Source organism: Mesorhizobium sp. WSM4806 (genome assembly GCF_055811635.1).
Window position 1 is genome coordinate 1 of record NZ_JBVVQZ010000012.1, and the last position, 115343, is coordinate 115343.

At 59.4% G+C, this 115343-nt stretch carries 95 protein-coding genes and 11 pseudogenes (1 of these 106 running past the window's edge); 44 read left to right on the forward strand and 62 right to left on the reverse strand.

Annotated elements, in window-relative coordinates:
• Positions 1 to 407: 407 nt before the first annotated feature.
• The 11 genes and pseudogenes from AC0L2M_RS18740 to AC0L2M_RS18790 all read right to left on the reverse strand — a co-directional run.
• Positions 408 to 728 carry an exopolysaccharide production repressor protein gene (locus tag AC0L2M_RS18740; RefSeq protein ID WP_473535549.1) on the reverse strand — a complete coding sequence of 107 codons (321 nt, stop codon included), beginning with the start codon at positions 726 to 728 and terminating at the stop codon, positions 408 to 410.
• A gap of 36 nt (positions 729 to 764) precedes the next feature.
• On the reverse strand, positions 765 to 1082 hold the full coding sequence (fdxB, locus tag AC0L2M_RS18745) for a ferredoxin III, nif-specific (RefSeq protein WP_473535550.1): 318 nt from the start codon (positions 1080 to 1082) through the stop codon (positions 765 to 767).
• Positions 1079 to 1477 (reverse strand): CCE_0567 family metalloprotein, encoded by a 399-nt coding sequence (locus AC0L2M_RS18750; RefSeq protein ID WP_473535551.1) that lies wholly within the window; start codon positions 1475 to 1477, stop codon positions 1079 to 1081. Before AC0L2M_RS18750 ends, fdxB begins: the two co-directional genes overlap by 4 nt.
• A 601-nt stretch (positions 1478 to 2078) precedes the next feature.
• Positions 2079 to 3092 (reverse strand): TlpA disulfide reductase family protein, encoded by a 1014-nt coding sequence (locus AC0L2M_RS18755; protein ID WP_473535666.1) that lies wholly within the window; start codon positions 3090 to 3092, stop codon positions 2079 to 2081.
• 1039 nt (positions 3093 to 4131) lie between these two features.
• Positions 4132 to 5373, reverse strand: coding sequence for a lysine N(6)-hydroxylase/L-ornithine N(5)-oxygenase family protein (locus AC0L2M_RS18760; protein ID WP_473535552.1), 1242 nt, complete (start codon positions 5371 to 5373; stop codon positions 4132 to 4134).
• A gap of 845 nt (positions 5374 to 6218) precedes the next feature.
• Positions 6219 to 6605: a hypothetical protein gene (locus tag AC0L2M_RS18765; RefSeq protein ID WP_473535553.1), complete on the reverse strand. Its 387-nt coding sequence runs from the start codon at positions 6603 to 6605 to the stop codon at positions 6219 to 6221.
• Positions 6606 to 6641: 36 nt separating this feature from the next.
• Positions 6642 to 7508, reverse strand: coding sequence for a radical SAM/SPASM domain-containing protein (locus AC0L2M_RS18770; protein ID WP_473535554.1), 867 nt, complete (start codon positions 7506 to 7508; stop codon positions 6642 to 6644).
• Positions 7509 to 7749: 241 nt separating this feature from the next.
• On the reverse strand, positions 7750 to 8916 hold the full coding sequence (locus AC0L2M_RS18775; protein ID WP_473535555.1) for an NAD(P)/FAD-dependent oxidoreductase: 1167 nt from the start codon (positions 8914 to 8916) through the stop codon (positions 7750 to 7752).
• A gap of 64 nt (positions 8917 to 8980) precedes the next feature.
• Positions 8981 to 9178, reverse strand: coding sequence for a hypothetical protein (locus tag AC0L2M_RS18780; RefSeq protein WP_473535679.1), 198 nt, complete (start codon positions 9176 to 9178; stop codon positions 8981 to 8983).
• A pseudogene (locus tag AC0L2M_RS18785) lies at positions 9153 to 9741 on the reverse strand (hypothetical protein); the annotation flags it as partial. The gene AC0L2M_RS18780 and the pseudogene AC0L2M_RS18785, both read right to left, overlap by 26 nt.
• A gap of 63 nt (positions 9742 to 9804) precedes the next feature.
• A pseudogene (locus tag AC0L2M_RS18790) lies at positions 9805 to 10163 on the reverse strand (oligopeptide/dipeptide ABC transporter ATP-binding protein); the annotation flags it as partial.
• A 188-nt stretch (positions 10164 to 10351) separates the two neighbouring features.
• Here AC0L2M_RS18790 and AC0L2M_RS18795 point away from each other — a divergent pair.
• Positions 10352 to 11008, forward strand: a complete 657-nt coding sequence (locus AC0L2M_RS18795) for a hypothetical protein (RefSeq protein WP_473535556.1) — start codon at positions 10352 to 10354, stop codon at positions 11006 to 11008.
• Positions 11009 to 11560: 552 nt separating this feature from the next.
• Here AC0L2M_RS18795 and AC0L2M_RS18800 read toward each other — a convergent pair.
• The 9 genes from AC0L2M_RS18800 to nifH all read right to left on the reverse strand — a co-directional run bounded on the left by AC0L2M_RS18800 (position 11561) and on the right by nifH (position 21387).
• The gene (locus AC0L2M_RS18800) at positions 11561 to 12448 is read right to left on the reverse strand and encodes a universal stress protein (protein ID WP_473535557.1); all 888 of its coding nucleotides are present in this window, start codon (positions 12446 to 12448) and stop codon (positions 11561 to 11563) included.
• A 98-nt stretch (positions 12449 to 12546) separates the two neighbouring features.
• Positions 12547 to 13251: a response regulator transcription factor gene (locus tag AC0L2M_RS18805; RefSeq protein ID WP_473535558.1), complete on the reverse strand. Its 705-nt coding sequence runs from the start codon at positions 13249 to 13251 to the stop codon at positions 12547 to 12549.
• Between the two features lie 73 nt (positions 13252 to 13324).
• Positions 13325 to 13804, reverse strand: coding sequence for a NifX-associated nitrogen fixation protein (locus AC0L2M_RS18810; protein WP_473511887.1), 480 nt, complete (start codon positions 13802 to 13804; stop codon positions 13325 to 13327).
• 16 nt (positions 13805 to 13820) lie between these two features.
• Positions 13821 to 14318 (reverse strand): nitrogen fixation protein NifX, encoded by a 498-nt coding sequence (nifX, locus tag AC0L2M_RS18815; RefSeq protein ID WP_163603092.1) that lies wholly within the window; start codon positions 14316 to 14318, stop codon positions 13821 to 13823.
• A complete protein-coding gene (gene nifN, locus AC0L2M_RS18820; protein WP_473535559.1) occupies positions 14284 to 15666 on the reverse strand; it encodes a nitrogenase iron-molybdenum cofactor biosynthesis protein NifN in 1383 nt (460 codons plus the stop codon). The genes nifX and nifN overlap by 35 nt, the downstream gene beginning before the upstream one ends.
• Positions 15663 to 17165: a nitrogenase iron-molybdenum cofactor biosynthesis protein NifE gene (nifE, locus tag AC0L2M_RS18825; RefSeq protein ID WP_473535560.1), complete on the reverse strand. Its 1503-nt coding sequence runs from the start codon at positions 17163 to 17165 to the stop codon at positions 15663 to 15665. Before nifE ends, nifN begins: the two co-directional genes overlap by 4 nt.
• 62 nt (positions 17166 to 17227) lie before the next feature.
• Entirely contained in the window at positions 17228 to 18769 is a 1542-nt protein-coding gene (gene nifK, locus AC0L2M_RS18830) for a nitrogenase molybdenum-iron protein subunit beta (protein ID WP_473535561.1), read from the reverse strand.
• Between the two features lie 129 nt (positions 18770 to 18898).
• Positions 18899 to 20401, reverse strand: a complete 1503-nt coding sequence (gene nifD, locus AC0L2M_RS18835; RefSeq protein ID WP_473535562.1) for a nitrogenase molybdenum-iron protein alpha chain — start codon at positions 20399 to 20401, stop codon at positions 18899 to 18901.
• Positions 20402 to 20493: 92 nt separating this feature from the next.
• Positions 20494 to 21387, reverse strand: a complete 894-nt coding sequence (gene nifH / locus AC0L2M_RS18840; protein ID WP_065010720.1) for a nitrogenase iron protein — start codon at positions 21385 to 21387, stop codon at positions 20494 to 20496.
• Between the two features lie 634 nt (positions 21388 to 22021).
• Here nifH and AC0L2M_RS18845 point away from each other — a divergent pair.
• Entirely contained in the window at positions 22022 to 23248 is a 1227-nt protein-coding gene (locus AC0L2M_RS18845; protein WP_473535563.1) for an MFS transporter, read from the forward strand.
• A 1044-nt stretch (positions 23249 to 24292) separates the two neighbouring features.
• Here the strand turns inward: AC0L2M_RS18845 and AC0L2M_RS18850 are convergent.
• Positions 24293 to 25441, reverse strand: coding sequence for a DUF418 domain-containing protein (locus AC0L2M_RS18850; RefSeq protein WP_473511898.1), 1149 nt, complete (start codon positions 25439 to 25441; stop codon positions 24293 to 24295).
• A 700-nt stretch (positions 25442 to 26141) separates the two neighbouring features.
• Entirely contained in the window at positions 26142 to 27521 is a 1380-nt protein-coding gene (locus tag AC0L2M_RS18855; RefSeq protein ID WP_473535564.1) for an AAA family ATPase, read from the reverse strand.
• A 916-nt stretch (positions 27522 to 28437) separates the two neighbouring features.
• On the opposite strand from AC0L2M_RS18855, the gene AC0L2M_RS18860 reads away from it, so the two are divergent.
• Positions 28438 to 28971: a redoxin family protein gene (locus tag AC0L2M_RS18860; protein WP_473535565.1), complete on the forward strand. Its 534-nt coding sequence runs from the start codon at positions 28438 to 28440 to the stop codon at positions 28969 to 28971.
• Between the two features lie 177 nt (positions 28972 to 29148).
• Positions 29149 to 30558 carry an RNA polymerase factor sigma-54 gene (gene rpoN, locus AC0L2M_RS18865; protein ID WP_473535566.1) on the forward strand — a complete coding sequence of 470 codons (1410 nt, stop codon included), beginning with the start codon at positions 29149 to 29151 and terminating at the stop codon, positions 30556 to 30558.
• Here rpoN and AC0L2M_RS18870 read toward each other — a convergent pair.
• The 4 genes and pseudogenes from AC0L2M_RS18870 to AC0L2M_RS18885 all read right to left on the reverse strand — a co-directional run bounded on the left by AC0L2M_RS18870 (position 30537) and on the right by AC0L2M_RS18885 (position 34017).
• Positions 30537 to 31178 carry a nitrogen fixation protein NifQ gene (locus tag AC0L2M_RS18870; protein ID WP_473535567.1) on the reverse strand — a complete coding sequence of 214 codons (642 nt, stop codon included), beginning with the start codon at positions 31176 to 31178 and terminating at the stop codon, positions 30537 to 30539. The two genes, rpoN and AC0L2M_RS18870, sit on opposite strands and share 22 nt — an antisense overlap.
• 710 nt (positions 31179 to 31888) lie before the next feature.
• Entirely contained in the window at positions 31889 to 32458 is a 570-nt protein-coding gene (locus AC0L2M_RS18875; protein ID WP_473535667.1) for a nuclear transport factor 2 family protein, read from the reverse strand.
• Between the two features lie 126 nt (positions 32459 to 32584).
• Positions 32585 to 32809: pseudogene (locus AC0L2M_RS18880) on the reverse strand (ferredoxin); the annotation flags it as partial.
• On the reverse strand, positions 32800 to 34017 hold the full coding sequence (locus tag AC0L2M_RS18885; protein WP_473535568.1) for a cytochrome P450: 1218 nt from the start codon (positions 34015 to 34017) through the stop codon (positions 32800 to 32802). The pseudogene AC0L2M_RS18880 and the gene AC0L2M_RS18885, both read right to left, overlap by 10 nt.
• Before the next feature lie 439 nt (positions 34018 to 34456).
• Here AC0L2M_RS18885 and AC0L2M_RS18890 point away from each other — a divergent pair, with 439 nt between their 5' ends.
• Positions 34457 to 34738, forward strand: a complete 282-nt coding sequence (locus AC0L2M_RS18890; protein WP_473535569.1) for a hypothetical protein — start codon at positions 34457 to 34459, stop codon at positions 34736 to 34738.
• Positions 34739 to 35363: 625 nt separating this feature from the next.
• Here AC0L2M_RS18890 and AC0L2M_RS18895 read toward each other — a convergent pair.
• Complete coding sequence (locus AC0L2M_RS18895) at positions 35364 to 36425, reverse strand: hemin-degrading factor (RefSeq protein WP_473535570.1); 1062 nt, start codon at positions 36423 to 36425, stop codon at positions 35364 to 35366.
• A 317-nt stretch (positions 36426 to 36742) separates the two neighbouring features.
• Between AC0L2M_RS18895 and AC0L2M_RS18900 the strand changes: the two genes are divergently transcribed.
• The 18 genes from AC0L2M_RS18900 (at position 36743) to AC0L2M_RS18985 (ending at position 54382) form a co-directional block, all read left to right on the forward strand.
• Entirely contained in the window at positions 36743 to 37063 is a 321-nt protein-coding gene (locus AC0L2M_RS18900) for a HesB/IscA family protein (RefSeq protein ID WP_473535571.1), read from the forward strand.
• Between the two features lie 182 nt (positions 37064 to 37245).
• Positions 37246 to 38445, forward strand: a complete 1200-nt coding sequence (gene nifS, locus AC0L2M_RS18905) for a cysteine desulfurase NifS (RefSeq protein ID WP_473535572.1) — start codon at positions 37246 to 37248, stop codon at positions 38443 to 38445.
• A gap of 147 nt (positions 38446 to 38592) precedes the next feature.
• Complete coding sequence (locus AC0L2M_RS18910; RefSeq protein ID WP_473535573.1) at positions 38593 to 39495, forward strand: beta/alpha barrel domain-containing protein; 903 nt, start codon at positions 38593 to 38595, stop codon at positions 39493 to 39495.
• Entirely contained in the window at positions 39479 to 39856 is a 378-nt protein-coding gene (nifW, locus tag AC0L2M_RS18915; protein ID WP_473535574.1) for a nitrogenase stabilizing/protective protein NifW, read from the forward strand. The genes AC0L2M_RS18910 and nifW overlap by 17 nt, the downstream gene beginning before the upstream one ends.
• 184 nt (positions 39857 to 40040) lie before the next feature.
• Positions 40041 to 40889 (forward strand): electron transfer flavoprotein subunit beta/FixA family protein, encoded by an 849-nt coding sequence (locus AC0L2M_RS18920; protein ID WP_473535575.1) that lies wholly within the window; start codon positions 40041 to 40043, stop codon positions 40887 to 40889.
• 18 nt (positions 40890 to 40907) lie between these two features.
• Complete coding sequence (locus AC0L2M_RS18925) at positions 40908 to 42017, forward strand: electron transfer flavoprotein subunit alpha/FixB family protein (protein ID WP_473535576.1); 1110 nt, start codon at positions 40908 to 40910, stop codon at positions 42015 to 42017.
• Positions 42018 to 42028: 11 nt separating this feature from the next.
• Positions 42029 to 43336, forward strand: coding sequence for an FAD-dependent oxidoreductase (locus AC0L2M_RS18930; RefSeq protein WP_473535577.1), 1308 nt, complete (start codon positions 42029 to 42031; stop codon positions 43334 to 43336).
• Between the two features lie 12 nt (positions 43337 to 43348).
• Positions 43349 to 43648 carry a ferredoxin family protein gene (locus AC0L2M_RS18935; RefSeq protein ID WP_473457739.1) on the forward strand — a complete coding sequence of 100 codons (300 nt, stop codon included), beginning with the start codon at positions 43349 to 43351 and terminating at the stop codon, positions 43646 to 43648.
• 169 nt (positions 43649 to 43817) lie between these two features.
• The gene (gene nifA / locus AC0L2M_RS18940; RefSeq protein WP_473535578.1) at positions 43818 to 45575 is read left to right on the forward strand and encodes a nif-specific transcriptional activator NifA; all 1758 of its coding nucleotides are present in this window, start codon (positions 43818 to 43820) and stop codon (positions 45573 to 45575) included.
• A gap of 496 nt (positions 45576 to 46071) precedes the next feature.
• A complete protein-coding gene (gene nifB, locus AC0L2M_RS18945) occupies positions 46072 to 47553 on the forward strand; it encodes a nitrogenase cofactor biosynthesis protein NifB (protein WP_473535579.1) in 1482 nt (493 codons plus the stop codon).
• A 32-nt stretch (positions 47554 to 47585) separates the two neighbouring features.
• Positions 47586 to 47780: a 4Fe-4S dicluster domain-containing protein gene (locus AC0L2M_RS18950; RefSeq protein WP_008878193.1), complete on the forward strand. Its 195-nt coding sequence runs from the start codon at positions 47586 to 47588 to the stop codon at positions 47778 to 47780.
• Positions 47781 to 47869: 89 nt separating this feature from the next.
• A complete protein-coding gene (locus AC0L2M_RS18955) occupies positions 47870 to 48190 on the forward strand; it encodes a nitrogen fixation protein NifZ (protein ID WP_065011137.1) in 321 nt (106 codons plus the stop codon).
• A complete protein-coding gene (gene nifT / locus AC0L2M_RS18960) occupies positions 48187 to 48399 on the forward strand; it encodes a putative nitrogen fixation protein NifT (protein ID WP_040594248.1) in 213 nt (70 codons plus the stop codon). Before AC0L2M_RS18955 ends, nifT begins: the two co-directional genes overlap by 4 nt.
• Positions 48400 to 48437: 38 nt before the next feature.
• The gene (locus AC0L2M_RS18965; protein ID WP_473535580.1) at positions 48438 to 49322 is read left to right on the forward strand and encodes an SIR2 family NAD-dependent protein deacylase; all 885 of its coding nucleotides are present in this window, start codon (positions 48438 to 48440) and stop codon (positions 49320 to 49322) included.
• 93 nt (positions 49323 to 49415) lie between these two features.
• Entirely contained in the window at positions 49416 to 51278 is a 1863-nt protein-coding gene (locus AC0L2M_RS18970) for an ABC transporter ATP-binding protein (RefSeq protein WP_473535581.1), read from the forward strand.
• On the forward strand, positions 51278 to 53182 hold the full coding sequence (locus AC0L2M_RS18975) for an ABC transporter ATP-binding protein (protein WP_473535582.1): 1905 nt from the start codon (positions 51278 to 51280) through the stop codon (positions 53180 to 53182). The genes AC0L2M_RS18970 and AC0L2M_RS18975 overlap by 1 nt, the downstream gene beginning before the upstream one ends.
• A gap of 94 nt (positions 53183 to 53276) precedes the next feature.
• Entirely contained in the window at positions 53277 to 53717 is a 441-nt protein-coding gene (locus AC0L2M_RS18980; protein ID WP_473535668.1) for a hypothetical protein, read from the forward strand.
• Between the two features lie 215 nt (positions 53718 to 53932).
• Entirely contained in the window at positions 53933 to 54382 is a 450-nt protein-coding gene (locus AC0L2M_RS18985) for a hypothetical protein (protein WP_473535583.1), read from the forward strand.
• A 13-nt stretch (positions 54383 to 54395) separates the two neighbouring features.
• On the opposite strand, the gene AC0L2M_RS18990 is transcribed toward AC0L2M_RS18985, so the two are convergent.
• Positions 54396 to 55124, reverse strand: coding sequence for a thermonuclease family protein (locus tag AC0L2M_RS18990; RefSeq protein ID WP_473535584.1), 729 nt, complete (start codon positions 55122 to 55124; stop codon positions 54396 to 54398).
• A gap of 343 nt (positions 55125 to 55467) precedes the next feature.
• Between AC0L2M_RS18990 and AC0L2M_RS18995 the strand changes: the two genes are divergently transcribed.
• From AC0L2M_RS18995 to AC0L2M_RS19025, 7 genes are all read left to right on the forward strand, one after another.
• Positions 55468 to 55644 carry a KTSC domain-containing protein gene (locus AC0L2M_RS18995; protein ID WP_473535669.1) on the forward strand — a complete coding sequence of 59 codons (177 nt, stop codon included), beginning with the start codon at positions 55468 to 55470 and terminating at the stop codon, positions 55642 to 55644.
• A 1117-nt stretch (positions 55645 to 56761) separates the two neighbouring features.
• Complete coding sequence (locus tag AC0L2M_RS19000; RefSeq protein ID WP_473535585.1) at positions 56762 to 57571, forward strand: ATP-dependent DNA ligase; 810 nt, start codon at positions 56762 to 56764, stop codon at positions 57569 to 57571.
• Positions 57572 to 57588: 17 nt separating this feature from the next.
• Positions 57589 to 58089, forward strand: coding sequence for a hypothetical protein (locus AC0L2M_RS19005; RefSeq protein ID WP_473535586.1), 501 nt, complete (start codon positions 57589 to 57591; stop codon positions 58087 to 58089).
• Positions 58086 to 58859 carry a DUF1828 domain-containing protein gene (locus AC0L2M_RS19010; protein WP_473535587.1) on the forward strand — a complete coding sequence of 258 codons (774 nt, stop codon included), beginning with the start codon at positions 58086 to 58088 and terminating at the stop codon, positions 58857 to 58859. The genes AC0L2M_RS19005 and AC0L2M_RS19010 overlap by 4 nt, the downstream gene beginning before the upstream one ends.
• The gene (locus AC0L2M_RS19015; protein WP_473535588.1) at positions 58856 to 59017 is read left to right on the forward strand and encodes a hypothetical protein; all 162 of its coding nucleotides are present in this window, start codon (positions 58856 to 58858) and stop codon (positions 59015 to 59017) included. The genes AC0L2M_RS19010 and AC0L2M_RS19015 overlap by 4 nt, the downstream gene beginning before the upstream one ends.
• A 34-nt stretch (positions 59018 to 59051) precedes the next feature.
• Positions 59052 to 59987: a hypothetical protein gene (locus AC0L2M_RS19020; protein ID WP_473535589.1), complete on the forward strand. Its 936-nt coding sequence runs from the start codon at positions 59052 to 59054 to the stop codon at positions 59985 to 59987.
• Between the two features lie 31 nt (positions 59988 to 60018).
• A complete protein-coding gene (locus AC0L2M_RS19025; RefSeq protein WP_473535590.1) occupies positions 60019 to 60480 on the forward strand; it encodes a hypothetical protein in 462 nt (153 codons plus the stop codon).
• A 36-nt stretch (positions 60481 to 60516) separates the two neighbouring features.
• Here the strand turns inward: AC0L2M_RS19025 and AC0L2M_RS19030 are convergent.
• From AC0L2M_RS19030 to AC0L2M_RS19050, 5 genes and pseudogenes are all read right to left on the reverse strand, one after another.
• Positions 60517 to 61470, reverse strand: a pseudogene (locus tag AC0L2M_RS19030) (IS1595 family transposase).
• A 111-nt stretch (positions 61471 to 61581) separates the two neighbouring features.
• Positions 61582 to 61839 carry a hypothetical protein gene (locus AC0L2M_RS19035; RefSeq protein WP_473535591.1) on the reverse strand — a complete coding sequence of 86 codons (258 nt, stop codon included), beginning with the start codon at positions 61837 to 61839 and terminating at the stop codon, positions 61582 to 61584.
• 245 nt (positions 61840 to 62084) lie between these two features.
• Entirely contained in the window at positions 62085 to 62309 is a 225-nt protein-coding gene (locus tag AC0L2M_RS19040) for a DUF5334 family protein (RefSeq protein WP_473535592.1), read from the reverse strand.
• A gap of 60 nt (positions 62310 to 62369) precedes the next feature.
• Positions 62370 to 62501 (reverse strand): YHYH domain-containing protein, encoded by a 132-nt coding sequence (locus AC0L2M_RS19045; protein WP_367185466.1) that lies wholly within the window; start codon positions 62499 to 62501, stop codon positions 62370 to 62372.
• A gap of 179 nt (positions 62502 to 62680) precedes the next feature.
• Positions 62681 to 63337, reverse strand: a complete 657-nt coding sequence (locus AC0L2M_RS19050) for a hypothetical protein (protein WP_473535593.1) — start codon at positions 63335 to 63337, stop codon at positions 62681 to 62683.
• Positions 63338 to 63429: 92 nt separating this feature from the next.
• On the opposite strand from AC0L2M_RS19050, the pseudogene AC0L2M_RS19055 reads away from it, so the two are divergent.
• Positions 63430 to 63792, forward strand: a pseudogene (locus tag AC0L2M_RS19055) (transposase); the annotation flags it as partial.
• 212 nt (positions 63793 to 64004) lie between these two features.
• On the opposite strand, the gene AC0L2M_RS19060 reads toward AC0L2M_RS19055, so the two are convergent.
• Positions 64005 to 66251 carry a heavy metal translocating P-type ATPase gene (locus tag AC0L2M_RS19060; RefSeq protein ID WP_473535594.1) on the reverse strand — a complete coding sequence of 749 codons (2247 nt, stop codon included), beginning with the start codon at positions 66249 to 66251 and terminating at the stop codon, positions 64005 to 64007.
• A gap of 70 nt (positions 66252 to 66321) precedes the next feature.
• Between AC0L2M_RS19060 and AC0L2M_RS19065 the strand changes: the two genes are divergently transcribed.
• On the forward strand, positions 66322 to 66744 hold the full coding sequence (locus AC0L2M_RS19065; protein WP_473533036.1) for a MerR family transcriptional regulator: 423 nt from the start codon (positions 66322 to 66324) through the stop codon (positions 66742 to 66744).
• A 508-nt stretch (positions 66745 to 67252) separates the two neighbouring features.
• Here the strand turns inward: AC0L2M_RS19065 and AC0L2M_RS19070 are convergent.
• From AC0L2M_RS19070 to nifA (AC0L2M_RS19085), 4 genes are all read right to left on the reverse strand, one after another.
• A complete protein-coding gene (locus AC0L2M_RS19070) occupies positions 67253 to 68368 on the reverse strand; it encodes a Fic family protein (protein ID WP_473535670.1) in 1116 nt (371 codons plus the stop codon).
• Between the two features lie 292 nt (positions 68369 to 68660).
• Positions 68661 to 69689, reverse strand: a complete 1029-nt coding sequence (locus AC0L2M_RS19075) for an LLM class flavin-dependent oxidoreductase (RefSeq protein ID WP_473535595.1) — start codon at positions 69687 to 69689, stop codon at positions 68661 to 68663.
• Positions 69690 to 69775: 86 nt separating this feature from the next.
• A complete protein-coding gene (gene hisC, locus AC0L2M_RS19080) occupies positions 69776 to 70924 on the reverse strand; it encodes a histidinol-phosphate transaminase (protein ID WP_473535596.1) in 1149 nt (382 codons plus the stop codon).
• Between the two features lie 234 nt (positions 70925 to 71158).
• Positions 71159 to 72940: a nif-specific transcriptional activator NifA gene (gene nifA / locus AC0L2M_RS19085; RefSeq protein ID WP_473535671.1), complete on the reverse strand. Its 1782-nt coding sequence runs from the start codon at positions 72938 to 72940 to the stop codon at positions 71159 to 71161.
• A gap of 1097 nt (positions 72941 to 74037) precedes the next feature.
• Between nifA (AC0L2M_RS19085) and AC0L2M_RS19090 the strand changes: the two genes are divergently transcribed.
• The 4 genes from AC0L2M_RS19090 (at position 74038) to AC0L2M_RS19105 (ending at position 78863) form a co-directional block, all read left to right on the forward strand.
• The gene (locus tag AC0L2M_RS19090; protein WP_095780352.1) at positions 74038 to 75396 is read left to right on the forward strand and encodes a dicarboxylate/amino acid:cation symporter; all 1359 of its coding nucleotides are present in this window, start codon (positions 74038 to 74040) and stop codon (positions 75394 to 75396) included.
• Between the two features lie 282 nt (positions 75397 to 75678).
• Positions 75679 to 76743 carry a LacI family DNA-binding transcriptional regulator gene (locus AC0L2M_RS19095; protein WP_065011499.1) on the forward strand — a complete coding sequence of 355 codons (1065 nt, stop codon included), beginning with the start codon at positions 75679 to 75681 and terminating at the stop codon, positions 76741 to 76743.
• Positions 76744 to 77191: 448 nt separating this feature from the next.
• Entirely contained in the window at positions 77192 to 77359 is a 168-nt protein-coding gene (locus tag AC0L2M_RS19100; protein ID WP_156768530.1) for a hypothetical protein, read from the forward strand.
• A gap of 1042 nt (positions 77360 to 78401) precedes the next feature.
• The gene (locus tag AC0L2M_RS19105; RefSeq protein ID WP_473511966.1) at positions 78402 to 78863 is read left to right on the forward strand and encodes a transposase; all 462 of its coding nucleotides are present in this window, start codon (positions 78402 to 78404) and stop codon (positions 78861 to 78863) included.
• A 428-nt stretch (positions 78864 to 79291) separates the two neighbouring features.
• Here AC0L2M_RS19105 and AC0L2M_RS19110 read toward each other — a convergent pair whose 3' ends face one another.
• The 4 genes and pseudogenes from AC0L2M_RS19110 to pdxR (AC0L2M_RS19125) form a co-directional block, all read right to left on the reverse strand.
• Positions 79292 to 80134 (reverse strand): TIM barrel protein, encoded by an 843-nt coding sequence (locus AC0L2M_RS19110; RefSeq protein WP_065011503.1) that lies wholly within the window; start codon positions 80132 to 80134, stop codon positions 79292 to 79294.
• Between the two features lie 299 nt (positions 80135 to 80433).
• A pseudogene (locus tag AC0L2M_RS19115) lies at positions 80434 to 80765 on the reverse strand (FMN-binding negative transcriptional regulator); the annotation flags it as partial.
• A gap of 1340 nt (positions 80766 to 82105) precedes the next feature.
• Positions 82106 to 82828, reverse strand: a complete 723-nt coding sequence (locus tag AC0L2M_RS19120) for a B3/B4 domain-containing protein (protein WP_176478102.1) — start codon at positions 82826 to 82828, stop codon at positions 82106 to 82108.
• A 179-nt stretch (positions 82829 to 83007) separates the two neighbouring features.
• Positions 83008 to 84546 carry a MocR-like pyridoxine biosynthesis transcription factor PdxR gene (gene pdxR / locus AC0L2M_RS19125; protein WP_473535672.1) on the reverse strand — a complete coding sequence of 513 codons (1539 nt, stop codon included), beginning with the start codon at positions 84544 to 84546 and terminating at the stop codon, positions 83008 to 83010.
• A gap of 68 nt (positions 84547 to 84614) precedes the next feature.
• Here pdxR (AC0L2M_RS19125) and AC0L2M_RS19130 point away from each other — a divergent pair, with 68 nt between their 5' ends.
• Both AC0L2M_RS19130 and AC0L2M_RS19135 read left to right on the forward strand, forming a co-directional pair.
• Positions 84615 to 85853: a trans-sulfuration enzyme family protein gene (locus AC0L2M_RS19130; RefSeq protein WP_473496081.1), complete on the forward strand. Its 1239-nt coding sequence runs from the start codon at positions 84615 to 84617 to the stop codon at positions 85851 to 85853.
• 40 nt (positions 85854 to 85893) lie between these two features.
• Positions 85894 to 86796, forward strand: a complete 903-nt coding sequence (locus tag AC0L2M_RS19135) for a dihydrodipicolinate synthase family protein (protein ID WP_473535597.1) — start codon at positions 85894 to 85896, stop codon at positions 86794 to 86796.
• A gap of 267 nt (positions 86797 to 87063) precedes the next feature.
• Here the strand turns inward: AC0L2M_RS19135 and AC0L2M_RS19140 are convergent, their stop codons facing one another.
• A complete protein-coding gene (locus AC0L2M_RS19140) occupies positions 87064 to 87336 on the reverse strand; it encodes a DUF982 domain-containing protein (protein WP_348626648.1) in 273 nt (90 codons plus the stop codon).
• 625 nt (positions 87337 to 87961) lie between these two features.
• Here AC0L2M_RS19140 and nodU point away from each other — a divergent pair.
• On the forward strand, positions 87962 to 89647 hold the full coding sequence (gene nodU / locus AC0L2M_RS19145) for a nodulation protein NodU (protein WP_473535598.1): 1686 nt from the start codon (positions 87962 to 87964) through the stop codon (positions 89645 to 89647).
• 138 nt (positions 89648 to 89785) lie between these two features.
• On the opposite strand, the gene AC0L2M_RS19150 is transcribed toward nodU, so the two are convergent.
• Positions 89786 to 90082 carry a hypothetical protein gene (locus AC0L2M_RS19150; RefSeq protein ID WP_473535599.1) on the reverse strand — a complete coding sequence of 99 codons (297 nt, stop codon included), beginning with the start codon at positions 90080 to 90082 and terminating at the stop codon, positions 89786 to 89788.
• 480 nt (positions 90083 to 90562) lie between these two features.
• On the opposite strand from AC0L2M_RS19150, the gene AC0L2M_RS19155 reads away from it, so the two are divergent.
• Positions 90563 to 90736, forward strand: a complete 174-nt coding sequence (locus tag AC0L2M_RS19155) for a hypothetical protein (RefSeq protein ID WP_473535600.1) — start codon at positions 90563 to 90565, stop codon at positions 90734 to 90736.
• 111 nt (positions 90737 to 90847) lie between these two features.
• Complete coding sequence (locus AC0L2M_RS19160) at positions 90848 to 91228, forward strand: hypothetical protein (RefSeq protein ID WP_473535601.1); 381 nt, start codon at positions 90848 to 90850, stop codon at positions 91226 to 91228.
• On the opposite strand, the pseudogene AC0L2M_RS19165 reads toward AC0L2M_RS19160, so the two are convergent.
• The 4 genes and pseudogenes from AC0L2M_RS19165 to AC0L2M_RS19180 all read right to left on the reverse strand — a co-directional run.
• A pseudogene (locus tag AC0L2M_RS19165) lies at positions 91225 to 91481 on the reverse strand (nitrogen fixation protein NifQ); the annotation flags it as partial. The gene AC0L2M_RS19160 and the pseudogene AC0L2M_RS19165 overlap by 4 nt on opposite strands.
• 86 nt (positions 91482 to 91567) lie before the next feature.
• Positions 91568 to 92473: a LysR family transcriptional regulator gene (locus tag AC0L2M_RS19170; protein ID WP_473535602.1), complete on the reverse strand. Its 906-nt coding sequence runs from the start codon at positions 92471 to 92473 to the stop codon at positions 91568 to 91570.
• A gap of 51 nt (positions 92474 to 92524) precedes the next feature.
• Positions 92525 to 93646: a nodulation factor fucose acetyltransferase NolL gene (gene nolL / locus AC0L2M_RS19175; RefSeq protein WP_473535603.1), complete on the reverse strand. Its 1122-nt coding sequence runs from the start codon at positions 93644 to 93646 to the stop codon at positions 92525 to 92527.
• Positions 93639 to 94246: pseudogene (locus AC0L2M_RS19180) on the reverse strand (NodA family N-acyltransferase). The gene nolL and the pseudogene AC0L2M_RS19180 overlap by 8 nt, the downstream one beginning before the upstream one ends.
• 124 nt (positions 94247 to 94370) lie before the next feature.
• On the opposite strand from AC0L2M_RS19180, the gene AC0L2M_RS19185 reads away from it, so the two are divergent.
• Positions 94371 to 95306, forward strand: coding sequence for a LysR family transcriptional regulator (locus tag AC0L2M_RS19185; RefSeq protein ID WP_095780354.1), 936 nt, complete (start codon positions 94371 to 94373; stop codon positions 95304 to 95306).
• Here the strand turns inward: AC0L2M_RS19185 and AC0L2M_RS19190 are convergent.
• The 14 genes and pseudogenes from AC0L2M_RS19190 to AC0L2M_RS19255 all read right to left on the reverse strand — a co-directional run.
• Positions 95247 to 96032 carry a TIM barrel protein gene (locus tag AC0L2M_RS19190; RefSeq protein WP_473535673.1) on the reverse strand — a complete coding sequence of 262 codons (786 nt, stop codon included), beginning with the start codon at positions 96030 to 96032 and terminating at the stop codon, positions 95247 to 95249. The genes AC0L2M_RS19185 and AC0L2M_RS19190 overlap by 60 nt on opposite strands.
• A 57-nt stretch (positions 96033 to 96089) precedes the next feature.
• Positions 96090 to 96731 carry a LysE family translocator gene (locus tag AC0L2M_RS19195; RefSeq protein ID WP_473512043.1) on the reverse strand — a complete coding sequence of 214 codons (642 nt, stop codon included), beginning with the start codon at positions 96729 to 96731 and terminating at the stop codon, positions 96090 to 96092.
• Positions 96732 to 96758: 27 nt separating this feature from the next.
• Positions 96759 to 97382, reverse strand: coding sequence for an FMN-binding negative transcriptional regulator (locus AC0L2M_RS19200; protein ID WP_065010655.1), 624 nt, complete (start codon positions 97380 to 97382; stop codon positions 96759 to 96761).
• A 466-nt stretch (positions 97383 to 97848) separates the two neighbouring features.
• Positions 97849 to 98508, reverse strand: coding sequence for a chitooligosaccharide deacetylase NodB (gene nodB / locus AC0L2M_RS19205; protein ID WP_473535604.1), 660 nt, complete (start codon positions 98506 to 98508; stop codon positions 97849 to 97851).
• A 216-nt stretch (positions 98509 to 98724) separates the two neighbouring features.
• The gene (locus tag AC0L2M_RS19210; RefSeq protein ID WP_473535605.1) at positions 98725 to 98829 is read right to left on the reverse strand and encodes a hypothetical protein; all 105 of its coding nucleotides are present in this window, start codon (positions 98827 to 98829) and stop codon (positions 98725 to 98727) included.
• 492 nt (positions 98830 to 99321) lie between these two features.
• A pseudogene (gene pdxR, locus AC0L2M_RS19215) lies at positions 99322 to 100510 on the reverse strand (MocR-like pyridoxine biosynthesis transcription factor PdxR); the annotation flags it as partial.
• A 635-nt stretch (positions 100511 to 101145) separates the two neighbouring features.
• On the reverse strand, positions 101146 to 103161 hold the full coding sequence (locus tag AC0L2M_RS19220; RefSeq protein WP_473535674.1) for a carbamoyltransferase family protein: 2016 nt from the start codon (positions 103159 to 103161) through the stop codon (positions 101146 to 101148).
• 292 nt (positions 103162 to 103453) lie between these two features.
• Positions 103454 to 104242, reverse strand: a complete 789-nt coding sequence (locus AC0L2M_RS19225) for an ABC transporter permease (RefSeq protein WP_065010657.1) — start codon at positions 104240 to 104242, stop codon at positions 103454 to 103456.
• 3 nt (positions 104243 to 104245) lie between these two features.
• Positions 104246 to 105268: a nodulation factor ABC transporter ATP-binding protein NodI gene (gene nodI, locus AC0L2M_RS19230; protein ID WP_082982602.1), complete on the reverse strand. Its 1023-nt coding sequence runs from the start codon at positions 105266 to 105268 to the stop codon at positions 104246 to 104248.
• Positions 105269 to 105317: 49 nt separating this feature from the next.
• On the reverse strand, positions 105318 to 106592 hold the full coding sequence (gene nodC, locus AC0L2M_RS19235) for a chitooligosaccharide synthase NodC (RefSeq protein ID WP_065010658.1): 1275 nt from the start codon (positions 106590 to 106592) through the stop codon (positions 105318 to 105320).
• 55 nt (positions 106593 to 106647) lie between these two features.
• A complete protein-coding gene (locus tag AC0L2M_RS19240; protein ID WP_065010659.1) occupies positions 106648 to 107244 on the reverse strand; it encodes a NodA family N-acyltransferase in 597 nt (198 codons plus the stop codon).
• A gap of 1943 nt (positions 107245 to 109187) precedes the next feature.
• Positions 109188 to 109796, reverse strand: a complete 609-nt coding sequence (nodS, locus tag AC0L2M_RS19245; RefSeq protein WP_473535606.1) for a nodulation methyltransferase NodS — start codon at positions 109794 to 109796, stop codon at positions 109188 to 109190.
• Between the two features lie 349 nt (positions 109797 to 110145).
• The gene (ubiM, locus tag AC0L2M_RS19250; protein WP_473535607.1) at positions 110146 to 111327 is read right to left on the reverse strand and encodes a 5-demethoxyubiquinol-8 5-hydroxylase UbiM; all 1182 of its coding nucleotides are present in this window, start codon (positions 111325 to 111327) and stop codon (positions 110146 to 110148) included.
• Between the two features lie 878 nt (positions 111328 to 112205).
• Positions 112206 to 112454: pseudogene (locus AC0L2M_RS19255) on the reverse strand (ArdC-like ssDNA-binding domain-containing protein); the annotation flags it as partial.
• Positions 112455 to 112808: 354 nt separating this feature from the next.
• On the opposite strand from AC0L2M_RS19255, the gene AC0L2M_RS19260 reads away from it, so the two are divergent.
• Together AC0L2M_RS19260 and AC0L2M_RS19265 are read left to right on the forward strand one after the other, a co-directional pair.
• Positions 112809 to 113981 (forward strand): IS110 family RNA-guided transposase, encoded by a 1173-nt coding sequence (locus AC0L2M_RS19260; RefSeq protein ID WP_473535608.1) that lies wholly within the window; start codon positions 112809 to 112811, stop codon positions 113979 to 113981.
• Positions 113982 to 114974: 993 nt separating this feature from the next.
• A pseudogene (locus tag AC0L2M_RS19265) lies at positions 114975 to 115343 on the forward strand (aldehyde dehydrogenase family protein) (its annotated part continues 301 nt past the right edge of the window); the annotation flags it as partial.

Below are 115343 nucleotides of genomic sequence, written 5' to 3' on the forward strand. Positions count from 1 at the left end.
CCACCTTGCCGCCCAGATGCTTGCCGAGCCGGTCGAGCTTCTCGACGGGCGTGGGTCCGAAGGTGAGCGGGTAGCGTGCGAACCGTTTCAGCATATTTTCTCCAGTGGTACGTGATTGCCCGGAAACTAGCGGTGCACGAGCGCTCCTAAGAGACGCGTTTGACTGTGAGCCGGCACGTTCGGATGTTTCCAAAAGAGGCCGCTGTTAATGCTAATCCGGCGCCTCGTTCGCGGTCGAGACGAAGCACCCGGGCGCTGTTGTGCTCCGAACGATGGCTATGGAGCGAAACCTGCTTCGATGCCGGTCATCACCAGAACGCGGTCGCATCCGATTGTCGCACGCGATGATCACCTCATACTGGTTGCCCCGAAGTTATAGGAACCGTGCTTTAACTTGTCACGGCGCCTCAAGGGAGGAGCATTGCCATGCCGAGCATTAGATTGCGCTGGCGCACATCTGAAGATTCATTCCTCACCTCATCACTGTCTGATGACCGGAATTGAACTTTCTGGGAGCCAACGAAAAGCTCAGCCCTTTGCTCGCCGCGAACGCCGCTGGACCGCCAGGTTAGAAATAGAAGGTTTGCAAAATAGGCCACCTGGAGAACCAGCCAAAAGGCCAGCGTCGTGAAGACGGCCAGACGGATGGAATCCGACGCAAAGTAAACCGTCACAGCGTTGCCGCACAGGACCATCCCGAGGAGCCGACAAAAGATGATTAAACGCAATGGCGTTCTCCTGATTTCTCTCGTCAATCATGCAGCTCAGGCCGAGATCTGGTCGGCCGCGACATGAGTCTGGCAGTTCTTTGGGCAGACACGGCCGCAGGCCCCGCAGCCAATACATCGGCCAGCATAGTCCACCACCATGATCATCCGATTGAGCTCACCATCGAAGTCGTCGTCACCGTCGTCGCAGGCGCCGAGGATCTCACCCGCGTCATCTACGCCGTAAAGGTGCATAACCTCCCGCGAGCAGACCTTGAAACAGCGCCCGCAGCCGATGCAGATCTTGCCATCTATAGTCATCAGATATTTCGGCACCCATCTGGAGCCGTCGCGGGTGATGAATTCGCCCTTCATTGTAAATTCTTCATTTTCGCGAGCTCTCTCCTGGCACCATGCAACTCCGCATAAACGGCGTGCGCTTTCTCGGCCACTTCCTCTATCTCAGTCCATTTAACTGGAAGACCCTCGGCAAGGTCGCGCAAGTTCGTCTTAGCAATTGCTGCGCGCAGTTGAAGCTTTCGGACCTTTTTCACAATCTCATCCAAGTTTGACATAATCCTTCCTTGAAAATCGGTCTTTTCACGCTCGCACGACATGGCAATAGGCATAGCTGCAGTCGCGTCATCGACCAGTTTGGTTCCGGAATCCGCAGTTCCGGAAAGTCTCGAAGCACAACCGGCGGACGCCTCGACAGAACGAGCAACTGGCTGCCCGCGAAAAGCACGCGCCCGAAGCCCAGAAACTTTCACCTTGCGGGCACTTCATCAGGCCTGAGCAAACCATGCTGCGGTGAAAACGTAGAGCCTCCATCACGTCCCGATCCGGATCGCACATGATTGGATCTTCCGCCGCAGTTCCTTGGTAACGGTAATGCCGCCAAAAGCTCGGTCCCCGATTTAGCATCGGATAAGCCGTAGGAGGCATTGGTCAAACAGGGGCAAGACGCTCGCCGTCCTTGTTGACGGCAGGCCAGGCGCTCCGTGAGAGATTTCGTTTCCTCAATTCCAGTCCTCGTTCCGCAACCGAGGATTTCTGCTTTCGGGTACGCCGGGTCGGGCACACCTGCGCAACCGGCGGCTGGCGTGGGAGGCCCCATTCCACGCAATTGACGTCTTCGTGGCCGATCTCGAACACGTCCTGGACTGTGATGCCTTCCAAGACATGCCAAATTCGGCTCGAACTTCTCTTCCGCGCCGTATTCGCTTGTTGGTCACTAATGTCTTGACCCTTTACTTGCAGCAAACGATCCCCCCTCTGCTGCCTGGGCATACTTCCTGCGGGCGCGCCGCCGCAGAAAACTGGGGATTGAGGGTTCAATTACAGGTGTTGTTCCTTTGTAATCTTTGCTCATCAGGCGGCTGCGCTTTGACTTTCCGGAGCCTTATTTTGCGGAACCACGCAAAGATCCGCGGAACAGGCGTTCTCACCTGTGTAGTTGGCCAAGGCTTTGAGCAAGGGGGTAAGGTAGTACTGTTTGATGTGGTCCGGCATTGGCTCCGGAAAATCCAGCGATTTCAGCGCGACGCCGATCAGTTCGGTCGCGCGGATCTTGTTGCCACACTCATAGTGGTACTGAGCGACCGGAACGTACCAAACGAATTTAAGGGGGCCGTCGCTTTGTGGGGAACTCAGTGCCAATATCTGTTCAGACAGCTCCTTGCCCATTGCGAATCGCTCAGCATGGGGAAGATGGGAGTTGTTCGTTGAGGGATTGAAGAGTTGTTTCAGGGCCATTACCATCCAGGACACGGCCTCAAACTTCTTGTCGATAGCGTCCTCGACCAATTGGCGCAGATCTGGCAAGCCGGTCTCGATGTCGCGCAGCTTGTGAAGCAGAAGATCCGCCTGAGTATGCCGGAACCCGTAATTGTCTGGCACCAAGGCGAGGTTTTTTTCGACAGCAGAGAGAGCCGCCTTCCAATTCTCCGCCTGCAGCGCCGGCTGGAGCTTGGCGTAAGTCGGTTCGGTCAGCGCCAGCTCGCGCGCAGTGCGTTTGTTCCTATCGATCCGCCCCTTATCGGCGGCTTTCGCTTCATCGCTGCCGCGCCAGCTGCCGTCCATAACTTTGGGTAAAACGTCATCGAGTTCCGCCGGGTGTCCGATGAATGCGATGCGGCCGTCGCGATCCACCAGGAACGAGGCAGGAATCCCGAGAGAAGAACTCGCCTTCATCCAAAGCCTGTTCATTTCGCCTGTGTAATCGAACGCGATCCGATAATTTAGATTGGGGAACCTCTGAATCAACCAAGCGTCCAAGCTCGTCCGCGTCCCCTCCGCGGTCGGGCCCTCTTCGCTAGCTGCGACTCCGACGACCTCAAATCCGCTGGTTTGATATTTTTCCTGTAGCTGCATCAGATGGGGCATCGCCGCCACACAAGGTCCGCATCCAGTCGCCCAAAACTCAACAAGGTACACCTTGCCGGTTGAAAGTTCGTGAGGGGCTTGCCACGCAGCCAGCCGTTGACTTTGATCGGAGGAGCGGGGGATTCAATCCGCAACACCATGTTACTCTCCAAAGCTTTTCCCACACCTTGTGGCGTCTATGAGCAATCTGGCTCTACCACCTCAGGAACGGAACACACCTGAGCCCATTACTCGTGTTGCTTGTTCTCATGCGGGTCAGCTCACCCACCATCGCCGCACCTCAACTAGCAAGGGCCGTGCCAGCACGCCTGGCGCGCAGCAAATGCTTTATTGGCTTCAAAAGTCCAACAGGCCCAACACGGCGGTTGTTTCGAACCCGACATGTTTTCAGCCGGCTGTAAGCTTTTGGACACGCATCACTCATGCGTCAGGCGCTTTAGGACTTTAGGACAGCGAAGACTTCGCCGTATTGCCGACGGTAAGATTGGCCTCGCCTAGTGGAGCAGCAGCACTTCGGCGCCCGGCTCGAAGAGCTGGTAACCCCACGGCTGGCTCGCGCGTGCGACTGCCTGCCGGCCGGCTCATGGCTGACCTCTTGTTTTAGCGCCGGGTCGTGAGGGGCTAGGCCATCGAGTTCGAGCTGCCGCGGGTGCTGCGTAAGTGTTTGCCTAGACGTCGGACACCGCATGCACGTCCCATATTTTTCGTGAGCGAGCTTGGAAGGTTTCTGGTATGTGGTACGCAGTTCAGGTATTCGCCTCTGCTCCCGCAGGTACGGTAAGCGCCCCGAGCCGGGGTCCGGGTTTCCTTGAAGTAGCCCCAATCACTTGCCTCACCCCACGCAGCCACGACACGCATCGCAACGGGCGGGGCGTCAAGGCCACTGCCCAATTCGGAGTGAGCGACGTAACACGATCTTTACGGCCGTAGGGCAAATGCAGCCTCGCAGAATTTATGCAGTGCGCCGGTTCAGTCAGGATGACTTGGGAGAAGCCTTCGGATCCTTAAATGCCGCCGCCGATGATGAGGAATCTGCGGGTCATATCCCGCTGCCCATTTCTTCTGCGACGGCGTCGGAACAGCTCTCGACGGAGGTAGGGCAGATGTCAGGAGGCTCGGGATTGACGCGCGGCGCACTTTCCAGAAGGCTATCAAGGATGCGACGCGCTCGCCAGGCCAGCAGAGTTAGATTCGGATCAGCCAGCCCGCCCTGCCCGACGCTCGCGTTGTGTACGAAGATGCGGCTGTCACGCGGTCCGTCCCAGAACACCGAAAAATCTTCGCGAATTGCCAATTCATTGTCAATCTTTTCCAGCCGGTCCGCCATCGGTTCCAAGAAGCCTGGCACCGCGTTCTCGTAACCGGTGGCCAGGATGACAATGTCGGCCGTGACTTCTTCGACCTCCTCCATGCCATGCCGCAGGGTGAGTCTGTGGCCCGCGCCGGCGTTGATGCAGTGCGAGACAGTGCAGCCCGGCCGCAGTGTGATTTCGCATTGGTTTGGCTCTAGAAATGCGTGGCGGTATAGCGCCTGATAGATCGCGCGCAACGTGCTTTCCGAAATGCCATCCGAAGCAAGCGCGAAGCGCCGCAGGAACCGCTTGCGCTGCGACTCGCTCATTGCCGCGAAACGATCCGAAAAGCAGGGCATGAACAACTCGTTTGTGAACGGGCTGTTGTCGATGGGCAGGTAGTTTTCGCGCTGCGAAACCCAAGTGATCGATCGAGGCCGCCGTTCTCTCGGCAGACCGACAAGGTGCAACAGCACCTCGGCTCCGGACTGTCCCCCGCCGACCACGCAGACATGCTTTTTGTGCACATCAGGATTAATGTGCAGTAATTCAGATGAGTGGAACAGGTTGCGTCCAGTCCAGCCCTGAAACTGAGGCGGAATATGCGCCTGCTTGCCAATGCCGACCACGACGTTTCTGGCGCCGAGAACCGCGTTATCGGTGCGAACACGAAACTCGCCGTCAAAGCGGATTTCGCGCACCGTCTCGCCGCCGCGGACAAGCGGGTTCCTGTAGAAGGCCCAGTTCAGGTATTGCTCGAACTCAGCTCTGAGCATGGTTTCGAACTGTGCATTCAGGAAGTGGTACAGACGCCCGTTCTCATGCAGGTAGTTCACGAAAGTGTAGGCTGATCGCGGGTTCACCAGCGTGACCAAATCCTTGAAGTGGCTGACCTGGAGCTCCGAGGAATCGAATGCGCTGCCTGGGTGCCAGCGGAAGCCGACTTGCCGATCCAAGAACAGTGCCCCTTGCCCAATTTGCTCGTGCATCTGGCACGCAAGGCTCAAATTAGACGGCCCAGCTCCCACTCCAATGCAAGAGAGCTCCACTTGTCTTGCTCCTCTAGGTGCTTCCCAATTAGGCGATGTTAGAGGAATATCGGCTCTGGCCATCGGCTTCAGTCTCCACGCGGGCATTCTCGCCTTCGGTGCCACTGGATTTGCTAGATTTTATCCCCGCTTTCATAGGTCGGGCATGAAGCCACATGGATCCCGGCCAAGTGATGAGATCGACACTCATGTCCACGACTTGGTGGGGCGTGCGGCGAAATATGCCCGCCGCTTCCATGATTGCGTCTCGGTCGGCGAGCTGCTTTCCAACGTTATTCCATGTTTTAATCGGGCGAAGTCGCCCGCCTCCATCATGATTCGCCGACCTTTGACCGACTTGGCTGTCAGCGAGGGCGCGATCTCGAATGCGGCGACAGCATTTTTCCCTGAGCCTGCTCATAGGAGGGCATCCGCTGATGTGTTCGGAAGATCCACTGCATCAAACGTGCCAGAAGGAAACTTTCATGAAACAACGGTTAGCGGGTTTGTGGTCCTGTCGGGTCCGACAATGAGGGGGAAACCTTGCGCCGGTGGCCGATTTGCCGCGTCGCCGTCCTCTTGCCAGGAGCCGGTAGCTAATAGGGCAGCTCCGCATCGGAATTTTCTCTTAGGACGGCCAGCAACCCAGGTTCATGGACTGTGGCGCGGAAGAAGGCTCTTGCCACTTCTCGAGGCGGGAATCTGAAAAGGCGCCTTCGGAAGCCCGGAGTCCCAGGAGGTCTCTCCCTCTTGCGGAAGATGGAGGCGAGATCCGGATTTGAGACGCAGAATCCAGCTAAAGACGGTCACACAGCTATGTCGAGGCCGTGTGCCCCATCCTGCAGCACCACGAGCCTGACGGTGCTCGCGACCAGTGAGACGCATTCGTCCGCAGCTTTGTCGAGGCTGCCTCCAGGCGGGTCGGGACGGAGATATTCTGGGAAGGCGAAGGTGTTGACGAGTTGGGCCGCGAACGCAGGAATAACCAGGCGCTGATCCAAATAGACAAACGTTCTTTCGGTCCAATCGAGGTTGACCTGCTGATCGGTGATGCCTCCAAGGCGGCCATCAAGCTCGATTGGAAGCCGACGACTACTTTCGATGAGCTCGCCTCGTACATGATCGAGGCCGACTCCCGCGCGTACGGGGTCACGCTCGCGTGACGCGAAAAACGCAATGATTTCGCCGGGCATTTGCAGTCCAAAGCAGCATTCGCCGGCCCGCCTCTCTCAGGCGGTCGGCCGGCACCCAGTCAGCACCCGGTCGTTTGGATCGGCAAATTCACACATCCTACAGAGCAGAAAACCATCCGCTCCGTTCATGCGATCGACGATTTCGCAAAAAACTGGGCTTTTAAAGAGATCGCCGAATTCGTCGCATAGAAGGTTGCCCAGTACGTGACGCCGCTCAAAGTCCATGGAGCAGAGAGTAACCTCGCCGTTTGGAAGGAGAACATTCCGATACTGTCGTTCATCCACGCATATCAGCGCTCCGACGACTGGCTGCCGTGGTTCTACAATCTTAGGATCTACGCTTCCACCCCTGCTGCTCACCGGTCGCGCGCGAACTAGGGCTTCGGCAGGGATAATGTCGGCCATATCGGGATGGGCCTCGCCCAAAACCACGAATCGAATTGATGGGATGTCGGCGTCGACGAGTTGACCAACCAAATCGCGATACTTGTCTCCAACAAGGCGGCTATTCATGTGGGCGCCATCATCAAAAACATGAACCACGAATACCCCCAACCGCAGCGCCTGCAAGCGTTGTAGATCCCGCCCCTTCATTCCCACAAGCGTCGTGAAAATCCTGATGCCATGGCCTTTGGCGGACGCGTGCTCGACCATTTCGGTGCAATCCGGATTGAGCCATGGCTCAGAATACCCGGCAAAACTAATGTCGACGGAGGTTGGTACGCGCGCCAGACAGCGCTTGAAATCTCCAAGACTAAGATGCTTCGTATCAGATACTTTTCTTTGCCGGTCAGCGAACTTGTCCTGCGGACAATATGAACATCCCACGATGCATCCTGTGGTCGTCGTTATCTCCAAAACTCTGCCGGCTGGGATAGCGGAGCGCAGTTCCGGTAAAATCATTCGTTATGACTCCCACTCGTCTGGTTATGCATAACGTCCAGCATGGTGTCTTTGGCTTCATGACATCGACGGTCAATGCGATAGCCCTGCCCCCGTGTGGGGGGAGATTGGCCGTCATCGCTGCTTTCGCCAATCTCCAAGGCTGAAGTTTGGAGCCGCCAGTGAAGCTGCCGATCTCCCCCTTGCGGCCCCTTGCGGGGAGATGGCCGGTAGGCCAGAGGGGGGCGCTGTCCCGCCAGCGTTAGATCACGTTCAATTCCCTGAATGCCCGCCCTTCAGCGACACGGCTGTACCCAAACGCCGAGCAGTCCACCGTGCGGTAGCCGCCATGCACGATCAGCTCGGTCAGCGCCTTGCCGACCGCCGGCGCCTGCTGCAGGCCGTGGCCGGAAAAACCATTGGCGAAGAGAAAATTTTCCACTTGCGGATGCGGGCCGATCACCGCGTTCTGATCGAGCGTGTTGTAATCATAATGACCGGCCCAGGCGCGCGTCGGCTTGATGGCTTCGAAGGCGGGAATGCGGGTCGCCAGCACCGGCCAGATCACCTCTTCGAACAGCGGCCAGTCGGGCTCGAAATCGTTGGGGTCGGCGGGGCCGTCGCCCTCTTCCGGTTCGGCCCCGCCGGTGATGTAGACCGAGCCTTCGGGTCGGACATAGATGCCTGAGGGATCGACCAGCATCGGCATGTCGTCATATTTCTCGCGCGCCTCGAAGATGAAGACGTTGCGCTTGCGCGGTTCCACCGGCAGCACCAGCCCGGCCATTGCGGAAATCTTGCCGGCATTCGGCCCGGCGGCGTTGACAACGATGCCGGCCTCGAGCCGCTCGCCATTATGCAGGCTGACGCTGGTGACACGGTCGCCCTGCCGTTCGATGCCGGTCACATCAGCGGTGATGAAATCGATCTTTTTGTCGCGCAGCGCCTTGCGGAACAGCATCAGCATCGCATGCGCGTCGAACCAGCCCTCGCCCGTGCGGCCATAGGCACCGGCGGTGATGCCCTCGGCCGACAGCCACGGAAATCGGCGGACGAGCGCCTCCGCATCCTCAAGCACGATGTCGGCGCCCTCGGCCAACTGCGTCTGGTGGTTGGCCTTGAGGATCGGCAACCCGTTCTCGCCGGCAAGGATGAGGTAGCCACCTTCGCGAAAGCCGATATCGGCGTCGGCCCCGAATTCTTCCGTCAGCCGCCGGAACAGTTTCAGCGTGAACTGCGACAGGCGGATGTTTTCGGGAATCGAAAACTGTTGGCGGATCGAAGCGCAGGACAGCGTCGTCGCCGCATGGGCGAATTGCGGGTCGCGCTCGACCAGCGCGATCGAGCCCGAAAAGCCTTCCTCGCGCAGATAATAGGCGATCGAGGAGCCGACGATGGCTCCACCGATGATGACGACGTCGTAGCGCACTTTTCGCTTCTCCAGTTCTAAAGCATGATCCCGAAGCCGGTTTCGGAAAAGATCGTGCTCCAATCTATACAGCCAGTAGGATGATCCCGAAGCGCGTGCCGCGCTCGGAGTCAATCAGGCGGATCGTGCCATCATGCGCTTTCAGCAGGGCCAGAACGATGCCGAGGCCCATGCCGGATTTGGCCTTTTCAAACGGGCGCGGCTCGTTCTTCGAGGGGCTGCCATGGGATGATGTCTCACAAATGCGTTCGAAAACTCCCATGCATGAAGCGTGCCGGAAAAGAAGTCTGCCCAACCAATGAGTTCTCGAATTCCAGCTCGTCCGGAACCCGACATTGTCGGATAACCGACGATGCGGGCAGATGGATGCTCGCGGCAGTGCCCCTTCCACACCGCAGGCCGGGCAGCATCAGGTCAGCCATCCACGGCTGGCCCTTCGCGGCAGCATGGTAGGCCAGATATTTTCACTGCTCGAAATATGGTCGGCCACGTTTTTGGCATCATGCCAGGCGCCCCAGAAGAAGCTGGACCCTCTTTGCGACTGCCAAGGTAAACCGAGGCATAGAGCCGGGCTGGCTCGAGACGCCACGGTGGTGCCTTGGCCGGCCCTCATCACGCCGTCCTGATACTTGCTTGTCATACCGAGGAGCGTAAGCCCCTGCGCGGCCAGACGACCGAAGTCGATCGTCTCGCCGCCGCGCGCGCCGCTCACCGCGACCGTGACGTGTTCGGTGCCGGGTCCGGGGTCTCGGCGTCCCACTTGCCGAGGACGCCCAGCCATCATTAGAAGTCGCGCCCCCGATAGGCCCGCGGCGGGCGATCGTGACGGGGATCTGGAAAGGTCCGGTATCCCGATGCCGCCTCTGTCACCCCCGCCTCCTCGTCGGGCTAAGGCTTGAGTTTGATGACCGGCTCCATCACTGCGAAGACCGCGTCGTCCGGTAGGTGGCACTTGATATTATGGCTACCGGGCAGCTTTCGGATGGGCGGAACCTCGCGCTCACAAATTTCTCTGGGAACCAGATGCTTGCGCGGACAGCGCATCTGGAAGGGACAGCCGCTCGGCGGATCCATCGCCGAGGAAATGTCGCTTCGAGCACGATGTGTTTCTTGACGACACAGGTGTCGGCAATCGGGATCGCCGACAAAAGTGCATCGGTATAGGGGTGGTAGGGCAGCGACAATATCTGGTCTGTGGTGCCCTGCTCGACGATGCGGCCGAGATACGTGACCACCACACGGTCGGCGGTTTGGCATCTCGAATGTTCAGATGATTGGCGACCCAGTGGGGCTGCCGCAGTGCCATGCGCACTGCGGCAGGCGAAATGCACGTGGGAACATTCATCGTGCAAATGAGAGCATAATGGCAATCGATTAGAGCGATGACTCGACGAGCGATATATGGAGGCGCTTCGTCGCGTGGTGGGCTGCATCTGTGAGAATTGAAATAAAAAAGCTCATCCTACAGCTGAAACGGTTTCTCAGCGGTCAACCAGCTTCCGAAGCCTTCGGCAACGAGCATCACGATGTTAGCTTAGGTTCTAGTGGCATCGACCGGATCGCCGATTGCGGAGGCGAATCTTTGACCCGGGAAAGCGATCACGGATCCTGCGGCGAGAAGGCATGGGACGAACTCTCCGGTGACAATGGCCGCGACGAACCGCGCATTTTCAGGAGGGACAATGACAAGCTCTGCGGATCGGGCGCAGATGTTCTCTACGCTGGAAGCAGCAAGGATTATCTGACCGCGGGCGTTGACTCACGGCTCCAGGATCAGATGAGCGGCTTCGACCCGAGGTTCGGGTGGAAGCCGCACATCATCGCTCTCGTCGATATCGAACGAGATACCTTCATCTTTCATACGGTGGGGTTCTACAGAGACGGTTTTGACCCGAACTCCGTTGACAACGCCAGCGTAGTGTCCGGCTATCCGGCGAGCTGGTTTTACAACGGCAAGCCACGTAGGGCCTTTGCCTCGGGCGCGCCGGACAGCGGCGCACCCCTGCGCACCCCAACCATGCCGGCCGTGGCCGGAGACCAGACGCGTTTGCCCTCCAGCGAGATCATTATCTTTCCCTTTAAACGAGCGTGATCCCGAAGCGTGACAATCGATCTCGACCATTAGACGAGCTCATCAAAAGTCGTCTTTGGCTTCCAACCGTGCTTGGTGGCCGCCTTAGCAGGCCTCGCCAATCGGCAGGTCCACCTCGGCCGGGACCGAAATAGCCGCTTCTATCCGGATCAGCGCCTGGTTACTCCTGTGTTCGCGGCGGCCTACCTCGTCAATGCCTTCCCCTTCCAGACGATCTCCCTCTCGACACGCCTGAAGGCAGCCTCGACAAAGGACGGAAAGCGTCTCGCGTTCGCGAGCACAATCGTCAGGCTCGTTTCCGCAGGATTGCGCCAGGAAAGCAAGCGATTAAATTGCGTGGTGTACCCTGGGCATCAGAATTGGGAGGACTCCGTTCCACCTTCCGCCTTGCGCATGACCGGAGAGATTTCCGGTGGGCGTCGTCTCCTGAGCAAAGCTTTTTCATGTTCGTTACTCTCCGTAAACTCGATTGTTTCGATGGAGCGCATCTACGGTATGAATCCACGCATCACCGTAGAGCTTCGAACAGCATCGGTGCGGCTCCGCAACCAGTCAGCGAGCCAAAAACAGCGGCAATGTCGGCTTCTCAAAGATCCATCTCGTCACGCCGCCAAAGAGCCGCTCACGCAGCCGACGGCTGCCATAAGCGCCCATGACTATCATGTCGGCAGACGTCTCGATTGCGTGCTGCGCAAGCACCGTGGCCGCCGGTTTGCCGGCACTTGGCAACAGATCAACCGACACCCGAGCACCGTGCCGAGTGAGATAGGCAGCGATGTCGGCTCCAGGCTCCGCGCCGTTACCGTTATAGTTCGCCTTCGGATCGACCAGGGCAACACGAACTTCCTCAGCAGCGCATAAGACACCCAGCGCTTCCCGAACCGCACGGGACGCCTCGACTCGCGAATCCCAACCGACCAGGACGCGCCGTGGCCACAAGGTCGCCTCAGTGCCCTTCGGCACAACGAGCACCGGCCTTCCCGTATCGAACAAGCAGCCGTTGACAACAGGAGGTCCGAGATTCTCGTCATTGAGGAGACACGGTCCGATGATCGTGAGGTCGGCGCAGAGCGCCCGCTGTCGTGCCACTTCGCCGAGGCTTGCCGGAACGCAATAGTCGGTATCAACGTGATAGGCGAGCGACATAGCTCTCAGCAGTCTCTGGATATCTTTGGAGCGTCTTTCCATTCTGGCCACGTCCTGTGTAAATCGATCGATTTGTCGAAACCGGTCATTCAATCTGGCAATTGCCTGTCCACGTCCTCCAGGCCACTCGGGGACACCATCTCCGATCGACGGATACGACATAAGGAGCATCGGAGGCGGTATAACCAGTACGGAAAGGTGCGCGCCGACTTCGGCACACAAGCCGGCGGCAGTTCTGACGTCCTGATCGGAATTGTCAGCGCCGGTCGCACAGAGTACGCTTTTAAAAGCCATTTGCCTGCTTCTCCTGAGTATTCATTTAGGGGCGTTTCAGGCCGCAGGACCGGCTCACCGCGCGCGGGAGGGGAGTGGCACCACACCCAGCACTTAATTCAGTCGTCCGGCTTCTCGAGCGAATAGCCAGCCGACCTGACGGTGCGAATGACGCTGCCGGGCGAAGCCGTTTTCAGGGCTTTTCTGATGCGACTGATATGCACATCGACGGTGCGTGCACCGACATGGATGTTGGGCGGCCAGGCCGCGCCGATAAGTTCGTCCCGGCTGAAGACCTTCCCGGGAGCTTCAATCATAAGCCGCAGCACGTTGAACTCGATGGGTCCGAGGTGGATGTCGTGGCCGTTACCGCGAACCCGGTGGGCGTCGAGCTTTATCTCGAGGCCGCCACAGGAGAGCCAACCGCCATTTTCAAGACCATTTGCACCCCGCTTGGTCAGCGCCAGCCTCGCGCGTAGACAGTCGAGCAGCTTGGCCGGGGCGATCGGCCGCACAAAGCTCTCGTCAATGCCAGCCTTCAGGAGATCGAGGTGCTGGTTCGCCGCGCCCGGCGCGATCAGGGCAATGATGGGCAGGTCGGCGGTCCGCGGCTCCCCCTTGAGCCGGGCGCAGATTGCAGACCCGGTTATGCTCGCTGGCCCGCAGTCCAGCACCACAGCCTTGAAGTCCCGCTGGTCGGCCAATGCAAATGCATCCTTCACGCAGCCTGCCGGCTCACTGGCGAAGCCGTCCGCCTCCAGAACGTGGCTATACATCAGATAGAACTCCGCATCGTCCGAACAGATCAGCACCAGCGGCTTCATCGGCACTATCCCAAGAGCCCCATCGGCCCGGACCGGGTCGGCGGCGTAAGGTGGCCATCGACGCCTGCTTCCATCACGCGCGTGCTACCTCGGGGTAGGTTTCGATGGCTGCGATTGCGTCCCCGACCAGTTTCGTGCCGGCCTCGGCGAGCTTGCGGAGGGTCTCGAAGCCGAACCGATGCACGTCGCGCAGGGTCTTGGACAGAACGACCAGACGCCCGGCGGTGAAAAGCACGCGCCCGAAGCCCTCATGGCTCATTTCGATCATCGGCGATGCCATCAGGCCGGAGCGCTCTTCGATCGCAAGGGCGACGGCAGTGTAAAACTTGTCGAGCCTCCACAGCACGTCCGGGTCGGGATCGCCGATTATTGGAATCGTACGGCGCTGTTCCTTGCTGACGATGAAGTCGGCCAGCAACTCGGCGTCCGCTTTGCCGTCCCACGACCCGTGGGAATCTTGAGCACGGATCAACCGCACGAGGCATTTGACGAACGGGCTGGCAAGGGCCGCCTCGTCCTCGTTGACAGCAGGGCTAACCGCGACTTCAAACATTTCGCTCTTCCTCGTTTCAGTCCTCGTCCTCGAAGGACGGTTTCTCTCCGGCGACACCAGCTTCGGCCAGCACCTTGCGCAGCCAGGGCGGAGGACATGTCCTCAGCATCGTCTGCGTGCGCAACAGCACCTCTTGGATGGGTTGTGGCTGCGGCACCTTGATTGGATGGATTTTTGCCGAGACAAGCTTGGCTGCCGAAGGTCCGCCGATCGCCAGACAAAACAGGAGGTGGCAGCCCTTCAGCGCTTCCACCTTCGGTGCGATGCGGTCATCCCCCTCGGTCCGATGTTTCCCCCTTTCGTCGGAGACGTCGTCGAAGGCAAGGGCTTCCAGGAGGTTCCATTCCTCGCGCGTCACATCGTAGATGACAAAGCGCTTGGCGGACCCGAAATGTGCATTGAGCTCCTTCATGTCCTGGGTTGCGATTGCCACGCGCAAAGCGCCTGCTTGTCGTTCACGCATCGGACCTTGAACCTCGTCAGTGACGAGTGAGAGGCGACGAACGGGGCCCACCTGGCGTTTCCCGCTTGCGGAATGGATCAAGTTCCTCAGGCGTCGGCGCATGCCGGTCGGCTTGGAACATGTTGGCGACCTCGAAAACCAGATCACGGGTCCCTTGATAGAGGATTGAGAGCTTGTGCTGGCTGCCGAGCCGGTCGAACACGGGGAAGCCGACGCGCATGAGCGGAATGCCAAGGCGCTGCGACGCCTGGCGTCCATGTGAATGGGTGACCAGAAGATCAGCGCCGCCGGCAAGCGTTTCCAAATCGCCGAGATCGCCGATCTGAATCGACTCCGCTGGTACCTTTTCCAGAATTTCCGACATATCGGTCGTCGTGACCGCCGCCGCGATTTCGGAGCCCATGTCCACGAAGAAGGTTGCGTATTGGTAGAGTTGTTCTGGTTCAGCAGCGATCGCAATTTTCTTGCCTCCGAAATGGAAATGTCCGTCGAGCAACGCGTCCTGCAATTGCGCCCGCCGACGGCACACGCCTGCCGGCACTGGCTCGCCAGAAATCGTGGACAGCAGGGAAACGAACTGATCGGCGCGCTTCAATCCGGTCAGCGACTCGAACAGCACGTAAGGGACGCCGCTCACCTTGTGCAGCACCTCGGCCGGCCGGCGCATATGCTCGCCGATGGCGATGCAGTGCTCGGCCGTGCCGAACTCACGGATGTCCTCGACACTCGTACCGCCATAAGTGGTCGGGACCCAGTGGTCTGGTACAGTACCGTCAAGCGAGCCTGAGAGGTCCGGCAAAATCACCGGCTGCAGCCCAAAGCTTTCAACCATCTCGCGCAAATGCTCGATGTCAGCCACAGTGAGGTTCCAGCCGGGTAGGATTGCGATCTTCTTTGACTGGCGCGCCCGCTCGCCAGGCCGCGTAATGCCTTCAATCATCGCGGTGACAGCCTTGGCCCAGCCCTCTTCGAGGGCGCCGCTGAAATCCGGCGTGTTGGCCAGCACGATCTCAGTACCCGCGAGTTCTTCCGCCCGTTTCAGCCTGATGTCCGCAATATCGCCTGCGGAATCCTCGCCACGGGTTTCCACCAGGGCCGTCGTGCAGACGCCGATCAGCTTTGGCTTCGTGCGAGTCTTGAGATTGAGGATCGCCTCTTCCAGATTGTCCGCCCCCCCGAGGATGGTAGCCACTTCATCCATCGCGGTGGTCTGTAAGGAGATCGTTTCCTTAAAATGCCGCACCAAGAGCACGAGCGCGAAACTGGTGCAGCCCTGGCTGCCGTGGAGCAGCGGCACCGCGCCCTCGACTCCGAGGAAGGCCAAGGCGGAACCCAGCGGCTGTGATGATTTCAGCGGATTGACCGAAGCTGATTTGGTCTGGGAAACGACGCGGCTCATCGGATTTCCTCAACACCAGCCGAAATAGTCGGCGTCGTGCCGGCGAATTCCTGGGCAGAGTGCACCGTCGCGGTCTCGTTCTTCGTCCTCGGCTGTTCGTCCTTCACACCAGGCTGGCAATCCCACGGGGCCCGGTCCCGCACCTGGCACCAGATCGGGTTGTGAATGGCGAGGTCGATCTGGCGTACGAGTTCCACCATGCCGTCGTAACCGGCGTAAGGGTGTTGGCGCTCCTGGTTGATGTCGAGCCAGGGCGTCTTGGCCTTGAGCGCGACTAATTGCGTGCGCCCACCCGACAGCATGATATCGGCCTTGCCTTCTGAGAGCATGGCGTAAAGGTCGCGCGCTGCCATCTGCTCGAACATGTGGTTGTCGTCCTTTAGGATCTGTTTGATGCGCTCCTTGTCTTCGACCGTGGATTTCTTGACCGAGGTGCCCACGATCTCCATGCCGATCTCCATCAGCGCATGGACGACCGACCAGGACTTCACGCCACCCGTGTTGAGCAGCACGCGCTTGCCTTGCAGCCGCCGCCGGTAGGCTTCGAGCTTCTTCGATGCAATCGCCTCCTGCTCAGCGATCAGCGTCTCTGTGCGGTCGAGGATCTCCCGATCTGCACCCTTCCGCACCAGCAGCTCAGCAATTTTGCGAAGTGCTTCCGAAGTGTCTGAAATCCCGTAGAAGGAGCCTTCGAAGAAAGGGATGTCCCAGCGCTCGTCCATCTTGCGGGCTAGGTTGATGAGGGCCGTCGAGCAGACCACCATAGCCGCCCGGGCGCGGTGCGCAGAGGCAATGTCGAGATAGCGAGCGTCGCCCGGAATGCAGGCGCGAACCCGGATCCCGAGCCGATCGAGGAGCGGCTTTATCAGCCAGAATTCGCCGGAAAGGTTGAATTCACCAAGGATGTTGATGTCGTACGGCCCGGCGTCGTCGGGTTCCACCGTGCCGATGACATGGTCGAGCAACGCCTCGGCGGCGAGCTTGTTGCCGAGGTTCTTGGAGCCGGCCAGGCCCGGCGCATTGACCGGGACCACGGCCAAGCCGAATTTTTCGGCGGCGCGTTTGCAGACGGCCTCGATATCATCGCCGATGAGCGCCGTCACGCAGGTCGAATAGACAAAGACTGCCGGCGGCGCATACGCTTCCTTGATTTCGCGGATCGCCTTGAAGAGCTTCCGCTCGCCCTGCCCCATCACCACCTCGAGTTCGGTAAGGTCGGTCGTGAAGCTTGTGCGCCATAAGCTGGGCCCAGACGAAGCTGCACCGCGGTTGTCCCAAGAATTGCCCTCGCAGGCGAGCGGCGCATGGACCAGGTGCGCAACGTCAGTGATCGGCTGCAGGACGATCTTGGCCCCGTCAAAGGCGCAACCGCCCGCTGCCGCTCCTGGCGTCAGCGGCCTTGCGCAGCCCTGCTTGCGCGCCTTGGCATCCTTTCCACGGTTCTTGTCGCACGCGGGCTCGTCGAAAACGTCCTGGATCTTGGCACTGAGCGAGTTCATCGCGTCAGTCCCCAAAGCCAATTCGGCAACAAACCGCCTGGGCGAAAGGCCGGCCGTGTCTTCTAGCGGGTGAGGTCATAGGAATAGTCCGTCACGCCGGTCTGGCTCGTCTCGCGATCGAGCTTGTCGAAGATCTTGTCGAGGATCGTCGTCAGCACGCGTAACCCGCCCTGGTAGCCCATGAGCGCAAAGCGATGGTGGTGGTGCCGGTCGAAGATCGGAAACGTCAGCCTGATCAGCGGCGTGCCGGTGTCGCGCTCCAGATACTTGCCATAGGAATTGCCGATCAGCAGGTCCACTGGCTCGGTGAAGAGCAGCGACCGCATAGCCCAAAGGTCTTTGCCCGCCCAGACCTGAGCGTCCTTGCCGAAAGGCGAGGATGCAAGCAGTTCCTTCAACTCGGCTTCCCATGCCGAGGTGCCGTTGGTGGCGAGGCAATGTGTCGGCTCGCCGCCCGTTTCCATGACGAAGCGGGCCATGGCGTATACGAAGTCCGGGTCGCCGTAGATGGCGTATTTCTTGCCATGCAGCCAGGACTGGCTGTCCGCCATAGCATCAATCAGTCGGCCGCGCTCCAGCCGGATTGCTTCGGGGATTTCTTTCCCGGAAAGCGCCGAGACCTTCATCAGCAATTCGTCAGTCGCCTGGACGCCGAGCGGATAATGGAATGAAGCCGTGGCCTGCCCGACTTGCCCGCAGTAGTCGAGGGTTTTTCGGGTGTTGTAGTACTGCAGTGAAACCGTCGCCTCGGCGTCGAGTGCCCCCTTCACCTCTTCGATCTTCGTGCCGCCGTCATACATGCGGTATTCCCCGTCCGATGGCGTGTCGAACTGGTCAGACGCGTCCTGGATGAAGGTGTAGGACACACCCATCACACCGAGCAGGCGTTTGAGTTCCCGGTTGTTGCCAACGCAGAAGCCGTCGAAGCCCGGAATGACGTTGATGGTTCCCTTGGTTTCCGTGCGCTGCTGGCCCTTCCAGAAGTGCTCCAGAATGCCTTTCAGCATGCCATCATAGCCGTCGACATGGCTACCGACGAAGGCTGGTGTGTGGGCAAAGGGCACGTCAAAGTCGCGTGGGACTGAGTTTTCGTCTTTGGCGTTCTCGATGAAACTGTGCAAGTCGTCGCCAATGACCTCCGCCATACAGGTCGTCGAAACTGCGATCATCTTGGGATCGTAAAGCTGGTAGGTGTTGGCGAGCCCGTCGACCAGGTTCTTCAGGCCGCCGAACACTGCCGCGTCCTCGGTCATCGAGGAGGAAACCGCCGAAGCAGGTTCCTTGAAATGGCGCGACAGGTGCGAGCGGTAATAGGCCACGCAGCCCTGGCTGCCGTGGACGAAGGACATGGTCCGCTCGAAGCCCGCGGCCGCGAACACCGCGCCGAGCGGCTGGCAGGCCTTGGCGGGATTTATCACAAGCGCTTCCCGGGAGAGGTTCTTTTCGCGGTATTCCCAGGTCTTGCTGAATTCGCCTTGATCGGTAACGATCTGATCCGGGTGCGGACATTCGAAATTCAGCTTCTTCTCGGCGAGCATCTGCCTGTATTCCGGCTCGCGGAACAGGGGAGCGTGGTCAAGAATCTTTTCGGCCGACTGCGGCATTGGTATTCCTCTGTTTAATCTGGCCGCGCCATTCGGCAGCTCAGTACGTCAAGACGTTTCCGGTTTCCCGGGGTCACAAGCCCGCGGGGTTCGTGGTCTCTCTGGGGAGACTAGGCCAGGACAGGGCGTCTATTCGGCAGCTATCGCCCGCCCACTGGGCGGGCTTTCTTTCCAAGGGGCCTGGTAGAGATCCCAGACCGGATTGTTGATGGCAAGATCCACGTCACGCGCGAAAATGGCAAAGCCGTCATAGCCGTGATAAGGTCCCGAATAGTCCCAGGAGTGCATCTGACGGAACGGAATACCCATCTTCTGCACCGGGTATTTTTCCTTGATGCCAGAGCCCACGAGGTTGGGGCGAACTCCCTCGATGAACTTCTCCAACTCGTAGCCGGTAACGTCGTCATAGATCAGCGTGCCGTTCTTTACGTAATGACCGGTGCGCTGATAGTCATCGTTGTGGCCGAACTCGTAGCCGGTGCCGACGATCACCATGCCGAGGTCCTCGTAAGCTGTGATGACGTGGCGGGGGCGCAGGCCACCGACGTATAGCATGACGGTATTGCCTTCGAGACGCGGCCGGTACTTGGAGATGACGGCGTCAACAAGCGGTCTGTACTTGGCGATCACCTTCTCGGTTTTCTCCTCGATTTCCGGCCCGAAATGCTTGGCTATGTTGCGCAGAGAGGTCTCGATCTGGGACGGTCCGAAGAAATTGTACTCCATCCAGGCGACGCCATACTTTTCCTCCATATGCCGGCAGATGTAGTTCATCGAGCGGTAGCAGTGGATGAGATTGAGCTTGGCCTTTGGCGCGCGCTCAATCTCGGCCAGTGTTGCGTCGCCCGACCAGTTGCCGACCACGCGCAAGCCTATCTCCTCAAGCAAGATGCGCGAGGCCCAGGCGTCGCCGCCAATATTGTAGTCTCCGATGACGTTAACGTCGTAAGCACCGGCCTCGAACTCGACGTCCTTCTTGTCGAAGACCCAGTCGCGGATCGCGTCATTGGCGATGTGGTGGCCGAGTGATTGCGAGACGCCGCGGAACCCCTCGCAGCGCACCGGCACGATAGTCTTTTCGTACTCCTTGGCTTTCTTGCGAGAAACTGCCTCGGTGTCATCACCAATGAGACCGATCGGGCATTCGGATTGCACGGTGATGCCGTTGTTCAGCGGAAACAGCATCTCGATCTCGTCGATGATCTGTTCCAGTTTCTTGTCACCGCCGAAGACAATGTCTTTCTCCTGGAAATCGGAGGTGAACTGCATTGTCCCGAAAGTGTCGATGCCCGTTGTGCCCACATAGTAATTGCGTCGCTGTGACCAGGAATATTGGCCGCAACCGACGGGGCCGTGCGAGATATGGACCATATCCTTGACTGGGCCCCAGACCACGCCCTTTGAGCCGGCGTAGGCGCAGCCGCGGATTGTCATCACCCCGGGGATGGACTTGATGTTCGATTTGACGTCGCATTCGGAAAGGATCTCACTTTCCCCGCCAGCCTCATCCCCGCTCTTTGCGATGTTGAGGTGTTTTTTGCGGCGCTTCGCCGCCTTGTCGGGATATTGCGATAGCACCTCCTCGATAAGCTTCGCATGGAGAGCACCATCATTCTCGTATTCCAGGCTCATGGGACCCCTTTCAAGGTGTCTGATGACGCCTCACCGATGAAGCGCCGTTCTTTGCAAGGCGCCCCAACTCGAGAGGCGACCAATATCGGTCGTTACTGGGCGGCCGCCTTGGCCGCTTCCTTGGCCTGAAGCTCGGCAAGCATCTGCTCGTCGGTCTTCATGATGCCGAAGTCGAGCAGCATGTCCTCGAGCTCCTCCATGGTGATCGGCGTCGGGATGGTGCCCTGGCCAGAATTGGCATGGATCTTCTCGGCCAGCGCGCGATACTCTCCGGCCTGCTTGGAATCCGGCGCATACTGGATAACTGACATCTTCCTGAGCTCGGCGTGCTGGACGATGTTGTCGCGCGGCACGAAATGGATGAGCTTGGAGTTGAGCCTGGAAGCCAGGGCCTCAGCGAGGTCGAGCTCACGGTCGGTTTGACGTTCGTTGCAGATCAGGCCTCCGAGCCGCACGCCCCCCGAATGGGCATATTTCAGGATGCCCTTGGCGATGTTGTTGGCCGCATAGAGCGCCATCATCTCCCCGGACATAACGATGTAGATTTCCTGCGCCTTGCCCTCGCGAATCGGCATCGCGAAACCGCCGCAAACCACGTCGCCGAGCACATCATAGGAGACATAGTCGACATCGTCATAGGCGCCGTTCTCTTCGAGGAAGTTGATTGATGTGATGACGCCTCGGCCGGCGCAGCCAACACCCGGCTCCGGGCCGCCGGACTCCACGCACTTGATGCCTCTGTAGCCAATCTTGAGCACGTCCTGCAGCTCGAGATCTTCCACCGAACCTTCCTGTGCCGCCAGATGCAGGACAGTATCCTGAGCCTTCGAGTTCAGGATCAGGCGGGTGGAGTCGGCTTTGGGGTCGCAGCCGACGATGAGGATTCTCTGCCCGAGGTCGACCAGGGCGGCGAGCGTGTTTTGGGAGGTGGTGGACTTGCCGATGCCGCCCTTTCCGTAAAAGGCGATCTGACGCAGACCTGACATTATAGATTTCCTTCCTTCGTTCCATCCGTCGCGGCTGGCCGCAATATGAATGCCGATGGGCAGCTTTTGCAGCCTCACACCGAAAGGGTCTCAAGAGTCGTGCCAAGTAGACTTGCTGATAACGAACAGGGATTTTTTCGTTTGTGTCCCGCGAGTTAGCCTGAGCTTCAACAAGTGTTTGCTGCCAGACAAGTGATTGTCGGAACAAGCCCTGTAGCGGACCCGACAATGTCCGACACAAGGCGTCAGCTTCGAGACCGACACCGGAAGAACTCGGGCCCTTGAGCTAGAGCCGACCTTTGGCTGCATACGGGCAGCGCCAAAGCGACCGGCTTGCGCGCCTCCGCCGCGGGACATCAGACGTGCGTGCTCGGTAGCTGGTTGCGCATGGCTGGTTCGAGACTGGCCCCCGCGAAGTCGGCATGGAACATGCCTGATGCGATGACTGCCGACGATCACATCCTCGTCCGGCTCGGAGAACCGGCACTGATATTGCAAGCGGCGCTGTCACAACATGTCGGGCAGCGATGAACATTCCCTTCGTGCGACGCCGCCGGCAACGGCGTCCTGGCATGAATGCGGGTCAATGCAGCCAACCCATGTTGCAGTTGCACCCAAGCTGGCGAGCTTATTCATGACCGAATCCGCGACAGGCTTCATGGAGACTTTTCTGCACGGCCCAGAAAAGCCGGATCAACGGTCTCGTCCCGCATGGGGCGCGGTCATATCGCTTGCCCTGGGCACGTTCGGGCTGGTGGCGGCAGAGCTTTTGCCTGCCAGCGTGCTGACGCCCCTCGCGCATGATCTGCATGTCACAGAGGGTGCGGCTGGACAGACGATGACAGCGACGGCGATTGCTGCGGCGATCTCTGCGCCGACGATCGCCTTCATAACAAAGCGCCTGGACCGCAGGATCGTCCTGTGGGCGATGATGCTGCTTCAGATCCTGTCCAACGTTCTGGCTGAGCTCGCGTGGTCGCTGCCGGTTTTCCTAGCGGCACGCGTCGTGCTCGGCATTGCGCTTGGAGGCTTCTGGTCAATTTCGGCATCGCTGGCGATTCGGCTGGTTCCAAATCACCTCCTGCCGCGCGCCCTATCAATCATCCTCACCGGCGTTTCGGTCGCTATCGTTTGCGCGCCACCAATCGGCGCCTATGTAGGCGACATCTGGGGATGGCGAGCCACCTTTATGATCGCCGCAGCCGTCAATTCCGTTACATTGCTGGTGCAACTCGTAACCCTTCCGACGTTGCCGCCGGTTGAAATGGCTGGACTCCGCGGTCTGCTGAATGTGATCAAGAAGCCACCCATCAGGGTCGCGCTTTTGGTCGTACTGCTGGTCGCTTCTGGGCACTTCGCCAGCTTCACCTATGTCCGGGCCTACCTCGAGGAGATTCCCGCCCTCCGAATCGAGACGATCTCATTGCTGTTGCTCGTTTCCGGGGTATGCGGCTTCTTCGGCAATTTAGCCGGCGCATTCCTGGCGAAACACAGCCTCAAGGCAGTCGCGGCGCTGCCGCCCCTGCTCATGGCGATAGCCGCTGTCTCGTTGCTGATGCCTGGAGCATCGGCCTCCGCCTCGGCCATTGCGGTTGCTGTATGGAGCTTTGGCTTCGGTGCGGTGCCGGTGGGGGTACAGACTTGGATGGTGCTGCGCGCCGTTCCCGAGCAGGCCGAAAGCGCCGGTGTGCTGATGACCTCAACGTTCCAGATTGCCATCGCAGCCGGCGCGATCTTCGGCGGTTTGCTTGTGAACAGTGTCGGCGTCGCCAGTGTGTTTGCCTACAGCGCAGTTGCCACGTTCCTCGCAGCCCTCACGGTGTTCCTATTCGGCCCGAAAGCCGCAACCTACACCTCCTGACGGGAGAGACCTTCAGCTCAGCCCTCAATGCAATCGCACCAGCCGTGCGGCGCGATCCTGCCCACGACTATCTTGTCGGTTCAGGGCTTCGTCTCGCCTATCGGATAGGCCGCGTGGAGTTCGCTGCTACTGCCTCCGCTTGGGGCCCGACCAGTGCCGGGCGCCTCGCCTCGCCGGCTTCACCGTTCGCGGCTACAGGAAGTGCATCAGCGTTCGCCCGGGCGGAGTTGGTTACGCAGCCCGGGCGAGCGCGGGTCGCGCTTGGATGGCTGGCAGGTGCCGTTCTTGAGGCGTCGCCTCGTTCTGGTCTCGATTTAAAACCCCGCCATGAAAAACGCCGGGCCGGCCCGTAGTTCGACCGTTGCGCCCGCCACCCTTATCGCGCGCAACAGTCGCTGAGAGGCGGTTCCCGACAGCACGCCTGCACGATCCGAAACTCAAGTCGAACCCGCGATGAGCTGCGCGAGTGCCGAAGGCCCAGAAATTCGAGCAGGCCGTGACAGAAAAGCGCGCGCAGAATGCGCGTTGCCCCGCCGGATCCAACTTGCGGAGCGTCAACTCGCTCTCAGCTCGTGCGACTATCTCTCTTCGAGAGCGACTAACCAGTTTCATATCGAAAGACTTCCTCGAAAAGAAGGCAAGCGAATGCCATACGGCACATCGGTGGCCCATCCGCAGGCTCTACCAAGCCAACGACACGGCACGGTCAACCGACAGCGACGGCTTTGGCAAGCACTTGCGCGCATGGCGCCGCCTGATCTCAATGCGAGTTCGTCTTCAGCGGCGGAACGGGCGTATTCGCTAGGTTGACAGCCTCCTATCGTGGAGATCGACAGGGCTTCGCTCAATCCGAAGAAAGGACTTTGGCGATGCAATCAAACACACCGCGCACACTGCGCCAGGATACTCGGATTTCGTATCCTCAAAGCGGCGCGCGGGCCAATGGTTCCAAGGCGGCGATAGCCACCACCATGGCACCGAGCAGGCGCGATATTTTAGTTGTCGTATGTCGGCCCATCGGTCAGTCGCGTTCTTTGGCGGGCGTCACTGTCGATCCGAAAGTCGGGCCGACGTGATGCTCAGCGGACGTCGCGTCGCTCGATCTGCGATCCAACCCATCAGCGCTTCGATCGGTCCTCGCTGGAAGAAGCGCAGCCAAAGCACCGCGAAAGCGCTTACAACCACGATCAAGCCAAAGAGCGCGGACAGCGAGTGAGGTTCTCCAAGCATATATATTCCCTGAATATGCAGAAGATAGGCCGTCAAAGGCATCGAGCCGACCGCGATTATCGGCGAGACCAGCTTTCGCACGAACGGGAGCGCATCCATAGCAAGCGAGCAAGCCGCCACGATGATCATTGCGCAACCGGCGCTGCCAAAAATCCAAAACGTCGTCTCGCTATGAGGCGAGGCAATCCATAGCCAACTCGCTGTGAGATCGTCCAAGTCCCGCCACCACCAAAGTTCCTGCAAATCGGCCAACTCGGCGCTTACACCAGGCATTAAATGCAGCGCGAGCGAGGATCCCCCAAAGCCCAACACGGCCAGCGCGACGCCGGCTACACCAAGGCGCAAATGCATTGCGCGCGTGCGAAGGTCAAAGCGCGCAATGGCCATGCCTGCGATCAGCAAAGGAACCCAGGTCAAGGCGGGATAGGTGCCGCTGACCAGGAGGGTGAACAGCTCGGGGTCCGAGCTCCCGGAGCCAAACGTTTTGAGAAGGAGGAAACGCACCTGCGGGAGAACCAATGCTGCCACCGCCGCGATCAACCCGAGCCGCTGTGCGCTTAGCCGATATAGCGGCAGGACCAACAGGAAGCAGACTCCGTAGTATGCCAGAATGACGGAGACCGGCGCCTTGACATAGGTCAGGATTTCGCCAAGCGCGATCAGAATAAGGGCGCGAATTGCAACCTTGGCAATGGCATGTCTACCGGCTAGCGCCGATTTCGGCGGGTTGCGGCCGGTAATCAGGATGAGCGAAAAACCCGTTAATACGGCAAACAGGACGGACGAGCGCCCAAAGGGGAAGGCCATCATGTGACCGACCAGTCCTTCGCCCCTGCCGGGACCCACATGGACGGCATACATGCCGAAGACAGCCAAGCCGCGGGCAAGGTCGATGCCGACCAACCGAGCTGCAGCCCACCCATCTCGTGACCCGCTCTCGAAGATGCGGTGCGGCAGTGCCATGGTGGATTCCTTCGTTGGTTGTATCCATCGCGGGACCCGCGATAGGAGGGCCCGTCGGCTCCTGCCGTGGTCTCGCCCCGAGGGAGCAAAGCTCGTGCCAATCTGGCGGATCGAGCTACAGCCTGCGGCAAACACAGACTTGGGTCGCCGAGCCTGTTGGCGCGGACCTGACAAATCCGACACACAAGGTGTCGCGCAGCCGACGTTTTGGACGGATGGCCGGCCCGGGAGATCACTGAACCGGCTGCGAGAGGCGCAGCGACAGCGGATTATCCGACCAGCATGCCGCGCGGGCCCCAGTGATCGCGGCCAGCTTCAGCCCGGTGGTGAACCGGCATGCGCATAGCCACCGTGCCAGATCACCTTCAAGATCCGCCCAAACAGAATTGAAGGCCCAAACGATCGGGTTTCAGCGCCTCCTGGACCTGCAGAGCGGCGGACGAAGCGCTTGCGCCTCGGTGCGACCGGTGGCAAGCCCACCCGGCCGGAATTGAGGCCGTCGGCTCACGGGCGGGGGTCCACCTGAGTCGGAATGGACTCGCGCCGAGATGGAAGCGACGTGCTCGATAAGGGACGATCGCTAAGGTGGCCTGGCGGGGGCATGACGGCCCGAAAGAGGCCGCACGTATGCGGCGCCTTCGGCGCCGTGCAAGAGCTCAGCATTGGAAATCAGCGCAAGGCGAACTCTGGCCGCAGAACATTAGCCACAGCAGCCACTCTCATCTTCTTCGGCTCCTTGTCTTTTTAAGGTTTTCTCGCCGAGGCCGACAAGGCGCCTATTGAGACGGCTCGACAATGTTCGGGTGTCGCCGAAGACCATCTCCACATCCTCGCGCGAGACGACATCATTGCTATCCCGTGCCAGGCTCCGTTGAGCCAAACGGCGGACCATTTCCTTGATATAGGCCGCGCTGCTGTTCTCCGAGCGCGCGACGGCGTCCGCCACCGCTCCGTTTTCGAAGACGAGCGCACGACCATAAAGCGCGATCAGCCGCTCGCGGCAGCCGGCGTCGGGAAGCGGGATCTCAATTGCTTCGTCGACGCGGCCTGGGCGCGAGGCGAGCGCGTCCTCAATGTCCTCCGGCCGGTTCGTCGTCAGGAGGAAGAGGATATCTGCATTTGGTTCAAGACCATCCATTTCGTTCAACAGACGGTTGAGCAGACGTTCGGCTTTCGGGCTATATACGTTTTCTCGCGACCGACCCACCAAGTCGACGTCCTCGAGCACGACGATGCTCGGCTGAAGGGTGCGGGCCAACGCGATGTAGAACCCAATCGCCGCTGTCTGCTCAGCCGTAACCAGAACGGTAGTGCGTCCGGGCAGGTTGGCAGAAACATAACGGATGACGTGTGTCTTGCCTGTACCAGGGGGACCATAAAGCAGAATACCCTTTTGCGCGTGTTGGCCGAGGCGCTTCAACCCCTCTCGGTGTCGATCAAGGTCGAAGATGTTGGCATCAAGACGCGCCATAGTTGCTTCCGAAAGCACTACGTCGTTCCGGGGTACGGCAGGAAGGCGATGAACCCGCATCGCTCCCGGCATCCCGGAGTTGCGTGCATCGTATTCAAAAGAGAGAACCTTGTTGCGGTAGTATCGCGAGCTTTCGCCTGCCGCCTGGATTTTGCAAAGAAATCCACGCGAGAAGGCACAGGCCTGCTCGCCAGGCAGATAAGCGATTTCCACTTGAACTGTTCGGCCGCCCCAGCGGTCAAAAAACTGCGACATGAGGACCGCGACAGGCTCTTCGCCGATAAGGAATAACCACAGGCCATTGTGCAGTGACGCGTAGGGCACGTCTTCGCCGATATCGGTGTCCTGATATTGCAAGGGTGTCAGCGCAACGACGGTTCCACCCTCGCGAATGACCATGTCCGATAGCTTCATGGCATCGAACTCGTGCCGCTGGTGGACGCCGACGAGTTTGGGAGATAAGGGCGCAATCTGCTCTTCAATGACAGTTTGAACGTCCGGCAGCAAATGGGCAGCAAACTTTCGGCGCGAGCTAGCGAGACCTGTCAAATCATCGGTTTTGAAATGCCGATTGAGTGCCAGCCAGGCAAAGCGATCGATATCGGTCATAGCAGATCCTTTTTGCGAGTCGAGTTGAGCGGAAGAAAAATGCGCTTCTGCATCAAGGGTCGTTAGGGGCAGCCGAGGCTCTCCTCGAATTCGCGGACGTCCCACCGACAAGATCATTAAAGCAATTTGCGTGCCCGTCGGCGCTCCGTTGCGTTCTGCCGCTTCGCGCTAAACAGCGGCGCTTCTTGCCGACCGTTCGGTCGGCCTTGCGACAATTCTAGTTCCGTTTCCGACACAGAGGTTTCGATCGACGCGCCCGGCGAAGCCAGTTGGAACGCCAAGCATACCATTATCGGGGCCGAGCCGAATTCGATCCTCATCGATTGGGGATCATGGCGATCGCCGTAGAGCGGCCGCATGAATTGCTGCCACAGGCGTGCGTTCGCGTCAGTCCTGCCTCTGCGAACACCGCTAGGGCGCACACTGTGCCACCTCGCTGCGGTGGGGCCCATGGCTGCGCCCTGGCATGGCTTGCGCTGTGTGGTCCGTCGTTTGCCGCGGCGAAAGCGTAAATATCCGCGCTACAACACGCGACGGCTATGGCGCGCATCCGGCCTGGCGAAAGACGTCGTCCGAAAGGGAAACGTTGGTGCAGAAGCAGCTTCATTGGAAATGGCATGCCTCTTGCTGCTCGTGCTCAGAGCCCTTTGAACACGATGAAAGCGGATACCGAACCATGGCTGGCACGCGAAGCTCTAAACGATCGACAAAGGCGGCGGTGGTTGTCCTCGCTGAGCACTTGGCATCGCCCGGTTTGGAGATCCGAACATCTGGAGCCGGGCCCTTTCCCATACACCCGAACGGGAAAGGATCGGGAGCCGCGTGGGCATTGTCTCGCGCCCGGCAGCACCCCAGCGCGGTATGCGCCAGCCTCAGTAAAATTCAGTGCGCCAGTTTCTTCAAAAGGAGCAAGTTGATGACCGGTCAAAAGAAGGTCCCATTCGTCACATTTCTCACGCGTGTTCGCGATGATTCAATCCAGGGGCCAAATCCATACCGCTGGGAAGAAAAAACATCCGACGACTACTTTGCCGGCAAGCGCGTCGTCCTGTTCTCCCTGCCTGGCGCTTTCACCCCGACCTGCTCGACCTACCAACTGCCCAATTTCGAAGATCTCTACGAGGATTTCAAGAAAGAAGGAGTTGACGCGATCTACTGCCTCTCGGTCAACGATGCCTTTGTCATGAATGCATGGGGAAAGTCCTTGGGGCTGCAGAAGATCGAGCTGATCCCGGACGGGTCTGGCGAGTTCACGCGCAAAATGGGCATGCTGGTTGCCAAGGACAATCTGGGCTTCGGTATGCGCTCGTGGCGCTACGCGGCTCTGCTCAATAATGGCGTGGTGGAGCAGTGGTTTGAGGAGGAAGGTTTCTCCCACAACTGCGAGACCGACCCCTATGGCGTCTCATCCCCGCAGAACGTCCTTCAATCATTGAAGAACGCTGCGTGACCTGTGCACATCGACCATGCGCAACTGCGTTTTGGACGACACTGTGCGCAAAGCGCAAAGCTCTGGAGCGCGCGTCCCGTGAGGTCGTTCAAACGTGACGCGGCTTAGAAGCGTCGACCTGTGAGAGATCCAATTAGCCACGGCCAAGAGCTTCTTTGACAGGATACCGAACTGACCATGAAATCGTCCTTCAGCCTACTTCAGAAACAGTCTCTTGCGGCATCGCCTCAACTTATCGAGTCGATTCGCCTGCTGCAACTGACGCATGCCGAACTGCATCAGTTCGTGGACCAGGAGCTCGAGAAAAACCCGCTTCTGGAGCATGCGCCAAACGAAGAAGGGCTGTCTGGCGAGGTTGAAGGACCGACCTGGGCAGGGTCGCCGGACCTGCCCAGGCAAGGGAAATCCCAGCCCAACACGACGAACACCACGCCGGGCGAGCGTCCTGCATATGAGGAGTTTGTCGCCTTAGCCGAAACGTTGCACGACCATGTCGCTCGTCAGATCTCCCTCACTGCCTTCACACCGCACGAACGGCTGATTGCTCATCAGCTTGCCGGTCATCTGGATGACACTGGCTATCTTCGGGTAAGTCCTTCCGACCTGGCTGAGACCCTAAACGTCGGGCTGGCCCATGTGGAACGGGTGCTGGGCGTCTTGCAGCACCTCGATCCACCGGGAATTTTCGCACGATCGCTCAGCGAATGTCTCGAGATACAGTTGCGCGAGCGAAACCGGTTCGACCCGGCGATGGCGGTTTTGGTTGCCAACCTTGAGATGCTTGCGCGACGCGATTTTCAGACATTGAAGCAGCGTTGCGGCGTCGATGAAGAAGATCTTCTCGACATGCTGCAGGAAATCCGTGCGCTTGACCCCAAGCCTGGAAACACTTTCCAGTCGGGAACGCCGGAATGCGTTATACCGGACGTATGGGTCCTGCGCTCGCCAGGAGGTGGATGGCAGATCGAACTTGATCCGAACACGCTGCCCAAGGTGCTGATCAACCAAAGCTATGTCACGGAGGTTTCCTGCCGAGCCGCCAAAAAATCGAAAGACATGACGTTTCTCAATGAATGCTTGCAAAACGCGAACTGGTTGATCCGCAGCCTCGATCAGCGCGCCAAGACGATCCTTAAGGTTGCCACCGAAATCGTGCGCCAGCAGGATGCCTTTCTGGAATATGGCGTCGCCCACCTACGGCCCCTCAATCTCAGGACGGTCGCTGACGCGATCAACATGCATGAGTCGACTGTAAGCCGGGTGACCTCGAACAAGTACATGGTTACCCCACGCGGCGTGTTCGAACTCAAGTATTTCTTCACTGTCGCGATCGCCTCCTGTGAAGGCGGTGACGCGCACTCCGCCGAAGCTGTCCGCCATCAGATCAAAGCGATGGTCGCCGAAGAATCGCTTGACAACATGCTTTCTGACGATGACATCGCTGACCGGCTCAAGGAATGCGGCATAGATCTCGCTCGCCGCACGGTCACCAAGTATCGCGAGGCGATGAATATTCCCTCCTCCATACAGCGCCGCCGGGAAAAGCGCTTGTGGCGCGACGGCGATCAAGGCCTCAAGGCCTCGTGACCAAAAGCGGCCTCTAAATCAAATGTGACGCCTTCTTCACATTCGCCCTCCTCCGGGCCGAAGCAATTGTCGAAATCGCTACATTCCCGGCAATTGGGCGCAGTACATAGCGAAAACCCTTCGGCCTCACAGAGTCTGCGGTAAAAGTACTTCTTCCATTTCATGTTTCGGGTATTGCCGGCCGCAAGCATCGGAAAATGCGTGGCAAGCAGGCGGTTGAGCTCGGCCCGATTGAGAAGACCTATATCCTGCCAAAGATGGTCATCGCGCATGGCACGCCGGGCGACGATCTTAGCGAAGCGCGCGCTCGCCGGGTCGCTCGGCCGGGCATGCGCCAGCAGCAGGCCGCGCAGAAGTTCTTCCTCCATGCCCGGCTCAGGATCGCTGACGTCTTCCAAGGCTAAGGCCGCCATAGCGGTTGCGGACAAACCCCGGGGCAGGACCTCGCGCAGCTCGGCAAGGGAAAGCCCTGTTGACTCCGTCGCTGTCGCTTCGCCAGCCTCGACCTCCTTGAGCGCACACGAGAGAACGCAGGCGAGGACATGCTCGTCAAACCCCCTCTCCGGCTCGACGGTGGGGCATTGGCCGGCGCCGACACATGCGTCTTTATGGACGGACATTCCCGTTCTCCTGGTTGTTTCGTGATCCAGCGGCCCTGCCGCGAGCACATGGGTCAGATTTCGGGCACGCGCCGGCGAGGGCTCAACGCAACGCAGTGGCCGGCCGGCCGACTGCCATGACTACGCCTTGAGCTCGCCTTCGAAGTCACCGCGCTACCGTCGCAAGCGCGATGACTTCACTCTGGGTTAGACTCGGTGAAGGGACCGCGCTCGAGCAGACCCCTTCAGCAGCGGCATTACCCCGTGCAAGCAAAGCCCTCGGCAGGTGAGATATTCGGGCAGCCCGTCAGGAGCCGTCCAGGGTGACGAAAGCGCTACTCATCAGAGGCATCTAGAGGGTCCGGTCATGAGCGGCCGGTGGACGTTCGTTATGCCATCTGAACGGCCAAGAAGCCGCGAGAAGTACAACCCGTTGCGAACTCAACCCGCGCATGACCCAGCGCGTTGTTGATGGCGGGAATGGTCTGGTCTCACCACAATTCGGTCTTGCAGCATTGTCCCTGGTCGAAATCTCCCAACTGGGTCTGTAACACGATCTGCCCCGGTTCAGGATCGATGAGCGGCTCTGCTAAGCCCCAGCAAATCGATGCAGACCGGCGTCCTCGGTGCGCTCATGGTTTCAGAGCAGAGCTCTGTCGCGGTCACGCCGTCGCGGGGTCCCTTCCGGCCATCTTTACCTTGCAGGTTGTCCCGGTGGCGTTGGAAAGTTGTCATAGTCCGCAGTCCCACTGATGCGGTTCCGAAGCTGGGAAGGCATTGTCGCGAGAAGCAATGCGACGCTTCCCGAGCGCGTAGACCGGATCGTCCGGATACGGTGCTCCGATCGGCTGTCGCGGGCCGAACCGTTCTGCCTCCAGCACCGACGATGGGATCTGCTCCTCGAGCCAGTCATAGACAACGGTCCGTTCGGCAATCCGCCACTCCCCTTCCCGCTTTTGAAACAGATCGCAGTAGCGCCCGCATAGAAACATCTGACGCACTTCTCCGTCTTTGTCCGGTCCGCGTTGCAGCGCGGTGAAATAGCTCTCGACCGTGGCCTCCGCCGCGTTGATGAATTCGATCAGGATGTTCGTGATCTGATGGATGTTGCGCGGTCCGGTCTTGAAGACATCCAGCGCATACCGAATGAAGCCCTCGGCCGAGTCGCGATACGCCCCGTGGCTGTCATGCGCGTCGGGCCAATACGCGCTGCGCAGCACCGCCTCATCGGCGCGGTCTGTCCCGCGGCAATACCGGTAGAGGCAGTCGCGGATCGCCTCGCGGTCGAGCAGTTCGACAATTTTTGCTTGGCCCGTCTGGTCTGTCGCAAATTCGGCGGTTCTGACGTGTTCCGGGACCTCTGTCTTCGGTTTGAGGGTGGCCTCCGAAACGATTCGCGCAGCGGGTGGATCGTCGATTTCCAGCGCAAGTTCGGGGCAGGATCGCACCCCATCCGACGCAAGCACTTGCTCCCCGTCCGCAACCTCGATGTCACCGGGGAGGATGTAACCCGCCTCATCCAGCTTGAAGACTGCCGGCGCTCGCGCCGCGCATTGCGCATGACCCTGACATCTGGCTTGGTGAACGATGATGCGCAAGGCGACCTCCAACGTCTGTGCCCCGGCTTCAGGCCGGGCTAGGTTTAGCCCCACTCCAGGATCAGATTTTCAATCCCGAACAGTTGGCCGCCATGGGTGATGGGTGCTGTTCCCTCCTTGATCCGAAAGGGCGGCAGGCGCGCCAGCCACTCCTCCAGGCCAATGACAATTTCCCGCCGGGCGAGATGTGAGCCAAGGCAACGGTGGGGACCATAGCCAAAGGAGGCGTGGCGGATGCCTTCTCGGGTCAGGTCGACCGTGTTGGGAGATTCGAATTCCGCCGGGTCACGATTTGCAATCATGGTGGCGCAGGAAACAAAGTCCCCCTTGCGGATCGGCGCGCCTTCGAAGTCGATATCTTTCCGTGCCACGCGGATCAAATGGACGGTCGGAAAGGCGCGCAGCAGTTCTTCGGCTGCGCGCACTATCCGGTCCGGTTCTTTTCGGAGCAATTCCTGATCTTCCAGGTTTCGCGCGAGGTAGGCCAAGTCAAAGCCTATGGCTGTAGCGACCGTGTCGAGCCCGGCCACCAAAACGAGCACGCCAATGCCACGGACCTCCTGGTCTGTCAGCCCGCGGCCCTCGACCTGCGCCTGCACAATGAAGCTCATGAAATCGTCGACGGGCTTTTTGCGGCGCATCGCCGCCAGCTCGTCTATGAACGCTACAATCGTCCGAGCCGCCGCCGGCCGTCTGACATCATCGCCATGGAGCAGATCTTTCGCCCAGGCAACAAACGTCTCAAGACGGTGCTCCGGCAGTCCGATGAAGCGAAGGAAGATGCTGACCGCGAAAGGAAAGGCGAAATCCTTCATGACATCGCAGCTTGTTCCCGACGAGGCGATCCTCGTGATAAGCGCTATCGCTCGCTCGCGGATGGCGGGCTCCAGTTCCGTTACACGCTTCGGCGAAAACAGCGGATTGAGCAGTGAGCGAAAGACCCCATGGGAAGGTGGATCGAGTTCGAGCGGGATCGTCGGCCAGTCTTCGCCCAGCGCGGATGCGAAGACGTTGCGATGACTGGAAAAGTTTTCGGTCTCCTGCAGCACCCGGCGCTGATCTGCGGCGCGAGTGATGACCCAAGCACCCTGCCCCGTACGCGTGTTCCAGGGCGAATAAAAGATTCGCGGTCCGGCATGCACGCAAGCGACTGCTGCGTGCGGGTCGCCGTTGGGCGCCGGAGCCATGCCTGGCGACGAAAAGAGGCTGAAGTCGCCCACCATTTCCGGCGGGACATGATCTGGAACCGGGTTGGTCGCCATTTGGTTCTCCTGCGTTCAGGCGTTTACGCGCTCGGCTGAGATCGCAAGGCTGTTCGTCACCGCTGGGCTCCGCGACGCACCGCCGACACGCCTCCGATGACAAAATCGAGCAAGTTGCGTGCCGAGTAAGCGCACCATTGGCGCTGCTCATATCTCCGTTGTAGCGGCCCTTCTGAGGCTAACCTTGGTACGAATTTCGACATTCATGACTGTTCCAGACACGACAAGGTTTGCGGAAAAGAATGCTAACGACGAGCCGAGTGAAGAGGCTAAGTATCGAACGAGGTCACCTGCGAGAGAGGGTGTAGCTCGGCGGTAGCGAAGCCGCTCGCGAGCGCGCCCTCTACAAGCGCTGTAGCGAGCGAGCGGCTTTGCGGTCGTCATCGATACTTCGTCGGTAAGGTCGGGTTGCTGACCCAACCAATTCGAAGGACGATCGATGACCGACGACATGGTGAACCTGCGCGCTCGTGGAGAAGGCTCCGGATCCCGATCTCTTGCGCGAGATGATTTGTATGCGGTCGAGCGCCTGAGCGAGCCGGAGATCGGGGCCGCGATCAGCCGCGCCTATGGCAAGAACAAGGTCCACGTCCGCCGGCGCCGAGGCCATCAGGGCGCCCGCAAAATAGCTCACTGCCGAGATCGGCAGCCCCACATACTTCTGTGTCAGGATCACATCGGCCTGGCGATGGCGATCGCCGTGTCGGGCATCTGCTGGTAGCCGGAGAAATCCTCGACCGCACTGGTCGCATCGGCAACCTGGCCGTTGACTGCTGTGTTGCTGCTCTTGGCAAGAATCTAGCCGCGCTGAGCCGATAGCGCGAACAGGATGCGCTAAGCGTTCTTTGATAATGCGGGCTGCTTTGGGGCGTGTTCAGCTTTGCATCCGTCTCGGACGCTAGCTTTTCGAGCTTGGCATGAGACGCCGAGGGCTCTTGCCGGCGAAGGATCATTCGAGATGCCTTTGTGGAGGCCGTCCTCTGGAAACTTGACGGAGGGACCAATCGACTTCACTTCGAGCAATTCCTCCCGCCCGCTGCCGTACATCTGGGATGTTGGACAATTGACCGACAACACACCCGTCTGGGCAGCTGACGCATTTGCCTGCATTGAGCAGCTTTACCGCGGAGTTCCGGTTGCGGCTCATCGCAACGGGATCAATGATGGCGATCCTCGCCAAGCGCGATGGCCCTCGGGAATGGCGTCTCCGATCGAGGTGATCCTCGGCGGGCCGCAAAAAGGCAGCTGTCCCCTCGTTGGCCTCGGCAGGCAAAGCGGTGGTCGGCAAAATCCAGAGTAGCGGCGCATGCCGAGCGAAACGGGAATCGATATGCATCGGCCTCACCTCAAGCGGCGGTTGAACGGGGAATGCGCGGCAGGTTCTCGGCCAGTAGCCGCCAGTCGTGGCGCTCGGGTTCGCCTTCCTTGCGCGTCCCGAAGAACTGGATGATCATCTTGCCGTTGGCGCCATAGGCTTCGAGTGACGTGACGTGACCGTCCCTGGTCGGCTTGCGCACGGCCCAAACCTCACGGATGTGGTGGGCCCTGAGATGCAGGTGGAAAGTCTCGTCGAGCACATTGATGCAAGGCCCGATCTGCTTGACCGACTTGATAGGACCGGAATGAATCTGGATGCAGCCACGATTGCCGACGAAGCACATGATCGGCATCTCGTCCTCGGCCGCACGATGGAACATGGCGCCAACGGCAGCATTGTCAAGCAGCCAGGCGTAATCCTGGCCGACCATGCGCACCGCCTGGCGGCGGCTGAGGTTCAGGGCCTTGAGCATGCCGAAGAACTGGTGCACGTCGGTCAGCCGGCTCCAGTGCTCCCGCAGGTCGTCGACTGTAGCGGCTTGGTCCGGAATCTTTGCGACATTTTCGGCTGACCTCCCCTTAACCCACACGATCGGCTCCTGGTTCGGGGATTGGAGCTCGTCTGTCAGTTTTTGATACGCATAGAGGTTGGAGGACGACCTCAGATGCACCTTGTGCACTGCCTCGCCTGCGGCGTCGAAGAATTGCAGGCTGCGGTGGATCTCCCCGCCATCGCGTGTCTCGACGGCAAAGCCGTGCGCCCACACGTTCGGGAAGACGCGCAAATCAATGTCCTTGCCGAGCACCATGGCGTGATGCTTTCCGGTGAACACCTTATCGTACATGCCTATCTTCTCATGCACGGCACTGGCATTGCGGGTCAGCGCCATCACCTCGCCGACCGCCTCGAGACCGGTCAGTATATCATTAACGCGTGGCTGGATGCGCACTGTGCCAAAACCGCAATGTGCCGCGAAAAGCTCCGCTTCCGAAATGCCCAATTGGGCGGCGAGATCGCGGTCGCGGATTGTTGGGCTGTCTTCGCGTGCCCGCCGGATTCTCTCCGGCGAAGGTTGCTCGCGCTGGTGCATGTCTTGCCCCCTGGTTGCGCATCCTGTCGGTTGGGCGTCTTCGCCCCGCCAAAAAAGAGCTCAAAAGTCGTGCCAATTGCTCGAAGCGCTCGGAAACCGACTTACATGCCAGTTCACAGGGAACTTGAGCTCATCCCCCTGTGGCGGTCTCGACAAATCCGACAATACCTGTCGATTGTCCGACACCTTCGCGGTAACAGCCGAACCAGAATCGTGGCCGCGTTGGCGATGTCGCACTGTCCGGAAACGGTTTTTCCCATTGGCACGGTCCATGCACGATGATGCCCAAACCGTCACGCACTGAGGAGAAACGAGCGATGATTACGCTCACCGACAAGGCCGTTGCCGCCGTTAAAACCGCTCTTTCCGCCGCTAGTGAGCCGGCAGAAGGCTTTCGTATCAAGGTCGAGGCCGGCGGCTGCTCCGGCTTCAAATACTCGATGGGCCTGGAGAGCGTCCCGCACGAGGGCGACGCGATCATCGAGACGGATGGGATCAAGGTGTTCGTAGACGCCGGCACCCAGCCGCATGTAGCCGGCATGGCCGTCGACTTCGTCACGGGTCTCGAAACCTCCGGCTTTGTCTTCGACAATCCGAATGCGAGCGGGAAGTGCTCCTGCGGCAAGTCCTGTAGTTGATTGCCGAAGAGGGAGAGAGGGCGCCTGAGGTGAGCTTGTCGGTGCGATGGCGGCCCAATCTGCGCCAATCTAGGAGGGCACCTGCACCGCTTCTGGATCGTCTCCGCCAGCAACGGCATGCGCAAGGCTCGATGCGACCGGGTTGCGCCTCACGTCATTCGATCCATTGAGGACCATAGCCCATGAAAGTTGTCTATCTCGACAACAACGCAACGACACGGGTCGATCCCGCGGTCGTTGAAGCGATGTTGCCGTTGCTTACGGATCAATTCGGCAACCCTTCGTCGGCGCACGGTTTTGGCGCCCTTGCCGGCGCCGCGTTGAGCAACGCGCGGCGTCAGTTGCAGGCGCTGATCGGCGCGGAGTTCGACGATGAGATCACCTTCACCTCGGGTGGAACGGAAAGCGACAATGCGGCCATTCTTTCGGCGCTCGAGGTGATGCCTGACCGAACAGAGATCGTGACTTCCGCTGTCGAACATCCGGCTGTGCTGACCCTCTGCGCTCATCTTGAGGAGACGCGCCGCGCTAAGGTGCACAGGATCCCGGTGGACCGCCATGGCCGGCTGAACGTCGACGCTTACCGGGCCGTCCTCAACCCGAACGTGGCAATCGTCTCGATCATGTGGGCCAATAACGAGACTGGTACGATCTTCCCCGTCGCCAAGCTCGCCGAATTGGCCAAGGAAGTCGGCGCCCTTTTCCACACTGATGCCGTGCAGGCAGTCGGCAAGCTCCCGATGGACCTGAAATCAACCGCCATCGACATGCTGTCGCTCTCCAGCCATAAATTTCATGGACCAAAAGGGGCCGGCGCACTTTTCGTCAAGCGCGGCGTCCCGTTCCAGTCCCTGATCAAGGGGGGTCACCAAGAGAGCAACCGGCGCGCGGGCACCGAAAACACGCCCGGCATAGTCGGGCTCGGCATGGCCGCCGAACTCGCCTTGAAATTCATGGATGATGAGACCACGCGGATAAAGTGGCTCCGCGACCGGCTGGAGAACGGGCTTGTCCAGCGTGTCCCAAACACCTTCGTCAACGGCGATCCCCTGGAGCGCTTGCCGAACACCGCAAACATGGCCTTTGAAGGTATTGAAGGCCATGGAATCCTGCATCTCCTCGACCGCGAGGGTATCGTCTGTTCCTCCGGGTCCGCCTGCACATCGGGCTGTGCGGAGCCAAGCCACGTGCTGAGGGCGATGAAAATGCCACATGGGGCGGTCCGCTTCTCTTTCGCGCGTGACAACGAACAAGAAGAGGTGGACCGAGTGCTAGAGGTCTTGCCTTCAATTGTGGAGAAGCTGCGCGACGCCCACAGTTCCGGGTCGAATATACGGAGCGCCGAAGGCCTTCAATGCGTACCGGGTCTCAGCGGCAGATGAACCGGCGTCCATTCATGAGCAGTCGGGTCTTTCTCAAGGATATTACCCTGCACGAGGGCGAGCAGGCACCCGGCGTTGCCTTGACGGTGTCGGAAAGCTTGCGATCGAGATCGACGCAATTGCGCCGTGGTCGCACGGAGTGTCCCGGTGCGGCTCACGGCATGGTGCCGGATGACCTCACGGGATCTCCATGCATCGGTCGAGAGCGGCGTCCGCGCCCTCAATCTGTCGTTGCCTGCATCGGATATCCAGCTTGCCACCAAGCTCGGGCTAGTCCGGGAACGAGCGCTAAAGCTCATCGAGCATATGGTCGGGCGCGCGGCCGCCAGCGGCTTTTTCCTCGCCCTGGGCTCTGAGGATGCTCGCATACCAGCCCAGGACTACCTCGCCCGCCTACTTAAAACGGCGGCGCGCGCCGGCGCAAGCCGCGTCAGCCTGGTCGATAGTGTCAGCGCCCTCGATCCCCTTTCGACCTTCGAGCTTGTCACCCCGCTCGCAGCGAAGTCTCCCGTCGACCTCGAATTCCATGCGCATAACGATCTCGGCCTCGCTAACGCCAACACGGTGGCCGCGATCCGCGCCGGCGCGCGCCATGCCTCGGTCGTCCTTGGAGTCGGCGAGCGCGCGGGCAATGCCGCACGCGAAGAGGTGGCCGCCGCGATGGCTGTCCTTCAGGAGGCAGATACCGAAGTCGGCCTCACCACATTGCCTCCCTTGCGGCCGGGAGACCTCGGGCGGGGCCGAGCGCCAGGTCGAGGGCCAATCCGGAGACAGTCAAGCCCATCCTGCTCGGGCCATGCGGGCCCTTGCGTCAGCCCACCTCGCTCGCTTCCAAGCGGGGCCGGCTGCCTCCATGGAGATCGACCAGTTGTACCGCGCGCCACGTCCGGCCTCGGCACCGGAGGCAGTTATGACGACGAGGCGATTGCCGCTGGCTCATCGCATTCGTTCATCAGCCCGCGGCTTTCGGGGCTGCATGTCGAATGTGCGACCAACGCACCAGAACCACCGTTTCCGACAAAGGGAGAACGCAATGAGTTGTTCCGCTGACAGCAGTCCCATCGACGTCACCAACATCCTCACGCGACTGAAAGGCCTGTCGTGCGCGGAGGAGTTCTTCGCTGCCCTTGGCGTCTCGTTTGATCCGAAGGTGCTCAATGTCTCACGGCTGCATATCCTCAAGCGTGTGGGCCAATACCTTGCCGAGGAAGATTTCTCCGGTCTGCCCGACCAGGTGATCGCCGCGCGCATGCGCGCCATGCTGGAACGCGCCTACGAGGAGTTCGCGCTTTCCTCGCCGCTCACGCACCGAGTTTTCAAGGTGCTCAAAGACCACAATCCGAACAAACCTCACACGCCAGGCCGCACATTCGTTCCATTCGACTCCGTCCTGAAGCGGTTCGGCCAATAAGCGCTACACAGTTGCGACGCGACAATGTCGACAAGCCGACAATTCGGGCACCGAAACCGGGGGGCCTCAGAAAAGGTCAATGCAATTTACAAGGAACAGACGTTCGCAAATCACTTGGCACGAATGATGCAAACAAGAACTCGCACCGCCAGCCCGCATCGGGATAACAGCGTAGAGAACGCCAATGCATATCGTCGTCAGCATCAAGCAGGTGCCGGACTCAGCACAGATACGAGTCCATCCGGTGACGAACACCATTATGCGCCAGGGTGTGCCGACCATCATCAACCCTTACGACTTGTTCGCCCTCGAAGAAGCACTCAGGCTGCGCGACGCTTATGGCGGGGAGGTCACCGTGCTCACTATGGGTCCACCTATGGCCGAGGACTCCCTGCGCAAGGCGCTCGGCTACGGCGCCGATCGCGCGGTGCTTTTGACCGACCGCTATTTTGCCGGTTCTGACACACTGGCCACCTCCTTTGCTCTTTCCCAGGCAATCGCGAAGATCGGCGAGACGTTCGGCACACCGGACGTGGTCTTCACGGGCAAACAGACGATAGACGGGGACACCGCCCAAGTCGGGCCCGGCATCGCCAAGCGTCTCGATCTCCTTCAACTCACTTATGTCGCGAAAATCGCCTCCATTGATCTTGCTGCAGGCGAGATCACGGTCGAGCGCCGTTGCGAGGGCGGCACCCAGAAGCTGAAGAGCAGGCTGCCTTGCCTCATCACCATGCTGGAAGGCACAAACGAGATGCGCCGGGGCTCGATCGAAGACGCGCTATGCGCCGCGCGCAGCCAGATTGTGAAATGGAGTGCGGCCGAGGCCGGTATTGAAGATCTCACCAAATGCGGCTTGCGTGGCTCGCCGACAGTCGTCAAACGCGTTTTTGCCCCTAGCGCCCGTTCGGAAAAGGCGGAGCAAATTGAGACCGCCGAAAAGACGCTGCGCGATGTCGCCGACGAACTGATTGGTGCAATCTTCACCCGCCAGCCGGCGCTGGAACCGGAACTCGCCTTCGAGGGCGCGTGACGGCAAGGAGCAGACCATATGTCGAGCACGAACTCAGACACCCCTCGCCAGCCCCCCGGCCGTGCCGGGATGAAGAAAGAGCTTCCTGAGCGTTTCAGGGACTATAGGCACGTCTGGGTTTTCATCGAGCTCGAACGCGGCCAGGTCCACCCCGTATCCTTCGAGCTGCTTGGCGAGGGCCGCAAGCTGGCGGACAAACTTGGCGTCCAGCTCGCGGGCGCTGTGCTCGGACCCCCGGGAGAAGCCACCCAGAACGCAGTCGCCGAGGCCTTCGCCTATGGCGCCGACCTCGTCTACTTCGTCGAGGCGCCGGTGCTCGCCGACTATCGTAATGAGCCTTTCACCAAGGCGATGACCGATCTGGTTGCTACTTACAAACCCGAGATCCTGCTTCTCGGTGCAACCACGCTCGGCAGGGATCTCGCCGGTTCTGTCGCAACAACCTTGCTGACAGGGCTAACGGCCGACTGCACCGGACTTGACGTGGATGCTGACGGTTCGCTCGCCGCGACTCGCCCGACTTTCGGCGGTTCCTTGCTATGCACGATCTACACGCTCAATTACAGGCCGCAGATGGCGACGGTGCGACCGAGGGTCATGCCCATGCCGCAGCGGGCCGACAGAGCGATCGGGCGTGTCATCTCGCACAAACTGTCGCTGGCCGAGGATGATATCGTCACCAAGGTGCTAGGATTCCTTCCGGACAGCCAGTCGGGCATTGCCAATCTCGCCTATGCGGATGTGGTGGTTGCGGGAGGGCTTGGTCTCGGCGGAGCGGAGAACCTGCAGCTTGTGAAGAGTCTCGCGCGAGTGATAGGCGCCGAATTCGGCTGTTCGCGACCGCTGGTCCAAAAGGGCTGGATGTCGGCCGATCGGCAGATCGGCCAAACAGGCAAGACAATCCGGCCGAAGCTTTACATAGCGGCCGGTATTTCCGGCGCCATCCAGCACCGCGTTGGAGTTGAGGGAGCCGATCTCATCGTGGCCATCAACACCGACCCGAACGCGCCGATTTTCGATTTCGCTCACCTCGGGATCGTCACCGATGCGGTCCGTTTCCTGCCCGCGCTGACCGAGGCCTTCACCCGGCGGCTATCACCGCACAGTCGCGACAAGCTTGCGAGCTAAGGGAGATGGAAATGATCAACGAAGAGTTCGACGCCATTGTCATCGGGGCCGGCATGTCCGGGAACGCAGCTGCTTACACCATGGCAAGCGACGGCTTGAAGGTACTCCAGTTGGAGCGAGGTGAATATCCGGGCTCCAAGAACGTCCAAGGCGCCATCATGTACGCGAACATGCTGGAGAAGATCGTCCCGGATTTCCGGGATGATGCACCGCTCGAGCGGCATCTGGTTGAACAGCGGCTCTGGGTGATGGACGACACCTCCCACACCGGGATTCATTATCGGTCGGACGACTTCAACGAGGTGAAGCCCAACCGCTATACGATCATTCGTGCCCAGTTCGATAAATGGTTTTCGCGCAGGGTGCGCGAGGCCGGCGCGACGGTTCTGTGCGAGACGACGGTGACGGAACTCGTCCGTGACGCCAAGGGCAAGGTGATCGGCGTCCGCACGGATCGGGCCGGCGGAGCGATTTACGCGAACGTAGTTGTTCTTGCAGAAGGTGTCTGCGGGCTGCTTGGCACGCGGGGCGGTCTTCGCAAGAGGCTGAAGCCGGAAGCGGTGGCGCTCGCAGTAAAGGAGATGCATTTCCTGCCCGAAGAGGTCATTGAGCAGCGGTTCGGGGTCAAAGGGAGTGAAGGCTGCGTGATCGAGGCAGTCGGCACGATATCCCACGGCATGGCCGGGCTCGGGTTCCTCTACACCAACAAGGAATCGATCTCACTGGGCATCGGCTGCCTCGTCTCGGATTTCGCCGCGAAGATGGAGAGCCCTTACGCCCTTCTCGACGCGCTAAAAAACCATCCTTCGATCCGGCCGCTGATCGCCGGTTCGGAGGTGAAAGAATACGCGGCGCATCTCATTCCCGAAGGTGGCTACAAGGCTATTCCGCAGCTCTTTGGCGACGGTTGGGTCGTTGTCGGCGATGCCGCGCAATTAAACAACGCCGTTCACCGCGAGGGTTCGAACCTCGCCATGACCTCGGGTCGCATTGCGGCTGAGGCTATCATCCAGGTGAAGAGACGCAACGATCCAATGACCAAACGGAACCTCGCCCTTTACCAGACGATGCTGGATAAATCATTCGTCGTCAAAGACCTGCGGAAATACAAAGACATGCCAGCTTTACTCCACACTAACGCCTGCAATTTCTTCACGACCTACCCGCGGTTGATGTCGCAAGCCGCGCAAAACTTCATGCGTGTCGACGGCACGCCAAAGATCGAAAAGGAAAAGGCGACCACGGCAGCCTTCATCAAGGCGCGCTCGCGGTTGGGGCTGGTCAGCGACGCGATCCGCCTGGCATTGGCGTGGCGATGAGGCACTGACGACATGACGAACCCAGGAACAGAATTACGTGTCGAAGACAAGCTTTACCAGAACCGCTATCTGGTGGACTCCGGCCGTCCGCATATAAAGGTGCGACCGCACAAGCAACCAAGCGCGAATCTGCTCGCGCTGACACGCGTCTGTCCAGCGAAATGCTATGAGTTGAACGACAAAGGTCAAGTTGAAATCACCGCCGATGGCTGCATGGAGTGCGGCACCTGCCGCGTTTTGTGCGAGGCCAGCGGCGAGATCGAATGGAATTATCCCCGTGGTGGCTTCGGCGTCCTCTTCAAGTTCGGATGATCGGCTTTGGCACCGTTTCGGCGGGTGTGCACCTGTGTACTCCCGAACTCGCGACAAAGCGCAATCTTGCCGGCACCATCTCGCCAAACTGCGGAGCGAGTGAACTTCCTGAACTGATGAAATGGCGCTTGGGAGGAGCACCCTGGACCACAACCGCTGAGGTGTTTCCATGGCTCACATACGGCCGGATGATCGGGTCAACGGAGTAGGACCTCGAGACACCTTCCGCAAACCCGCCAGTGATGGGATGTTCGAAGCAGATGACTGGCTCAGGGGAATCTACGAGGTGTCGAAGGCGTTGACGGCTCCCGCCCGGCTGGAGGTTACGCTGGCCAATGTCGCGAACACTCTCCCGTCGTTTGTGCAAATGCGTCATGGAGCAATCTTTGTCCTGGACTCTGAAGGTGAGCCGGAGATCGCCGCGAGTGCCGGCAGCGGCCCATCAGGCACTCACCCCATCATACCAAAGGCAGCAATAGATCAAATCGTCGCTACGGGCACGCGGCTCGTCATCGCGGACCTCAGCACGTCCGAGTTGTTTCAGGCCGAGCTTCAAGCACGTCCTGGTGTCAGTTCCCTCCCAATGGCCTTTATCGGCGTCCCGGTGAAGGCTGAGGACAGGATCCTTGGGACGTTGTCGATCGTAAGAGACAGCGCAAACGGGTCCCGCTACGATGAGGACATCTGCTTCCTGACGATGGTGGCCAACCTCGTCGGCCGCACTATTCGCCTCCATCGCGGCTTGACTAGGGATCGTGAGCGGCGCGTCGATGAGAGCTGGACAGCGGAGAATTCGTCCGATGAGGACCGGACCGACCCCGTCCCGCATGCACCCGCCAAGATGGATGGGATCATCGGGGAGAGCCCCGCACTCAAGCAGGTGCTCGAAACCGTCTCCATTGTAGCAAGGACGAATTCCACCGTGCTTCTGAGGGGCGAGAGCGGCACCGGCAAGGAGTTTTTCGCGCAAGCCATACATAGGCTCTCGCGCCGGCGGAGGAAGTCTTTCGTCAAGTTGAACTGCGCCGCACTGTCGGAAAGCGTTCTGGAGTCGGAGCTGTTCGGACATGAAAAAGGCGCCTTCACAGGGGCAATTTCCCAGCGCGCCGGCCGTTTTGAATTGGCAAACGGGGGAACGCTGCTACTCGACGAAATCGGCGAGATTTCGCCTGCCTTCCAAGCCAAGCTGTTACGCGTCTTGCAGGAAGGCGAACTGGAGCGTGTTGGCGGTACCAAGACGCTGCAGGTGGACGTGCGACTTATATGCGCCACCAACAGGGATCTCGAGTCGGCTGTCGTAAACGGGGATTTCAGGGCCGACCTTTATTATCGCATCAATGTGGTGCCAATCATCCTGCCTCCGCTCAGAGAGCGACCGGGGGATATTCCTCGCCTTGCGAACGCCTTCCTCGAACGATTCAACAAGGACAACCATCTCGAACTCGCCTTCGCGCCGTCGGCGCTCGAGTTTATCTCGCAATGCTACTTCCCTGGTAACGTCCGCGAATTGGAGAACTGCGTGCAAAGGACGGCCACGCTAGCGCGCTCAAGGACAATCGCTCCATCAGATTTTGCCTGCAACAATAACCAATGCCTATCTTGGCTCCTCTGGAAAAAAGCTGATCATTCGCTCAGCGGCAATACCGGCAACCAGCGCTTTCGAAGCAATATAATGCCCGCCGGATTGCCGATGCCGGCCGGGCGCTTCGGCGCCCCGCAGGATAACGTGCGACCCCATACTGCCGACCCTGCAAACGATCCCGCTCTCCCTGCAATAGGCCCGCGCCTGACGGAACGCGATCGGCTGATCGGCGCGATGGAGAAGGTCGGCTGGGTTCAGGCCAAGGCCGCCCGTGTCCTCGGCGTCACGCCACGACAGGTCGGATACGCTTTGCGCCGACACGGGATCGAGGTGAAGAAATTCTAGCGTTCTCATGACGTGGAGAACGAGAACACTGCGCCAGCTACGCCCATGTATCGGAGCCCGGGCCAAAGCTGCGCGAGTGTGTGATGCTGTCACACCCCTTCATCACCCGCCCTTGCCGACGTCTTGCCGATCGCAGAAAGGAGTCACCCCACTCTCCTGAATCGGAACCATGCAGACCAAGTGAGCAGTGGCAACTTCACCGCGGACGAGCTCGCCGTCGCCGAGAGCGACATCCTCGTCGGAAGACCGGTCGGGAGTTGTGCCGAGGGCGATCACGGCCGAGCGGTCGACGCGGGATTTCTATCTTGAACTGATGTCCGGCCGGGTCGTCTTCCTCACCTCCTAACATAGTTCTGTTAGGAGTCCGACAAAGCTATGTCGGAGCAACTCCATGATATCCGACGCGCAAAGCCAATTCGTGAACTAGCGCCACCTTTTCAGTTGGCATTGCTCTTGCGCTTCGAACCGCGACGTTAACCTGTAACGGAGCCCTTCAATGGCCGCACCGGTGATTTCAGTTGAGAGCCTGACCGGCGCGAGGTTCTCCGACCAGTTGCTGGTGAGCGCGAAGTCGGGTGGCTGCGCATCTTCCTCCTGCGGGTCGTCGACAAGGCCGGACGATGTGGATCCGGCCATTTGGGACAAGATCAAGGATCACCCGTGCTTTTCAGAAGAGGCGCACCACTATTTCGCGCGCATGCACGTCGCCGTCGCGCCGGCCTGCAATGTCCAGTGCAACTACTGCAATCGCAAATATGACTGCGCCAACGAAAGCCGGCCCGGGGTTGTCTCGGAAAAGCTGACGCCCGATCAGGCGGTACGCAAGGTTATCGCGGTCGCCAACGAAGTGCCGCAGCTTTCCGTGCTTGGCATCGCCGGACCGGGCGACGCCTGCTACGACTGGGAGAAGACGAAGGCAACGTTCGAACGCGTCGTCAGGGAAATCCCCGACGTCAAGCTCTGCGTCTCTACGAACGGGCTCGCGCTGCCGGACCACGTCGACGAGCTTGCCGACATGAATGTCGATCACGTGACGATCACGATCAACATGGTCGATCCGGAAGTCGGCGCAAAGATCTATCCCTGGATCTTTTACGACCATCGCCGCTACGTCGGCACCGAAGCCGCCAGGATTCTGCACGAGAGGCAAATGCTTGGCTTGGAGATGCTGAGCGCGCGCGGCATCCTCACTAAAATCAATTCGGTGATGATCCCTGGCGTGAACGACCAGCACCTGGTTGAGGTGAATGAGTGGGTCAAGCAGCGCGGCGCGTTCCTGCACAACGTCATGCCCCTGATTTCGGACCCTGCGCACGGAACGCACTACGGACTGACCGGTCAGCGCGGCCCAAATGCAATGGAGATGAAGGTTCTTCAGGATCGTCTTGAAGGCGGCGCCAAGTTGATGCGCCACTGCCGGCAGTGCCGGGCAGATGCCGTCGGCCTGCTGGGCGAGGATCGTGGCCAGGAATTCTCACTCGACCAGATTCCCGGCGAGCTCACCTACGATGCCGGCAAGCGCGAAGCCTATCGGGAGCTGGTCACGGACGAGCGCCGTGATCGCCTGGCAGCCAGGAGCGAAGCGATCGGAATGGTCAAGACAACGAGCTCCGGCAAGTCCCTCCTCGTTGCGGTGGCGACTAAGGGCGGCGGCCGCGTCAACGAACACTTCGGCCATGCCAAGGAATTCCAGGTGTATGAAGCGTCGCCGATAGGGATCAACTTTATCGGGCACCGCAAGGTTGAGCAGTATTGCCTCGGGGGTTGGGGCGAGAAGGCCACTCTCGACGGGGTCATCGCTGCGCTTGAAGGCGTAGACGTAGTGCTTTGCGTCAAAATTGGAGATTGCCCCAAGGATCAGCTCGCGGCCGCCGGTATCCGAGCAACCGACGCTTACGGCCATGACTACATCGAAACGGCAATCAGCTCGATTTACGCCGCCGAGTCCGGCGTCCAGGCACTCGCCGCGACGGCCTGAACCTATCTCATTTACTCGAATCAGGAATCAAAATGGCTTTCAAGATCATCGCATCCCAATGCACACAATGCGGCGCCTGCGAATTCGAATGCCCGTCGGGTGCGATCAAGTTCAAAGGCGAGAGCTACGTGGTCGAGCTGCAGAAGTGCACCGAATGCGAGGGAGCTTTCGACACGCAGCAATGTGCTTCGGTGTGTCCTGTGCCGAAGACCTGCGTTCCTGCCTGAGTCCACTCGGTACCCACACAACTGGCTGCCCCGGGGAATGCCTGCGCGCCTCATCAATGACACTAGCCTCAGAGAACCAAGGAACCGCCATGCGGCTCGCACGCGAACAGGAGGTGGAAATCCGCAGACCTCCCCAATTTCAGCCGGGAGAGCGGGTCCGTGCCACTCGCCACATTAAGAATGACGGCACCTATCCTGGCAGGGAGATCGGCGAAAATCTCGTGCGCAAGGGCGAAGAGGGTTATGTGCGCGACATTGGCACGTTTCTACAGCAGTTCTTCATCTACGCGGTCGAATGGATCGACCGTGGGACGGTCGTCGGCATGCGAGCGCGTGAATTGACGAGCCTCGACAAAGCCGACGCTCCCTGCAGTGCCGAAGAAAACGCCAATAAAGGAACGGCCGCATGAAAGTAATGATCCGCAGGACCGAGGCCGGGTTGTCGGCGTATGTCCCGAAAAAGGATCTCGAGGAGCCGATTATCAAGTTCGAGAACCAGGACCTGTGGGGCGGGGTCGTAACGCTCAGGAACGGTTGGCGGCTCCTCCTTCCCGATCTTCCGCCGCATACGCGTCTGCCGATCACCGTCGAGGCAAGGAAGCTTTCCGACGGGGACTGATGCCGCCCGTCAATGAGAGGCGTCAAGAGGAAACGAGCATGAACACGATCCCGACCTCGGGCCACCTAGTCGTCGTCCGGGACAGTTTTGCCCGAAAGCTGCTTGAGCTGGCCAGACGAGCGTTAGTCTCCGATGAGGTGATCCCGTATCTCGGTCCGGGTCTCCTCCGGCTCAGCTCTGCTGAGCCGCCTGTGCCGTGTACCCCCGAAGCCGTTGCCGAGGCACTCAACACGCGGGCGCCAGCCCCCTCGAAGATCCGCACCAATATGTGGTCGGTCGCGCAGTTCATTGAACAGCGCCGGCATCGCCGCACACTTCAAGCTTGGATGACTGATATATTTGCGGGGCCGGCGGCGCCGAGCATCCTCCACGCCTGGCTCGCAAAACTCCCGCTCTCCCTCATCATCGACAGCTGGTACGAAGGCGCCATGCGCGCGGCGCTGGCAGAGGCCGGCCGAACCGACGTCGTCGAGATACAAGGCGTTACGCGGGCGAACGAAGTTGGCGACATTTGGACCAGAACTTACGACTTGTCGGGAAGGGAACTCCAGGCTGGAGCAGCGACGAAGACGGTTCTCTATGCGCCACATGGCAGTATTAGGCCGGCCGCAAATTTCCTCATCGCCGATTCCGACTATGTCGAAGCCCTGACTGAAATCGATATCCAAACGCCTATTCCTGACGTGGTCAAGGAACGACGCGTCGACCGGGGGTTTTTCTTCGTCGGCTGCCGCTTCAATGATCAGATGCTGCGCACTTACGCCAGGCAGATCATGAAGCGCTCAGAAGGCCCCCGTTACGCGATAATGGACGGGCAAACGCTGACCAAAAACGAAGCCCGTTTCCTTGCGGCGAGCGGAATCACGGTGATCGACATGTCGGCGAGCGAAGCCGTGGCGCAACTCGCCAGATCAGCATCTTGAGCCGATGGTGGCCAGGATCAACTTGGAGGGACGTCTTTGATGTGAGTCGACCGGCTCGCTTCCGAAGGCGCAAAATTCAGTCGGGGGCACTCGGTGGGCAGTGATGCTGTTGGCACGACCTCTCTCAAATCGTCCGCTCATGTAAAAGCGGCGGGGTGGGGCCGGGGCTTGAGCACGCTACTGCGCATTACGCGCATGAATTTGAGGCACCCGTGGCAGGTCGCGTTAGCTATCGGTTCGACGATGGTAGCCGTAATCCTGCAGTTGCTCATTCCCCAGCTTCTCGGCCGGGCTGTCGACCAGACCCAACTAGCCATCGGGGGCGGTGTCACGGTGACGGCTGCAGAACAAGCCCTCTGGACTCCTGCTCTCCTGCTGCTCGGCGCGAGTACGCTACGCGGCCTCTTTACGATGGCGCAAAACTACTTTGCCGAAGCCGTCGGGCACCACGTCGCGTACGAACTGCGGCTTGCTTGTTACGACAAGGTCCAGCGCCTGAGCTTTTCCTTTCACGACCGGGTGCATTCAGGCGACCTGATCACCCTCGGCATCCTCGATCTCGACGGCGTGCGGATGTATTTTTCCACCGCCCTGGTTAGGTTCTTTCTGCTCACCATGCTGATCGGGATAGGCGCCTGCATGATGATCTCAACCGATCCGGTGCTCGGTTTGATCGCGCTGAGCTTCGTGCCTTTCGTAGCCTGGCGATCGTCGGTCACCCAGCTTAAGCTACGCGCCATCTGGCTCGACCTGCAGGAGCGGCTTTCCGTCCTGGGCCGCGTGATGGAGGAAAATCTCGCGGGCATCCGCGTTGTCCGGGCGTTTTCGGCACAGGCTCATGAGATGGCGAAGTTCGACATCGCCTCGACAAACGCGCTCGAACTCGCGCACGAGCAGGTTGACGTGTACGTGCCCAACACGTCGGCAATGACCCTCGCCTTCTTTGTCGCCATGGGGTTGGTCCTCTGGGTCGGTTGCGACAAACTCATCGCCGGCCAGATCAGCGTTGGAACGCTCACGACGTTCCTGACGTTCATGACGATCCTGCAAATGCCCGTCCGCCAGATCGGACTGATGGTCAACGGCTTCGCCCGCGCTTACACTTGCGGTTCGCGCCTCTTCAGTCTGCTCGACCAGGACATCACGATCGGGGATGCTTCCGGTGCAAGACCGCTCGAGATAGGTGAAGGCACTCTGCGCTTCGACAATGTCTCGTTTGCATATCCCGGCACCGGAAACCGCGTCATTCTAAAGAACATTACCTTCTGCGCCCGTAGGGGCGAGACGATCGCGATCGTGGGTCCGCCGGGTTCTGGCAAGTCGACTATGGCTCACCTGATCCCCCGCTTCTACGACGTCACTGGTGGCACCATCATGCTTGACGGGCAGGACATCCGCGGGGTCACCCTCGCATCGCTTCGCAAGGCGGTCGCGGTCGTACAGCAGGATGCATTCCTGTTCACAACCACGATCGAGAACAACATCGCTTATGGCGATCCCTGGGCGAAGGAACAGCCGATCGAGCGCGCTAGCGAATCCGCCCAGTTGCACAATTACATTCTCGGCCTCCCCGCAGGCTACAAGACGGTCGTCGGCGAACGTGGCGCCTCTCTCTCTGGCGGCCAGCGTCAGCGTCTCACCATAGCTCGCACGATGATGTTGCGCCCATCAATCGTTGTTTTCGACGACTCAACGGCCGCGATCGACGCCGCCACAGAGCAGCGCATCCGCGCGGCGATACGGCGTTTCGCCAAGGATAGGGTGACGATCATCATCGCCCACCGGCTGAGTTCACTCAAGCACGCCGACCGGATTCTGTTTGTCGACAACGGCGAGATCGTGGAACGCGGCACCCATCAAGAGCTTTTGGCCAAGCGAGGACGCTATAAGGCCCTTTATGATCTTCAGTTGCGCCCGGGAGATGACATTGCGACCACGTTTGGAGGCGCGCCCTGATGGCCAAGCGGCACGCCAACGAACTCGAAATCGAACCGAATGATAGCGGTAGACGCCCTCCGCGCGCGGTCGTCGGGTCCCATCGCATCGAGGAGGAGATCTTTGGCCGGGCTTTCGACAAGAACATCATTCGCCGCATATGGGCCTTCGTTCGTCCTTACCGAGCCATGGCGGTCGTCTCGCTTGCCGCACTGCTGATTTTCACTGGCACGCAGCTTCTCATCCCGCTGATCATCCGCTACGCGATCGACCACGCCATAACTCCGGTAGGCGCTGATGCCTCCGCCCTGCTCGAGGCCGCCATCGCGTTTGCGCTTGCCATTCTGGTTAATTTCGGCGCCGCCTACGCGCAAGAAACCGTGGTAGGGAAAATGGCCGAGAACGTCCTCTTCGACATCCGCCGCGCCATGTTTGTCCATCTGCAGAAGGTATCGCTCTCCTTCATGGACAAGACCGAGGTAGGACGCCTGATGTCTCGCCTTCAGGGCGACGTCAACTCTATCCACGAATTTCTCGAAAACTCGATCTACTCCGTAGGCGACATTGCGCTTCTCTTCGGCATCATCTTCGTAATGCTGTCGGTCAACTTCAACCTCGGCTTTCTGACGCTCTCGGTCTTGCCGGCCCTGTTGATTATCCGCATCGTGTGGCTGCCGCGTGCCCGCGAGGCCTTCATGGCTGCACAAGAGACCAATTCAGTCGTCAACGGCGCATTGGCCGAAGCAATTCAAGGCGTCCGAACCGTCCAGTCCATGGACCGCCAGTACGTCAACTTCGTATTGTATGACGACAAGGCACATGCCGACCTCACGACCCACCTGACCGCTGCCAAATATGCACAGGTCATGGTCCCGATCGTCGATGGCCTCACCGGCCTCGCTATGGCTGTAGTCATTGTGGTCGGCGGCTCCATGATCATGAATGGCCGCGTCGATGTGGGCGTATTGGTTGCCTACATATTCTATATCCAACGCTTCTTTGACCCAATTCGCTCACTTACTCTGCAATATTCCGTCATGCAGCGCGCAATGGCCTCCGGCAAGCGCCTGACCGATGTGCTCGACGTCAGGATCGAGGTCCAGGACAAACCGGATGCCAGGATCCTTGCGCCCGAAATGGACGGCTCGGTCGAGTTCAGGAGCGTCACATTCGGGTACGATCCCAAACAGCCGGTGCTAAAAAACGTCTCTTTCCGGGTCAATCCCGGCGAGACGGTCGCCTTGGTCGGGCCGACCGGCTCTGGTAAATCGAGCGCGATGGCCCTCGTCCACCGCTTCTATGATGTTCAGCAAGGCCAAGTGCTGGTTGGCGGACATGATGTGCGCGATCTCACCCAGGAATCGCTCGGCACTCAGATCGCTATGGTGCTGCAGGAGCCGTTTCTGTTCACCGGGACGGTTTTTGAGAATATCCGCTACCACAAGACGGAAGCCACGCGGGAGAAGGTGATCGAGGCCGCCAAGGTGGTCGGCGCCCACGACTTCATCATGAGACTTTCCGACAGGTATGAAACCCAACTCGGCGAACGCGGCGGCAACCTTTCTCTCGGCCAGCGCCAGCTTGTCAGTTTCGCCCGCGCTCTCGTCGCCGACGCCAAGATCCTTGTTCTTGACGAGGCCACCGCCAACATCGACAGCTACACGGAAATGCTCATCCAGAAAGCTCTCAGAAAACTCCTGGAAGGCCGCACCGGGCTTGTCATCGCCCACCGTCTCGCCACAATCCGTGGTGCCGATCGCATCATCGTGCTTCAGAACGGCCAGGTTATTGAGACCGGCAACCATGACAAACTGATGGCTATGGGCGGGCTCTATTCCAAACTCTACAATCTGAACTACTCGTCATTCGACGACATTCCCGAAGAGGAAGCCGATCCGACCGGACAAGCCGCCTCTCGTACCTGATGCTCCTTGAGAGCAGTATCTGACCGTCCAGGGGCACCGGCGAAAGCGCGGACAGCGATTGCGCTAAATCCCGGACGGCCATGGGAACCTGATCATCACAGGCCAGACCGGAACCGGCAAGTCGTGGCTGGCCGGCGCCTTCGGCCGGCAAGCAGCAGGGCTCGATCGTTTCGTGCTCTATGTGCGCGGGCCCTGTGGGAGGATTGCGCTCGCCCATCTCGATGGACGCTTCCCACGCCTCTTCGACAAACTCACCCACGCGCGCCTGCTCGTCCTCGATGGCCCACTCCCCTACCGGCCAACAGCGCTCGCATCTGTTCGAAATCGTCGAGAAACGATATTGCCGCACCGCCCATGTCCGGTGGCCAGACGGCATTACCTCATCGCACACCCACCGTCGCCGACCCCATTCTCGAACCGGATCGTGCATAACGCACACCGCACACTGCGTGGTGCTCCAGGGCGACAGAATGCGGAAAGCAAAAAGGCCGCGCCCCTAAACCGGCCTCAAACCGGCGAAAGCAACCATCCGTGAACGCAAAAGGCACCCAAGGACGGTCGCCGCCACTGCCCGGAGATTGGCGAAGCACTGTCCGGCTTTTGCGAAATGCGCATCGATGCCCAATCGGCACAGTTCACCAGGCAACATGGAGCTCCCAGGTTTAGCGTCGAACCGCCTGCTTTGTCCTCACCAAGTCATCTTAACCGAGCCGGACTTCCCATGACCTTCGCCCTGCGGGAACATCTCGAGTGACCACGCTGCCAGCGGCGACGGCCGCAGCGCTGTCGATTTTGAAAGAGCTAGCAATTGTCCCTCGAGGCCCGCTTGCACGCCAGATCGCAGCAATCGAAACGTCAATCGCATCAAGAAAGGTGGTGAGAAACCCATCATCAGCCGGCAGCCTTCGGGCACGTTTGGAATCGGCAAAGCGAGAGATCGTAATCAATGACGATAGCTTGGCCACCTGGGTAACGTGTTGCGCGGCCGTCACATCCTTGTTCGGGCTGGCGGCCCTATATTGGTCGTTCTACGCTGCGGTGGACCAATCTTGCATGGGCGAGCCGCTTGCTCTCTTTACGACCATTGTGCATTTCGTTCCCCTCCCATTGGCTATTCTAAGCCTCTACGCCACAGCCCATTTTGTCTATAAAGACGTTTGGCAAAAGACCAGTTTGCTTAAGCAAGACGCACTCGCATAACACTTGGCTGCCTCTAACACAGCGTTTCGCATGCAACTCCGTCGCCATCGCGGTCCAGCCTGCCACCCCACGGACAGTTGCTGAGATACCACTGGGCTTCATCGCATGAGCTGATTCGCGAGCAAGTCCGCCGCGGCTGGCACGAGTAACTTTGCACTACCTGTCGGCTGATGATGCCGAGAGGCTGGCTGACGGCCGGTCGGGCATGGTCCACTTGCTCAGCGCGCCAATCCCATGGCGGCTCGAACTTGCCAGCCCAAAGACCGACCTTCGCCGCCTTGGCCTTCGCCTGCTGCCCTGCATAGCCGCCTTGGCTGTCACGGGGCCAGTCGAGCGCCTGGCCGTTCTCCACCAGCCACGAGGCAACGCTTTTCCCGTCGGCCCGCGAGCAGTCGGCAACAAAGCGGCCGTAGCGGTCCCAAGCGACAAAAGTGCACCGGGCCGGCCTCGAGGCTGCCAGCAAGGTGTCAAGGGCGGCGGCGGACTTCGCACCGCACTGGTAGCGGAAGCCCTTGGCGTCATCGTACTGTTGCGCGGCCTCCGGGGCGTCGATTCCACTGAAACGAATACGATGTCCGCGGATTTCGATCGTGTCGCCGTCGATTACGGAAGCAACACCCGCTATCGGAGCGGGAGCCGGGCCGATCCATTTCACTGCTTCTTGGAAACCGTCGGTGTGCTGCAGGAAGTACTGTGTCGCGAATGCGGCCACTGCCGCGATGGTCACATACACCAGCCGCATGGGCACGCCCGAGAGTAGTCGCGCACGATACCCCCTTAAGCCAGCGCGCTTCCTCCACTGGCCAGACCGATTACTATATCGAGATTTGTCCAAGTTCCCGCTCCCTCGGGAACAATGCGTTCTTTGCTCCGGAGAGTCCAGTGGCCCTTCACGGTCGCGCGGACAGGTCCGTGCCAAGAGCGTTCGGCTTCGTGGGGCACGAAGCCATTGACCTCGTGGTCGCCGGGACCACCTTCCTGGGCCTTGCGCACCCCCAACAAGGAACGCGACGGCCCACCCGATCGTTGACGTCTTTTGGTCGAGCCGCCGTCATGCCATCCCTCGATATGCAAAACGGAATACGATCCGGACAGCAGAATCCTTTCGGTGTGGCTCGGCGCCGGCGGCAAACGATAAGTTTGAGGACGTCCCACCGGAGACCTTTGCCGCGTTCAGGGCCGCGTTTGCCAAGGGCCGCTTCTTCAATGACCCCATCCGCAATCACTTCCGCTACCGTCTGGCTGGCCCCGCGGTCGGCTGAGCAGCATCAGCGGACGATCTCTCTTTTGGCGGTGAGGCGGCTCATTCATCGCGGCTCCCCGGCCCAGCCCTTTGCGAGGCAAGGTCGGACATCGGAACGAAAGGCGGATTCGCGAATTTCTACTGCTAGATAATCGGAATCGTCGCCCATGAGGCTCTCGACCCTCCACCTTGAAACTGCGAGATACGGCGATCTATATCGCGCGGAAAGGCTTGCGCGGTTGAGGCAGCAAATGATCCGGCACATTAAGCGCACTGACGCCTCGGCTCAAAAAGTCGAGCAAGCGCTGGCTAGTCTGGCCGAAGCAAACGCACCCATGCACCGGCTCGCGCGGCATCAGTAGGGCCGCGCATATGTGCGCTCACGCCCGACGACGTAAGGAACGAGGCTGCTGCCAAGGAGGAGGGGCTGCTACGCTCCTCTACCTAGCACTCGATACTTCCAACCGCCGGTTGGTAGACGCGTCCTGACGGCGTGCATAGGTTTTCGGTTCACCGGGCACACTACCCCCGCCCACACCCCTGTGCCTGGTGAACGACTGAGAAGTCTCGCCCGCGGTGCCGAAAGGTGCGGCGGGCTTTTTTGTGTTGTCCGAGATGTCCTGAATCGTATTAGTTGCGCAGAATATTTTGGCCGGAGGGGGTGGTATGCCGATTAATCGAAAGGCTAAAGAATTTGGCGTCTTCAGTGCATCCGAAGTAGCTACGCTGGGCCGCGTGTTCGACCGGCTCAAGAGGGAGGGCGACTCCGAACATCTCCGTGAGGCTCTCGCGTCTCGGATCCTGGCAAATTATACGGCCGGTATCACTGACGAGGACGAACTTGTCTCAGCGTCAAAGCTGCCGTTGGGTCGGTAGGCGCAACGCAAATAGGTCCTGCTTTCACCGCCTTTTTCGAGCGGAGGCCATCGATCCCGCGTGTAATGGGCGCTGGCCGGCCTGTTTTGTTTCCGCAGCCCTGCGGAATCACGTTCCGTTCACTCTGGCTAATATAAGCTTGGTGCCTAGAATCGAATAAGTGCGTAAAATTGTAAGTACCGGCGTCGGCCGGCTTGAATTCATTCCGCCGATGATGCCTACCTTGGTCGCCAAGCCGCCCCAAGGCGATGACTGGATGCATGAAGCCAAATTCGACGGCTACCGCTCGCAGATCATCATCGACGACCCGCCGCGGGCTCGACTGGACCTCCAAATACCGCGATCTGGTCGAGGCAGCCAAAGGTCTCAACGTACAGAACGCCATCATCGACGGCGAAGTCGTCGTCTTGAATGAGGCTGGCCTTTCGGATTTTGCCGCGCTGCGCAAGGCCATCACCAGGCGCCAGCATGACCTCTATTTCGTCGCGTTCGATCTGCTGCATCTCAACGGCCACGACTTGCGCGACATGGCACTTGAGGATCGGCGGGAAATCCTGGCCGGCCTTATAGGGGCTGACAGCCGCATCCAGTTTAGTGAGACAATGCCGGGCGAGGCAAATGCGATCTATCATCTGATCGACGCGGCCGGCCTGGAGGGGATGTTATCGAAGCGTCGAGACAGCAAATATCGCGGCGGCCCGACCACCAATTGGCTGAAAACAAAGTCCTTCACCGAAAGTGAGCTCGAGCTTCTTGGCGTCGAACGCGAGAGGGGCAAGCCGGCGTTTGCTCTAATGGCTGAGCCAGGCACCCGGAAATATGTTGGCAGTGCGTTCGTGAGCGTCAACCGCGAGATGCGGGAGCGGCTTTGGAACCGAGTGCAGGGACATGCCGGGCCACCGCCCAAGGACATGCCAAAGCGACCGGCAACGCAATGGGTCGAGCCGGGGATCAAAGCCCGTGTGAAGCACCTCAGGGGCGAGGCAGACCTTCGGCACGCTTCGCTGCAGGATTGTTTGAAGGAATTTAATCCCAATTATATACTTGACAAAGTAAGGGTAATTCCTTAGCACTTTTAGGCTAAGGGATGACCATGGATTTAAGGGGGCTGATAGGGGCAAAGAAGTCTTCGGTGGAAACCGGAGAATGGAAACGCGGGGAGATCCCGCGTTCCCGTTGGCCGTCTCGCAGGGCAAAAGCCAAGGCGTATAAATATGGGCCGTCCTATCAGTGGCGCATTATCACGTTCAGTGCTGAGGGCCACGAATGTCGTGTCTTGCTCCTCTTCAACGAGAGCAGGCAGATATTCCGAGCGACGTTCGGCGTGATGATGGGTGGCGATACGATCAATGTCTGTGACTACGAATACCATGCAAGCGAACCGGGCTGGCATTGCCACGCCCGTTGCGGTGATCTCGGGACGATAAACCCAGCGGTAAACCGCTTTGGCGGTATGCGCCTTCCCAAAGCTGGCAACTTTCATCGTCGCGGGGAGTTCACCTTTCGAAAGGCTCCGCTCACCGTTGTCAGCGCCTTCAATTGTGCGCTTTCTCTTTTCAAGCTTGATCGCGGGGAGGGTCTGTTTTGAAAGCCGAACTCTGCCAAGCGTTTTGTAACGACATTACCGTCACGCAGGTGCCGGCTGGCTTTGTCGTGAGCACGGCCTTCAAGCGCGATGATGGCGACCGAGTGGCGTTTTACGTGATCGAGGACGCCGGCGATAATGTCCATTTGGAGGACGATGGCGCGACTATCCAGCTTTTGGAGGCTGAGGGTGTAGAATTCGAAACCGACACCCGCCGTAGGGCTCTTGAGAGCCTGTTGGGCGGCGTAGACGCTTACTTTGACAGCGACACCGGCTTTATCAGAACACGTTCGTTCCCGAGCGGGGAGATGGCCGGTCGCGCCTTGGATTTTGTCGGCGTCATGGTGAGGATGAATGACTTTCTCCTACTCACTCAGGAGAAGGTTGCCTCCACTTTTAAGGAAGACGCTGCAGCTCGCATAAGATCGGTCATTGGTGATCGCGCAAAGATCCGAGAGAACGAGCCAGTCAGTGCCAGGTTGGCGGAAGTGAAGCCGGACATGGTGATTGAGGCACCCAATCGCCCGCCAGTGGCGATTTTCTTTGGCAACAGCCCTGCCCGCGTAAATGACGCGATATTCCTGCATTTTGCCGCTTTACATGAAGTGAAGCAGGACTTGTCGATAGTTGCCCTACTGGAAGAGGACAATTCGATTTCTTCCGAGCTTCGCCGTAGGGCAAGCAACCGATTGGCTACCGTCCCGGTATTTAGGCAGGATGAAGAGGCAGCTGTGGGGCGAATAGCGCGTGAGGCTTTGGGATTGGCAGCATGACCACCACCAAGCGCACCAAGGAAACCGACGACGAGAAATTCAACGAGACGCTAAGGCGGATGCTGAAGACGCCGCCTAAGCCGTCGAAGGCAGTCAAAAAAGAGACCAAGAAAAAAGCATCGCCCGACGATAGCAAGCCACTGTCAAAAAATCATTGAGCATGTTACTTCCTCCTCAAATGGGGGGACTAGCATGGCCAAGGCACGGCTCAAGACTGTTGTATACAGGCGGGCCATGTGGCTCGATGGCCACGATCCAGCGAAGACGCTAGAATACTATCTGCGAGAGGCACATAAGAAGTTGCCTAAGATTGGCCAGCGCAAATTTCCGCGCGCAGACGGGCGAATAATCAAAGGCAACAAAGCAAATCGCAATGCGGGTGGTGGCCTATTACTTCATTTGGTTGCAGGAACTCCAGGCGACCATGCGAGCACGGTCCCTGCCGCAGATGACGATCTAGAAGAATTTGAAGTTGGCACTGCTCCGGCTCCCGCCAAAAGGGATTACATGGACGGTGATGTCTTTGCCCTAGTGCGCGGGAATGACGTATTCCTATGCTCTACAGTGCTCAAAGACGGTTCGTTCTCGACATACTGCCACCAGCTTCTCAAGAAGGCCGATATCGATGACGAGGCCGATCAATTCGAGCTTCAAAATGTCGGGAATATCGACAAGGTGAAACTTATCAAAGCACAAGGCGTAAAGGCGGTCGAAATGCGCACTACGCTTTATGAAGCCAGTATAAATTACGTCGACCGGAAGGGCGATACGGCAGGTGCTATGGGAGCAGCGTTCAAGCATTTGAAAGCGCTGTTTGGAAATGGCGTTCCTATGGATCTAGAGAATGTGAACGTGTCCCTGTCGCTCTCGTTTGACACCCGGAGGAAGGAAGGGCGCGTAGTCGGTAGGAAACTAATGGATAGCGTCGCCCGCGACGTTATCGAGGACGAGGACGACGATTATGTAATCGTGACTGGTGACAACCAGAGGATAAGCCAGAAAGAGGTCTTCATCCGTCGAAAGGTGACGATCGAGCGTCACGGAAAATCGGTATTGCGGGACAGCGCCTGGAAAGCGCTTCGCAAGTTTGAAAGCGACTTGCAAGCGTCTGGCATAGTGACGCAATAAGATGCGAGCTCTATTTATTGGGTTCGCTTTCTTGGCCGGATTTTTGGTGTCTCGCCATTGGGGACAGTATGTCGTAGACAATGAGGCCGCGATAGGAATTTTTGTAACTGTGTATACTGTACTCGCAGGATTTTTGGTTGCGGTGATAACAGTCTTGGGCGACCCGTCGCTATTGCCGTCCGGTTCCTGGAAGTCAGCGGAGGGTCACAGGCAGGCGATAGAGGATAGACTAATTCGCCATACTTGGCTGTTCGTGCTCTATCTATTGACAATAGGCGTAATTTTTGTCGGAACCCTTCTCAGCAAGGCGCCTGAAGCCGTAGTATCTAGCGACACAAAGTCCATCATTGCCCATATTCATTTGGCATTGGGGGTGACGGCGTTCATACTCACGCTGGGGATGCCTAAAATGCTGATGGATGTACAGCGGAAGCGCGTTGATGCCGAAATTGACCGTCGCCGCTCTGAAGCTGGCATCAAGGACGATAGTTAGCCTTTCGTCGCATACGCGTCAGCTTTCGCCTTCTGCTTAGGCGATACTGGCTTCACCAATCCGCCATAGGTAAGGCGCTTACCTTCGATCATGGCAAGCAACTGGTTATGGCGTTGGGTGTCGGTCACCTTAAGCTCTGTGCGGCGATTGTAGCGGAAGTCGAACTCGGCAAGGAGCGGTGCAGATGAGCCTCGCCGCAGTGCTGGTAGACGCCAACCATGCCACGCTTGAAGACCGAGAACGTGTTTTCAATCGTGTTGGTGTGGACGATGCGATCGGCTTCGTAGCGAACGTACTCCCCGCCAGTGTGCTTGACGGTAGCGTGGTCCGCGAACTAAGGTCGGTGAGCGGATAGCAATTGGACTCGTCGGTCATAAGGGTCGATTAGCGGTCGGCATTGCGGACCAGCATATCGCGGACAGACGCCTTCGTAGCGCGTTCGACATGGAAGGAACGGACTTTGCCGCCGCGTTCGACCAGCGCCAGGATGGAGCGCTTGGACGAATTGGAGGGCTTACCGCGAAAGGTGCGCTTCTTGATCGTGTCCTTGGGACCAAAATAGGTTTCGTCGGCTTCCACAATCTTGCCTTCACCACCAAGCGGGCCAGCGGACTTAACGTCTTCCTTCACGGCTTCACGAATGCGGTGAGCCATGAACCAAGCGGTCTTGTAGGTGACGCCAAGCATACGGTGCAACTGGTGAGCGCTCATGCCCTTCTTTGACGAAGCCATAAGGAACGTCGCCAGAAGCCACTTGTTCAATGCGATCTTGGAGCGCTCGAAAACGGTGCCGACAGTGACGGTAAATTGCTCACGGCACTCCATGCAGTTGTACAGGCCGGGACGATGCGCCTTGCCTTCCATTTTGGTGATACGGTCGGGATTGGCATTGCCGCAATGCGGGCAGTTAGGACCATGCGGCCAGCGCTGCGCTTCCAGATGGATGCGAGCGGCGTCGGCGTCTTGGAATATCGGGCTGTCGAGGCGCATTTGGCTAACTCCTTGGAACCATTTATCCCAAGTGGCGCTTACTTTGTCAAGTATATAATTGGAACATATTCCTACGCGCACAGCAAGGTGCGACGTGAGAATTTCCCAAGGCTAGTTCTCTGCCTCAAGCGATTTTCGCGCCAACTGCCATTCATCCCACACATTATCAGGATCAATGTCGTCGTAGCCCCGAGCTTCTATGACTGTCCGATAGCCATGCGCGGGCGTCGCGATGGACGGAGCCTGATCTCTGATTTGTAGGACTTCTCTTTCCGTTAGGGGCACACCCTTTTCCCGTTCCGCAGGTAGAAGAGTCGCTACCAATGCCGGGACCGGGACAATGAATAATTCTTCGGCCCAATCAGTCATCGGCTGTCGCTCCCGTCGCGCCACGACCGGAGCTTTAAGTCTTCCCTGCGGCCGATCATCACGAACCTAGACGGGCCGGCCGCTTCTCATCATGGCACGGGCCTTCTTCCATGATTCCAGGCGTCATGACGACTAGCTCGCCGGTGATTGCCGACGGTGCTTCTATAAATCGTTGAACCGATGGCCGGCAACAACTGGCAAGAAGATATCGCGGCCCGCTGCGCCAGCGCAGTTGATGAGCGAGATCAGTCGTCTTCCATCTCAAGAGTCCGATACTCGCCGCTTTCGTTGTCGTAGACCTCGACTTTAACTGTCGATCCGTGTCGCCGGATACTTTCGACGGTTACGTCTCGATATTCGCCAGCACCACTATCAAATATTTCGATGTCCCTGCCCGTCCTGACAAGATTACCCTTGCCAATCAACAGACTCGCCAGTCGTCGTATCCGTCCCATCCCAAGCATATGCATCGGACGCGCCCAAAACGAGTCCGATTGCGAGCGCAAAACATTTGATCATAGTAAGCCGCCCTAATGGCAGTGATATTGGCCAGTTTTATGATTCGTATGGCAGCCGTTTGAGTCTGTTCCGCCGCCATGGCTGAACGCCGGGGCAACGCTATAGGCGCCAAAAAGAACACTAAGAAAAATCAGATATTTCATTCCGCCCTCCCAAGTAGATGGCTATTCGGCGCTCAATCATGGCGAGAGTCAAGAGAGCACGGAAAGGCGGTCTGTGTGGCGGGCTCGTCGACGATCATAGACGAGTTGCGCTCGATCGGTGCCGTAGGACTTCTGCGCTTGCTCGTGATCCATGCTTGCGACCTGGAGCGTTCATTCGATCAAATGGGTTCAAGTTCCGCCAGGAATTCCGGCATGGCTTCGGATATTCGATTGTACGCAAGTTCGAACAAGCCGAGCGAGCCAAGCAGCGCATTGGCGATCATGTCGACGGTGCTCTTTGTATCCCTCAATCCGCGTCCGAAATCTGTCAGATACCGTGGAGGGTCGGGCTTAGAATATAATCCGGCGACACCGGACCAATTCGGATGTGCAATTTCACTCAGGCTCTCGTAGCTGGCACGCACCCCGGGTACGGCTTTGTCCATGCGGTCGATACAGCTCAGGATTTGCATGGCCTGTGGCCCATCCGGCCATTTACGTGAGCCCACGAGCAGCCGTATCAGCAGATCGTTCAGGTCTTGCGGTGAATGGGTATGCCGCGCATCGAGAATCTCCCAGAGTTTCCACACTAGGGCAGCATTCTCGGTGAGCGCTCGGGTCAAAAGGGCGGCAACGCTCAGGTCCTCGCGTCCAAGAGCATCGCATGCATTGCGCGCCAGCTCTTCGCTCCGCCAGATCAGCGCTTCGCGTGCGCACAGCAATTGGAATGGCGCTTTGGACCAAACCCCTAAAGCGGCAGCGTCGATACGAGCCGGCAGATTTTCGCGCAGCCTGTTGGCAAACTTGCGCGCTTCGACAAGCTCTGCAGAGACCATGCTTGGAGCGCCCTTCATTCTTCTTGCCCCATCTTATCTGAGTCCCGCCGATCGGCGAACTCCGGCCAAAGATCGGCCAAGTATCTCGCAATCTGAAGGCCAAGTTCCTCGACTTAGAGAACGCCATCCGGCACTCACTGAAGTCGTTCGGCACCCGCTTGGGCAAGGTAGGACGCGGGGCGTTCGAGCGGGCGGTGCGCCAAGCGGTGGCGGACGATCCGCTGCCGAGCGAACTGTTGGACGCGATGCTGGCGGTGCGCGACGCGGTAGAAACAGTATTGCCGGCTGCACGATCTCGTCGTGAAAATTATCGGGCGTAGTGAGCCGTGCCGGCGCTTGATGGCTACCCCAGGTGTCGGTCCGGTCGCTCATGACTGCGATCGATGATCCGACGCGCTTCCGCCGCTCGCGTGACGTTGCGGCCTACTTCGCTGACGTCGCGGCGCTGGCAGTCGATGGCCATGAAGCGCCGGCACCGCTTGCTGCGAGATGCAGCATGAGACCTACCCCATCAGCACGCCGGCTAGCATCAGCCGGGCGCAGCTGCTCACCCAAAAGGGCAACCGCCAGAAATGCCCCGATAAACGGCGCGGGCGATAATAAGCGCCGCTTCGATGCGAATGGTTGTTGCTCATCGGCCATCCCAAACGACATAGAAGGCGGCAATCTACACCCCACCTTTCCAGCGCAACAGCCGCATGGCGTTGGCTGTCACCAGCACCGTCGCGCCTGTGTCGGCGAGAATGGCGGGCCACAGGCCGGTGATGCCGACTACGGTCGTCACCAGGAACACCGCCTTCAGCCCCAACGCCATGGTGATGTTCTGCTTGATGTTGGCCATGGTCGCCTGAGACAGTTTTATCATCGCCGCGACATCGCCGACGCGGCCATGCAGCACTGCCGCATCTGCCGTCTCCAGGGCGACATCGGTGCCGCCGCCCATGGCAATGCCGATGTCGGCCGCGGCGAGCGCCGGCGCATCGTTGATGCCGTCGCCGACCTTAGCGACCGTCAGCCCCTGCCCTTTCAACTCGCCGACAATGCGCTGCTTGTCTTCGGGCAGCAGTTCCGAGCGCACCTCGATATCGAGGTGCTTGCCGATTGCTGCCGCCGTGCGCTGGTTGTCGCCAGTCAGCATGACAGTCCTGATGCCAACATCGGTCAGCGCCTTCAGGCCGGCCTGCGCGTCCGGCCGAGGCTCGTCGCGCATGGCGATGAAACCGGCCAGCACATCGTTGATCAGCAGCACCGACACCGACTTGCCCTGGTCGTTGAGTTCGGCGATGCAGGCCGCCTGCTCGGCCGGCAGCGCGACCTTCTCGCCTCCAGCGATCGGCGAGCCCAGGAAGACGTTCTTACCGCCAATGCGACCGACGACGCCCTTGCCGCCGAGCGCCTTGGCCTCCGCCGCCGGCGGCACCGGCACGCGATCGGCCTTGGCCTTTCGCAGGATAGCCAGGGCAAGCGGATGGCTCGACCCGGTTTCGAGTGCAGCGGCCAGCGACAGCACCTCTTTTTCGCTGATCTCGATGGCCACGACATCCGTCACCACGGGCTTGCCTTGAGTCAGCGTCCCGGTCTTGTCCAAAGCCACGGCGGTGATCTTGCCCAGGCCTTCCAGCACCGCGCCGCCTTTCATTAAAAGACCACGCCTGGCGCCGGCCGAGAGCGAGGCGGCGATTGCCGCCGGCACCGATATGACGAGGGCGCAGGGGCAGCCGATGAGCAGCAGCGCCAGGCCTTTGTAGATCCATTCGTTCCAGTCGTCGCCGAAGGCCAGTGGCGGGACGACGGCCACCAGAGCCCCTACGGCGACGACGGCAGGCGTATACCAGCGTGAGAAACGGTCGATGAAGCGTTCCGTCGGCGCCTTGCTTTCCTGGGCCTCCTCGACCAGCTTGACGATGCGGGCAATGGTGTTGTCGGACGCCGCAGCCGTGACGGTGATGCGCAACACGCCGTCGCCATTGATGGTGCCGGCGAATACATCCGAGTCGACGCCCTTGCGCACCGGCACGCTTTCCCCCGACACCGGCGATTCATCGATGGCGCTTTCTCCGTCGATGATCTTGCCGTCGGCTGGAATGCGATCGCCCGGCCGCACCAGAATGACGGCGCCAACCCCAAGGGCTTCGGCAGGAACTTCGCGCGTGGCGCCATTCTCCTCCAAGAATGCCGTCTTGGGCACCAGCGTGGTCAGCGCCTGGATGCTGGAGCGCGCCTTGCCGGCGGCCACGCCTTCCAGCAACTCGCCGACGAGGAACAGGAAGACCACGGTGGCGGCTTCCTCGCCGGCACCGATGATGACGGCGCCGATCGCAGCGATGGTCATCAGCATTTCGATGGTGAAGGGAATGCCGGCGAGCGCGGCCATCACAGCTCGCCGTGCAATCGGCACCAGTCCGATCAGCATGGCAGCAATGAAAAGCCAGACGCCGGTGGCCGGCCAGACATAGTGAATCGCAAAAGCTGCGGCCAATGCGGCGCCGCTGGCGATGCTCAGCCGGCCTTTGGCGCTGTTCCACCACGGCCCCGTGGCCGGCGTGTGGTCGTGGCCATGCAAGCCCTCCACATCGTCGTGGTCATCTTTGGCTGTGCCGGCATGGTCGCGGCCAGCATGGTCGTGGCCAGCGTGGTCATGGCCGCCTTTGGTGCCGTGCCCGACCGACTTGGCAATCTGTCCGGCTTCGCTCGTGAGCTGAGCCACAGAATAGCCGAGGCTCGTCACCTTCTTTTCGATCGCGGCGAGGTCGCTTTCGGCAGTGTGCCTGACGGTCATGGTGCCGGCAGTGACCGAGACGTTCACATCCCGGACGCCATGCATGCGGCGCACCGCGCTATCGATTTTCGTCGCGCAGCCGGCACAATCCATGCCTTCGACGCGATAACGGGTTTGTGGGGCGGTTGCAGCCATCGTCTCACTCCTTGAACTATTCCAGCGGCACGCTACATTCTCTAGCGACTAGAGGAGCAAGCGAAAAATCATGCGCAGTGTCCCGATTGGCGAAGCGGCACGACAGAGCGGCGTGAAAGTGCCGACCATCCGCTACTATGAGCATATCGGCCTGCTGCCCGCGCCGAACCGCAGCGAGGGAAATCGACGGCACTATGAAACCAGCGATTTGCGCCGGCTGGCGTTTATTCGCCATTCACGCGAGTTGGGGTTCGGCATCGAAGCCATCCGCACCCTGCTGACGTTGCAGGATAATCCCAGCCAGCCGTGCGCCACGGCCGACACCATAGCCCAGGCGCGGCTGGCCGACGTCGTTCAGCGGATACGCAGCCTCACGGCATTGAAGGCCGAACTTGAACTCATGGTCGAAGGCTGCCGGCACGGGAAGGTCGGCGAATGCCGGGTAATTGAGGTGCTGGCCGATCACAGCCAATGCGAACACGCCCGGCACTGACTGGACCCGATCTCGAGCGACCTAATCATTCGTGAGCCGGCCTTTCCGCCACCATCCAGGTCATGAGGCGCGACTGCACGGCGAAGTGATGATTTTGACCACGGCTAAGCCACGAGCTGAAGTGCGGCTTGGACTTCGCAATCGTCCGGAATGGATAGCAGCGGCCCTCTATTCCTTTGCATCGGCGCGTCACAAGGACGTGATTGCTTTGCCCCTGTAACAAACCAGATGGGCCAGACGAAGGTGATTTTGACGGCACCGCCGATGCGTTGGCCGTTATTGCTTCGGTCGGCCGAAGTGCCATGAAGATTGCCGACACTTGAAGATAAAAACACGCTGGGACCGCAACCGTTGCCCTGAAATTCTCAGCGAAATGCAGACGGACCCGTTTAAGTCGGACTTGGTGCCCAAGCTTTGCCCAGCGCGATCTTGAATTCGTAGACTTTTTTGCTCAAAACTTGGCACGTGTAGCTGCGCGAGTAAGGTGGCAATAACTCTGTGCTGCGGTTTACCTGCGGTCATCCAGAATGTTCAGGGCGTAGCGCGTGTGTCGCCGTTCGCCAGTTCTTATCATCGCGCCCTTGGAAACGAGGTCTCGCAGATCTCTTGTCGCCGTCGCGCGCGATGCTTGAGTGATGGCGATATAATTCTCGGCGCTGAGCCCTCCTTTGAACCCGTCGATGCCTTCGCGGAACATTCGGGCGATGACCTTTTCCTGCCGCTCGTTAAACTGGTTTCGGTAGCGTTCGTAAAACTTGGCTTTAGCTACGGAGAATTCGACGCGGACCAGCGTTACGCGTTGTGCTTCAAGGATCGTGTTGGCAAAGTAGAGCAGCCAATTTGTTACCGCGTTGCTCTTATTGCTGGCCTGCAGATTGTCGTAGTAGGCCTTGCGGTGGCGTTCGATCGTGGATGCCAAAGCGATGAGAGTTGGTTCACCCAGGCTTTGAGCAAACGCCTTTTCGCAGAGGGCACGGCCTATGCGGCCGTTGCCATCCTCAAATGGGTGGATGCTCTCGAAATAAAGGTGCGCGATACCGGCTCGCGTCAACGCCGGGAGCGGCGTCTTACCTTTAGGCGCGGTATAGTTGAACCAAGCGGTGAAAGCATCCATTTCGGCTTTGACCCGCGCTGAGGGAGGCGCCTCGAGATGCACTTTGGGCTTATCCAGCCGATTGGAAACGATCTGCATGACGTCGGCATGCTGGCGGTAACTGCCAATGGTCTCAATACGCCGTTCCCCCGACATCACCATCTTGTGCCAAGCGTAGAGAGTGCGATGCGAGAGGGCATGGCCAAAATGTAAATACACGTCGGCCATCATTTCCGCGATGCCGCGCTCGGCAGGCGGAATGCGCCTGTTCTCGCTGCCCAGCCCAAGTTGCTGGCGCAGGGATGATTGCAGACTCTCGCGGTTGAGGTATTCCCCTTCAATCGCGGATGTTTTCAAGGCCTCTTCACTGATAAGATCGATGCGTATCTGGTCGCGATCGTCAGAACCGACGTGCCGAAAGACACCCAGGAACTCACCCGATCGGAGCAGGAATTCGCTTTCCAGCGGTTCCAATTCTTCCTTATCGTAGGTAAAATGCGGCCAGTCAGCCTGCTCCCAATTCCATACCATGGAGTTATAGCGTACCTTTCTATAACTCATAGTTCCTTAAATAATGAGCGATAGCAATCCTCTCTATGCCTCAGAAACCGGGGTTTTGCCCTGGTACGCACAAGTTGGCGCTCTCTTGCGAAACGAAATCGGGGGGATTTCTTAATCGGCAGGCCGGTCGCTCCAAGCATCCAGGGCCTCCACAACGCCCTCCATCCACACACCAAGCACTATACGGGCATCATGCGCGGGATCGGGAAGGTGATGGTCCGCCGGAGAAATTCAACTCCGAAGGCGGAGCGCGCATTCCACGTCAGGTAACTCGAGCCATGATTTCAGATTGGATCGTCCTTGCGGTGTATAGCGAAGCGTCTAAGGACAGATTCCCAAATGCAAGTTGGCAAAGTAGATAATTAGCACCGGCCTCTTCGAGCTGATCAAGAAGAGCTTGTCGCGCGGAAGATGCCGTTCCCACCACGCACAATTCGCTTTCGATTGCTGCATCCAAGCTCAGCGGCAGATTTGGGGGCGTCTGGAGCGCATTGAGGTCGTAGAGGAACCTAAAGCTCTTGAGCCATCGTTCGTAAGCGGGTGCCGCGAGCGCATATGCATCTGTTTCCGATCGCGCGATCACGACCATGCGGAGCATTCCAAGAAATGGCCCTCGCTCGTCCGCGTCGGCACTGCGCTCCCGGCAGGCTCGGAATGCATCTGTAATTCTGCGAACAGAAGAGGCAGGTCCAAGGCACGCGATATTGGCGCCACTTGAAGCGGCCCAGCTGGCCGACTCGGGTCTATTGGTGGCGATCCATGTCGGTGGATGGGGGCGCTGATAAGATCTCAGCGTCAAAGGGACGTCATTCAGCTCAAAATGGCGGCCGCGATAGGACAGCGTGTCGCCCTTCATCGCCTTGATAAGGATTTCGCTGGCTTCCGCATAGTGACCTGGCGCCGCCTCCGCAGCAATCCCGAAGTAACCCAGTTCGACTGGGAGAGAGCCGCGCCCTATACCCAGTTCGACCCTGCCACCACTCAACTGGTCCAGCATGCAGATTTCCTCGAACGCACGCAGCGGATGATAAAGGGCAAGGAGCATTACCATCGGGCCGACGCGGAGGTGCCGGGTGCGCTGGACGACGCTAGATAAGAACAGATTCGGCGATGGGCCCCTCCCGTGCGGAGTGCAGTGGTGCTCTGCCAGATGATATGCGTAGAAACCAAGGTGATCGCACGCCTCTGCCAAACTCAGGCGATCGGCGTATTGCCGGGCAATCTCGCAGCCATCCTCGTCCAGGTGGTCGAATATGCCGAAGGTCAGGCCCAGGGGGAAGGCATTCTTCACGCGATTTCTCCAACTCTTTGCAACAGTTCGTGGCTCGCAATGATGCAAGCAAATTCAAATTATCGGTGCGCTTAATGGCCGGGGAACTATCGACTGGTTAAGGCAGAAGCAGCAGCCGCTGACGGCCGGCACAGCGGCATCGTTTCCTCCGCCCTTCCAGCTATCTCTCTGGCGGCCTCAAGGAATTCATCCATCTCGGTTTTCGTACCGATGCTGATGCGGATGTAATTTTCCAGCCCTGCATCCGGAAAGAAGGCGACGAGTATCTTTTGCCTTTCCAAGGCTGCTTGCCACCATGAGCCTTCCTGCCCCGGTGGCACACGCGCTAGCAGGAAATTTGCGTGAGAAGGTATTACGGAAAATCCGAGTTTCGACAGTGCCACTGTCACTCGCTGTCTTTCATGCTTGATGTGCTTGTGGTTCTCGGCATAGGCGGCGCGGTGCCCAAGCACACTGATGCCAACCGCCTGGCCGATCACATTCATGTTGAAGACGTTCTGGAGATCCCGCAGCCTGCCAATGACTTCGGGGTGGCCAAGTCCGAAACCGACGCGAATGCCGGCGGTGGCATAGCTTTTCGAGAATGTTCTCAAGATCAGGAGGTTTGGATAGCGATCGAGGAGATGCAGACCATTGTCCGGCGCAAAATCGACATAGGCCTCATCCAAGACAATCAGACGGTCTGATTGTGATACCAGGCGTTCAACATCGGCCACCGGGACAAACGTTCCGGTCGGATTGTTTGGGTTGGCCAGCAGAATGAACTTGGCATCTTTTGCCGGTCCCAAAAGCAAGTCTTCGACGGGCAAGGAATGATCTGCGCACCATCCGATTTCGAGAAATTGAGCACCCTGCAAACGGGCAAGTTTGCGGTTGAACGAAAACCCCGGCGACATCATCGCCATTCTGTCTCCTGGAACCAGGAAAGCTCTGTAGATAAGCCCGAGCAGTTCAGACGATCCGTTTCCGGCGATCACCTGATCCTTCGAGACGCCGTAGGCTTCCGACGCTGCTTGCCTCAAGCTGACGTTGTCGTCTTCTGGATATAGATATTGCCGTTCGAGAGCCGCCATCGCACTTTGCATTATGGCTTTCGGCAACGGAAACGGGTTCTCGTTCGTGTTTAGCTTGACGCAACAAGGATCCGGCGCCGGTTTGTCGGACAGCAGAACATCTAACTGTCCCGCTACTTGCGAAAGGGAAGAAAGCACAGTTTGCAGTTTTGCATCAGACATCAATTTTTCTCCGTTTCGGTCTCAGTGCGTCCGGTACGAGCTGGTGATCAAGAGATGGCCTGGACCACCGACGATAGCGCTGCCGTCAGACCCGGGTGCACGGTGGGGCGACGACCGCGGGGGCAGCGCGGCCTGTGCGATCGGATCGGAATTGCAGGAGCCCCCGCATCACTCGTCTCAAGGCGCCAAGGCACGAATGCTTGATTGTCCCAGCTACTCGGCTCGGTGATTTGTTCAAAGACGCTTGATCTCGATGCCGTATTTCCTCAACACGTAGCCGATCTGGCGCGGCGTCAGTCCGAGCAGGCGTGCCGCCTTTGCCTGGACCCAGCCACATCTCTCCATCGCCTGGATGACACGTTCGGCATCGGCCATTCTCGCAGAGTGGACTACCCCGACTGGGTCCAGCGGCGGCTGCCCTTCGGTCGCTGACGGCGGTGGGACGGCGGCAGAACTAACCCCAGCAGCCGGCGGCATGGCCCGAACCAATGGTAGCGGCCCGATCGGCGAGGGTTGCAGCGCGACTTTGCCAAGTCTGCAATTATGCAGCGCCTCGGCGAAGCATTTGTCTTGGCAGCATGCAAAGTCATCTTTCCCGATTGATGGCCCCGCCGCCAGAACCGCGGTCCGATACACGCAGTTTTCCAATTCGCGAATGTTGCCGGGAAAGTCACAGTTTACCAGTACTTCGATCGCGCTCGGATCGAAGGTCAACATAAGGCCATTCTCATCGTTGAAATTCTTGAGAAACTCAGCTGCGAGGAGCGGAATATCGCTGCGCCTTTCGCGAAGCGCCGGCACCAGCAAGGGAACAACACTGATGCGGTAGTAGAGGTCGGCACGGAACTCGTTTCTGGCAACTGCCTCTTCCAGGTTCTTGTTCGTAGCGGCAATGATGCGGACGTCGACTTTAATGGTCTGGTTGCCCCCGACCCGCTCAAACTCCTGCTCCTGCAGCACGCGCAAGAGCTTTGCCTGGAACGAGGCCGAAATCTCGCCGATCTCGTCTAGGAACAATGTCCCCTTGTCGGCGAGCTCAAAGCGCCCCTTGCGCGAGTTGAACGCACTTGTGAATGCACCCTTTTCATGGCCGAACAATTCGGATTCCAGCACAGTCTCGGGTAGCGCCGCGCAATTGAGTTTGATGAAGGGCCGCTTGGCGCGCGGGGACAACTCGTGGATAGCCTTGGCGACCAGCTCCTTCCCGGTACCGGATTCGCCTCGCAACAGAACCGCAATCTTGGCCTTGGCTACGAGCGCGACCTTCTCAAGCAGACCGCGCAACGCCAAACTGTCGCCAATCATCCCCTCCACGTGAGTGTTACGCTGCGGGGCCAGGCGCTTCTGCTTTGGCAGGGAGTCCTGCTTTGCCATTGGTTGTTCGCGGTCGCCCTCGAAAGAGCGATGCGACTTCACTGCCTGCCCTACCAGGTTGGCGATTAGCGGGAGCAGACAGAGGCTGTAATCGAGCCAAACTCTTGAGCCATGGCGCAGTACGTGGTCGATGGTCAGCGTGCCCACGACATTTGCATCGACGCGAATGGGAACGCCGACGAAGGACACTGGTATGCCGTCGGAAGCCCCGAGCACGTCCATGTCGGCGGCGAAAGCCGGATGAACCGCGATGTTCTCGGTGGCCAGGGGCTTGTCCGTCGCCAAAACCTGGTCGATTGCATTTCGTGGCAGGTACGTCCGGCAGCGCTCACTGCAGCTCTCGGTCCGGCCGGCGCCTGCGATGATCTCCAGTTCGCCATCACCGTCGAAAAGAGAGATGATGCCGTGCCTCATCTGCAGAAACGATCGCAGCAGGTCTACAACCTTGGCCAGCCTGACCTCGAGCCCGGAGGGGGCGGTGAGCGCTTTCGAAATTTCGTAGATGCCGGCAAGCGCGCTCGCGCGCGACGGCAGAATGGCGGGTTCCGACTCATCCCTTTTGGTGTCGTGCAATGATGTGCAGCTTGACGAAGTCTGCTCAGCACTGTCTTCAGATTGGCGACCATTGTCCTGATCTGACATGTCATCCTCGATCTTGGGCCGCGACAGCAACGCCGCGCCATCTGGATCTGCGATGTCCCCCGGCGTAAACGCATCATCAGATGGCATCAGGGCCCGAGCCACCGATGGCCGGCACCAACAAGAATGTCTTCGCACCGCGAGCCGCAGCATGATTGGCGCACTTGCTTACGGGTGAGAGCCGCTTACCGGAACGCTTGAGACGTTGATGCGGGTAGTCGGGATGTGTCGGCGGGAGGACGCCAGAGTTCCGCAGGCGACAAACTGCCTTGCATAAGATCACGTGTGGGTCACGGTTTTGGGCGTCGGTCAGGGCCTGACGAGGGGCAAGCCCGGAAGACGCCGGAGGCAAGGCTTGATGCATGGCTTGGCTATCCCTTACTGAACTGAGGCGCGGTTCAGGCTTCCGGAGCGCAACCACACGTTGCCCTACAGAGCGGGAACGAGGATGGCTAGTCAACCGAGCTTTCCTCGCATTTCTGAAAGGAAAGCAGGAGAACATGATAGAATTCCATCAACTGAGATTCGCCGACAGATCGATCTCGAACGGCAGAGTTACCCCGGCGTGTTCATGGATGCCCCGCGCGGTGAGCGTACGGAGGTCGACGCCTCCGGGATGCTGTCGGCGTTAGGGCGGCTCGTCGGACACTACGGCCCGAAGTGTCGTCGAGCGGCCAAAGTGTTCGCGCTATGAAGCATCTTCTGAGTCGCACTGATGCGCGCCAGGTCCGGTGAATCATTCGGTCTTATCGACGACCCGTCGGGATGCCACGGCTGCAGCGGGAGCGCGGTAAGAGCTAGCCTCGTGTAGGGAATCCTCCACTTCCGTGCCCGGCCGGGTCGCAAATGCGACAAAGAAGCGAGCGAGCACAGCGGATGCCAGAGTTAGCGACTGGTGGCTGTCAGGCTAAAGCAATGGGTGCAAAGCTGGCGTTAGTGCGGGATTTCGCCCGAGATGACGGCAACAGTGCGGAAGCTCGCACAACCCGCCCTTACTGAGGCTGCCTCACCGAGCGGAGGAATACCTTATTGGGCGCGGGCCTTCACTTGGCACGACACTTGCTGTCGACATGCCAGCAGCGCGTGACCGGAGCGCCGCGATGGGAGAAGCGCGGGAGGGAGGAGACCCCACCGCGACCCGGTCAGGGAGAGAAAAGCTGTTGGTTTCACCAATCCGAAGCGCGGGTCCTGCGCCCCGCAAGGCCTTCTGCGCCCAGCCCTACATTCAGGTGCTTACCGCCATCGCACTCGGTGTCGCAGTTGGGTATTTCTACCCGGACGTCGGCGAGAGCCTGAAGCCGCTCGGCGATGCCTTCATCAAGCTCGTCAAGATGATCATCGCGCCGGTGATCTTTCTAACCGTGACGACCGGCATTGCCGGTATGAATGACCTCAAGAAGGTCGGCCGCGTCGCCGGCAAAGCAATGATCTATTTTCTCACCTTCTCGAGCCTCGCATTGATTGTCGGTCTCATTGTCGCAAATGTCGTTCAGCCGGGTGCCGGCCTGAATATCGATCCGGCGTCGCTCGATGCCCAGGCCGTGAAGGGCTATGCCGCCAAGGTCCACGAGCAGTCGGTGACCGGCTTCCTGATGAACATCATTCCCTCGACGATCGTTAGTGCCTTCGCCGAAGGCGACATCATGCAGGTCCTGTTCTTCTCGGTGCTGTTCGGCATCGCTCTGGCGATGGTCGGCGACACGGGCAAGCCTGTGCTTTCTTTGCTTCAGGCGCTCCTCGCGCCGGTGTTCAAGCTGGTCGGCATTCTGATGAGGGCCGCGCCCGTCGGCGCTTTCGGCGCCATGGCCTTTACCATCGGCAAATATGGGATCGGTTCGGTGGCCAACCTCGCTATGCTGGTCGCGACGTTCTATTTCACCGCCTTCCTCTTCGTATTCGGGATTCTAGGCGCGGTCTGCCGATACAACGGCTTCTCGATCTTTTCTCTCGTGCGCTACATCAAGGAAGAGCTGCTGCTGGTCCTGGCAACGTCCTCCTCGGAGGCCGCACTGCCTTCGCTCATCGCGAAGATGGAGAACGCCGGCGCGAAGCGTTCCGTCGTGGGTCTCGTTATCCCGACTGGATATTCCTTTAATCTGGACGGCACCAATATCTACATGACGCTCGCCGCCCTCTTCATCGCCCAGGCAACGAACACGCACTTGTCGATTCCCGATCAGATATTCCTATTGCTTGTCGCGATGCTTTCCTCGAAAGGTGCCGCAGGTATAACAGGGGCCGGCTTTATCACCTTGGCTGCTACGCTCTCCGTAATACCAAGCGTTCCCGTTGCTGGGATGGCCCTCATCCTTGGCGTGGACCGCTTCATGTCCGAATGCCGAGCGCTGACGAACGTAATCGGCAATGCGGTGGCCTCGCTGGTTGTCGCCCGCTGGGAAGGCGAACTGGACGAAACGCGCATGAAAGCTGCCTTCTACGGGAGCTTGCCGAGAGATTAAACCGACCACGCGCCCCAGCAAGATTGCTGCAGCGCGACCAGCCAAGTCGCCGGCTCATCAGCCACCAAACAATCGGCTCGCCGGGTCTAAACAGCGGTTCGCGGGCCACAGATCAGAAGCATCAAATGCGGTGAGGACAAGAAACATGCACGCCCTATGGAAACGGACCGCGGACCGAGACGCGCCCGGGTGCGCCTGGAGCGCTGATCAATGTATAGGCCGTCGATCGGGGAGGATGCCGAAACCACTTTGCCGCCCCAATCCGTCGCCGGCACGCACCGGATGACGGAGCGCCAGCCCATCAAAATCGGAGCGACGGCAAAGCGCCCTACAATTGCCGATCTCGCCCGCGAAGCGGGGGTGAGCGTGGCAACGGTCGATCGGGTGCTGAACGCTCGCCTTCCGGTGCGGGAGGAGACCGCGCGTCGCGTCCACCACGCGGCCCACGCGATCGGCTATCATGCTGCGGGACTTATCAAACAGCGCATGGGAAAGGACCTGCCCCGCTACCGGCTGGGCTTCATCTTGAGGAAACCGGCCCAGCATTTCTACCAGGAGTTCGCGCGCGAGGTCGAGGCGTCGGTCAGTTCGGCCCACTGCTTCCACGGCATTCCGCTCATCGAATTCGCGCCGTCACATTTGCCTGGGGATCTGACGGCACTGCTTAAGGATCTTGGTAGCCGATGCCACGCGATCGCCATGGTGGCGCCAGATCACCCGAAGATCACGGCAGCAGTCGAGGAGCTCAAGGCGAAAGGCATCCCGGTCTTTTCGCTACTTTCTGACTTCGCCGCCGGCGTGCGCGAGGGCTACATAGGTCTCAACAACCGCAGCGTCGGTCGGACGGCAGCTTGGATGTTCTCCAAGGTCGCTAAACGGTCTGGCAAGGTGGCCGTGTTTGTCGGCAGCCACCGTTTCCAGGGTCATGAGCTGCGGGAAAGCGGGTTTCGTTCCTATTTCCGTGAGAACGAGCCAGCATTCGAGGTGCTGGATACGCTCGTCAATCTTGAGAAGCGACAGATCACCTACGAGGCGCTGCTGGATCTTATGCAGCGGGAACCTGAGCTCGTCGGCTTCTACATGGCCGGCGGTGGCATGGAGGGGGCTATCTCCGCGCTCCGGGAAGAGGGCAAAGGCCAGGATCTCGTCGCGATCGTGAATGAAATCACGCCGGAGTCGCGGGAGGCCCTCGCGGACGACATCATCACGATGGCGGTGGCGACGCCACTGCGCCGACTTTGCCAGGAGCTGATGTTGCTGATGGATCGCGCCATCAGGACCGGCACCGCGGAGACGCCGGGGCAGACATTTCTCCCGTTTGACATCTATCTGCCGGAAAACATCTGAAATGATGTGATCTATCGCCATGGCCGACATTCCTTTCATAAATGCCCGCGCAGTCCACTCCACTCGGGACAGTGTGCGCATTTCAAATGAAGTGTACGCTCTGCTCATTCAGATCGAGGCCGAAGCCGTGCTGGGGGATCTCCTCAATTCAATCACGTTAGATGAAGCTAAGCGTGAAGCTCTTACAAAGGAGCTTCGCCAGTTGTGGGAGCAGCGCTGCATTCGGCTGCATCCCTCACAAGCTGCTCGCGTCCGCCGATCGTTTGCTGGACGAAGCATAACGGGCCCACCAAAATGGCTCTTTCGCTTCATGCGGTGTTCCGAACAGGAGCGGTGCGTTGCCCAGAGTCGGACCGCTCACTAATGGTCGGGCGACGCCGAGGCCGGTCGGGGGCAGTTTTGGCGCCGTTTTGCAGCAATGCTTGCTGATGGCTCAGCGAAGTCCCCCGTGATCGCCTGGCTGCCGGAGAGGCAACCAGGCGTGCGTCCTTCAGCATTCCCAAACCTCACCGTCGACATCACGGCCATGATCGGCCTTGAGAACGCGCCATCGATCGAACCGAAAAGCGGGTTGGCAGGCCTTCAGGAGGAGGCGAACACAAGTGAAGCGGCTTGAAGCTCGGCGTGAAAGGGGAAACAACTTTTCCGGACATATCGTGAGCGTGGCAAACTCGCTCCCAAGAGGTATAGCGGCCCGGTGAAGGCTCGGGGAATTTATGCACTCCGCGGGCCACGAAAACGTGCTGCCCAGGGCAAGCCTATATTGGCTTTCCCGATTGCGCACGACGCCGCTGCGTGGCTCCGCAAAATTCACTCGGTCAGTACCGGGACGACGTTCCGACCAGGCGGCCGCCGCCGCGGTACTCGTGAAAGAAGGGTCGCCCCAGCAACGACTGCGGCGACGAGTAGCTTCGGTCAGGCTCCGTTCTTGTCGAAGAAGCCTGTCATGCTCTGCCGCTGCCGGACGACGCTCGATGCGAGTTCGACTCGGCTCGTGCCCTCGCCTCTCCCCGCTCGCCAATTCTGCGCAGCTGTCCGTTCTTCGGCGCCAACCGATGTCGGTTCATGTTTTTAATCAGCAGGCTAGCGTCGGTAGCACCGGCCTTCGGAGGTATGCCGTCCTGCATTGCCAGCGCAGATTGGATCGCAGCTCTTGAGCAGCTCCTTTCAGTTCGGATGCCAGCCGTCGCGCTACCATCGAAAACACGGGAGATAGCTTTTGCATGCTGCAGGAATCCACCATCTCCTCGGTCCCGAGATGGCATTGCATACTTGCTCTTAGGTGCTCATAGGAACCGGTCTGTTCCGGGGTGTGCGTCGCCAGCGGGGCTTGCTCGGGCGGTCGGATGCATATAGCTCGGCTACAGAAGAAGCGGCCAGACCTTCATCCGTCGTCTGCCGCGACTTCCTGCATAATTCGTGTTCACAAGGAACGACCTATGAGGCGGCAGCCCCGAGCATTCACGGTGGAGATTAGACAGAAGCGCAGTTCTCAAAAACGGAGTCGTTCGATCTGGAGCGATGTCGATCTTACCGCAGCAATGGCCGAGACAACAAGGGAACTCGAGGAGATGGAGTTGCCAAATGGTCGCCCTGTTGACTCAAGTGTTGTAGCGCTTGATGCTGAACACTTGCACAAACCGCGAGCGGAGTATCTCATGGCAAATCCCCTGGACGCAGAACCAGAAATAACTGCAACGCAACCGGCAGCCAAGGTAGAGGGGCCTCAAAAGAAGAAAGCCAAACGGTCGCCGAAAGCGAAGGCTGAGCCTAGGCCGCCTGCTCGGAAAGCGCCCAATGCGGCGTCTCAGGCGGAGGAAGCACCAGCAGCGACCGTGCGGACCGGACGTAAGATCTACTCTGAAAAGGAGCGCGCCCAGATGCTCGCCCTGATACAGAAGTCTATCAGTGGCGGCGCCACCCTCAAGAGCGCCGTAAAGCAGGCCGGCATTTCGGAACAGACCTACTATCAATGGAAGAAAGCTGCGTTGCCCGCATCGGTTGGTGACGATCTGAAGGACCTCGTCGCGCTTGAGGAAGAAAACAAACGACTGAAGAGCCTGCTCGCGGAACGCCTGCGCAAGGAGAACGCGGAACTGAAGAGGAAGCTGGGGTTTTAATAACGCTGAATCGCAGATCGGAGCGCCAGAATTCTTGTCCGACGCGCTATCGAGAGCTCATAGCTACGGGTCTGGTATCGGCAGTTCTGGTCGGAGGAAGCGGTCGTCGGTGACCCCGGAGAGGCCGCCGAGGTGAAGCAGCTGCTGCGCGACCGCGGTCCTAGAAAAAGATCACCTCAGGACCACCTGTGGTTGGCTTCGCGCACTCGCCCCCTTTGTCCGCCATCAGTTGCTCTTCGTCCGAAATTCCGAGAGTCCGCCGCCCTCCGCATCAGATCCAACCTTCGCCTTGCGGGCCCATCGAACTACCGCGGCCGCCCAAGGCGGTCCAATGGCCAGTCTTGACAATGGTGATCCGGCAAGCATCTGCATGAGCGGGACACAGGAGCCATCTCGAATGACTTCTCCGCTCAATTTGCCTACGCGCCTTAGACCGGCACTCGCGCCAGTAGCCCGTGTCGGATGAGATCGATGCTGGCGGCAAATGCGCCTGCAGAGTCATTCAACGCGTGGACTTCCTCGACGAGCTCAAGAGAAAAGGGACCTGTATAGCCGCCATCAAGTAGCGCCCGGATCTGGCTGCAATTGTCGGAGCCTCCCAGGAGGCGATCCGGGTGAACCCACAAGGTTGGATCGTTTATGCCTGAAATGTGCACGAGACCGGTCAGATCGCAGAAGAAGGACGTCTCGCCAGCGAGTGTGTGGTGGAATGTATCGTGCACAAGCCGGAAGACGGACTGGCCATCAACCCAGGCAATAGCGTTAGCCGCTTCGGTCTTCGACCGAAGCGAGGAGGTCTGGAAGCCAAGCGGTTCGATGAGCCCAACCAGACCCCGTGACTGAAGTATCGGCTTGAGCGCCTTCAAGGCGACGCGGAGATTGCCATTGCGCTCGCCATTGGCGGACCACGAGCCGTCGTTCACCGGCACTAGCATGAGCGCCTGGGCGCCACAGGCGGCCGCATAATCGGCGAGCTTGCTGGCCTCGGCCTTGCGGGCGGGAGTCCATTCGTTGAACCGCTGTAGGGCGTTGACTGAGATGATCGTGACGCCCGCTTCGGCAGCGGCAGACCGAACCTCCGCCGGCGGCTTGCCGCGCACAACAGCCTTACTGCAGGGATTATTCCGGATTTGCACGTCGGTCAGACCGAGATCGCGGGCGAGCGCGAAGAACGTCCTGACGTCAAGCCCGGGCGTCGCCATGTGGTCGAGTGCAAACCGAAGTGGCGCCTGGCGCACGGAGAGGCTTTCCTCCATGAAGGCGGCCGCCATTCTCGGCTGGCTGGCTTCTGCCGTTTGTTGATTTACGAGGCCGAAATCATCGGCATAGGGAGGAGAATCAATCGAACTGACCCGCTCTTTATTCACACGATTGTGCTTCATTGTGAGCCGACTTTCACGCAGCGGATACTACCGCGCCTCTTGAGAACATTGATCTGCTAGGCGAAATGACCGAAGATCGATCGAGGCTATCCAGCTGCTTCCGCAGAGTAGGCGCCAACCCGGAAAGATGCTGAACCGATCCGGAGCCAAACTGATGTGGCAGGCTGCTTCTTCGTAGCGAGGCCGATGCCCAGCGCGATCATAGCGCGTCCCTTCCAGGTCGGCACAACCTTCCTGGTTTCCCGTTTGGCCGCATACCACGCCGGGTCACGTAAGCATCCGGCCCCATGAAGGTGGCCAAGCCATCGCTCAGCGGCGGAACACGGCACTGCGGATTGGCCTTCGCGAGCTGGCCGTAGATCACGCCGTGCTCGCCCTCGCTTTCATCAAGCAAGAGGGGCAGTGACGAGGCGAAAAGTCATTGGGCCGTGGCAGTGACGAAGTTCGCCAGCGGCGCTGCGCGGACGCTCGCTCGCAGGAAATCGATATCATCATCTCGGAAGGCTGGAGGGGTGTACATCGGGGGAACTCCTTGTGTGCATTGCAGGTCAGATACTTGCAATCTGGCCCTCTGGAAACAGCCAGTTCGTTGCAATTGAAGCCGTCCAGTTGGTGAAGTGGCATGGCGGGGGATCATCGGGCTAACAATTTGGCGGTCCAACAATGAGGCCCTCCGGCTTCTGCGCCTCCGACATCTCTTGGCTTCGCCCAACCGTCCGTGGCTCCGCCGTCGCCAGCGTACCGCTACCGATCGAGTTGCCGGCGATAAAGATAGAATCAGGGGCAGCCTTTCTGGCGGCCCTGATGGGGTGCTGTTGAAGACACCTACCCGGAGATGGCGCATCTCGTGCGGCTCGTTCAAGGGAGGAGGAGCGGCCAGTGCATTATGGCCCACGGTCACAAAGAGCGCATGCTGCTGCCGATCGAGCGGGGCACGGCGCCCGGTGCCGTGATGCCATGCTGTCGGCCGGCCGGCTTAGCCGACTGCGCTACGCATGTAGGTCGGGCGGCAGCAGGGCGTCGCTGCGGTGGCTGGCCGTTCCCGGGGCAGCACGCGATTACCCGACGTTGCAGATCCATCGGATTGTGGCCGAGACTGCAAAAGCGCCAACCCCGTAAAGGGGCCCGGCCGGCACACGCTGCGTCACAGCTTCGCCAAGCCTGGAGGCCGGCGCCGAAGTCGGAGTTACCCGGGTCCTGCTGGGGCTCGACCCGCAGATATGCTGCAGGCCAGTCAGCTCGAGAACTTAGCCTTTTCAAGGAGGCGGAGAGCTCGCCCGACGGGTGAGCGTGCGGCGACTCGATCGAGATCGCTCCGTGCTGCCCGGCCTGCCTATCAGGTCGCGTATGCAGGCCAGCTCAGCCTCGGCAGCTCAAGGTCATGTCGGCGATCGAGCACTGCCGCACGGCACGTGTTACGCGGCCAACGGCAGATCGGGCACAACTGCCGTGGTCGTCACACACGTCGATGAGGCAGGCGGAAATGGATCGTGATCCGCATCCCCCTCGGCGGAGAGCGAGTCTCCCCAAGCATGGCAGATGTCTCGCAACCGCTTCGATCCGAATTAATCCGGCTTTCGCGACGAGATGTATGAAGGCTCGGAGTGCCAGGACTGAAGCTCGCCCCGGAGCGTCTGACGTCGAGATTGATCAAAGCAGCAACCCGAAGAGGTGCGCATCTTTGGACCGTGGCTACACTGGGTCGATTCGAATTATGAATGCGGTGCACCTTCCGCTGGCCTGTACGAAATGGCCAGAGGGGTTACCTCCTATCGACCTTCGCAGCCCCAGGAGACCCAGCTCGCAAAGGAACGCAGACTGCTTGGAGTGAACCGATTATCATCGGGGCGGGCACGTTCCTCAACCGACCCGCCTGTCGAGACTAGCGACCGAGGCTTTAGCGGTGGTGATTTCCTGCTTGTAGACCTTACACCCTGGTGCCAGCTCTCTCAGACCGCTCACGAGCATGTTAGCCGCCTGCTCGAGCGCCTCTTCCGGCATCGCTGCCAAGCTTTCCAAAATAAACCACATGCGGCCGCCCACCGTCTCCAACCGGGTGCGCGTGCTCTGCCGCCAATTCCAGCGGCGACATGTAGCTCCCAGATCGTCGCGCCAGATGACCTCCCCCTTGGAAGCGCTTTCGACGACCGCTTCCCCATTCAAAACAGTGTGGAAGGACTCCGTTCCTACGGCAATCGTCAGCCGCGGTTTGCCGACATATGCATCGAAATTTTCGCCGCCAATGGGTATTGAGAAACGCAGGCTCACTGCATTGTAGAGGTCAACGACAGGATTTATTGGTGGGATGCGGCCATCCTTCTCCACCCGTTTTTTCAATGCCTGCGCCGAGCACGGCGTCCGGTTTGGTTTCGCGCCGAACCGGACGTATGCCTCCGCCCAATTGGCCAAGTGCGCTTCTCCCCAGGCGGGTCCCCCCGCTCGGGCGAAATCGCAAGCCTCTCCCAACACGTCCCGAGCCATGACGCCTCGCGCACTGTCCTCTGCATCAACAAGAATGCTGATTGCGCGAAAGTCAGGTGCGATCTCTGCTATTTCTTCGTCGATCAGCGGAAAATCCAACAACGCTTCCTCCTTTAAGCCGGCCGCGATGGCGCCTCTGCTTCCACTGGATTTTAGAGTCTCCTCAAGAATTCCTTTCCCCAGGTCCCAGGGTCAGAGTACTGCCCGGACCCGGACTGGCCGACAGAGCCAGTCCTGGCAAGTCTTGCTGGTCTGCGATCACTGCCGGCGTGACTCCGGGGTCACGAGCCAGGCCCGTTCGCTGTCAGGGCGGGTATTGAGCATCTTGCCGAATCCTTGGCAAAGCTTTTTACCCGTTGGACAGCGCCAGTAAGGAGCCGAACGCCATTCTCGATCTGCCGAATTGTCAGGGCGGAATAGCCCATCACCAGTCCAATCCGGTCAGCACGGCCTTCATCTCGGATGTACAGCAATGAAATCGGATGGATGCCAACCCCGACCCGCCGCGCCTCTTCAACCAGGACGTCCTCCAGCGACCGAGAAAGATCCTTGAACCAGACGACGACATGCAGCCCTGCATCGGCCCCCTCGATGGCAATGCTGTCTGCGAACGCGCGTCGAAGGACGGCAAGCAGTGCCTCTCGCCGCTCGCCGTTAAGACGGCGGACGCGGCGGACATGGCTTTCATAACCACCGCTCTCGATGAGTGAGGCCAGGGCCTCCTGTTCCGCGACCGGAGAATGCCTGTCGAGAAGCTGCTTGGCCATCGCAAAGACGTCTTGCAACTCGGCCGGAACCACCAGGTAGCCGATGCGCAGCATCGGCGACAGTGTCTTGGAGATCGTGCCAACATAGATTACGGAACTGCGGTCTTCCAGCTTGTGCAGCGGGGGCACCGGTCGAATGTCGTACCGGTACTCGCCATCGTAATCGTCCTCGATAATATAGGCGTCATTGCGCCGAGCCCATTCGAGGAGCTGATACCGCCGCGAAATCGACAAGACGGCGCCGAGCGGGAACTGGTGCGACGGGGTGACATAGGCCAGCCGCGCTGGGATCTCCTGCAGCAACTCGGTCTTCATGCCCTCGCTATCGACGGCGACAGCGACGGGCGTGGCTCCTGTGCTGGCAAAGACTTGGCGCGCCATTCTATAGCAGGGATCCTCGATCACGAAGCTGTCAGAAGGATCGAGCAGCAGGCGCGCGCACATATCGAGGCACTGCTGTGATCCGCTGACGACGAGGATCTGCTCGACCTGGCAGCTAAGCGCTCGGGCACGCCACAAATATCCCTGCAGCGCCTGGCGCAAGCGATGCGAGCCGCGTGGATCGTGATAGGCCAGCCTTCCGGGGCTTTGTGACATCGCCGCGTTCATCGCACGCTTCCACGTCAGCGCCGGGAAATCAGATGGGGCGAGGTCGCCATAACGAAAATCGACCTTGAGGCGGTTGGGGAGGTAATCGCGCCGTGGCGGACTGGCGCGCAGTCGCTCGCCGTAACAGGAAAGGTGGATCGGGCCAGTCCGTTTCGGCACCGCGCTGGTCTCTTTACACCGGACTAGCGAAGATGCAACGCGAGGTCTTGCGCCTTGAATGACCTCGATGAAACCTTCGGCGACCAGCTGATCATAAGCCACGGTGACGGTGGTTCGCGACACACCGAGTTCATTTGCGAGGCCGCGTGACGACGGCAGCTGGCTGCCCGTTTCATAGATCCCACCCAGGATCTGCTCGCGAAGAGCTTCGCAGATCTGGCGCGCGCCGAGACCTTGCGAGCGAGCTGCCGACGCTTCAGGAGAAGGCTGGACCATTTCTTTCATCGCCAACTGGACGTTCCATCTGAGTTAGTGTGACGGCATTGTCCCCGAAATCAAGAGGGTTAAAGCCGATGACCAGCGCCGAAGATCAGCTTGAAGCCGAGGCAACATCAACGCCGTCCCGGAACGACGTCGGTCTCGCATTCGCCACCCGGGCCATCCATCATGGCTACGATCCGGCCGGCTTTTCCAATTCTGTTCAGACGCCGGTGTTTCTTACATCGACGTATGGATTTGAAAGCGTTGCAGCAAACGAAGCCGTCGCAGCGCTTGGCGGAAGGCTCTACGCACGCGAATACAACCCGACCACCGAGATCCTCGAAAAGCGGCTCGCCAATCTCGAAGGAGCCGAAGCTGGGCTGGTACTCGCCTCGGGGATCGCCGCCTTCGGCACGCTGATCCTTTCGCTGCTTTCGCAAGGTGACGAACTCATTGTCCACAAGACACTCTATTCAAATACGCTCGCCATGGTCGAGCAGGGGCTGCCGCAGTTTGGCATCAAGGTCGTTGCCGTCGACCTGTCGAATCCGAGCAATCTCAATGGCGCCATCACTGACAGGACCCGGCTCGTGTTCTTCGAGACGCCAATCAACCCGCTGAGCCGTATCCTCGACATCGCTGCCATTGCCGAACACGCCCATTCTCGCGGCGTGAAGGTCGCCGTCGACAGCACCTTCGCCTCGCCCGCCCTCCAGCGTCCGCTGGAACTCGGAGCCGACATCGTGATCCATTCGCTGACCAAGTACATCAATGGCCATGGCGATGCTCTGGGCGGTGTGATACTGGGCGATGCGAAAACACTGCACCTGCTGCGCGAAACTGGCCTGCGCTATCTCACCGGGGCAGCGCTCTCGCCCATGTCGGCGTTCCTGATTTTGCGCGGGTTGAAGACACTCACGTTGCGTATGGAGCGTCACAGTGTCTCTGGGCTTGCGGTCGCTCAGGCGCTTGAGGCGCACCCGGCTGTGGCTTGGGTTAGCTATCCATTTCTCGGCTCTCATCCCGACCATGAGATCGCGCGCAGACAGATGTCGCAAGGCTCGGGTATGTTGGCTCTCGGCCTCCAAACGGGGTTCGAGGGCGCGCGCCGTATGATGGACCGGCTCAAGCTGATCATCAGGGCGGTCAGCCTCGGCGACGCTGACAGTCTCATCTATCATCCGGCAAGCCTGACCCGCTCGCGCAAGTCAATCCGCAAGGACGCGCATTTGCCTGACGGAGTCGGCGACGACCTCATGCGTCTGTCGGTAGGGCTCGAAGACGCCGCCGATTTGATCGCGGATCTAGAGCAGGCGCTGGACGGGGTCTGATGCCCAACGCTTCACCCAATCTAACAACGGGAGCTTCAGCATGGCTTTCCTGAGCGGCCTTTCGGCCTTCCCAATAACGCCAAGCGACAGTGACGGCGGCGTCGATGTCCTGGCGCTTCGAAAGCTGATAGCGCGGCTTTGCGCAGCAAAGGTGGATTCCATCGGCCTGCTCGGTAGCACCGGCACCTACATGTATCTGTCGCGCGCGGCACGCCGCCGGGCGATTTGCGAGGCGCTGGACGAAACGCGTGGACGAGTCCCGCTCGTGGTGGGCGTGGGCGCTTTGCGCACCGATGAAGCGATACACTATGCAAGTGATGCGAAGGCCCTTGGCGCAGCCGCGGGGTTGCTCGCGGCTGTTTCCTACACCCCGCTCACTGACGACGAAGTTTTCGAGCATTTTTCGACAGTGGCGCGCGAAAGCGGCCTGCCGATCGTGATCTACGACAATCCTGCAAACACGCATTTTCGCTTCACGCCAGCGCTCATCGAGCGTCTGGGACAGCTGCCTGAGATCCTCGCTATCAAAAACTCAGTCGACAGGGGCGATGCTATCAAAGGCCAACTTGCGCACCAGAAAAAAATTGTGCCGAAAGGATTCTCGATCGGCTACAGCGGCGACTGGAATGCCACCGAGGCCCTGATCGCCGGCGCCGATACATGGTACAGCGTCCTCGGTGGCATCTTGCCCGATCCCTGCCTGAGGATGGTCCGAGCCGCTCAGCACGGCGACCACGCAGAAGCACACCGGATCGACGCCACCCTGGCCCCGGTTTGGGAGCTTTTTAAGACGTTCTCGAGCCTTCGCGTCGTCTACGCAATCGCCGAGCTCCTCGAAATCTGTTCCGCCGAGCCCCCACGGCCAATCAAGCCGCTTTCCGCTGCCGCGAAGGGCCAGCTCGCCGGCGTCCTGGACCGCCTCGGATCAGGTGTTGGATCGTAAGCCGCGCAACTTCATATTGCCGAGGGAAAAATGTACGCACCGACCCTTTCGATGACTAGCCGAGATGTTCTCCATAATCTGATCGGGAACAATGCGCGGCGTGCTGATCACGACGCCAATCACGTCCTCGTCAACGTGTTCGATTGGCAGAACGTCTTATCGGCGAGGGAGGTAGGCTTTCCGAGGCCGCCAACGCCTACATTTCTCCGGAAGAGTGTGCAGGCCAGACGACTTCCACTCGAAGCATCAAAGCCTTGATGACAGCATTCAATCGCTGCGCAGGATCTTTGCTTCAAGCGCGGCTGCCACAAAAGCCCTTCGAGCAGCAGGTGGATGGGCCTCACCACGCAATACCTGCAGACAAGCGTCCATCGCTACCCTCCGTTTCTCGGTCCGATGATGAAGGGCACGGATCAGGATAGCGGCCGCCTGGTTGACATCGAATACGATACGCTCAGAACTGTGGCGGCCAACCTGAACAACGACCGCCCTCTCAAATCTGTGCAAGCCGGTCATCTCTCCGCCCCCCAAGGCGATCATCCGTCAATAGGGCCCAGGGTCGTCTTCTTTGCCGAGCCGACACTGCATCTGTGAGCCGAGACAATGCCCTTTTGACCGACCCCGCGCTAGCCTCACACGCGCTTACCCGCTCTGTTCCGCTGCCGATCTGCAGGCGGGATCCATCGGTTGTCGGAGGTTGTTCCTCCAACATGACGGCGCGATTCAAAAAGCCGAATAGGCCCTTTGGGCGCTGCCCTCGCCATCGAAAATCTTGTCGATGACCTAAAGAGTAGCTTGATCAGGGAAGGCTCTCTTCTAGCGCGACAACCTTCGTGCTCAGCACGCGCGCTCGGTGCCGAGGGAGCGCGGCACCTCCCGTGGCGCGGGTGATGTGTGACCGTGCACATCCTTGCCTAGCGCTTGCGGTGGCGAGGCCTTCTACAGTGCCGCACAGCGATGCCTCGCAATTCTGGTGATTTTTGCGTGTCAGCCATTTTGTTCTAGATCACGCGGCAGACCTGATCATTCACCGCGCGGATGCCTCACATCCAAACAATCTAATTTACCGGTTCCTCATGATCCTGCATAGCGCGACAAAACCCACGGCTATGTTTTCCAGCCGTTTTCTGCGGTTGCTCTACGGTCACCTCGACAAGGATCTGCTATGCGCATTTGCGGTATCAAGCTGACTCACGACGGGGGAATTGCTGTCGTGGAAGACGGCAGATTACTCTTTTGCATCGAGATGGAGAAGCTCGACAATAACCTACGATACCAACATATCGAGCGGCTTGAGACGGTCGTCGCCGTTTTGACGGAAAACGGGCTTGCTCCGCGCGATATCGACCGGTTCGTTATTGACGGATGGGACGGTGAAATCCAGTCAGAATTCCAGGTTCTGAGTAACGGCTCCCCTATCACTCTCAACGGCGCGCCATATGTGGAGCGGGACGCCGAAGATCCCCTGACAGCCTATCAAGGTTCCGGTCTCATGCTCGACAGTGGGGTATGTTCTTATGAAAGCTACCCGCATGTTGTTGGGCACGTGGCTTCCGCATACTGCACCAGCTCATTCGCCAAAGCTGAGGAACCGGCATTTTGTCTGGTATGGGACGGCTGCATCTTTCCGCGGCTTTACTACGTCGAGCCAAGTGGAGTCCGATTTGTTGGGTGCCTGTTTCCGATGATAGGCCATGCCTATGCGGCCGTGGGCCAACATTTCGGTCCTTACAGGCGAGAACTGCGGACTGGCTGGAATCTCGGTATCGCCGGCAAGTTGATGGCCTATATTGCGCTCGGAGTGGTCCATGAACACATCGTGAATGTGTTTGAGGAGCTTTACGACGACCATTTTGCCTGGGATACGGACCTTGCTTTTGGCTACGGGAACAACAGCCACAGCGAAGACGCGTTACTCACGGCTGTGCACGACTTCTTCGATGCAAGCGCGTCGCGGCTAATCCCCGAAACGCCCGAGGACATACTTGCTTCGTTCCATGCCTTCGTGGAGCGTCTTCTCGTCCGGGGAATGACAAGGGCGCTGCGTGGGTACTCAGTCCCCAAAACCCGAAACCTGTGCATCGCCGGCGGATGCGGGCTGAACATCAAATGGAACAGCGCCCTTCGGGCGAGCGGTTTGTTCGACGCAGTCTGGGTGCCTCCGTTTCCAAACGACAGCGGATCGGCGATCGGTGCCGCTTGCTGTGCGCTGTTCGCCGACAAAGGTTTCGTGCATCTCGACTGGTCAGTCTACAGCGGGCCAAATGTGAGCCATGGCAAGGTTCCGCCTGGTTGGCAATCTGCTGCTTGCAGCCTGAAAGAACTTGCCGGCGTGCTCGCCGACAACAAGCCTGTGGTGTTCCTTGCAGGTCGCGCAGAGCTTGGTCCACGTGCTTTGGGAGGCAGAAGCATCCTGGCGGCCGCAACTTCGCCGGAAATGAAGGACCATCTCAACAAAATCAAAGTTCGAGAGCATTTCCGACCGGTAGCGCCAATATGCTTGGAGGATCGTGCACCTGAGATGTTCGATCCCGGCACGCCGGATCCTTACATGCTGTTCGATCACCGAACCCGTTCGGAGTGGAAAGAAAAAATCCCGGCGGTCGTCCATCTCGACGGGACTGCGCGCCTTCAGACAGTTTCGAGAACTTCTGAACACCCAATTGCAGAACTTCTGATAGAATATGAGAAACTCACGGGCATTTCGCTGCTCTGCAACACGAGTGCAAATCTCAATGGACGTGGTTTTTTTCCGGATGCGGCTGCCGCCTGTGAGTGGGGATGCGTAGACCACGTTTGGTGCGATGGGTTGCTGTTGACCAAGACAGGTGCAAGTCAATTCGAGGGCTGAGCGGCGGGCTGTAACGAACTTGAGTTACCGCGCTCTAGCGCTGCAATGGCCGGCAGCATCGCTGAGGGAGCCGGATACTGCGGGTGCGTGCGGTTACGGCTTTTGAAAGTGCCCTGATCTGACGAACGAATCTGATCGTCATGGCCGATAAAGCGCCGAGACTGTGCTGTTGAGCTGGCAAGCACGCGAATGCTTTTGCTTAGCGATGTGAATGGAGGGTTCGAACACCAGGGCCTGCACCGCCCTGCCGACCGGCACGCCATTCGTCTGCTGCGGTGGTGACAAGCTTGAGCGAATTAGCTGTTTGAGCTCCTTCTGCCAACGGAATCCCGCATTGCCTGCGCCTGCCGCGTTAATCGTTAATCCCTGGAAGCGTCCGCCTTGCCGTCCGCGACTTTGCTCAGCACCGAACCACTCCGCCATGGCGTCGGGCATGTGGCCGACCACGTTGACCCGACACCCTCCGTCAGTGTCAGCAAGTCGGAGTAGAGGTCCACATCCTCGAGCATGCTCCTTGCAGGACCCATACGTGCGAGATCGGTTGCAGGAACCCTATGCCGAAGAGCACAATTGCCAGCGCACGATTGGTGCCGTCGCGGGGTCGCTGCCGGTTCTTCTGACCGCCCGCGTCGTGCTCGGAATAGCGCTCGGAGGCTTCTGGTCGATGTCGGCAGCGTTGGCGATGCGGCTCGTTCCAGGTCACCTCCTGCGGCGCGCCATGTCGATCATCCGCACCGGCGTACCGTCGCTACCGTTTGTGCGGTTCAATCGGCGCCTATGTCGGCGACGTCTGGGGGGGTGGCGAAGCGCCTCCATGATCGCTGCAGTCTTCGGCGCGTTACACTGGTAGTGCAACTCATGACTTCTCCGAGGCTGCCTCCGATTGGAGCAGCCAGCTTCCGCAGTCTGCTGGATGTGGCCAAGAATCCGATAATCAAAGTCGCGATTTTGGTCGTCCTGCTGGTCGCTTCCGGGCACTTCGCCGGCTTCATCTGTATCCGCGCCTTCCTCGAGAATGTTCCCGCGTTCAATATCGAGACGATCTCGCTCGTGTTGCTCGCCTTTGGCCCTGCCGCCCCCTGCTCATAGCGATGGCCGCTGTCTCGCTGCTGATGTTGGGAGCATCGGCCTGGGCCTCGGCGATTGCGGTACCGTATGGGCCTTTGCCTTCGGCGCGGTGCCGGTGGGACTGCAGAATGCATGGTGCTGCGCGCCCCTCCCGAGCAGGCCGAAAACGCCGGTGGGCTGATGGCCGCAACGTTCCAAGTGGCCATCGCCGCCGGCGCGATTTTCGGCGGACTGCTGGTGGACGATGCCGGCGTTGCCAGTGCCTTTGCCTACAGCGCCGTTGCCTCGTTCCTCGCTGCCCTGACAGTGTTTGCTCGGACCGAAGCGCGAACCCTAGACCGCCTGACACAGGCCAGTGCAGCACGGGGAAAGATGCAATCGCATCAGCCGCGCGGTGCGATCCTGCTCACGATTTTTTGGCGGTTGCAGCCGTCGTCTCTGCGCGATCGCACGTTGTTGTCCGGTCGATTTCGACCAGCGGCGGCGAATGATGGTGCCGACGAGAGAACCTAAGAGTGCCGGACCGAAGCGGACCGCCTCGCCGTCGACCGCTCGCCTCGTACGGCTATTAATACAAGGGCGAACCCGTGCTTGATCCGTGTGAGGCGGCTTTCCATGCCTCCGGGGCGAAGCAGCTTTTGACTTGATTGCATTCCCGGCAATTGGGCGCGGTGCATAGGGGTAGACCTTCAGACTCGCAAAGCCTGCGGTAAAAGTACTTCTTCCACTTCATGTTTTTGGTGTTGCCGGCTACCAGCGTCGGAAAATCAGCACCACACTGTCATGCAAAAATCATCGAATTGGAGTCAGACCCAATTTTTTGCGTGCCGTTCGCCAGGAGCGCCCGCGGCTTCACATGCGGAATGCCTCCTGCAACATTATCTGCCGCATCCAGGTGCTTGCCGGATCACTGTTGTGAAGGGTGGGCCATTGGACGGCCTCAGTGAACGTGGGTAGTGGCAGGGGAAGTTCGACGATCCGCAGAGGGAAAGTCTTTTTGAAATGCTGAACCAGCCGGAAGGGCATGGTCGCTATACGATCTGTGCCTGAGACCATCGGCGGGATCATGCTAAAGGCCTGCACGATAATCTCGACACGTCTCTTGAGACCATGTTCAAGCAAAAACCGTTCCTCGATGGATGGCATCTGCGCACGGCCGACCCTGAACGCAATGTGCTTCATCGACACGTACCTCTCGAATGTAAGCTGCTGTGGCAGCTGCTTGTTCGTGGGGCAGCCTACGCACACGAATGTCTCGTCGAACAGCACCGCTCTTGGATGCGCGCTCGACATGAACAATTCCGGAAGAATCAGAAAATCGACGTCACCGCGCCGGAGAAGCTCATCGAGATCGTCGTCGAGCGGCAGCAATTCGAAGCTGACGGCGGGTGCTTCGCGTGCAACACGCTCCACGACCTTTTCAAAAAACACGAGTGTGGCGAAATCGGAAATCATGATCCGGAAGCGGCGATCGGATTGAGCCGGTTTAAACGGATCCCAAGAAATAATCGAGCACTGTATGTGCAAGAGTGCGCCGCGAACAGCGGGGGCGAGTGTTTCCGCACGCGAGGTTAGAACACGTTCGCGGCCGCTCATCGTAAACAGTTCATCGTTGAAATAATCGCGCAGCCGGCCGACGGCCGCGCTCATGGCCGGCTGACTTAGGTTGATGCTGCTTGCCGCCGCCGTGAGGTTGCGCTCGGTCAGCAGTGCGTCGAGCACAACGAGAAGGTTCAGATCAAGGCCTTTGAAACGCATGCCTCATCTGTCCGTAACGTGGTTGCTTGTCATCGCGACCATTGTGGGTGGCTAATTTATTGCAGGTTGAGATTTGAGCAGACTTGGGCGTGGCGGCGCTCCGACAAGGATCTGCGACACATATCCAAGGTCGCGCGCAATCTTGCGAATTGCCATCGCCGTGACGACAATCGCCACTCCAACCACACTTGCGAACGCGATTCTGGTCGTGAGATTCCAGAGTTCTCCAAACTGTATCACATCCATGAGGCGAAACACGGCACCCTGGACCAGGTACAGCAGCAGCGTGCTCTGACCAAGCTCCACCGCGACATACTGAGCTACTCTAGTTGAATGGACAATTCTCCAGCACTGGAACATAAGCTGCATCGCTACTGCAGAAGCTGTTGCAGAGCCAGCGAACATCATAAACACTTGTTTAGCTGACTGTTCATCATGAATTAAAACAAGATTGTTGTAGACGTAAGTCTCCTTGCCCCACCCAAGGAAGCATAAGAAAGCTGTTATCGAAAATAAGACCAAGAAAAGCGATTTGTGGCGCCAGACGATATTTTTCTGCCATCCGATCGGCTGGGCAAACAAGAACCCCAAACAATAAAATGGGTAAGTGTATCTTAACGACGGGGTTATTGACAATGTGATGGGCGCCAATGCGACCCCAATTGCGGATGCGCTTATGATCCACATCGATAGTCGATTGAAAGTTGCAAAAAATCTAACTAGAACGAACGAAATAAACGCCGCCCATATGAACCAGTATGTTCCAATGACCTCCTTCGATAGGTCCAGCAATACACCAGTTAAACTCTTCGTTGGATAAATCATGGCGGACTTTAGTGCGAAAATAAACGCACACCAAAGAAACATTGGCAGTAGTAACTGCACTGCTCGATTACGGACCCCTTGAATGAACGTTTTTCGCAAAATTGCCCCAGAAGAAACATATCCACTTATCGCCATAAAGAGAGGCATATGAAACATGTATATCGTCTTATAATACGGAGACATCCAAAAATCGTCAGTGCCTCGATAAATTATATATTGTAATAGGTGCCCAATTATCACTAAAGTAATTAATATACCTTTGGCGAAGTCAAGGCTTAGGTCTCGGTCGTTTGTCTCTGCTGGGCGCGAGCCGCGTCCCTTCGCTCCGACTGTTATTTGATCAAGCATCAGACTCCAGCCCATCTGTTGCGGTTGCTACCGGCCGTTTCTGGGCACGGCGAGCACGCCAGTTTCGGTGAAAAGGATCGAATTTTACGCGGATCGCGGCGTGGTATCGAGGGCCGACTGGCTGCAACCGAGCGGACGAAATCCCAGTGCCTGATCGCAAACCTGGAGCGCAGTGGCGGTCGCGATCATGTGTGGCGACGCGATGGCCCGGCACTATGGTCGCCAGGACGTCTCTGCAGAACCTCTCAAGATGATTCCGCAGCGTGTGCCGAACCGTGCCAAAAGCGAATGGAATGCCAATCTGCTGCTGCACCGGACGCATGACGTGGATAGAATGGCTCATTCCGAGTCTCTCAAGATCCGGATGCACCCTGTACAATCCGAGTTCGCCTACCAAGAAATCAACCTCGCCAACCGTAGTGAACGGCGCAGCAGGTCCAAGTGAGCCGCTACGCCGTGCACATAGAGCCGATTGCGCGAACCTCCGGCCTTGCACCGGCCCAGCTACGACCGCCTGAAAGCCCCTGTCGGCCCATAGGCCTTTCGGAAGAAAGCGGAGAGCTCGACATGGTCGGCTACTTGCAAGTCATTTCCCAGCACACGCTACAGAAGCCGTGGCGTGATCGGGTGCATGTCAGGTCCGGTCATCTATGCAGCGCCCTGGAAGTTTGGTAAAATCGATTGTTTAGATCGCGAGCATTCACGCTATGGATAAGTGAAAGCGATGCGCTTCAAAGGCCTTGATCTGAACCTTCTCGTCGTGCTCGACGCACTGCTGACCCAGCGCAACCTCACGGCGGCGGCAAGCAGCATCAACCTAAGTCAGCCGGCCATGAGCGCGGCCGTCGCCCGGCTGCGCGATTATTTCAACGATGAACTGTTTACGATGAGCGGCCGCGAACGTGTTCTAACCCCACGTGCGGAAACACTCGCCCCCGCTGTTCGCGGCGCACTCTTGAAAATCCAGAGCTCGATTATTTCTTGGGATCCGTTTAATCCGGCTCAGTCCGATCGCCGTTTCAGGATCACCCTTTCCGATTTCGCCACACTCGTGTTTTTTGAAAAGGTCGTGGAGCGTGTTGCACGCGAAGCACCCGCCGTCAGCTTCGAATTGCTGCCGCTCGACGACGACCCCGATGAGCTTCTCCGGCGCGGTGACGTCGATTTTCTGATTTGTCCAGAATTGTTCATGTCGAGCGCGCATCCAAGAGCGGCGCTGTTCGACGACACGCTCGTGTGCGTAGGCTGCCCCACGAACAAGCAGCTGCCGCAGCAGCTTACATTCGAGAGATACATGTCGATGAGGCACGTTGCGGCCAAGTTCGGGCAGAAGCCCTCCGTCGAGGAGCGTTTTTTTCTTGAGCATGGCCTGAAGAGACGTGTCGAGGTTATCGTGCAGGCCTTCAGCATGATCCCGCCGATGGTCTCAGGCACAGCTCGTATATCGACCATGCCCTTCCGGCTGGTTGAGCATTTCAAAAAGACTTTCCCGCTGCGGATCATCGAACTTCCGCTGCCGCTTCCCGCATTTACCGAGGCCCTCCAATGGCCCGCCCTTCACAACAGTGATGCGGCAAGCGTCTGGATGCGAGAGATATTGTTACAGGAGGCGTCGAGAATGAGTTCTCCGCGGGACGCCAAAAAGGGTCGCAAGCCCTGATTGACTACCGCGTCTCACACCGGCACTCGTGTCAACAGGCGTGTCGAACGAGATGATAGTCGCGGAAAGAGCGCCTGCGAGGTCGTCCAGCGGGTGGCTTTCGTCGACAAACGGTGCGAATGAGAAGGGGCCCCCATAGCCGCCATCAAGCAGCGCCCGGATCTGGCTGCCATTGTCGGAACCGACCAGGACGCGATCCGGGTAAATCCAGTGGATTGGATCGTTCACTCTTGAAATGTGCACGAGACCGGTCAGGTCGCAGGAGAAGAACGTCTCCCCGGCGAGCGTGTCATGAAACGTGTCGTGCACGAGGCGGAAGACGGACTGGCCATCAATGGCGGCAATGGCCTTAGCCGCTTCGTTCTTCGATCGAAGCGAGCAGGTCTGGAAGCCCAGCGGCTCGATGAGACCGATCAGGCCGCGCGACTGGAGAATCGGCTTGAGCGCCTTCAAGGCAAAGCGGAGATCGCCCCGGCGCTCGCCATTGACGGGCCAGGAGCCATCGTTGACAGCCACCGGCATGAGCGTCTTGGCTCCGCAGGCCGCCGCATAATCGGCGAGCTCGCTCGCCTCGGCCCTGCGGGCGGGAGTCACTCGTTGAAGCGCTGCAAGGCATTGATGGAAAAATCCCAACGCCTGCTTCAGCGGCGGCAGACCGGACGTCCGCGCCTGCTGAGACATCGCCTGAATCGGTGTAATGACTGAAGCTGGCTCGCAGCCATCCATCTGCTTCAAGCTAACCCGCCGACCCGGAGAGATGCCCAACCAGATCGGATGCAAAATTCAGGCAGCAGGGTGCTTCGCCAGAGCGAGGCCGACGCCCAGCGCAATCATCGCGCCGCCCGACGCCTCCCTCAGGCGGCGGATCAACCTGGGACGCGCTGTCGCGCCGTCTTGAATGCCGCTGGCCACGAAGGCAACCACGATGTCGGCGAGCGTGTTGAGCGCAATCGACACGGAGCCAAGCACCACGAATTGCAGAGCTACGTGCCCTGCGCTCGGGTTCACGAACTGCGGAAGGAAGGCTAGAAAAAAGGCTGCCGTCTTCGGGTTGAGAGCCTCGACCAGCACCCCTTCACGAAACGCCCGCCGGGGTCCGACTGAACGCACCGGGGCGCCATCATCGCCAGTCGCTCGGCGCGCGGCTTGAAAGGTGCGAAAGCCTAGCCAGACGAGGTAGACCGCGCCGAACAGCTTCAATGCGGAGAACAGTTCCGAGCTCTCGAGCACGATCGCGGAAACACCTAGGCTTGCTGCGAGGACGTGGATCATGCCCCCCAACCCCGTGCCGAAGCTGGAAGCGATACCCTCCGGACGACCGCCGGCGAGCGTGCGCGCGGCAACATAGAAGATGCCCGGACCGGGCGTGATGGCGAGCACGGAGGCCGCGGCGAGGTACAGGGCGAATGGGGCCAGTTCTGGCATCATGGTCGATTCCGACAAAGTTCATGATTATTTTGGGATGAGAGCGGCGAGCTCGCGGTCAGATGCCCGCTCGCTCGCCGCAAGGCCCGCGGCCACGCCATCGCGGTCGGCCGCGTTCCGGTTCTGACTCAGTTTGCGCTTGCCCTCCAGCCTCGTGATCGGCATGCGCAGGCCGACGATTCCGCGGAGTTGCGCCTGTACAAAATCCGGCGGTGCGTCCGACACCGCCCAAGGCGAGGCGCGCTCGCCCTCGTGGTGGTCGGTCAGACGATTCACGACGTCCAGCAGTCTTCCCGCATGCTCGAAGAACTCGACCGGACCATAGGCGTGGACGGCGATGTAATTCCAGGTCGGGACGACCTTCCCGGTTTCCCGCTTGGTCGCATACCATGCCGGCGTCACATAAGCGTCCGGCCCCATGAAGATGGCCAAGCCGTCGCCCAGCGGCGGAACATGGCACTGGGGATTGGCCTTCGCTAGGTGCCCGTAGATCACGCCGTGCTCGCCCTCGCTCTCATCAAGGAAGAGGGGCAGTGGCGTTGCGAGCGGCCCTTCCGCCGTGACTGTAACGAAGTTCGCCAGCACCGCCGCGCGGATGGTCGCGCGCAGGGACTCCTTGTCGTCGTCGCGGAAAGCGGGAGGGATGTACATGGCGAAGCTCCTTGCGTTACCAGTCAGATACCGGCACTCTGGCCTGCAGGAAACAGCCAGTCAGAAGCTATCGACGTGGTCCAGTTTGTGAAAGATGGCATCGCACCCGATCATCGAAGACGATCGAGGAGCAGATCCACAGCGGGGTTTGCGAGTCGGAGAACCCCTGGTCCTTCGCAGCCGAGGGGTCGGGCATATCCCGGCAATAGCGACTAGTTTGCCAAACCTTGTGGACGCAGCCCGCGATCCCGGAGACCATATTGAAAGAATCGTCGAAGAGGTTCCGGCGACGCCAGGCAATGCCGAGAGGCTGCGCGGGTCCTCATTGTAGCAGGTGACAACAAACGTCTACGCTTAGTCAACGGGTCGGAGCCGACAGTTCGTCCGATGTCGGCGAAGCCTGTAAGCCTTCATAAGCGAGACCCAAGGCACTGGCTGGGAAAGCAGGTCCATAGGATCTCGCATTTCAGTGATGTTCTGGAAGCGGGCGAATTTCATATCCGCAGGCATCTAATGCCGGAATCAGATTGGATAGCGCCATAACGGTCTGGTTGCGCAGACCGGCTTGAGTGCTCCGTCTCGACTCGTCGGGAGGACAACCGTCGTGCAAGAGCACGATTGCGCCGGGCCGGACCGAGGCGAGCACAGCATCGACGATCGCATCGGTGCCGGGCCGCGACCAATCTTTTGGGTCTATCGACCAATGAAGGGCCGCCAGCCCGGCGATCTCTGACGCAGTGAACACTTCTTCGCTCCAGGCGCCGTATGGCGCGCGAATGTAGCGGATCGAGGCCTGGGGGCATGCTACCATGATGGCACGGTTCGCCTCAAATACCTCACGTTGGACGTCGCCCAAGCCGCATTTGGACAGATCCGGATGAGACATCGTGTGGTTGCCCACCTCATGCCCTTCTGCGATCATTCGCTGGATGAGGTCCGGGTGCTCTGCGGCGTAGGCACCAATCACGAAGAAAGTCGCTGGCACCCGATTTTGCGCCAGCACATCGAGTATCTGTGGTGTGAAGAATGGATCGGGACCGTCGTCAAACGTCAGATAAACGCTCCGACGGCCGGTTCCATCAGCGCATTCACTCTGCACCTCCCATCCGTCATCAAGATGTCTCATAGCTCCGGATCCTTCCGGTCAATTGTTGCATCGGTCGGCCATTCGCTCATCGGCCGCGCAATCGGGCATAATCACGAGGAGCACGTCCTCCACGCGAGGCGGCATGTCGAGATCCAGCACTTCTGAGTGGGACCGCACGCGAACATCGATACATCGTGGCCGGGCCGTCTCTGCAGAACGTCTCAAATTACCAGCGCATAGCTTTTCATTGCAGGGTCAGTCCCCCCGATAGGGTTTTCGGAAGAACTCGGAGAGTCCGATATGATCGGATACTTGCGACTGGTTCTCCCGGCACAACCTCCACCGTCCTTGGGAGCGCATGGGAAACCTCGACTTGTTGATCCTTGGGGTAGGCGCCTACGCTAGTTGGGGGCTTGTGGCGAAGCCGACGCGATGCAGCTTGCGCGATCACCGACGTACCTGGTCGAAAAGGGGATCGGCTCGCTCAATGTTCGGCGCAGACCAGAATGCACACACCAGAAAAATGCTCCTCGGAGCCAACCGCATACATCGACAATCTCCCTAGCCTGCATCCTTGAATTCTTCCTATGCAATGTCCTGTCCGATAGTCAAAATCGAATGTTTCGATGACAAGCATCCATGTTGCGGATAGATGAGACAATGGCCCTTGATGTGAAGCTCCTCGTCGGCTCCACGCACTGCTGACCGAGCGCAACGGCACGGTGGCGGCAAGCCGGATCAGCTAATTCAGCCGGCCATGAGCGCGGCCGTCGCCCAACTGCTTTCAACCATGACCTGTTTACGATGAGCGGTCGCGAATGTTCTAACCCCGCGTGCGGAACCGTCGACGTCTCAGTGTTGAGCGACGACGTCGCGCAGCATCTCGACGCCTTTTTCGATCTGCCGGATGCTCAAGGCGGAATAGCCCATGACAAGCCCGGCGCGGTCGGCTTCGCCTGCTCCCGGCTGCCGATGATAAAGCGGCGAAATCGGGGGCAGCCCCAGACCGGCATGTCGGGCGGCTTCGACCAACGCTGTTTCACGCAATCGCGGCAGGTCGTTGAACCATATGACGACGTGCAGTCCAGCGTCGGCCCCTTGGACGGCGATCCGATCTCGGAAAATCCGCTTCAGGTTGGAAATACCTCCCGGCGCTCGCCGTTAAGGCGGCGCACGCGGCGCACATGCCTTTCATAGCCGCCGCTCTCGAACAGAGAGGCCAATGACGCCTGCTCCGCCACCGGAGAATGCTGGTCGGCAAACTGCTTGGCGGTTTCGAAAACCTGCTGCAATTCCGCCGGGATGACGAGATAGCCGATGCGCAGCATCGGCGAGAGCGTCTTGGAGATGGTGCCGAGGTAGATGACGGCCCCATGATCCTCTAGGCTGTGCAGCGGGGGAACGGGGCTGATATCGTAGCGATATTCGCTGTCGTAGTCGTCCTCGATGACGTAGGCGCCCTGGTCGCGCGCCCATTCCAGGAGCTGATGCCGCCGCGCGACCGGCATGATGCCGCCGAGCGGAAACTGATGCGACGGCGTCGCATAGGCCAGCCGGGCCGCGACCCCCGCCAGTTGCTCCGTCTGCATGCCGTGCTCGTCAACCTCGACGGGAACGGGCGTGGCCCCTGTACTGGCAAAGACCTGGCGCGCCATCCTGTAGCAGGGGTCCTCGATGACGAAGCGGTCCCCTGGGGCGAGCAGCAGGCGCGCGCAGAGATCGAGCCCCTGCTGCGAACCATTGACGATGACGATCTGCTCAGGGTCGCAGCGCACAGTACGGGCGCGCCAGAGTAGCCCTGAAGCGCCTGGCGCAGCCGGCGCGAACCGCACGGATCGTCATAGGCTAGCCGTGCCGGCCGCTGCGCCATCGCCGCGTTCATCGTGCGCTTCCAAACCGAGGCTGGGGAATCTGAGGCCGCCAGGACGCCATACCGGAAATCTACCTTCAGCGTGTTCGGCAGGTGATCCCGCCACCGCGGGTTCCCACGCATCCGTTCGCCATAGTCAGACAAGTGACCCGGGCCGCCCCGTTTTGGGGAATTAGCGGCCCATTCCGATCAGGCGATTGCCCGAGAGCAGATGTCGGGCATCGCCAACGCTAACCCCTGCGTGACCTTGACCAACAGACCCTCGGTTTCCTGAAGATGGCGTCGTCGAAATCTGCACCGGCGTCGTATTGCCGTAAATCAAGGATGCCAACAACAGGGCCGGATGAATGGAGGCCGAAGCATCAAGCCGCATAAAGACAAGATCGTCGCCCCACCGACGCATTTTGCCAAAAGCAGCTCAACGACGAACATGGCGGCTTGGCGCGCCGAAGGGCCGCCGCCTTTCCCGCAAGCGGCCCAGCCCGCTCGCCACCGGGGTCAACCCACGCCAATCTATCCACCAACGCTCGTCCCATCCGCTATGCGCAACACCAAGCTGATGTCGCAGGGGCGGTCACCGACCCGGTACGCCGTCGAGAAACGACGAACTCGTGCTGTCTTGAGCCACCGGTAAGCAAATCCATTGCTGATCCGCGTCTGCAATAAGCGTTAGCTGGAGCGAACATGCATGCTCGCGGCAGACGCAATCATCAGGACCCTTGCCTCGGTCAATTGGATTGGAGACCATCATATGAAGGTGCAGACCGGTGTTTGGGCAGCTGTTATCGGTCGTCCAGACTTTGGCATCAGTTTTGGTGGACGCGAGCAGCTTGCGAGGGATGCATCCGAACGTGGCGCTGCTCCCACAATCCTCGCAGCTCTCCTGCGAGAGCCTCGCGCTGGCCCTGATCCAGCGTAATTGTGTCGAGGAGATCCGCGAGCACGGCTTCGCCTTCGATCCGCGTCAGCAGATCGAACAGGTCATGTGAAATACGCGCACAGTCACGGTGATCCGTTCGGATTTCGCAGACGGTCTCGTGGCGATCCTGCGCCGTGTATGCGCGGACTTTATGCAGGGATACATAGGGCGGCAATGAAACAGCGAGCGCAGTCCAATCCTGCAGCGTTGCGGCCCGTTTTTTGACGAGGTACGGCCCGACCACAAGTCCATCCAGCTCTGTCGTCAGGAACGTGGCAATCGAGTCTGCAACTGAATCCACGATCGGCTCGGCATTGTTGTTAAAGGACGTATTGAGCAGAATTGGGATGCCTGTCCGCTGCTTGAAGGCATTGATGACGTCCCAGTAGGCCGGACTGGCCTTGCGCGATACTGTTTGCAGCCGAGCCGTACCGTCGACATGCGTGATGGCGCCGAGCAAATCACGCTTGGAATCACGCACACGAACTACGAAATTCATGAAGGGAAATTCGCACGCACTGCCCGGGAGGTCGAAAAATTCGCGCGCATCCTCCTCCAAAACTGATGGGGCGAACGGGCGATATCCTTCCCGCTTCTTGACCATAGCGTTGATCCGGTCCTTGTTTGAAGCGGGCCTGGGGTCGGCAAGAATGCTGCGATTTCCGAGCGCTCGCGGCCCGAACTCCGAACGACCTTGCACCCAGCCGATCACGGCGCCACCGACCATCCACTCGGCTGCCCTATCCGCCACCTCCTCAGTGCGTTCAAACTCCAGGTGCCCCGCCCATGCCTTTAGTTCCTCTTCGACAGCGTGATCGCTCGCGAGTTCCGGCCCCCAATAGACCTCCTGCAATCGCCTACGCGGCGCTGGGCGGCCCAACTCATTAGACACGATTAGCGCGGCGCCTAATGCGCATCCAGCGTCATGCGATGCGGGCTGCACGAAGATGTCTTCGAAAAGTCCTGAATAGAGCAGCTTGCCGTTCATGGAGCAATTGTGCGCAACTCCGCCGGCCAGGCACAACCGCGTCATCCCGGTGGCCTCACGATAATGGCGAAGAATGTGAAACACGATGCGTTCGAGCGCTTCCTGTAACGACGCACTCACATCCATATGCTGCTGAGTGAATGGCATTCCCTTTTGCCGAACCTGAATGCTGCGGAGCAAAGTCGGACCGATACGGTCCAGGTGGACGCGATACTCGCCGTTTGCAGAGAGTTCATAGAATTTCTCGAAAAGCTCGCGATAGGGAACGGGATCGCCGTAGGGGGCAAGCCCCATTACCTTGTATTCATCGAACAAGCCGTAGCCGAGATACCGGATCGTCTCGAGATAAAATTGCCCGAGAGAATTGTTCTCCGGGAAAGTCGCAAGTTGCGTAATTTCAGTACCAGATCCTACCGCCACAAGGCCCGACAGGAAATCACCAGAGCCATCAATCGCGAAAATCAGACTTTGCTCGAAGCCCGACATTGCAAAAGCACTCACGGCGTGCGCCTGATGATGACTTACAAATGAGATACGCGAAGCGTCGAGCTCGGTACCGAACTCCTGCGCCAACAGCCTCTGCATCAACAGTTTAGCGTCCAACGGAATGGAGGCGTCCGGCTGGGAAGCTAGCATGTTTTCGAGCATGGCGTTGCTATAGGCTTCGGTAGCGTAGAACGCCACACGATCGATTTCGCTGAGCTGAACCCCAGCGGCTGAAAGACAGTATTGAGCCGCACTAATTGGGAGCTTGTTGGAATGTTTGATCCGATTGAGGCGCTCCTCTTCTACCGCCGCAATGACCTGTCCGTCCCGGACGAGCACCGCAGCGCCATCGTGCATGAATGTGTTTGAAATCTGAAATCTGTTTTCATAGACTTTGTCCAATCCGCCGTTCAATCCTAGACACAGCATCTCGCTCTCCATTTGTCGTACAGGAATATTAAATTGGCCGTCTGATCAGAAACACAGGCCGCGTTGTCGTTCGCGCCACGAACGCCAGTCAAACATGATCGGGCTCAAAGAAATTCTCTTCGGCCGGGATCAACATGACATCCTGTGATCGAGGTGCCGGGCGGCCCATAACGTTGATAGATTGAGTGGATGCCACCGAAGACCCTCCGTGGCATGCCGATTTCTGTTGGCGATGTCGTTTTTATTGGCAGCACGAAGTCCATAGCGCATCGTTTATCTCCTTCTCTTCGCGTCAGCGCATCAGTCGGCGGCGCAACAGCGCCATCGAGAGGAAGAATGGCAACAGCGCGTACAGGCCGAGCACCCCGATGTGCAGGGCGATGCCGACGATCGGGCGATCAAGCATAACCGGACGAATGAGGTCGATTGAATGTGACAGCGGCATGCATCGCGCTATCTTCTGAAAGGCGTCAGGCAGCTGATTCAATGGGAAAACGGCACCGGACAGGAAGAGCATAGGTGTGAGGACAAGCGTCTGGTAAAACACGAAGTAATCGTAGCTGGGCGAAAGCGCGGTGACGACCATCGCAAGGCTCGCAAACACGCACCCAGTGAGAGCAATGATTGGCAGCGCATAGAGGACGGACGGCCAGGCTGCATAACCCAACGTTGCGGTGACAATGGTGATTGCCGTACCGGCCAAGAAGGCCTTGGTGGCTGCCCACGCCAGTTCACCCAGAACGATGTCGCCGAGGGTAACGTGCGTGTACAGCATTGCTTCCCAAGTGCGCTGAGAGTGCATGCGAGCGAAAGCCGCGTACAATGTTTCGAGGGTAGAGGCGGTCATCGCACTTACCGCGACCATGCCGGCCGCCAAAAAGGCGATATATGACGCACCGTCGACGCGGCCGACCATTATGCCGAGGCCGGTGCCGAGTCCGAAAAGGTAGATTATAGGATCGGCAAGGTTACCGAGAATCGTCACGAGTGAGACTTTCTTCCATGCCAGATAGTTCCGGCGCCACACCGCAACCCAGTTCCACGCATTGGACGGCAGCGCCGCCGCAAAATCTTCAATCATCGTTCACTCCTCTATCTCGCGCCCGGTCAGCCGCAAGAAAACATCCTCGAGATTGGCTGGACGCAAAAGAAGGCGCAGACCTGCTCGCCCCTGCAGTTGCGTGCGCACCTGCTCAGGGTCGGGCGCGTAGCAATAAAGGGTTTCGCCGCTCACCTCGATGCGCTGGGAATGTGGCTTGACCAGCGAAAGCAACTCGTGCGGATCGCCGCCGTAAATCTCCATGACCTGGCATCCGATATGCTCGTCGATCAGCGCCTGCGGGCGGCCTTCGGCGATATTGCGCCCCCTTTCGAGCACGCACAGCCGATCGCATAATCGCTCAGCCTCTTCCATGAAATGCGTCGTCAGGATAATCGTCTTGCCGCGTGCCAACAGGGCGCGCAGCCGCTCCCAGATCAGGTGGCGCGCGTGCGGATCGAGGCCGGTGGTCGGCTCGTCCATCACAATGAGCTGGGGGTCGTTGATCAACGCCCGCGCCATCGTCAGGCATCGCTTCATGCCGCCGGACAGTTCCGAGACGCGCGCATCCGCCTTGCGCTCGAGGCGAGCGAACTCGAGAAGCGACGGGATGACCGCTTCGCTCTCGCGTGTGCTCATGCCGAAGTAGCGTCCGAACACCAGCAAGTTCTCGCGTACGGTGAATTCCTGGTCAAGATTGTCGAATTGCGGGACCACGCCAATGCCCCTGCGTGCCAGCCGAGCGCGCGCCGGCACTGGCACGCCGAGCACCGTGATCGCGCCCGCGTCAGGGCATGTCATGCCGAGGAGCATACGCGCAATCGTGCTTTTGCCCGCCCCGTTTGGTCCGAGGAGGCCGAAACACTCTCCCGACGCAACGGAGAACGACAGTTCGTCGACAACGACCTTGTTCCCATACGACTTGGTTACGCCGGCAAAATCGACTGCCACGGTCGACAGAGAGTCAGGCACGGAGCTTTTCGCGCTTGTCTGCCCGTGAAACTCCCGTTCGATCGGACCAGTCTCGATCCGCCGCAAATCCTCTGGGTCCAACTTCCGACTCAACATTTGATCTTCCTGGTCCTGGCTCAAAACTCTTCCACCTGCGATCACGTGACTATTGCTGTTCGCTGTAAGCTGCGTCAGATGCCACCAAGGCGGGCTTTGGAAGGGCGCCGCCGATGTCTGTCACAGTGGCGGCCGAGCTTCGCGACAACCAATCGCTATTGCTCAATGTACACAGCGCGTATGCTTTCAATGGGAGCAAGAGAAAGATGTTGATGAGTGTGTGGAGCGAGAATCCGAGAAATCGAAGTTGGCGCGCACGAAACGCTGCCACGCTGCAGCGAACTATAGTCATGACCGCGATCGTCAGGCATGCCGTCCAGGGCACAGTACCTGTCGTTATGAATTGCGCGAGCCCAGCCAGGAGCGACAAAGAGAGCAATAATGGGCCAAGATTCTGCCCAATCACGTCCAATGTGAGATAAATATTAAGGCCGCGCAGCAGTTGGAGCGCCAGCAACGTGTCCCGGAACGTGCTCCGGGCCCAGCGAAGCTGTTGGCGCAGATAGGGACCCATGCTGCTGGGAACGACTGTTGCCGCGACGGCCTCCGGGACATACTCTGTTCGAAAGCCTGCTTTCAGCATCAGGATCGTAAGGTGGCGGTCCTCACCGAAGTCGCTCGGCTTCCCTCGAAAGCGCTGCGTCTCGTATTGATCCAGGAGCGAAACAAGCGCGGATCGCCGGTACATGGCACACGGACCGCAGCAACACATGACGGCACCGAACCGAGCCTGCGCTGCCCGCTCTTCGTTGCAGGCGAGCCAGTATTCCATGTCAATCAACCGCGTCAGCCAAGTTTCACTGCGATTGCTAGCCGCCAACTGGCCCATGGCGGCGCCAATCGCTTGATCTTGCATCTTTAGCGCAAGCCTCGTGACGACGTCCGGCGCGAGTATCGTGTCCGAATCTACATTGAGCACCAAATCTCCGCACGAGCGGCGAACCGCCGCAATCTGTGCCTTGCGCTTTCCGACATTCTTTGGGAGCGCAATGAAGTTGAACCTCGGGTCGCGCGCGTATTCCTCGTGTATACCTACGAGGGCATCGTGGTTTCCAGAACCGTCATCAACAACATAGACCTGCAGTTTTCCGGCGTAGTCCTGACTTGCAATGGAAGCCAGGCAGTCCGAGAGGGTGCGAGGAGCCTCGTTGTAGCACGGGATAATGACATCGACGCTCGGCCAAGGCTCACAGCCGGCGGGTTCGCCCGAGGTCGGCGGTACGTTTGTAGGCAGGGTATAAAACACCTGCGCGGTCTTATAGACGGTCGACAGCAGCGCATAAGAGCAGACTGCAACAATACTGGCTGGGGCAAAGAGGTTCATGAGATCTCAGATTTTTCTGTGAATTTGAGGAAGCGAGCGGATAACAAATCCGAGGTCATAGCTCTGGACCGTTCCGATCGATCAAAGTGCCGGCCGGCCACTCGCTCATCGAGCGTCCAATTGGGAGCACCATGAGGAGTACGTCGTCGTCGACTCGCGTCGTGGAAGGCAGATCGGGGTACACGTCCGGGAGGGTTGAACGCACGCGAACGCCCGTCAGAATGTTCGCCAAGCCTTTGCGGCAGAACCTCCCAACATGGTTCCGGAGCGCTTGCCGAACCGTGCCGAAAGCGAATGGAACGCTAAGCTGCTGCAGCACTGGGTACATGACGCTAATCGAATGGGCGATTCCCAGCCCCTCAAGATCCGGACGCACCCCGTATAGACCGAGTTCAGCGACCAGCAGATCAACGTCGCCAACTTTGATGTATCGGCGCAGCAGGCCCAAGTGAGCGGCTACCCCGTGCACATCATAGCCGATTGCGCGGACCTCTGGCCTTGCACCGGCCCAACTTCGACCGCCTTCGAATTGCATTCCATTGAAGGCTCCGGTCGGCTCATAGGTCTTCCGGAAGAACTCAGAGAGTTCGAGGTGATCGGAAAGCTGCAACTCATTTTCCCAGCACAACCTCCACTGCACGTCATTGCGCATGCGAAGACTTCCTCTTTTTGGGTTCTTTTGTGCACCTCACGCGGTAGAGCAGCGACGGTGCATGTCATGTGGGGGTCTATGAACGACCCGCCCAGATTGGTAAAATTGATTGTTTAGATCGAGAGCATCCACGCTATGGATGCTAAAACCATGCGTTTCAAAGGCCTTGATCTGAACCTTCTGGTCGTGCTCGATTGGCCCCGATAGCGGCGACGCACCGATGGCAGCTGTTGGTGACACAACCTGCCTCAAGAGCGGCCGCCAGCGGCGTGGCTGCGCCTCGTGCCGAAGCAGCGATCAAGTGGAGGATGGGCCCGATAGGCGTCAGCAAACGCGGCGAGCGTTGACGTACGATCGCGCAGCTCTGGATCGCCGGCGGCAAACAGGTTCCGCGAAGCTCTGGCTCGACAAGTTGCGGCAAGACGGCATGCCAATGGTGCGATGGTCGCACTCGCCAACAGGAATCGTCTGGTCAACGCTCTCGAGTGTTGCCTGTCAACCGGACTGTCGGTGAAAGCACCTGGAGAGCGGGAAGGAGGGCGCACCCGGATGGCGCTACTTCGAACGAATTGTTTGAGGTTTTGGCCGACTGGAACACCCAGCTTGAGCACCTGAGGCCTGAAATGCGCGAAGGAGCTGGCGCCTAAGTTTTCATTCCGTGCGAGGGATCAAAGATCGCCGCACACAGAAGAGGCAGCCTAAGGAGCGTCAGCACTTGCGCCGGCCGAAGGGCCGGGACGCGGGACTGGCTGCAACGACGAGATCGGTTAAAAGGGCAGCCGGTAGGAGTGTCAGCATAGCGCCGCCGAAGGCGGGACACGGGACCGACGGCCCCCGACGAGGAGTGCCGCTTTCCCGGCTAGGGATCGTCACCCACCTGGGCCGAAACACCTTTGAGGTTCGGTGGCGGCAGTCATAGAGCCCGTCCCGCATAGGGGGCCATGCAAAATAAGGACTTCGCTCCATCTGGGTATTTATCGGTCATTTATTGGGTAAAGCCGTTTCTTGATTTTTTGGGTATTTTCAAAGGGGCTTGGCGGGCCTTGGCACGCTCGCGCCAGAGCGCCTATCGGCTTTGCGCCGTGTTGCGATCATCGAGAGCATTGGCTCTTCTACTGAAACAGGTTCAGCAACATGTCACCGAACTGACATGCGCCGTCATGAACACAGTCACGCATATGGGCTGGCAATTTCCAGGTTCGCCAGGCCCCGGGAATCCCATCTTCGAAAAGTAGCCAAAGCCTTGTGGTGTGCGCAGACCTCGATGAGAGGGAGGGAGAGATCCGCTTATGCGTGTACCGGTGGCAAGACGCCGGCGGCATCTAATCCGCGCAGGCTTGGTCAGGGCTCCAAGGGGCTCGAAGGCCCTTTGGTTCGTCTTCATGTGCGAAATCATGATGCGGGGCCAAGGCGGCATACGCCTTGGCTGCGATCCAACGGCAATCACGTTGGTCTGGGCGGGGTCTTGGGAGGGGCAGGAATGCCCCGCCTCCAAGCGCGATGAAACGGCGGACGTTTCGATGGTGTGATGAGGCTCGATGCCGACAGAACCGCAAGGCCGGAAGGGTGCACGGGAAACGCGACAGCGGATTTCCCTGCCAAGGTTGCGATACTACACCGCACATCCTTGCAATGCGCCTTACGCAAAATGGCAGAGGTGGGGGAACGGTCACCCCGTCGCTTCCGACCCTGATGTGTGGAGCGGAAAGGCTTCGGCCGACGTCTGGGGGCCGTTGAGGTGGAAGTCCGCGAAACCCCCTCGAGGCTCGCGGCCCTGAACATCGAGCCCCATGAAGACGCCGGATATACCTAAGCAGAAGTGACCATCGCCCGGACCCGGCTAACTTGTCGCAATCGGGCGCTCTTATACGTCCACATATAGGATCAGCTTGACACCACAGAAGCGCACAGTGTCTCCAAATCAACTTCGACAATTCGTTTCATCAGAAAGCGGAAATCGGCTTTCGGAAGCGGGCCAGCAGGCAGTCTTCATTGATCGACGCGCCCCGGCACTCGATGCACTCGATCTCGGTCAACGATTCGTTCAGCATGGCGATAGTGGTCTCTGCACCAGCAGCGTGCCCCCAGCGTTGGCAATTGGCGTCACGTGCCGACCCGAAAACCAGGTGCCCGCCTGGCGCAAGCAGGCCTACCAGGTTGCGGACTGCTGCGCGGATCTGAACGAGGTCTCCTACGTAGTAAAGAACTTCCGCCACGACGATCAGGTCGAACAGCTCAGCACTCGAAAATTGTTGAACATCGGAGATTATCCACCTGATGTGCGGCGGCTCCTTCATGCGTAAACGTGCTCGCGTAATCGCTGGCTCGACGACATCGATCACAGTGAGCCGCTGGCAAATGGGGGCTAGCCGTTCCGTAAAAGCGCCAGCAGCGCACCCGACTTCGAGCCCATTTGCGACAGGACCTTGCGCAAGTGACAACCGGAGAATTTGCGTGTGGCGCTCCCGCTCGAACGGGTTGCCATCGAGCCGCCATGGATCGTCTGCGGCCATTTCTCGATTCAGCAGTTCATGATCGATTTTATGGGTCAAATTCCCACCTCGCTAAGGCAGCAATCACCGGCGCTGCAAATGCCGTCAGATGTCGCTAGCGTCGGGGACCCGGGCACACCAATCTGAGAAGCGGGGCCGCTTCCTGCACCGGGCAGACCTGCGGGCCGAGGCACTTGATTTCGGTCACGCTCCTAATAGGGTCCGCAGGATTGGCAAAATTGATTGTTTGAATGATAACCATCCACGCCGTAAACACATCGAAGGCGGAATTGGGCGTGGCTGGGACCACGTCTGGGTGGCGCCGGCCGACAAATTTCTCACATCGAACCAAACTCGCCAGCCTGTTGCGACGCCAGCAAGCTGACGATGATGCTATGATGACTGCGGTTCACCGCCTCAGCATGGCCGCAATGCCATGACGGACAAAGGGAAGATGCTGGCCGAAGCGCAGCCCCACATGTCTTGCAAGCCGTGCCGCCGGGTGCTCGCTTGAGTAGAGTCCGACGAGAATATTCGTAGCATGGTAGAGCGGCGCCGCCGACAGGCGCAGTCGGCTTTCATATCTGTGGAGCATGTCGGGATCGGCAATGTCGCGACGGTCGCGCCATGCTGCCAGGATACCACGGGCGAGTTGCCTCTGGCCGCCGAGGCCGATGTTGAAGCCATGCGCGGTCACCGGGTGCATGCCAATGGCAGCGTCGCCTATCAATGCGGCGCTCGGCGCCCGGAACATGTGGGCCCAGGTGGTGACCAACGGATAGATATGGCGGCTGCTTGCCAAGCTCATGTTGCCGAGGCGCCCTCGACAGCGCTTCGTCAACTCCATCAGGAACAACTCGTCGTCGAGGGCAAGCAGTCCGTCGGCCTCGTTTGAGGGCAAAGTCAAAAGCAGCGACGACATGCCTCGCGCGAGGGGCAACATCGCTATCGTCTGATGGTGGTCGAACCATTCGATCGCGATCTGGTGGTGGGGGCGCTCGTGCCACACCCGGCAAATCAGCATTGAGCTGCCAAGCCGATTGATATCGGCGCCGATGCCGAGCAGATCGCGGGTGGCGGACAAACGCGAATCGGCGGCAACGAGAAGCCGAGCGGTCAGCTGCCTGCCATTGGAGAGCGTTACGACTGCTCCCTGATGGCTGTTTGTTGCACGCGCGACCGAGTGGCCGCACAGCAGCCGGGCATGGCCCTGCAAGCGGATGATCTTGAAAAGGGCATCGCGGATCCGGCAATTCGGAACCAGAACGCCCAGTGGTTCCGTGGATCCGTCGGGGGAATCGAAACACAGCGCAAAAGGACTCGATCCGTTGAGGACGCGTGCGCCTTGAAGCGGTGACTTGTCCGAAGCGGGGATAACATCCCAGGCGCCGAGCTCGCGAAGGATTCCAGTCGAGGCGTGGGTGAGCGCGATCTCGCGACCGTCGAAAGCCGCACTTGCCAGTGTTTGCAGGGACTGCCCTTCGACAACCGCCAGTTTGAGCTCGCTGTGGGCAAGCGATGCGGCGAAGGAAAGTCCGACCGGCCCGGCGCCAACGACAATGATGTCGAAGCTGTCCTCAAAGCCGGCCATCAGCGTGCCGCCAGCGCGTTGGCTATCTTCGTGAGACGTTGCTGGAGTCGAGCCGCATGTCGCGCATCGATTGCGCTGCGATCCAGTGCCCGCCGCATCGCCTCAAGCGGGTTTCTCACGTCGGTTCCTGGCCGGTGAATCGTCATTTGCCCGCCGTATGGTCTGGATTGTCAAGACGTTGGGAGCGACGATCAGGCTGTCGGTCAGCACATGCGTTTTCCCTTGAAGGACTGTCGATCAAACCACGCCGACGAGGACATGGCCTTGATCTGGGTCAGTCGAGGCGGGACCGGCGTCAGATGACCTCGATCCAATCCAGTCGTGTGCCAGCTGACCCCATGACGACGCAATGGCACCAGCTAAGGGGAACCAGGCGCGTCTGGTCTGGGAAGGGTGTTTCAGGACTTTTGCGATATCAGCGAATGACCGGCTCGCCATGGAAGCGCCGGCGCGAGGGCAGCGACACGCCGAAACCGACTTCCATCATCAGCCGTGGCGTGCGCGAAGGCGCGGTGTATATGGAGCCAAACGGATCTTCGACGAAGCCAAGCCGGCTTCGCCGGTCAGCGTGATCGGGCTGTCATCGCCTCGTTTTCGCATCAGCCAGTATTCCAGCGGCAGGCAAGCGGGGCGGCGGCACTCGAAAGAGCCGCCGCCCGGCTTGGCACCTATTCGCGGACGAACAGCGGCTGGACCCCGGCCCATTGATCGACCGTTCGCCCAGTCGATGCTCAGATTGGTTGCCGACCGCTTCGACCACGGCGCTGCCGGCCTCGAGCGTCTCGGCCATGACAAGACGTCGTCGTCGCAAAGTGCGAGCAAACGGGCGAAGACGGTGGCGAGGGCAAAGGCGTCGCCATTGCCGCCGGCTATCGCTGTGAGCGCTCGGTGACGGCGCCCCACAGGATCAGGATATTGATGCCGGAATAGCGCCGCTGGGTGGCTGCATTCCTGGGCAGGCCAAGGGCTGCCTTTGCCCTGCCCCAGGGCTTGACCCATGGCACGGTGCCGCGCTCCAGTTCGGCAACGATACGGTCTGTGATCTCCTGATAGAGGCTGGCGCCTGAGCGCCCGCCCTTGCCCGCGCCAGCCTCGCGGCTGCCGGAATGCTTGTTGTTTGCACGCATTGTCTGGTCCTCCGTTCGCCAATTGCGCCCTCCCCCGGAAGATCCCATGGGCGGTGGAGGCAGCGCTCGATCCCGATCTCGCGTGCCTGCCCCCGTGAGTGGGGTGGGCGGCAGAACGCGACTGGCTTGGCCCGCTGAACGAGGCAGGCCGCACCCGAAGGGCCGGAACGGAGTGGAGGATGTGAGCGGAGCGAACATTGCGGCCTGCCGCAGCGGGCCTAGAAAGGAGCGTCGCCCACCCCGCGAGCGGGGGCAGGCAACAACCAAAACCACATCGCGAAGCGATGACTGCAGCTGCGATCAACTCGCTTCGGCCGGCGTATTGCTCATGAACAACTTGGAGGGATAGAACACATGAAAGCTGAAAACGTGACTAAGATTGAAACCGATGCGGTCCATACGACACTCGGCGCTATCTTCCTGTCCCTGGAACTCAGTCGCTCGAGCTGGTTGGTGACAAGCTTGTTGCCGTGCAACGGAGAGAAGATGTCAAAGCGCGTCGTCAAGGCAGGCGATACGGCCGGATTGTTCGACCTTATCAGCCAGTTGAAGGCGACGGTTCGGCGCAGAACGGGCCGTGACATGCCGGTGATCGCAATCCAGGAGGCTGGCCTGGACGGCTTCTGGATACATCGGATCCTTGAGCGTGACGGTATAGAAAGCCATGTGGTTGATGCAGCATCCATTGCCACGTCACGCAGGAAGCGCCGGGCGAAGACGGACAAGCTGGATGGCGAGACCCTCCTTCGCGCCCTGCTTGCCTACAAGCGCGGCGAGCCGCGGGTATGCGCCATGGTCGTTCCACCATCGCCCGAGCAAGAGGACCGAAAGCGCAACAGCCGTGAGCGACGCGCTCTCATCGCGGAGCGGATCAAGATCGTGAACCGGGTCAAGGGGCTCTTGTTCTCGCAGGGCATCGTTGGATTTGAGCCGCTGAAGCGGGACCGCCGCACTCGACTGGAAGAACTTAGGACCGGAGACGGTCGTGAACTACCGTCGAATCTCAAAGCGGAGATTGTCCGTGCACTGGACCGGATCGAGCTCGTGCTTCGGCAAATCAAGGACGTGGAAGCAGCACGTGACGAAGTGGCTCGCAATGAAGGCGACCCATCAAAAGTCGCCAATGGAATGTCGATGCTCAAGCAACTGCGCGGCGTGGGAGCGGACTTTGCCGAGGTGCTTTGGTCCGAGGGTCTGTATCGCGAATTTGCGAATCGAAGGCAGCTTGCCTCCTATGCCGGTCTGACGCCGACACCGTGGCAAAGCGGATCGATCAGCCGGGAACAGGGCGTATCGAAAGCGGGCAATCCGAGGCTGAGGACCGTGATGGTGCAATTGTCGTGGTTCTGGCTTTTGCATCAACCTCGATCGGCTTTAGCACAATGGTTCCAGGAGAGGGTCGCGCTCGACGGTGGCAGGCGCCGGAAGCCGGGCATTATTGCGCTCGCGAGAAAACTTCTGATCGCGCTATGGAAGTATGTTCATCATGGTGCTGTCATTGAGGGCGCTGTCATGAAGCCGGCATGATCAACGTACTCTTTTCCATCCGCCGGGATTGATCACTCCCGGCTGATCCTGGGCGAACGAACCTCCCACCCCACTTGGCCTAAAATGCCGTCCGGAAGATTGGTCGCGTTCCCCTGAGCCTTACCGACGAAAGCGGGATGTTGGTGCAGCTGCCACAGCGCAGCGACCGTATGTGAGTTTGGACCGGTGTTATCACCGCGCCAAGACGACAGGCTCGGACCTAGGATCAGAACGCATTGAGGTAGATATGCGAAGACAGCCTTGACGACAAAGTCCCCATGTGAGATCCCATGGGCGGTGGAGGCAGCGCTCGATCCCGATCTCGCGTGCCTGCCCCCGCTCGCGGGGTGGGCGACGCTCCTTTCTAGGCCCGCTGCGGCAGGCCGCAATGTTCGCTCCGCTCACATCCTCCACTCCGTTCCGGCCCTTCGGGTGCGGCCTGCCTCGTTCAGCGGGCCAAGCCAGTCGCGTTCTGCCGCCCACCCCACTCACGGGGGCAGGCACGCGAGATCGGGATCGAGCGCTGCCTCCACCGCCCATGGGATCTTCCGGGGAAGGCCACCACAAAATCGACGCCGGCCGGCTGCCCGGCGACCGTCAGCAGCCGACAGGCTGCCCGCGCCAGGGGGCGAATCCGGATGGCCGAGACCGCCTGAGCCTGCCGAAGAAGAAGCGGGCTCGGTTCACGAGCACCGGGCACGCGTCGTCAGGCGCGCGGGCGCCGTCAAAGCTTAGGCCAAATTGCCGCTTCCCGCGGATGCGTGGATGCCATGCCTTGCGCTGCGGTTATTAGGTCGCAGGGCTCAACGCTCGGTGCCCCCGCCAGGCGTGCGGGCGAGAAATGCGCTGAACAGGAATTCTCGTTCCAGGAACGGTCGTTCCTGTTCCATAACGCGGTCGGCAGGTCGACAGGGGCCCGTCGCTCGAGGTCCTATGCGAAGTGCGGTTACACATCCTGACGCAGCCAACCGCCGTTTTGAAGAGAAAGCCGGGATGCCTGCGTGCCAGCCGCTGATGCGCCATCTGAAACTCCCCGACCTGTTCGGCGCTGTCGACCGCATGCCGACGCTTGGCACGTTGTTGGGTGAGCGAAAGTTCGAGGATCTTTAATCCATCCACCGGCGAAGTGTTGGCAGAGCTACCCGACATGGCCGCTGAGACGCGCACGGCGATCGACAAGGCTTATACGGCGCAGGCTGGATGGGCGGCGTTGACCGCCCGGGATCGCCGGGACTCGCTCTGGCGCTGGCATCAATTGATCATCGACCACGCCGACGACCTCGCTGCCATCCTCACAGCTGAGATGGGCAAGCCGCTTGCCGAAGCCAAGTCGGAAGTCTCGCATGCGGCGGCATATCTGCA

Coding starts and splice junctions, on each gene's coding strand:
- fdxB (WP_473535550.1), bottom strand. CDS start 1,082: ATGAAGGGCGAATTCATCACCCGCGACGGCTCCAGATGGGTGCCGAAA.
- AC0L2M_RS18755 (WP_473535666.1), bottom strand. CDS start 3,092: ATGCCCCATCTGATGCAGCTACAGGAAAAATATCAAACCAGCGGATTT.
- AC0L2M_RS18760 (WP_473535552.1), bottom strand. CDS start 5,373: ATGCACGAGCAAATTGGGCAAGGGGCACTGTTCTTGGATCGGCAAGTC.
- AC0L2M_RS18765 (WP_473535553.1), bottom strand. CDS start 6,605: ATGCCCGGCGAAATCATTGCGTTTTTCGCGTCACGCGAGCGTGACCCC.
- AC0L2M_RS18770 (WP_473535554.1), bottom strand. CDS start 7,508: ATGATTTTACCGGAACTGCGCTCCGCTATCCCAGCCGGCAGAGTTTTG.
- AC0L2M_RS18780 (WP_473535679.1), bottom strand. CDS start 9,178: ATGGGAGTTTTCGAACGCATTTGTGAGACATCATCCCATGGCAGCCCC.
- AC0L2M_RS18800 (WP_473535557.1), bottom strand. CDS start 12,448: ATGGCTTTTAAAAGCGTACTCTGTGCGACCGGCGCTGACAATTCCGAT.
- AC0L2M_RS18805 (WP_473535558.1), bottom strand. CDS start 13,251: ATGAAGCCGCTGGTGCTGATCTGTTCGGACGATGCGGAGTTCTATCTG.
- AC0L2M_RS18810 (WP_473511887.1), bottom strand. CDS start 13,804: ATGTTTGAAGTCGCGGTTAGCCCTGCTGTCAACGAGGACGAGGCGGCC.
- nifN (WP_473535559.1), bottom strand. CDS start 15,666: ATGAGCCGCGTCGTTTCCCAGACCAAATCAGCTTCGGTCAATCCGCTG.
- nifE (WP_473535560.1), bottom strand. CDS start 17,165: ATGAACTCGCTCAGTGCCAAGATCCAGGACGTTTTCGACGAGCCCGCG.
- nifK (WP_473535561.1), bottom strand. CDS start 18,769: ATGCCGCAGTCGGCCGAAAAGATTCTTGACCACGCTCCCCTGTTCCGC.
- nifD (WP_473535562.1), bottom strand. CDS start 20,401: ATGAGCCTGGAATACGAGAATGATGGTGCTCTCCATGCGAAGCTTATC.
- nifH (WP_065010720.1), bottom strand. CDS start 21,387: ATGTCAGGTCTGCGTCAGATCGCCTTTTACGGAAAGGGCGGCATCGGC.
- AC0L2M_RS18845 (WP_473535563.1), top strand. CDS start 22,022: ATGACCGAATCCGCGACAGGCTTCATGGAGACTTTTCTGCACGGCCCA.
- AC0L2M_RS18850 (WP_473511898.1), bottom strand. CDS start 25,441: ATGGCACTGCCGCACCGCATCTTCGAGAGCGGGTCACGAGATGGGTGG.
- AC0L2M_RS18855 (WP_473535564.1), bottom strand. CDS start 27,521: ATGACCGATATCGATCGCTTTGCCTGGCTGGCACTCAATCGGCATTTC.
- AC0L2M_RS18860 (WP_473535565.1), top strand. CDS start 28,438: ATGACCGGTCAAAAGAAGGTCCCATTCGTCACATTTCTCACGCGTGTT.
- rpoN (WP_473535566.1), top strand. CDS start 29,149: ATGAAATCGTCCTTCAGCCTACTTCAGAAACAGTCTCTTGCGGCATCG.
- AC0L2M_RS18870 (WP_473535567.1), bottom strand. CDS start 31,178: ATGTCCGTCCATAAAGACGCATGTGTCGGCGCCGGCCAATGCCCCACC.
- AC0L2M_RS18885 (WP_473535568.1), bottom strand. CDS start 34,017: ATGGCGACCAACCCGGTTCCAGATCATGTCCCGCCGGAAATGGTGGGC.
- AC0L2M_RS18890 (WP_473535569.1), top strand. CDS start 34,457: ATGACCGACGACATGGTGAACCTGCGCGCTCGTGGAGAAGGCTCCGGA.
- AC0L2M_RS18895 (WP_473535570.1), bottom strand. CDS start 36,425: ATGCACCAGCGCGAGCAACCTTCGCCGGAGAGAATCCGGCGGGCACGC.
- AC0L2M_RS18900 (WP_473535571.1), top strand. CDS start 36,743: ATGATTACGCTCACCGACAAGGCCGTTGCCGCCGTTAAAACCGCTCTT.
- nifS (WP_473535572.1), top strand. CDS start 37,246: ATGAAAGTTGTCTATCTCGACAACAACGCAACGACACGGGTCGATCCC.
- nifW (WP_473535574.1), top strand. CDS start 39,479: ATGAGTTGTTCCGCTGACAGCAGTCCCATCGACGTCACCAACATCCTC.
- AC0L2M_RS18920 (WP_473535575.1), top strand. CDS start 40,041: ATGCATATCGTCGTCAGCATCAAGCAGGTGCCGGACTCAGCACAGATA.
- AC0L2M_RS18925 (WP_473535576.1), top strand. CDS start 40,908: ATGTCGAGCACGAACTCAGACACCCCTCGCCAGCCCCCCGGCCGTGCC.
- AC0L2M_RS18930 (WP_473535577.1), top strand. CDS start 42,029: ATGATCAACGAAGAGTTCGACGCCATTGTCATCGGGGCCGGCATGTCC.
- AC0L2M_RS18935 (WP_473457739.1), top strand. CDS start 43,349: ATGACGAACCCAGGAACAGAATTACGTGTCGAAGACAAGCTTTACCAG.
- nifA (WP_473535578.1), top strand. CDS start 43,818: ATGGCTCACATACGGCCGGATGATCGGGTCAACGGAGTAGGACCTCGA.
- nifB (WP_473535579.1), top strand. CDS start 46,072: ATGGCCGCACCGGTGATTTCAGTTGAGAGCCTGACCGGCGCGAGGTTC.
- AC0L2M_RS18950 (WP_008878193.1), top strand. CDS start 47,586: ATGGCTTTCAAGATCATCGCATCCCAATGCACACAATGCGGCGCCTGC.
- AC0L2M_RS18955 (WP_065011137.1), top strand. CDS start 47,870: ATGCGGCTCGCACGCGAACAGGAGGTGGAAATCCGCAGACCTCCCCAA.
- nifT (WP_040594248.1), top strand. CDS start 48,187: ATGAAAGTAATGATCCGCAGGACCGAGGCCGGGTTGTCGGCGTATGTC.
- AC0L2M_RS18965 (WP_473535580.1), top strand. CDS start 48,438: ATGAACACGATCCCGACCTCGGGCCACCTAGTCGTCGTCCGGGACAGT.
- AC0L2M_RS18975 (WP_473535582.1), top strand. CDS start 51,278: ATGGCCAAGCGGCACGCCAACGAACTCGAAATCGAACCGAATGATAGC.
- AC0L2M_RS18990 (WP_473535584.1), bottom strand. CDS start 55,124: ATGCGGCTGGTGTATGTGACCATCGCGGCAGTGGCCGCATTCGCGACA.
- AC0L2M_RS19000 (WP_473535585.1), top strand. CDS start 56,762: ATGAAGCCAAATTCGACGGCTACCGCTCGCAGATCATCATCGACGACC.
- AC0L2M_RS19005 (WP_473535586.1), top strand. CDS start 57,589: ATGACCATGGATTTAAGGGGGCTGATAGGGGCAAAGAAGTCTTCGGTG.
- AC0L2M_RS19015 (WP_473535588.1), top strand. CDS start 58,856: ATGACCACCACCAAGCGCACCAAGGAAACCGACGACGAGAAATTCAAC.
- AC0L2M_RS19020 (WP_473535589.1), top strand. CDS start 59,052: ATGGCCAAGGCACGGCTCAAGACTGTTGTATACAGGCGGGCCATGTGG.
- AC0L2M_RS19035 (WP_473535591.1), bottom strand. CDS start 61,839: ATGACTGATTGGGCCGAAGAATTATTCATTGTCCCGGTCCCGGCATTG.
- AC0L2M_RS19040 (WP_473535592.1), bottom strand. CDS start 62,309: ATGCATATGCTTGGGATGGGACGGATACGACGACTGGCGAGTCTGTTG.
- AC0L2M_RS19045 (WP_367185466.1), bottom strand. CDS start 62,501: ATGAAATATCTGATTTTTCTTAGTGTTCTTTTTGGCGCCTATAGCGTT.
- AC0L2M_RS19050 (WP_473535593.1), bottom strand. CDS start 63,337: ATGGTCTCTGCAGAGCTTGTCGAAGCGCGCAAGTTTGCCAACAGGCTG.
- AC0L2M_RS19060 (WP_473535594.1), bottom strand. CDS start 66,251: ATGGCTGCAACCGCCCCACAAACCCGTTATCGCGTCGAAGGCATGGAT.
- AC0L2M_RS19065 (WP_473533036.1), top strand. CDS start 66,322: ATGCGCAGTGTCCCGATTGGCGAAGCGGCACGACAGAGCGGCGTGAAA.
- AC0L2M_RS19070 (WP_473535670.1), bottom strand. CDS start 68,368: ATGGTATGGAATTGGGAGCAGGCTGACTGGCCGCATTTTACCTACGAT.
- hisC (WP_473535596.1), bottom strand. CDS start 70,924: ATGTCTGATGCAAAACTGCAAACTGTGCTTTCTTCCCTTTCGCAAGTA.
- nifA (WP_473535671.1), bottom strand. CDS start 72,940: ATGTCAGATCAGGACAATGGTCGCCAATCTGAAGACAGTGCTGAGCAG.
- AC0L2M_RS19090 (WP_095780352.1), top strand. CDS start 74,038: ATGGGAGAAGCGCGGGAGGGAGGAGACCCCACCGCGACCCGGTCAGGG.
- AC0L2M_RS19095 (WP_065011499.1), top strand. CDS start 75,679: ATGACGGAGCGCCAGCCCATCAAAATCGGAGCGACGGCAAAGCGCCCT.
- AC0L2M_RS19105 (WP_473511966.1), top strand. CDS start 78,402: ATGGCAAATCCCCTGGACGCAGAACCAGAAATAACTGCAACGCAACCG.
- AC0L2M_RS19110 (WP_065011503.1), bottom strand. CDS start 80,134: ATGGCGGCCGCCTTCATGGAGGAAAGCCTCTCCGTGCGCCAGGCGCCA.
- pdxR (WP_473535672.1), bottom strand. CDS start 84,546: ATGAAAGAAATGGTCCAGCCTTCTCCTGAAGCGTCGGCAGCTCGCTCG.
- AC0L2M_RS19130 (WP_473496081.1), top strand. CDS start 84,615: ATGACCAGCGCCGAAGATCAGCTTGAAGCCGAGGCAACATCAACGCCG.
- AC0L2M_RS19135 (WP_473535597.1), top strand. CDS start 85,894: ATGGCTTTCCTGAGCGGCCTTTCGGCCTTCCCAATAACGCCAAGCGAC.
- AC0L2M_RS19140 (WP_348626648.1), bottom strand. CDS start 87,336: ATGATCGCCTTGGGGGGCGGAGAGATGACCGGCTTGCACAGATTTGAG.
- nodU (WP_473535598.1), top strand. CDS start 87,962: ATGCGCATTTGCGGTATCAAGCTGACTCACGACGGGGGAATTGCTGTC.
- AC0L2M_RS19150 (WP_473535599.1), bottom strand. CDS start 90,082: ATGCCCGACGCCATGGCGGAGTGGTTCGGTGCTGAGCAAAGTCGCGGA.
- AC0L2M_RS19160 (WP_473535601.1), top strand. CDS start 90,848: ATGGTGCTGCGCGCCCCTCCCGAGCAGGCCGAAAACGCCGGTGGGCTG.
- AC0L2M_RS19170 (WP_473535602.1), bottom strand. CDS start 92,473: ATGCGTTTCAAAGGCCTTGATCTGAACCTTCTCGTTGTGCTCGACGCA.
- nolL (WP_473535603.1), bottom strand. CDS start 93,646: ATGCTTGATCAAATAACAGTCGGAGCGAAGGGACGCGGCTCGCGCCCA.
- AC0L2M_RS19185 (WP_095780354.1), top strand. CDS start 94,371: ATGCGCTTCAAAGGCCTTGATCTGAACCTTCTCGTCGTGCTCGACGCA.
- AC0L2M_RS19190 (WP_473535673.1), bottom strand. CDS start 96,032: ATGGATGGCTGCGAGCCAGCTTCAGTCATTACACCGATTCAGGCGATG.
- AC0L2M_RS19195 (WP_473512043.1), bottom strand. CDS start 96,731: ATGCCAGAACTGGCCCCATTCGCCCTGTACCTCGCCGCGGCCTCCGTG.
- AC0L2M_RS19200 (WP_065010655.1), bottom strand. CDS start 97,382: ATGTACATCCCTCCCGCTTTCCGCGACGACGACAAGGAGTCCCTGCGC.
- nodB (WP_473535604.1), bottom strand. CDS start 98,508: ATGAGACATCTTGATGACGGATGGGAGGTGCAGAGTGAATGCGCTGAT.
- AC0L2M_RS19210 (WP_473535605.1), bottom strand. CDS start 98,829: ATGCGCTCCCAAGGACGGTGGAGGTTGTGCCGGGAGAACCAGTCGCAA.
- AC0L2M_RS19220 (WP_473535674.1), bottom strand. CDS start 103,161: ATGCTGTGTCTAGGATTGAACGGCGGATTGGACAAAGTCTATGAAAAC.
- AC0L2M_RS19225 (WP_065010657.1), bottom strand. CDS start 104,242: ATGATTGAAGATTTTGCGGCGGCGCTGCCGTCCAATGCGTGGAACTGG.
- nodI (WP_082982602.1), bottom strand. CDS start 105,268: ATGTTGAGTCGGAAGTTGGACCCAGAGGATTTGCGGCGGATCGAGACT.
- nodC (WP_065010658.1), bottom strand. CDS start 106,592: ATGAACCTCTTTGCCCCAGCCAGTATTGTTGCAGTCTGCTCTTATGCG.
- AC0L2M_RS19240 (WP_065010659.1), bottom strand. CDS start 107,244: ATGCGCAATGACGTGCAGTGGAGGTTGTGCTGGGAAAATGAGTTGCAG.
- ubiM (WP_473535607.1), bottom strand. CDS start 111,327: ATGGCCGGCTTTGAGGACAGCTTCGACATCATTGTCGTTGGCGCCGGG.
- AC0L2M_RS19260 (WP_473535608.1), top strand. CDS start 112,809: ATGAAAGCTGAAAACGTGACTAAGATTGAAACCGATGCGGTCCATACG.